Source organism: Rhizobium sp. S163, assembly GCF_030380805.1.
Taxonomy (GTDB): Bacteria; Pseudomonadota; Alphaproteobacteria; order Rhizobiales; family Rhizobiaceae; genus Rhizobium.
Window position 1 is genome coordinate 503553 of sequence record NZ_JAUDSA010000018.1, and the last position, 111708, is coordinate 615260.

The following is a 111708-nucleotide window of genomic DNA, read 5'->3' on the forward strand; positions in this document are numbered from 1 at the left end:
ATGGGCGGCTTCGAGGCCGTCGGCATCCAGGCGCATCCGGAGATCGAGCGGATCAACTACGTCCACCACGCCGGCAATTCGTCCGGCATCGTCGATGGCGCTGCCGCCGTGCTGCTCGGCTCCAAGGCCGGTGGCGAGAGCATGGGTCTGAAGCCGCGCGGCCGCATCAAGGCCTTCGCCAACATCGGCTCCGACCCGGCGCTGATGCTGACCGGTCCTGTCGACGTCACCGAAAAGCTCTTGAAGCGTTCGGGCATGACGCTCGCCGATATCGATCTTTTCGAGCTCAACGAAGCCTTCGCCGCCGTCGTGCTGCGCTACATGCAGGCTTTCGACATCGGCCACGACAAGATCAACGTCAACGGCGGCGCGATCGCCATGGGCCACCCGCTCGGCGCCACCGGCGCGATGATCCTCGGCACGGTGCTGGACGAGCTGGAACGCCGCGATCTCAACACCGCGTTGGTGACACTCTGCATCGGCGCCGGCATGGGCACGGCAACTGTGATCGAGAGGGTGTAGCCCCCTCATCCGCCTGCCGGCACCTTCTCCCCGTGGGGGAGAAGGGAAAGATCCGCAGCGTGGACGATCCTCCTCTCCCCTCGGGGAGAGGGTGGCCGAGCGTAGCGGAGGCCGGGTGAGGGGGCGGTCTGGCACAACAGAGAATTCCACGGGAAGAGGAATCCCATCATGACCACCTACACCAATTTCACCGTCGAAACCGACGCCGATGGCATTGCCCTTGTGACCTGGGATATGCCTGGCAAGTCGATGAACGTCTTCACCTCCGAGGTGATGGACGAACTGAATGCGATCATCGACCAGACGGTGGCCGATAGCGCCGTCAAGGGCGTGGTCATCACCTCCGGCAAGTCGAGCTTCTCCGGCGGCGCTGATCTCTCGATGATCAAGGCGATGTTCACCTTCTACAACGAGGAGAAGGTCAAGGACCCGTCGACAGCCGCGCAAAAGCTCTTCGATCTCGTCGGTCGCATGACCGGCCTGTTCCGCAAGCTGGAAACCTGTGGCAAACCCTGGGTCTCGGCCATCAACGGCACCTGCATGGGCGGCGCGCTGGAGATGTCGCTCGCCTGCCACGGCCGCGTCGCCTCCAATGCCAAGTCGGTCAAGATCGCGCTTCCCGAGGTCAAGGTCGGCATCTTCCCGGGCGCCGGCGGCACGCAACGTGTCGCGCGCTTGGCAGATGCGCAATCCGCCCTGCAGATGATGACGACCGGCCAGTCGCTGACGGCTTCGCGCGCCAAGGCGATGAACCTGATCCACCAGGTGGTCGAGCCGGATCAGCTGATCCCCGCTTCCAAGCAGATGATCAAGGACGGCCTGAAGCCGATCGCTCCCTGGGACGAAAAGGGCTTCAAGGCGCCGGGCGGCGGCATCTGGACGCCGGCTGCGGCCCAGCTCTGGCCGGCAGCACCGGCGATCCTGCGCCGCGAAACCGCGGGCAACTATCCCGGCGCGCTTGCCATTTTGAAATCCGTTTACGAGGGCCTGCAGGTTCCCTTCGATACGGCGCTCAAGATCGAGCAGCGCTATTTCACGCAGGTGCTGCAGACCACCGAAGCATTCTCGATGATCCGTTCCCTCTTCATCTCCATGCAGGAGCTTGGCAAAGGGGCCCGCCGCCCCGCCGGCATCGCAAAGACGGAGCTGAAGAAGGTGGGTGTCGTCGGCGCCGGTTTCATGGGGGCGTCGATCGCCTACGTGACCGCCGCCGCCGGCATTCCCGTCACCCTTGTTGATCGCGACATGGAAGCCGCAGCCAAGGGCAAGTCGGTCTCCGAGGGCCTGGTGAAGGACTCGGTCGGTAAGGGCCGCCTGACGCAGGATGAGGGTGCGGCGCTTCTCGCGCGTATCACGCCTTCGGCCGATTATGCCGATCTCACGGACGTCAATCTCGTCATTGAAGCGGTGTTCGAGGATCGCGACGTCAAGAAGGCCGTGATCGAGGCTGTCGAGGCGGTGTTGCCCGAAGGCGCGATCTTCGCCTCCAACACCTCGACGCTGCCGATCTCGGGCCTCGCGAAAAATTCGAAGCGGCCGGTCGATTTCATCGGCGTGCATTTCTTCTCGCCGGTCGAAAAGATGATGCTGACCGAAGTCATCCTTGGCAAGGAGACCGGCGACAAGGCGCTGGCAGTCGCACTCGACTACGTCGCCGCCATCAGGAAGACGCCGATCGTGGTCAACGACACGCGCGGCTTCTTCGTCAACCGCTGTGTCTTTCGCTACATCCACGAAGCCTACGACATGTTAATCGAAGGCGTGCCGCCGGCGATGATCGAAAACGCCGCCAAGATGGCCGGCATGCCTGTCGGTCCACTGTCGCTCAACGATGAGGTGGCGATCGATCTCAGCCAGAAGATCCTGAAGGCGACCGTTGCCGATCTCGGCGAGGCAGCCGTCGATCCGAGGCACCTCGCGCTGATAAACAAGATGGTCGACGAACTCGATCGTCGCGGCCGCAAGAACGGCAAGGGCTTCTACGACTATCCGGCAAAGCCCGCCAAGAAGTCGCTCTGGCCCGAACTCAAGACTTTCTATCCGCAGAAGAAGGCCGACGAGATTGATGTCGAGGTACTGAAACAGCGCTTCCTCGTCACCATCGCGCTCGAGGCGGCGCGCACCATGGAAGAGGGAATCGTTACCGATCCGCGTGAGGCCGATGTCGGCTCCATCCTCGGTTTCGGCTTTGCGCCCTATACCGGCGGCGTGCTCTCCTACATCGACGGCATGGGGCCGAAGAATTTCGTGGCGCTGTGCGAGAGGTTAGCCGCCTCTTACGGACCACACTTCGCGCCGACCACTTTGCTCAAGGATATGGCGGCGAAGGGCGAGACGTTCTACGGCCGATTCGACCCCTATGCCGGCGCAAAGGTTGCCGCCTGACCGGCCTTTCCACGCGTATGATCGGGCTGGCTTTTAAGCCTGCCCGGTCGCCCCCAGAATTCATCGATGAATTCATCGATCCGGGCATCTGTGGTCGCTAAAGTTGCCTTGCCAGAGACACAATTACCACGTAAAAGCCTCGCATCGATCTTGCTAGATGAACTTTGTTACGGCCGCTCGTGCTGTTGCTCGCGAACTTCCTCCAAAATCGGTTTCCATCGCATGCTGGCTTTGTTCGGTGTGCACCATCTATGTACGATTTATAAAAGGATATCGTCATGAGCACAGGTACTGTTAAGTGGTTCAACGCAACCAAGGGCTACGGCTTCATTCAGCCGGACGACGGTTCTGCCGACGTTTTCGTTCACATCTCTGCTGTTGAGCGCGCCGGCATGCGCGAACTCAAGGACGGCCAGAAGCTGTCTTACGAGCTCGTTGCCGACAAGCGTTCGGGCAAGATGTCCGCAGACCGTCTGCAGGCTGCTTAAGTTTTCGAATATATCGTCTCCGGTTCGCCGGGACGAACGAAAGGCCGGGTTCGCCCGGCCTTTTTTGTTGCCCGATTTTTGGGTTCAGGCGGCGATCCGCTCCGCCTTCGCGCGATCCGCCCGCAGGCCGAGAAAGCCGATCCAGGTGACGAGAATGATCGCCGTCGCATAGATATCCGTGGTCAGCTGGTAGCCGAGCGATTTCGCCAGGAAACCGGCGAGAATGGCGGGCAGGCTGAAGGCGAGATAGCTCTGGATGTAGAAGGCCGATAGCAGTTCGGCGCGCTCGTCCGGCTTGGCAAGCGGCATGATCGTGCCCATCGCGCCCAGGAAATTCGTGCCGAAGCCGACGCCGGTCAGCAACGTCCCGAGAAGCAGCAGCGGCACGCTGGCAAGGTGCACACCCGCAACCACCGTGAGCACGCCGAGCGTGGTCGCCATCGTGCCGAAGGCGAGGTTGCCGTTGGCCGATTTGGCGCGCCTCAGATAGACGGCCACCGCCCCCGATACCATCAGCGCCGTCACCACGGATCCGCCCGTCAACGGCGCATGGCTGCCTGTCGTGCTCACCACCAGCGACGGCACGAGCGAGAGATAGAAGCCACCGAGCGTCCAGTTGGCGATGTTGATCGGTGTGACGAGCGCCAGCGGCCGCCGCACTTGTGGCGGGATGGCGACGCGCGGCTTCAGCGAAGCCCAGACACCCGGCCGCGTGGATGCGGTCTCGCTGGTTGCCCAGATCGCGCCGGCCTGGATGACGAAGGCGATGAGCAGGATCGCGTAGACCAGATGCAGCGGAAACGGCCCGTACTGGATCAGCGCGCTGGTTCCGAAAGCGCCGATCGCCATGCCGGATAGCGGCGCGATCGAGTTCACCAGCTGCCCCTTGGCCTTGTCGACATCGACGAGCGCCGCGCCGATCGAAGCGCCGGCGATCCCGGTCGCCAGTCCCTGCATGATCCGCGCCGCGATCAGCCAAGCCGGCCCGCTGGCGGCGGCAAACAGCGCCATGGCGATGATCTCGAGCACCAGCGCCGAAAAGATCACCGGCTTGCGGCCGAGATGGTCGGAAATCGAGCCGGCGATCAATAGTGCAAGCAGCAGCGCGAAAGCATAGACCGCGAAGATCACCGTGATCAGCACGGGAGAGACGGCGAAGTTCTCCTGGTAGATCCGGTAAAGCGGCGTCGGCGCCGCCGAGGCGCCGAAGAAGGTGGCAAGCGTCACCGCGTGAAAACGGATGGGGTTTGACTTCGTCTCTATGGATCTGCCGGGCGCGGGCATATATAAGCTCCTTAAAGCTAAGTCGTTGCGTTAGTCCGATGTAGGGCAGGTGCGCGCTAAAAGCAAATAATTTGCGTTAATGGATCGCTCAAAGTTTTTGAACCATGGCGCGCTCGGGAGGCCGAAGGTCGGTTAGTCAATGCCAGCAAAAGAAAATCTCCGCCCCGGCGGGCGCAGCGCCCGCGTTCAGGCCTCCGTCCACAATGCCGTCCGCTCGCTTCTGAAGACGATGGACCGCGCCGACGTCACCATCCCGCTAATCGCGGCTGAAGCAGGCGTGACGCCATCGACGATCTACCGCCGCTGGGGCGAGCTGCAGGAGTTGCTCGCCGATGTCGCTGTCGAGCGCCTTCGCCCCGACATGCTGCCGATCGACACCGGCAGCGCACGCGGCGATCTGGAGGTGTGGACGGAGCAATATTGCGAGGAAATGTCCTCGGGCATCGGCCGCGACATGATGCGCGACGTGCTGGCCGCTCAGGACAACGCCAACGCCTGCAAGTGCGATGCGTTCACCCGCGAACAAATCGCGCTGATTGCTGAGCGAGCGCATGCCCGTGGCGAAGCGTTTCCCGATATCGATGCGGTCATGGATGGCGTCGTCGCCCCCATCATTTACCGCATCCTCTTTGGCGACCAGCCCTCGATCGAGCGCGTTCACGACCTCGTGACAAACGTTCTGGCAGGAGCCTCTACTCGGCCGCGGCAGCCCGTTTCTGCGCCGATATCTGGGTGATATAAGCGCGCAGCGCGGCGGGGCGCACCGGCTTGTGCTGGATGCCGATCCCGTGCCGCTCGGCATCGGCGCGCACCTCCAGCGTCCGGTCGGCGGTGATGCAGAGACCCGGAACATAGGTGGCGAAGCGCTCGCGGACCGAGAGGATCGCGGCCACGCCGGTCCCGTCGCCCAGATGGTAGTCGGCGATGACGAGATCGGGCGCACTCTCCCGCGCGTCGAGCGCCGTGACACCGGCAAGCGAATCCGCCGATTGCACCGCGCAGCCCCAGCCGCTCAGCAGCAGCTGCATCCCCTCGAGGATATGCGGCTCGTTGTCGATGCAAAGCACCTTCAGCCCTTCCAAATTCCGCGCCGAGCGCTCGGCGGGCGCGGTCGTCATCGGCGCTTCGGCAACCGGCGAGATATCGCGCGGCATGACGATGCGGAAATCGGTGCCCTTGCCATGCGTCGAATGCAGCTCCACCGGGTGGCTGAGCACGCGCGCGATGCGATCGACGATCGACAGCCCAAGCCCGAGGCCCGATGCCGTCTTGGCGCCTTCGTCCAGCCGCGCGAACTCCTTGAACACGGTGCGGAATTTCGATGGCGGAATGCCGATGCCCGAATCCATCACTTGGATGACGACCTGGTTGCCGCGCCGGCGCGCGCCCACCAGCACCTTGCCCGTCAGCGTGTACTTGATCGCGTTCGACACCAGGTTCTGCACCAGCCGGCGCAGCAGATTGGGGTCGGACCGCACGCGCAGAGACGTCGGCATCACCACCAGCTTCAGCCTCTTCTCGCGGGCAATCGGCGCGAAGTCGGTCTGGATGCGCTCCAGCAGATCCGCAAGCGGCACCGAGGCGAGGCGAGGGCGCATCGCCCCGGTGTCGAGCCTGGAAATGTCAAGCACGGCGCCCAGAATGCTCTCGACCGATTCCAGCGCCGAATCGATGTTGCGCACGATGGCGCTGCTTTCCGATTGCCCCATCCGCTCGACCAGTGCCGAGGAATAGAGCCTGGCGGCATTGAGCGGCTGCAGGATGTCGTGCCCGGCGGCGGCAAAGAAGCGCGTCTTCCCAAGGTTCGCCTCGTCGGCCGAAGCGCGCGCTTCGCCGAGTTCGTGGTTGACGCGGGTAAGCTCCGCCGTACGCTCCGCCACGCGTTGTTCGAGCGTTTCGTTGGCCTGCTTCAGCGCCTGGTCGGCGGCCACGCGCTGGGTGATATCGGTGAAGGTCGCGACGATCCCCTTGTCCGGCATGGCGTTGGATCGCACCTCGATGATGCGCTCACCGCGCCCGAGCACTAGCGCGAAGGGCTTGTCGAGCGTGAGAAAGTGCCGGACCGTCTGGCTGACTTCGGAGACCGGGATGTCGCCGCGCTGGCTGAGAATGGCGACGATATCGGCAAGCGGAAACCCGACCTGTCCCGATGTCTCGGGCAGATCCAGCAGCTGCCGGAAGCGCCGATTCCAGATCGTCAAGTGGTTGGAGCTGTCGAACACGGCGATGCCCTGATCCATCTGCGACAGCGCCGTCTGCAGCATGTCCTGGTTATATTGCAGCGCCTCGCTCGCCTGGTCGAGCAGCCAGGCGGTGTCGGCCGAGGCATCCTCCACCTTCTGCAGGATCAGCGACAGCACCAGCCGCGCCGAAGACGAGCCGATGGCGCTGCCGAGCAGCTGCTCGGTGAAATGGATGAGCGCCATGTCGGCCGGCTGGTCGTCCTCCAGCTTGCGGCCGGAATTCTGCTGGTAGGTCTGGAACGACCGCTCCATCCGCTCTTCGCCGAGATAGCGCGAGATCGTCGCCTTCAGGTCGCCGACGCTGATCCGCGTTTTCCAGCCGCGCGTGGCAAATTGCGAGCGCGACTGCCGCTTGACGAAGATGCCGGCCTGGATGCGCTCGAGCGGCCGGGCATTGCGCGTCATCGAGCCGATCACGAAGAAGCCGGTGTTGACGAGCAGGCTCATGACCGTGGCGTTGACCAGCGGATCGGCATTGTCGGTAAACACGGTGACCCCGGGAAAGACGAAGCCCAGCACGGCGCTCGCCACCGCCGAATAATCCGGCCCGCCAAGCGAGGGCAGGAACAGCAGGTAGATCCAGATCACGAAGCCTGAGGAGAGACCGAGGATCGCGCCCCGCGCATTCGCCCGCCGCCAGATCAGTCCGCCAAGCAGCGACGGCGCCATCTGCGCGATGGCGGCAAACGACAGGAGACCGATCGAGGCCAGACCCGTGGTGCTGTCAGTCGAGCGGTAATAGGCATAGCCGAGCAGCAGCACGGCGAAGATGGCGCTGCGGCGGATGTTGAGCAGCGTCTTGGCAAAATCGTCGCGCTGGCCGCCGCGCCCGGCAAGCCGTCGGCGCAGGAAGATCGGCATGACGATATCGTTGGAAACCATGATCGACAGCGCCACCGAGGCGACGATCACCATCGCCGTCGCCGCCGAGAAGCCACCGATGAAGGTGATCAGCGACATCACAGGCATCTGCCCGACGATCGGCAGTGACAGCATGTAGAGATCGGCATTGCCGTTGCCGCCGAAGGTGAGCAGGCCCGCGATCGCCATCGGCAGCACGAAGAGATTGATGGCGATCAGGTAGAGAGGGAACAGGAAGCCCGCCAGCCGCAACTCCTTCGCCGTCCGGTTCTCGACCACGGTCACATGAAACTGCCGCGGCAGCATGACGATCGCGAAGGCGGAAAGAACGGTCAGCGTCAGCCAGCGGCTTATCGGCGTCTGGTAATGCAGCGCCGACAGCACCAGCTCGTTCTCCGCCGCCTTCCGCCACAGATCGGCCGGCCCGTCGAACAAGAACCAGACGACGCAGACCCCGGCTGTTAGAAATGCAAACAGCTTCACCACCGATTCCATCGCGACCGCCAGGATCAACCCATCCTGATGCTCGGTCGCATCCGTGTGGCGGGTGCCGAACATGATGGCGAAGCAGGCCAGAACCAGAGTGACCAGCAGCGGCAGGTCGAGAAAATAGAGATTGCCGCTTCCAATGCCGTAATCCGACGGATTGAGCATCGCCGTCACGGTGCTTGACACCGATTTCAGCTGCAGCGCGATATAGGGGATGGCGCCGACCAGCGAGATCAGCGCCACGATCGTCCCCACCGCCGAGTTCTTGCCGTAGCGCGCCGAAATGAAGTCGGCGACGGAGGTAAGCTTCTCCGTCTTGGCGAGATCGATGATCCGCCGCAGCACAGGCATCCCCAGCGTGAAGACCAGGATCGGGCCGATATAGATGCCGGTGAATTCCAGCCCGCGCTGCGAAGCAAGGCCGACGCCGCCGAAATAGGTCCACGAGGTGCAATAGATCGCGAGGCTCAGCGCATAGACGACCGGTCGTCCGCTGTCGGGCGCGCCAAAACGCCTGCGCTGCCGGTCGCCATGGCTTGCCACGGCAAACAGCAGGAACAGGTAGCCGAACGCCGATGCGAGTATCACCCAGCCTGGCAGCATTTCTCCTCCGCCGGCGTCCCATGCGCCGGTCCTCCCGGAGCTCGAAGCCTACGGCAAATCGGGGCCTTTGAAAATTCCCGCCGTCTAGGTCTTAAGTCAAAGACGGGTGGAGCAATTGAATAATTCGTAATTTGTAATTGAATAATCGCAACGAAGATGTAGCTAATAAAAACAACAGCCTGCAATCAAACTGCATCAGAGGGAGACAGATCGTATGCTCAACGAGTTCAAAGCGTTTATTGCTCGCGGCAACGTCATGGACCTTGCCGTCGGTGTCATCATCGGTGGTGCGTTCGGCGGCATCGTCAAATCCTTGGTCGATGACGTCATCATGCCGATCGTCGGCGCCATCTTCGGTGGCTTCGATTTCTCCAATTACTTCATCGGCCTCTCGTCCAACGTCAACGCGCCGACGCTGGCCGCTGCCCGCGCACAGGGCGCCGTTCTCGCTTACGGCAGCTTCATCACCGTTCTCATCAACTTCCTGATTCTTGCCTGGATCATTTTCCTGATGGTCAAGGGCGTGAACACGCTGCAGAAGCAGGTCGAGCGCCAGAAGAAGGTTGCTCCGGAAGATGCACCGCCGCCGCCGGCCGACGTCGCTCTTCTCACCGAAATCCGCGACCTCCTGGCCAAGCGCCCGACGGTCTGATGGCTTAAGAGCCCTGCCGGATAGGGCAGGGCTCACCCATCACGGAAATCGATCGGCCATCACCGATTGTCATGGGATTCGCCCGCGCATTTGTTTTATGTAGGCGAAAACCGGAGTGATGCATGTCGATCGTCAATAGCCTCAGCCCGCGCGCCATCCAGGCGCCTGAAAGCGGGATCGTCGAAGTCGTAAATTATGCCCGTGGCCGCGATGGCCTCTTGCCGCTTTGGGTCGGCGAAGGCGATCTTCCCACCCCCGATTTCGTCAATCAGGCGGCGATGACGGCGCTTTCGGCCGGCGAAACCTTCTACACCTACCAGCGCGGCATTCCCGAACTGCGCCAGGCGCTCTCCGACTATTACGCCCGTCACTTCGGCATAAACCTGCCCGTCGAGCATTTCTTCGTCACCGGCTCCGGTATGCAGGCGATCCAGATCGCCGTGCAGGCGATGACCTCGCCCGGCGACGAGCTGGTCTATCTGACGCCCGCCTGGCCGAACATCGCAGCCGCGCTCGAAATCGCCGGCGCCCGCTCCGTCGGCGTGCAGCTCGACTTCGAAGGCGGCAAGTGGGCCGTCGACCTCGACCGCATCGCCGCCGCGATCACGCCGAAGACCAAGGCGCTCTTCATCAACACGCCCTCCAACCCGACCGGCTGGACCGCGACACGGGAGGATCTGGCCGCCATCCTCGGCTTGGCCCGCAAGCATGGCCTCTGGATCATGGCGGACGAAATCTACGCCCGCTACTACTTCCCCGGCGACCGCGCGGCTTCGTTCCTGGATGTGATGGAAGCGGGCGACAAGGTCATGTTCGTCAATTCCTTCTCGAAGAACTGGTCGATGACCGGCTGGCGCGTCGGCTGGATCGTGGCGCCGCCGGAGACGGGGCAGGTGCTTGAGAACCTCATCCAGTATTCGACCTCGGGCGTCGCCCAGTTCATGCAGCGCGGCGCAGTCGCGGCCTTGAATGAGGGCGATGCCTTCGTGCAGGCCAATATCGACAAGGCAAGGCGCTCGCGCGATATCCTCTGCGACGCGCTGATTGCGACCAACCGCGTTCAGACGCTGAAGCCCGATGGCGCGCTCTATGCCTTCCTGAAGATCGACGGCGTCACCGACAGCCGCAAGGCGGCGATCGATATCGTCGACAAGACCGGCGTCGGTCTGGCGCCCGGAACCGCCTTCGGTCCCGGCGGCGAGCTGTTTCTCCGCGCCTGCTTCCTGCGCGACCCCGCCCAGATCCAGACCGCGGCCGACAGGCTCTGCGACTATATCCTGAAGCTCTGAACCGGGAGCATCCGCATGTCCGAAAAGATCACCGCCGATCACCTGGAAGGCTTTCTCGGCAATCGCCGTCTGATGGAGCAGCTGGCCTTCATTCTCGAGGTCGAGAAGCTGAAGACGATCCTGCGCCGTACGTCGCTGCTCGATCGCTCGCGTGTCGAAACCGACGCCGAGCACACCTGGCAGATTGCGCTGATGGCGGCGGTGCTTGCCGAACATTCGAGCGAACCGATCGATCTGCTGCGCGTCTTGAAGATGCTGCTGATCCACGACATCGTCGAGATCGATGCAGGCGATACCTTCGCCTATGATGCGGTTGCCCGCACCAGCCAGACCGAACGCGAACTGCGCGCCGCCGACCGCATCTTCGCCCTGCTTCCCGCCGATCAGGCTATCGAGTTCCGCGCGCTCTGGGATGAGTTCGAGGAGAAGCGCACCAGCGACGCCCGCTTTGCCAACGCCATGGACCGCTTCCAGCCGCTGCTCCACAATTTCTTCACCGGTGGCGGCACCTGGCATACGGCCGGCGTTACCGAGCCGGATGTCGTCAGGCGCATGGAGCCGATCGCCATCGCTTCGGGCACACTCGGAGACCTCACCGAACGGCTGATCGCGCTCGCCGTCGAACAGGGCTTCCTGGCTCCCCGGGCCGCAACCGAACCGCGCGGCTGAACCCTCGATGGGGCCGAAATGGCCACATCGATAAAATTCTAGCAAACCCGCAAATCAGCCCCTAACCACACCGGCAAACTTCGCCCCGGCACACGCCCCGCCGAGGCCGTTTATTCGAATTTCGGAAAGGAAAGCCGGGTCAGATGCCCCCGTGAGATGAAACGGGAGTGCGGGACATGGCAATTCTGGTGACGGGTGGCGCCGGCTATATCGGCAGTCATATGGTCTGGACGTTGCTGGATGCGGGCGAGCAGGTCGTCGTGCTTGATCGCCTCTCCACGGGCTTTCGCTGGGCCGTGGCGCCGGAAGCGCGCTTCTATCTCGGCGATGTCGCCGATGCCGAACTGCTCAAGACGATCTTTATCGAAAACGACATCGAGGCGATCATTCATTTCGCCGGCTCGGCCGTCGTCCCTGCCTCGGTCGCCGACCCTCTGTCCTATTACGACAACAACTCCGGCAAGACCCGCGCGCTGATGAGCGCTGCGGTCAGCGCCGGCATCCGCCATTTCGTCTTCTCCTCCACCGCCGCCGTCTACGGTCCGCAGAAGACGTCGGACCCGGTCAAGGAAGACGCATCGCTGAACCCGGAAAACCCCTACGGCCAGTCGAAGCTGATGACCGAGTTCATGCTGCGCGATGCTGCGGCTGCCTATGACTTCAACTATGTGGCCCTGCGCTATTTCAACGTCGCCGGCGCCGACCCGCTCGGCCGCGCCGGGCAGTCGACCTCGGGCGCGACACATCTGATCAAGGTCGCCTGCGAGGCCGCCCTTGGCCGTCGCGACAGCGTCAGCGTCTATGGCCTCGACTATCCGACGCATGACGGCACCGGCGTGCGTGACTACATCCACGTCAGCGATCTGGCCGAGGCGCACCTCAGAGCCCTGCAGCATCTGCGCGGCGAGCGCGGTTCACTGGTCGCCAATTGCGGCTACGGCGCCGGCTACTCGGTGCTCGACGTCCTGAACATGGTGACGCGCCTGCACGGCCACGCCTTCAAGATCCACATGGCCCCGCGTCGCCCGGGCGATTCCGCCAGTGTCGTGGCCGACGCCACCCTGGCGAACCGCGTTCTCGGCTGGACCCCGCGATACGATTCGCTCGAGACGATCGTGCGCAGCGCGCTAGACTGGGAACTGTCTCTCACGAACCGCAATGTCGACGATCTGCAGGGCCTCCACCGCGTGCTCGCCGCCGCCTCCTTCTGAGCGGCCGAAACTGTTGCAGTCTTGCGACCGAACGAGGTCGTGAGCATCTTCCTCGCATACGAGCCATCGACTATCCGGCCGAGCGCGATAAGTTTGTGTACAAGCAGCGCAATTCGCTGACTGCATGAACTTGGAATCGCAATTTGGCGCGGCCGCATCGATCGCGGCTCACGCCGCAAGGAGGCCCGGATGCACGACAAAGTCGATCAGCGCGAGGTTATTGCCGAGCGACAGGGTTCCGCCGGCATCATTCGCCTCAACAGGCCGAGAGCGCTGAACAGCCTGACCCTCGACATGGTCCGTTCGATCGACACGGCGCTCAGCGAATTCGCGACGGATGCCGATGTGGCGACGGTTATCATCACGGGCGAGGGCGAGCGTGGCTTCTGCGCCGGCGGCGATATCCGCGCGCTGCACGAGAGCGGCCGCGCCGGCACGCCGCTGGCGGAAGACTTCTGGCGCCAGGAGTTCCACCTCAATCACCGCATCGCCGCCTATCCCAAACCCTATGTCGCACTGATGGACGGCATCACCATGGGCGGCGGTGTCGGCCTTTCCTCGCATGGCCGCCACCGCGTGGTCACCGAGCGCACCCGCTTCGCCATGCCGGAAACGGGGATCGGCTATTTCCCCGATGTCGGCGCTACATGGCTGTTGCCGCACGCCTTGGGCGAGGTCGGCGTCTGGATGGGCCTGACAGGCCTGGAGGTCGGGGCGGCCGACGTGATCCATGCCGGGCTCGCGGATGTTCAGGTCGCCGCCTTCCAGTTGCCGGAGCTTGTCGACACGCTGGCCGGCCTGTCGCGTGGCGCAAGCTCGCGTGATGTCGATGTTGTCCTCAAGAACCTGTCGACCGATCCGGGCAAGGGACCGCTGCGGCTCAACAGCGGCTTGATCGAGCGCACCTTCCGCTTCGGCACGGTCGGCGACATCATTGCGGCGCTGAAAGCGGAGCCATCGGACTTCGCGGCAGAAACGCTGCGTGCCATCCAACTTCGCTCGCCAACCAGCCTGGCGCTGACGCTGCGCCTGCTGCATGAGGGCAAGCAGAGCCGCAGCTTGGCCGAGTGCCTGCGCCGCGAGTTCAGCGCCTGCCTGGGCATCTTGCAAAGCCCCGATTTCTACGAGGGCATCCGCGCCGCCGTCATCGACAAGGACCGTAAGCCGAAATGGACACCGGCCACGATCGAAGCGGTGGAACCGGCCACGATCGATCGCTTCCTGCGCCCGGCCGAACCGCCGCTCGCACTTTAGGCGCTATTACATCGGGAAATCGGGGATGGCTTCGCGCCGGGTCAGCTTCAGCGTCCGGTCGGGCTGCAGGATATAGGTTTCCAGCTGCTTCGTTCCGGTCGAATCGTAGAAGGTATTATGGACGACGCTGCCCGGCGGCGACTTGGTCAGCTTGGTGCGCGGCTGCCCGCCATAGGTGATGCTTCCGGGCACGGGCTTCACCTCCGCCGTATCGCTGGTGGTGCAGCCAGCCAGAAGACCAGCCATAACGAATGTTGCCGCAACGGCCGATATCACGCGTTTCATCGCGATCACCCCACATGTCTATGCTGTTGATATGGCTCGCTTCGCTTGAAGCGCCAAGAGGTATTTGGATTTTCTTCTCGAAAATACTCCAACGATAGCGCCCGCACTGCAACGAAATGCGGCGCTGCAGCGTTAAGCAGCAGAACAATTCGCTTGGAGGCGAAGATGGTACAGCTGTTCCAGATTTTGACGGGGCACGAGGATCAGTGCGAACGGGGCCATAGCCAGTCGTCGATGCGGGCTGCGATCGAAAGCGCGTTGAGCGCAGATCCGGACCTCGATTGCACCGAGATCACCGTCACCATGATTGGCCAATACGCCGTGCTCGAAGGCTTTGCGCACAGTGCGGGTGACATCGTTCGCGCCATGATGATCGCCGAGGATGTGGTGGGACAGGGCAATGTGCAGAGCCGGATGTTGCGCCGCTGATGCTCTCCTTTTGTCGCCGGTGCGCTGTTTCGGTCAATACTGTAAGATGGAAGTAGAAAAGCGTTAACGCATTTGAAAGTGGCGGCAGTTTCGCGGAACTAAACTAACGGCTGTTCCGTTACTGGCATAATCAAACATGGGAGAATGGCATGACGCGCTTTCTTCGACTTGGGATGCCCGTTTTAGCGCTGATGACCGGCGCGTTTGCCCTGCCGGCCGCAGCTTCGCTGGAGATCGACAGCAACTATTCAGCGCTTCAGCGCGATGATGTCATGCTCGCCCAATATGGCGATGCGACCGCCTGTGTTCCCGCCGCCGCGCACTACGTCCCGTCCTTCATCCGCGCCAATGACGGCACGATTATCGGCGTGGGATATGTGGAAGTGGCAAGCGCCGATGCCGGATGCTGATATCAGGTAACGCTCAATTAACCAGACCGCAGAGGGCGCGCGCTCACGATGCGTGAGGGAGAGATAGTGTGCGCCGGGCGGCGCTACCTTGCATCGTCTAACCGATTGTTTTGCAGAAGTTTATACGAGGCCCGCCTGTGCTTTTCACACAGAGGGTGACGAGCCTCTGACCATCATCATGATGGCTGCCAGTGTTCTAGTAAGCGTTGAGCACTCCAGACAACCGGCTTCGTCCGGCTGCCCCCGACAAGCTCCGGTGAGGGTTAAGCAAAAATCAACCTTGCTTTATTTCGAGCCACTTGTGGAGCAATCTGATCCCGATCGGATTGATTGCAGCTCGCTCAGTGGACGTGAAGCCTTGCTTCCTCGGCCGCCGCGACGAACTCCGCGCGCGCTTCTTCCACGCTCTTGCGGCCATCAAGGGCGGCTCGGCATGTGCTGCGGGCTTTCAGATAGCGGAGGCCGCGAACATTGGGCCAGAGCTCGGTCAGGCATGTCAGCGCGTCGAACGGGCCGGATATAGTCCGTGCACCCGTAGTCTCGAAGCCGACCTGGATAGGATCATTCCACTTTTCGCTTGCCATTTGCGCACTCCTCCATTGCTCACGCCAGATACTCTGCAGCGCTCTGCCTGCTCCTCCCGCAAAGCAGTGTGCGGGAGCATTTTAGCGATAATTCACAAACCCGCAAATGGGAAAAGACATACGCGTTCGGCGTAACGAACCAAAGGCGTATGAAACATAAGCACCCGGCCATCCGGCCGAGTGCTTGAAACATCCGGCAAGCCTGCGCGTTTAGCTGCAGACGCGGGTGGTCTTGGTCACGAGCCGACCGTGGCTGTGGTACTTCACGGTCTTCATGCGGCAATTGTAGCGCACCGGATGATGGCGGTTGGAATGGCCGTAATAGGGGCGGTGGTTGTAGCGATCGTGGTAGCCGTGATAGCCCGGCTGACCGATCCTAACCGTCACGCTATCGGCAAAGGATGGCATTGCGGTTGCGCTGAGCGATGCGATGGCCACGGCGGCAGCGATAATAAGCTTCTTCATGCTAGTCTCCATTCATAACAGCGTTGACGAAACGTTCGTATCGAGAATTTGTTCAATACGAATAATAAGCGCAGCATGAATGTGAGCTGAGAGGCGTGTTCATGTCCGGGTCATCCCCGGCAGACGGCCAAGCCTTACGGTGCGATGGTGTAGACGAACACGGCCTTATAGACGGCGAGCGCGCCGAAAACGGCGGTGATGGCAGCCAGAACCATGGCGATCAAAATGATTGCCTTCGTGCCCTTGCCGTTCTGCTGATCGTTGTCGTCGGTGCTCATGGTCGTCTCCTGCGGGCTCGCCCGGCTCACGGATGGTCTCGGCCGGCGGAGCCGTTAGCGCCACGTCTTAACCAGTCGGCCGCTCTTTCGCAAACCGGGATGTCTGATGCCGAATGTCGCAGCGGGACGCGCGGCCACAATTCAAGATTGCCGCAAGTCGCGGAACAAACCCGATTGCGGCCGGGTTGTCCACACGTAACCCGATAGTGAAAACCGACGAGGGAGAGGAAATTCCCATGCGAACGTCTGTCATCACGGCGGCCATTTTTGCCGCGGGCCTGGCCACATCCGCCTTCGCGCAATCCAACCCCGATTCGATCGGCCCCACCAATGGCGGCTCGACCGGCTCGAGCTCCGGAACATTTTCCAGCGATTACACGAGCAGCGACAACGGCACCCACCCCGTAACCGTCACGCCCGTCGACCCGACGACCACACAGTCGATCACGGCACAGCCGAAGACGCTCGACTGCCCATCCATGCCTCGCGCCAACTCGGGCGTGGATACCCGCGGCGGCGAAAGCGGCGCCTCGATCAGTCAGGCATGCCGCGAGTACGACAACTAAGGTGGATAAGCATCAGCAATCAAAAAGGGGCCGGCTTGTTCGGCCCTTTTTGCTGAACACGCATATGCATTCGTCAATCAGACGCACGATGCTGGCTTGTTTTTTACCGGGGAGAAAACTGGTGCTGCCGAGTGGGATTGAACCACCGACCTCACCCTTACCAAGGGTGTGCTCTACCACTGAGCTACGGCAGCGAGGACCAGACGCTGGCAACCGAAGCGGCTGCGTTGCGTGAACGGGGCGGCTATTGCCACAGCTTCGGGACGAGCGCAAGACGCAATTTCAAACTTATGTCAGTTTCACGTCGCCACTTTTGGATTGCCGCGAATTCGGGTAAGCCATGAAACATGACCGAAGACACTGAAAATGCCCGCAAGGGCCGCAAAGACGCGATCGAACAGCAGGCGAAACTGCGCCGCGATCGCGCCGCGGAAAAATTGCGGGAAAATCTTTCCCGCCGCAAACAACAGACGCGTGCGCGCCGTTCGGGCCAGGCCGATGAGACAAATGGACTGCCTGCCGCAAAAATGGACGAATCGTAATGTTCCGTCCGCTTCGAATTGAAGCCTTCGCGGATTTCGTCTAAAGACCCGCATCCTTTTAAAAGACAGAGTTTCAGAAAGGCGGGCGTGGCCCGTAAGCGCTTATGGATCGTATCAGAATTGTCGGCGGTAATGAGCTTAACGGCATCATTCCCATTTCCGGCGCCAAGAATGCCGCCCTGCCGCTGATGATCGCCTCGCTGCTGACCAGCGATACGCTGACGCTCGAAAACGTGCCGCACCTGGCCGATGTCGAGCAGCTGCTGCGCATCCTCGGCAATCATGGCGTCGACGTTTCCGTCAATGGCCGCCGCGAGCGCCAGGAAGACAGCTACTCGCGCACGATCCACTTCACCTGCCGCACCATCGTCGACACCACCGCTCCCTACGAGCTGGTCTCGAAGATGCGCGCCTCCTTCTGGGTCATCGGCCCGCTTCTGGCGCGTGAAGGCCAGTGCCGCGTTTCGCTGCCCGGCGGCTGCGCCATCGGCACCCGCCCGGTCGATCTCTTCCTCGACGGCCTGACGGCGCTCGGCGCGACGCTCGATATCGACAGCGGCTATGTCAACGCCACCGCCCCCAAGGGTGGCCTGATCGGCGCCAAGTACACCTTCCCGAAGGTCTCCGTCGGCGCGACCCACGTCATGATGATGGCCGCCACGCTTGCCCGCGGCACCACCGTCATCGGCAACGCCGCCCGCGAGCCTGAAGTCGTCGACCTCGCCAACTGCCTGATCGCCATGGGCGCCAAGATCACGGGCGCCGGCACCTCCACCATCACCATCGAAGGCGTCACCTCGCTCTCGGGCGCCCGCCACCGCGTTCTGCCCGATCGTATCGAGACCGGCACCTACGCCATGGCCGTCGCCATGGCCGGCGGCGATGTCGTGCTTGAAAACACCGACGTGGCGCTGCTCGACACCGCTCTCGAGACGCTTCGCCGCGCCGGTGCTGAAATCTCGGCCACCAACAACGGCATGCGCATCCGCCGCAATGGCGCCGGCATCCGCCCGGTCGATATCGTCACCGATCCCTTCCCGGGCTTCCCGACCGACCTGCAGGCGCAGTTCATGGCGCTGATGACCCGCTCGACCGGCGTGTCGCATGTTACCGAGACCATCTTCGAAAACCGTTTCATGCACGTGCAGGAACTTGCCCGCCTCGGCGCCAAGATCTCGCTGTCGGGCCAGACGGCGAAGATCGAGGGTGTGCCGCGCCTGAAGGGTGCGCCCGTGATGGCGACCGATCTGCGCGCTTCCGTGTCGCTCGTCATCGCCGGTCTTGCGGCCGAAGGCGAGACCATGGTGTCGCGCGTCTATCACCTCGATCGCGGCTTCGAGCGCCTGGAAGAAAAGCTCACTCGCTGCGGCGCTATCGTCGAACGCGTCAGCGAATAAGCGCAACTGTAGACGTAACGAGACAAAGGGCGGTCATTCGCCCTTTGTCCCCGTTGCGCAAAGGGCCTTAGCGCCTTATGTCCCTTGTCCTACGGCACCGCCATTCTGCGGTGCCGGGTATCGCCATCCCGGCGATATCAGGAACAATGGGGTGCTGCCTGAATGACCGACCTGAAGCTTGTTGCGCTGGATAGCGAAGACCTTGCCGTCGTCTCCGCGCATACGCAGGATAGCGTCTTCAAGGTCGCCGATCTTTCCTGGTCGCCGCGCGACCAGCAGTTTTCCATCGCCGCCAATCGTTTCGTCTGGGAAGAAGCCGGCGCCAAGCGCAAGGGCTTCGAACGCCGCCGCGCCGCCATCGTTTTCAAGCGCGTACTGGCCGTCCGCTCCGTCGGCATCAATCAGAAGAACCGCGAGGATGTCCTGTCGCTGCTCGCCATCCGCTTCGAGCAGAAAGGCGAGGGGCCGGAGGGCACCGTCGAGATCGATCTGGCCGCCGGCGCCACCATCGCGCTCGATGTCGAATGCATCGAGGTTCAGCTTGCGGATATCGGCGGCGCGTGGGAAACCGCTTCCAAGCCGCGCCATCCCGGCGCCTGAATACGCATTTATCGAAGCATACCGAGAGGAATTGACGCGTGGCAATCTGGTTGGATCAGGCATCGGACGATTTCGCACAGCGTTTCGCGGCGTTTCTGACGACAAAGCGCGAAATGTCCGAGGACGTGAACACCACTGTTCGTGCCATCATCGATGACGTGCGCGCCCGTGGCGATGCGGCGCTCGCCGAATATTCGCGGAAGTTCGAGGGTATCGATTTCGCAGAGACGCCGATGCGCGTCACCGAAGCGGAAATCGACGCGGCCGTCGAGGCTGTGCCCGCCGAAGTGCTGGGCGCGCTGAAGGTCGCCGCTGTCCGCATCGAATCCCACCACGCCCGCCAGCTCCCCAAGGACGATATCTACGAAGACGCCATGGGCGTGACGCTCGGCTCGCGCTGGACGGCGATCGAGGCAGTCGGCCTTTATGTTCCGGGCGGCACGGCGAGCTATCCGAGCTCGGTGCTGATGAACGCCATTCCGGCCAAGGTCGCCGGTGTCGATCGCGTGGTCATCGTCGTTCCCGCAACGGGCGGTCAGGTCAACCCCGCCGTTCTTGCGGCAGCGAAGCTTGCCGGCGTGACCGAGATCTACCGCATCGGCGGAGCCCAGGCCGTGGCGGCGCTTGCCTATGGCACCGACAGCATCGCGCCGGTCGACAAGATCACCGGCCCCGGCAATGCCTATGTCGCCGCTGCCAAGCGCCACGTCTTCGGTACTGTCGGCATCGACATGATCGCCGGTCCGTCGGAAGTGCTCGTCATCGCCGATAAGGACAACAATCCGGATTGGATCGCAGCCGATCTGCTCGCCCAGGCCGAACACGATGTCAGCGCCCAGTCGATCCTGATCACCGACGACGCGGCCTTCGGCAAGGCGGTTGAAGCCGCCGTCGAGCGCCAGCTGAAGACGCTGAACCGCGCCGAGACGGCTGCCGCCAGCTGGCGTGATTTCGGTGCCGTCATCCTCGTCAAGGAGATCAGCGACGCCATTCCGCTCGCAAACCGCATCGCTGCCGAGCATCTGGAAATCGCCGTCGCCGATCCGGATGCGCTGGTCGACAAGATCCGCAACGCCGGCGCCATCTTCATCGGCGCGCATACGCCCGAAGTGATCGGCGATTATGTCGGCGGCTCCAACCATGTGCTGCCGACGGCCCGTTCCGCGCGCTTCTCGTCCGGCCTCTCGGTTCTGGATTTCGTCAAGCGCACCTCGATCCTGCGCCTCGGTTCGGAACAGCTGCGCACGCTGGGGCCGGCCGCCATCGCGCTTGCAGTATCGGAAGGTCTCGACGCCCACGCGCGGTCGGTTGCGATCCGCCTCAACCTGGAACGGTAAGCGATGGCTGCGGGCGACTTCCGGCTTTGCGACGTCGTCCTGGACGACACCATCGGCCGATCGACGCCCGATGTCGAGCACGAGCGCGCCGTCGCCATCTTCGATCTCATCGAGGAAAACACATTTACGCCCGTCGGCCACGCCGGCGGCCCGTACCGGCTGAACATTTCGCTCGTCGATACCAAGCTGGTCTTTGCGATCACCACGGAAGACGGCGAGACGGTCGCCACACACATCCTCTCGCTCACCCCGTTCCGCCGCATCGTGAAGGACTACTTCATGATCTGCGAGAGCTATTACGAGGCGATCCGTTCCGCCTCTCCAAGCCGCATCGAGGCGATCGACATGGGTCGGCGCGGCATCCATAACGAAGGTTCGCAGACGCTGCAGAACCGATTGGACGGCAAGATCGAGGTGGATTTCGACACCGCGCGCCGTCTGTTCACGTTGGTCTGCGTTCTCTACTGGCGCGGATGACCGGGATGAGCGAGCTCGAACCGACAAGCGCAAGCATCAGGCCGGGCGCGATTTTGTTCATGTGCGGCATGAACGCTATCCGCTCGCCGATCGCCGAAGCGATTGCCCGTAGTTTGCTGCCCCAAAATACCTATATAAGGTCTGCCGGCGTTCGCGCCGGTGAACGCGATCCCTTCGTAGATGTGGTGCTCGATGAGATCGGCCTCTCGCTCGGTCGGCATCTGCCGCACACGCTGGAAGATCTCGAAGATGATTATTTCGACGTGATCATCACGCTCTCGCCGCAAGCACACCACGCAGCGCTGGAACTGACGCGGGCGAGCGCCGTCGAGGTGGTCTACTGGCCGACCATGGACCCAACAGTCGCGCAGGGCACACGGGAGCAGATTCTGGAGAGCTATCGCGAGGTGCGCAATCACCTCGCCGAGCTTATCGAGAACCGTCTATTAGACCGAAGTGGTATCGCCGCGCAGTCCGCATGAAACAAATAAAGGAAACGCGATCAATTTGGTTCACAAACCCCCGTTGATTGTGTAGTTTCCGCCCAAATTTTGAGGCGGCCCCAATCTTGGCCAATGCCGCCATCTCAACCGACAGGAAGAAAACACCTATATGCCTAAAGAAGAAGTCCTCGAGTTCCCGGGTATCGTCACCGAACTTTTGCCGAATGCGACGTTCCGCGTGAAGCTCGAAAACGAGCACGAGATCATCGCCCACACGGCCGGCCGCATGCGCAAGAACCGTATCCGCGTTCTCGCCGGCGACAAGGTTCTTGTGGAAATGACGCCATACGACCTGACCAAGGGCCGTATCACCTACCGCTTCAAGTAAGCTTGATCCGAAAGCCCTAAGGCTTTCGCTTCCGTCTGCCCGGTAGTCGAGGTTCCATGGCGCTCAAATACAAGCTCATTCTGGCTTCGGGTTCCCCCCGCCGCGTTGACCTGCTCAACCAGGCAGGGATCGAGCCCTCGCGCCTGATGCCGATGGATATCGACGAGACGCCGAAGAAGTCGGAGCACCCTCGCTCGCTGGCGCGCCGCCTGTCGACGGAAAAGGCCGAAGCGGCACTTGCCGCGATCAAGGGCGACATGACCTGGAAGGGCAGCTACATCCTGGCTGCCGATACCGTCGTCGCCGTAGGTCGCCGCATTCTCGGCAAGGCCGAGTTCGCGGACGAGGCTTCGGCCTCGCTCTACCTGCTCTCCGGCCGCAGCCATTGGGTCTACACCGGCGTCTGCCTGGTGACGCCCGATCGCAAGATCCGCCAGAAGATCGTGGAAACCAAGGTGCGCTTCAAGCGTTTGTCCGGTTTCGAGGTCGAGAACTATCTGGCCTCCGGCCAGTGGCGTGGCAAGGCGGGTGCCTATGGCATCCAGGGGCTGGCCGGCACCTTCGTGCAGAAGATGGTCGGCTCCTACACCAACGTCGTCGGCCTGCCGCTGTACGAGACCATTTTGCTTCTGACCGGCGAGGGCTTCGACGTCCATAGCCGGTGGCCCGAGGCTTGAAGCCGGCGGGCCGAAAACCCGAAGGAATGACCATGCCCGATGAAACCAGACAGAGCGCCAAGATCGAACCGCTGCGCAAGGCGCATCCGTGCCCGGAGTGCGGCACGCCCTCGCAGCGCGAGCACTATCCTTTCTGCTCGAACCGTTGCCGCGAAGTCGATCTTTCGCGCTGGCTGACCGGCTCCTACGCCATCCCCGTTGCCGAGGATGAGACGAAGGCTGAGTATCCGGACGAGAACTGATCGCGTTTTCCGCTCGGGAAGCCGTTCAATTTGTTCAATAATTCGGAAAATTCACAGGCCTGTCAAAAAACTCTCATTTGGCGCTTGCCATGGCCGAACAAGATGTTATAACCCCGCTCGCTTCCGGGGAAAACCAAGCCCCTACAGCTATCGGAAACGAGAGATGTGCCGAAGCAGGAATGCCCAGATAGCTCAGTTGGTAGAGCAGCGGATTGAAAATCCGCGTGTCCGTGGTTCAAATCCGCGTCTGGGCACCACTCTTTCCTCAAAGAATAAAACGCTGTCTCTTGTGCCTGTTGCCGAAGCCATCTTTTGATTTGGCGGCAAACGATCGGGCTGCTACAGCGGTCCATCCCGCAGGACCAGCAGAGAGTATCATGGCCAAGACGAAAGAACCGAAGCTCGAGCATTCCGAACTCGCCGGCGAGTTTACCGATGATGGCGTGACCGTTCTGGTCGATATCTTCCGCCCGGCCGGCACCAATGGCGACTGGAAGATGGAAGTCGTGACGCAAGACGACGACCTGATCGAATGGGAAGAGGGCTTCGAGACCGATCGCGACGCTTTCGACGAGTTTCTGGCCACGGTCGAGCGCGACGGCATCCGTACATTCCTCGACGATGCGGACGAACCCTCGGTTCACTAGAGTTTTCCAGAAAGACTCTGACGCCGTGACACTGCTGTGACTGTCGTTTTCAGACTTGAAAATGTCGCTTGCGGAGACCCTTTAAAATAAACCGAAACTATGGTGGGCCACTCCGAAAGATAAGTGCGCATAAAGCGCGCCGGGAACAGCAAACATGAAAGCTTTGGAATACAGAGCCGCTCTGGCGGTCCTGGGATTGACCACTGCTGGAGTGGAAAGTCTCTTTGGAATAGACCAGATCACCAGCCGCCGTTGGGCGACGGGCGAGCAGGATGTGCCGCGCGCCGTGGCGCTGTGCCTGCTCCTGATGGCGTCGCACAACCTGTCGGTCGCCCAGGCGCAAATACTGGCCGACAGTGTCGACGTGCCGCTGGCGAAATCCGCCTGATAACTGGGCCCTACAACTGGGGATGTGGCGAAAGCCCTCAGGCCGCCGGCTGCTGGATCATCTTTTTCAGAACATCGAGAAGCTGCTTGGCGTCGTCATTGGCGCCGAGCACGTGCAGACGCTCCTCCGCGAGGCTGATGATCGCCTCCATGCTTTCGCGCTCACCCCAGCCAGAAGCGACACAGGCGCGCGTCAGATCCTCGAACGCGAACTGCATCGCATCCTGGCAGCGCACATCCCGATCGGGATCGTCACTGGTGACAAACGGCCTGTAGATCTCCCGCATCTCAGTTCTCCGCAACTCATTCGCACGAGCCATGCTAGACCACAGGCTTTAACGAAGTATTCATGACGATATCCAGCAATCTGGGCGGAAATTCGTGACGCATCCGATTTCTCTGAGAAACGCTGAAAGTTGTCCCGCCGCGCATGTCGCAACCTACTGATAAGGGCGTCGTTCTCAACTCGCCTCTGGAGTGGTAATATTACCCTCGCCGAAAAGAGGGGAGATTCAAATGCCACGCATCTCGCATCTATATTTCAAGACCGCCGTTCTGTTCCTGATCCTTGGTATCGGAATGGGCCTGAACATGGCAATCTCGCAGGATCACAGCGTGATCGGCGCTCATGCACACTGTAATCTCTTGGGTTGGGTCACGATGGCGCTCTTCGGAGGCTATTACGCGCTCAACCCGCGCAAGGCCGAACGTCGCATCGCGATGATCCAGTACGGCATCTATACCGCGGGCGTCACGTTGATGGTTCCGAGCCTCTATCTGATGTTGCTTGGCAACATGGCGATGGAACCGGTCGTGGCAATCGCCTCGATCATCACATTCATCGGCGTCCTGCTGTTCGCCTTTGTCATCTTCTCCGGCGAACAGGTGGCCATGACGCCATCGACGCCGTCCTATCGCTGAAGTCCTCTCTTGCCCCTGCGGCGCTCGTTCTTGGGGACGGGCGCCGTGGAAGGTGGATCAGTGAACGACCTGCACGCGGATATGCTCCTTGGCTGCATAGGAATGGCAGTCGATCGGCGCATCGCCGACGAAGATCACATCGCCATCCTGGTCGAACAGGCCCCAACAGGCTTCGTCATCGACATAGACCTTGCGGACGTAACCGAACGGCGCGCTTTCGAAGACGACGTTGGGTGCAACAGCAACTGTCTCAAGTTCTCGCATGGATCACTCCGATAGTCATTTCTGTTTTAGTGCGACATCATATTGCATTGCGAGGCGGATGCCGGGCTATCCCTAGAAATGGGGATGTCTAACTCAGCTTGACGTTTCGCCTCTCAGGGTGTGCCGAATCGGTATTTCATGCCGATTTCCTTCCGTGGTTGCAGCGCGCCGCACCTTTGTGGATTGCGATTGCATCAGCGGCGAAAAGCGCGTTGCGCCGGCCAATCGAAGCTCCTATCTACAGGCACGAATCATCTCCGAGGAATAACTCATGGCCGACCTAAAGGTTCGCACTCGTCCCGTTGGCGCCAGCGCCGTTCTCGGCCGCACCGGCTTCCCGCATGTCACCTCCGCCACCGGCGGTGAGATCGACATCGTCACCAGCCCGTCGCAGCCAGGTTTCAACCCGCTGGACCTTCTCTACTCCTCGCTCTCGGCCTGCCTGGTCCTGAGCGCACGCATGGCGGCAAGCCAGCTCGGCGTCCTCGATCGCATCACCGAGCTCAAGGCCGACGTCACCGGCGAGAAGGCCACCGAGGGCGTGTCGCGGGTGAAGACCTTCAACATCGTCTTCTCCATCAAGGGCGACATCGACGAGGAAACCCGCCAGAAGATCGCCCACGCCGCCGAAGACGAGATCTGCACGGTCAGCAACACCATCCGTGGCAATCCGGAATTCTCGACGGTCATCTCCGGCTGACCCTTTATGCTGGCGCCGGCGTAGCGCGAGCCGCGCCGGCGACGATATCGACCGCGCCTGTCGTTCCCGGGCTATTCTCAGGCCGCCGCTTCTGCTACTTGCGGTGCATGATGGCGCCGCTCGATCGCACCCGACGCCGCAAGCACGGTACGCCATGTCGCAAGTCTCCTCCGCCCTCCCGCAGTCCGCTCCCTCGCACCGTTTCGCGCTTGCCGCGCTGATCCTCGGTGGTGCCGCGATCGGCGGCTCGCCGATCTTCGTGCGCCTGTCGGAAGTGGGGCCGATGGCAACAGGCTTCTGGCGCGTGGCGCTGGCTTTCTTCCCGATCTACATCTTCTCGCTGATCAAGGGTGGCGCGACCGGCCCGAAGCCCGAGACCTGGGCGGATCGCGGCATGCTCATCCTGCCCGGCGTCATTCTCGCCGTCGATCTCATCACCTGGCACCTGTCGATCACGATCACGTCCGTCGCCAATGCGACGCTGCTCGCCAACCTGGCGCCGGTCTTCGTCACCATCATCGGCGTGCTCTTCATGGGAGCTGCCGTCACGCGCGTATTCGTGGCGGGATTGCTGCTGGCGATCGTCGGCGTCGTCATCCTCAAGGGCGGTCCGGCGGCACTCGGTCAGGGCGATCTGCTGGGCGATGGCGGCGCCGTTCTGGCGGCAGTGGCCTACGCGCTATACATCCTCGCCATCGGCAGGCTGCGCACGCGCTTCGATACGGTTCGTATCATGCTGTGGAGCACGGCTTCCGCCGCCGTCTGTCTGTTTCCGTTCGGCTTCTTCGTGGAAGGCCATCTCATGCCCACCACGGCCTATGGATGGGCCATGGTCTTCGGCCTCGCCTTCATCAGCCACGCCAGCGGGCAGGTGGCGATCACCTATGCGCTGGCTTATCTGCCGGCCGCCTTCTCGTCGCTGACGCTGCTCCTGCAGCCGGTCGTCGCCGCCATCCTCGCATGGATCCTGCTCAGCGAGCCGATCGGCCCGATGCAGGCGATCGGTGGTCTGGTGGTCCTCGCCGGGATCATGATCGCCCGGCGAGGGTAACTGCCTTAGGCGACAGCGGCCTGCTTCTGCATGCGCCGTGCGTCGAGAATATCAAGCGCCTCGTCGACGGTCGCCGCCAGTTCCGCCTTCTCTGTGTTGCAGGTGTTCCAGGCTTCGATGAAGCTGCTGGTCTTGCCGTAGCTGTTGTCGAGCACGCAATGGTCGGCGCCGATCAGCACGCACATGATGTGGCCGTGCATGCGGTCGGTGATGACTTGCCGTGCCGAACCAAGCAGCGCCACGCCGCGGTCGAAGCGCTGCTGCGCGCGCTCACGGTAGGCGAGCTCCGTCATCCGGGCGCGGCCACCGATCTTGCCCGAGAGCAGCCCCTTCAGGATTGCCGCGTGCTTGGTCTGCTTCTGGAAATCGGCTGGCTCATCCGGCCAATCCGACTTCACCGTTCCCGGGCGCTGCGTCGCTGCCGTCAGGTCCTGCGGCGTGCCGACTTCCTGGTCCTCGCGCAGGTTCAAGAGCAGCTCATGCTGCGGCACCGGCTTTGCGACCGGGCCGATGCAGAAGGCCATGTCCGGGCAAAGGCGCGTCTCGCACTGGAACCAGCGCTGGGCAAACGCAAGGCTCTTCTTGTCGCGCACCAGAAGCGTGAACTGGCCGTGCTTCTCGATTGCGCGTGCAGTGCTGTCGACGTTGGCCTGATCCTTGAAATGGATGGTCTGCGGCAGCTGCACGATCGGCCGTCCCTTGTGCCGCTCCAGCATGTTTTCGCGGAACTGGCGGTAGCCGGCCCAGATGTCGCCGAAATTGCCGCCGCCATGCAGGAAGATCCGGCCGTCGCCAATGGCGCCGAGCATACGGTCCTCGTCGAAGGTCGGGATTTCGGTCACATAGGACGGGCGCGAGCGCTTCTTGTCGAAGTATGCAAGCTCGCCCAGCCAGATCGCGCTGTCGCCGATATTGTAGTGGTTCGGAAAGTCGAGAAGCGCATAACGCTCCGACGGGTCGAAAACGTCAGACAGGTTCTTCTCGATCACGCCCTGCAGGCGGTTGATGATCGTCAGGTTAGATTCCATTGAAGGCTCCTTGTTTTAGGGACAAGAGGTCCGAAAGTTATTGCGCGGGCTCAAGCCTGCGCGTGTTTGCGAAACGGATTGAGCGACATTGCAAGCGCGATGTAGGGGCGGATGACCGACCGGCCGAAGATCGGCAGGAAGGCGAGGTAAATCACCGCGCCGAGGCCGATGCTGAGGCCGAGCGACAGCCAGCGGTTCTGGACATGCTCGACGATGACAGGATGAGCGAGCCAGACGCCGGCGGCCATCAGCAGCGAACCGCAAAGCGGCAGCGCCACGGCCTTCAGCGTGCTCATCGCGTCGATGTTGGCAAAGCGGGCCAGCACGTACTGCTGGTAGGGCAGCGTCAGCCAGGCGCGCAGCGTATAGCCGGCGGCAACGGCAACCACGCCGTAGGGCACGAGCAACCAGGTTAGCACCAGCGTCGCGGCAAGCTGCAGGGCAGCCACCGAGAGGATCGATTCCGCGCGGTTGACGGCGGAGAGCGCCGACGAGGCGAAGAAGTTCATCACGAAGGGCACGGCCATCAGCACGAGAACCGTGGCGATATCGCCGGCATTGCCCCACTTGTCGCCGAACAGCATGGCGATCATGTCGTTGGACAGAGCGCCGAAGCCGAGCAGCAGCGGAATTGTGCCGAGTGCCGCTGCACCGACGATCTTGTTATAGGCATTGCGGAAGGCGACGCGGTCGTTCTGCAGCCGCGACAGCGTCACCAGCGCGACACTGCCGATCGGCGCCAGCACCGCCTGTCCGATCAGCTCGATCAGGCGCCAGGCAATGCGGTAACGGCCGACTTCGACCGGGCCGTACCAGCGCGAAATGAAGATGTCCTGCACGCGGGCGAGCAGCATCCACATCAGCTGCGTGACGACAAGGCTGATGCTGAACAGGAAAACCGAGCGGAACAGTGGGACGTTGAAGCGGAACTTCGGCATCCAGGGATAGGCGACCCAGCCGAGCAGCACCGTGACGACGGCATTGACGGCGGTCTGGGCGACCAGCGCCCACACGCCCCAGCCCATGAAGGCGCAGGCGACGGCGGTGATGCCGGAAAGCAGGCTGGCCGCGATTGCCTGGGCCGCAAGGTTCTTGTGGCCGAATTCGCGTGCCAGCCGCGCATTGTGGATGACGGCAAGCGACGACACCGGTAGCAGCGGCGCCAGCCAGCGCAGGATCTCGGCAACTTTCGGGTCGCGGACGAGGTCGCCGTAATAGGGCGCGAAGACGAAGACGACGGCAGCGACAATGGCGCTGAAGGCGATGGTCGCCCAGAAGGCGGTATCGGCCAGTTCCTCATCCAGATCGAGCTGCCGCGTCACCGCGTCACCCAGGCCGGCATAGGCAAGCACCCGGCCGATCTCGACGAACAGGCTCGCGAGCGCGAAGGTGCCGAAGTCGCCGGGGCCGAGAATTCGCGCGAGAATGACGAAGATCACGAAGGTCGCAACCGTGCTCCACGCCACGCGGATGACCGACCAGAGGACGGAAAGCGCGGTCTTCTTCTTCAGCTCGGCGTGGCCAATTGCCGTATCTGTCATTCAGTATCCAATCGATTGGGCGCTGAGGCGCAATGCTTCCGGGGCTCGGGACCGCTCAAGCGGCCCGGCCCGTCTTCTGGCCGCGCCAATAGGCGACCATGCCGGTGAAATTGTCTCTGAGCTGGCTGCGATAGGTCAGCCCCAGCTCATCGCTGAGCTTGCGGCGTCCGATCGCCTCCAGCACCGCCTGGCGAATGTCCCAGCGCAGCATGCCGCGCATGTTGGAGCGACGATCGAAGAGGTACTTGGCGTAGAGCGCGCCGTTGCCGAAGGCGTAGCCGCTCTGCAGCTTCTTCACGTCGCCCAGTTCCCGGCGGCCGTGGAAATGCTTCACGGCGAAATCCGGGACGTACTCGACGCGGATGCCGGAATTGAAAGCGCGGTGCACGTAATCGGTATCCTCGCCGGAGCGGAAGGGCGAGCCGGCGCCAAAGCGCGTGTCGAACAGGCCGACCTTGTCGATCAGCGCGCGCGGAAACGCCATGTTGGCGCCATGGATGAACCCGCCGGCATGCAGCTCGCTCGTCAGCACGGCAGGCTCCAGCTCGGGCTTGATCGTCACAGGCAGATCGCGCGCGTCGCCAAGCTCGATGCGCCCACCACGCATGACGATGTCGGTGTCGGCGGCAAAGAGTGCTGCAATCACCGTGAAATAATCGGGAAACACTTCGCAATCATCATCCGTGAAAGCGATGATCCGGCCCGTGGCGGCAGCCAGCCCGCTGTTGCGCGCAACCGAAAGACCGGGTTTCGCTTCGTAAACGAGATTGGTGCTGATCGGCGCGGTCTTTGCCCATTCGCTGACGATCGCGGACGTGTTGTCGGTGGAACCATTGTCGACGAAGACGAGTTCCAGGCTCAGATCGCTGGCCTGGCGCGCGGCATTCGATACGGCATCCAGGCAGTTCGTCAGTCCATAAGCCCGATTTCTCGACGAGATGATCAGGCTGATGTCCACGGGCTGAGGAGGCATTCGGGTTCCCTTCTGCAGTCGATGTCGGGGAAAGGGTAGGGCGCTCCCCCAGCCTCGGCAAGAAACATTTTGCGTTGCAGCAAACCAATACAGTTTGCTGAAAAACCAAAACAATGTGGTGATTTCTTGCTGGTATATTATTAATCGCAGAGGGGTGATATTAATGCGATATTATTTTTGGAATAAAGAAAAGTAGTTGTAATAATTCGTGTTTATTTAATATTCACGAAGTCAAAATTCTGTTTGTTTGCTTCTGATTATTGTCGAAATAAATCCGATTTAAGCATTGCGAATATAAAAATATATAGAATTGCAATAAAGTTGCTTGCGTCGTTTTCTCATGGCCGCATTGCGCTTCTTCGCACTGGCGAAATGGCTGAGAGGTAAAAGACAGCTGTTCTCGCCCGACCAATATCGACCAAGAAAACTGGCCGGATCGGACGTTTTTGCCAGAGAAAAACCCGCCGCATGACTTGGAGGAATGCGACGGGTCCGAGTAGAAATTGCATAATACGACCAGCGAGTGTGTCTTGGCGGCAGTGGATGAAACTCCGCTGGCCAACCCGCTGACGCGCTACTCCTCGTGCGTCAGCCACTTCTGAATGACCGGAACATCGTCATCGCCGAGCAGGTGCCCCGTCGGAATGACGGTCGAATCGACCGTTGCGCCGGATGTCTTCAGCCGTGTTTCGAGGTCGCTCGCATACTTCCCATAGGCGTCCGTCTTGCCGCTGATGACAAGCAGATCGGTGCCCTTCAGGTCCGCATGCGGAAACTCGCTGAGCACAGGCATGGAGCGCAGCAGAACCGCTTTGTGCACTAGGTTCGGGTGCAGGTAGAGAAGCGAGTTCAGGAGATTGGCGCCGTTGGAATAGCCGACATAGACGAGCTTCTTCGGATCGAGCCCATAGGATTTGACCGCGCCGTCGATGAAGGCGGCAAAAGCCTCCGCCTCGTTCTTGATGTCCTGCTGGTCGAAGGAAAACGGCGTGATGCGCTTGTACCAGCGCGGAATGCCTTCCTCCGTCGCGCGTCCGCGCACGCCGAGCAGCGTCGCGCGCGGCGCCACCTTGTGCAGCAGCGGCATCAGCGTCGTCTCGTTGCCACCCGAGCCGTGCAGCAGCACCAGAACGGTGCCGTCAGGGTTAGGCGGCGTGTAGAAGCGGTGCACGAAGGGCAGCTCGCGATAATTGATCCTGGGTTCGCCCGGCATCGAAAACTGCGGCAGAACCACCTTGAGATCCTTGAGATCGGTGATTGGGTCCTTCGGCACGAACAGCTTTTCACCAAGCGTCGCCGCCGGCTCGTCCACCGTCATGCCCGGCTTGTCGGTCGCAAGCTCGATCAGCGTGCCGCCCGGCTCACGCACATAGAGCGAGCGGAAATACTTGCGGTCATGCACGTTGATATCCGACGCGCTCGCGCCCTCGCTCTTCAGCGCTCCATGAACCTTCGACAGCGCCGCATCATCCTCTGCACGGAAGGCGACGTGGTCGAATGTGCCGGTCCCCGGCGCGCTCGACCAGAACCCCTTGGCGTTTCTGATGTCGACGACATCGCCGGACTGCGAGACCAGTCGGTCGATGTTGCCGCGGTTCTCCTGGAAGCGGTAGCCGAAATGGCTCTCGACGAAGGCACGGCTCTTCTCCGGCTCCTCGGTCAGCATCGTCGTCCCGCGTACGCGCTGCACGGCGTGCTCGACCGGAATGCCAGCGCCATGCCAGGGAGCAGGCGATTTCAGCGCCGGCGTGCCGGCAAGCTTGACGATGATGTTGTCGGGATCCTTCAGGCGCAGCACCGGCTCGCCGAATTCGTCGGCCGGACCTTCCGTGCGGACGCCGAAGCTCATCGCTCGCGTCAGCCAGTAGCCGATGCTGGAAGGGTCGATCGCCAGCGCCAGTTCGCTCAATTGCCCGAAGCCGGCACGGCCAGGCGCGCCATCTTCCCAGACAAGGAATGTCACCAGCGAGCCGGGCGTAGCTTCCGCGTCACCATAGAAGAGGTGTAGCTGCGTCGCGTCTTCGAAGCCGGCCGTTTGCTTGACCAGCCGCATGCCGAGAAAGCCGGCGTAGAAGTCGACGTTCGCCTGCACCTTTCGGGTCAGCAGCGTGATGTGGTGTATGCCTGAAGCCATAGAGGGGAGCCCGGATTGCATTGGGTACAGAAGGAGCGCGGAGATGAAGGTGAGGATAACAGTCATATCGTTGCGTTTGCTTGGTGCCTTGTTTGCTCTCCATAAAGAATTAGGGCATCTCCGCAAGGCTGCAAATCCAAAGTCTGAACATCCCGTAGCGCAAGTTCCAGCTGCTGCCGCGTCGGCGGCTTGATCATGTAGGCCCGCGCGCCAAGCCTTCTCGCGCGCTCCATGTCGTCCTCATCGCTTGATGTGCTTAGGATGAAGGCCGGTATCGTCTTCAGCCGCGCGTCGCGCGAAAGCGCCTCAAGAACCTCGAACCCATCCATGATCGGCATGTTGATGTCGAGCAGGATGAGGTCGATCAAAGGATCGTGACCACCGGTTGCCCGCTCCTGAAGAAGCCGCATCGCCTCGCGGCCGTTCGAAGCGAGATGCAGGTTGAACGTCACCTTCTCCCGCTTCATCAGCTTGATCTTCAAAAGCTGCACATCGGCCGGGCTGTCCTCGACCAGAAGCACCTCGGCCACTCGGCCGATTCTATCCGCGCGCTGCTCTTCTTGCCGTGGGTTTGCCGCCCCGGTCGGCGCTCTGTCCGTCTCGCTCAAGGCCAGCGGCAGTTCCATGATGAAGGTCGTGCCGCCGCCATCGGCATCCTCGCACCAGATGGCGCCGCCATGCAGCTGCGCGATCCGCCGGCAGATCGCCAGGCCGAGCCCCGTCCCCTCTATGCCGCGCCCGACCAGTCGCTTGAACGGCTGGAAGATCAGCTCGCGATGATCGCGCGCGATGCCGGGTCCGTTGTCGCTGACGGCGATCCGGCAGAGCATGCCTTCGCCTTGTGCCGAGATCCGCACGCGCGGCACTCCGGCCTCGCAATATTTGATAGCGTTGGAAATGATGTTCTGCAGCATCTGCACCAGAAGCGTCCCGTCGCCCATCACCTGGGGCAACGGGCCGCGTTCGATCTCGGCGCCACGGCTGCTGATCTGTTCGCGCAGGTTGCGCTCCGCTTGGTCGACGATCGCCGACAGCGACACCGGCTTGGCCTCGAGATCGCCGGAGGCCTCGAGCTTCGAGAAGCCCGACACCTTGACGATCAGCTCCTCCATGTGGTCGGCAGCGCTGAGCACGTAGCCGAGCAGGTCGTGATCGTCATGCCCCAGAGAAGGCGACGCCTGCAGCAGCCTGCTGAACGACTTGATCGTCCGCAGCGGCTCCTTCAAGTCGTGGGCCATGGCGCGGGTGAAGATCTCGAGCGATTGCTGCTTCTGCTCCAGCTTGGCCGCGAGATCGCCATGCATGATGGCGCTCTGGATGCAGCGGTGCAGCGTCTCCGGCGAAAGCGTGTCCTTGGTGAGATAGTCCCGCGCGCCGCCTTTCATCACCTCGACGGCGATCGTCTCGCTGCCCTGGCCGGTCAGCATGATCACGTTGGCGGAGGGATCGAGCTTCAAGATCTCCTCGAGCACACCGACGCCGTCGCGGCCCGGCAGCGAGTAGTCGAGCAACACGCAATCCGGCCGCTTCTGCGCATTGAGCGCTATGCCCTCGTCTCCATTCTCAGCTTCGTAGACCACGTAGTTCGCGCCCGGCACGCGCGCCAGCATCCGCCGGTAAACCTCGCGGTCGTCGATATTGTCGTCGATAACAAGTACCGCGCTGCCCTCGGCCATGATCACCCCTCCAGAGGCAATATGGCGATCTCGAACCAGTATTCCTTCAGCCTCTGGATCGCGGCGAACAGCCCGTCGAGATCGACAGGCTTCTGGACGTAGGTGTTGGCGCCGAGCGCGTAGCAGCCCTCGATATCGCGCTCGTCGTCAGACGTGGTCAGGATGACCACCGGGATTTTCCGCCAAGCCGGGTTGGACTTGATCGCCTCCAGCGTCTTGCGGCCATCGAGCCCCGGCATGTTGAGGTCGAGCAGTATGAGGCCCGGCCGTGTTTCCATCGTCGCCAGCAGATCCAGCGCCTGCTGGCCCGACGGCGCCCATTGCACCGGGTTCTTGAGCTTGGCGCGCTTGAACGCGCGGATCGTTGCTTCGTAGTCGTCTTCGCTATCCTCGACGATCAGGATCGGCTGTGATTCACGGTGTTGCATGCTGCCCCTCGCGCTTGTGACCCAATGTAAAATAGAAAGTCGTGCCCTGGCCAACCTCTGACTCCAGCCAGACGTCGCCCTCGTGACGGCCGATGATCTTGCGCACGAAGGTCAGCCCGGCGCCGGTGCCGTCATCCGATTCCTGCGTCTTTTCCAGCCGCTTGAAGATGCGGAAGATATCCTCGTGAAACTCGCGGGGAATGCCCTTGCCGTTGTCGCGCACGAAATAGACGTTGCTCGTCCGGCGCCCGTCTTCGCCCAAAACCTCGGCGACGTGGCCGACGGTCACGACCGGTTCGGGCTTGTCGTTATATTTCACGGCATTGGTGATCAGGTTGCGATAGACCTCGGTCAGCCGCAGCGAATCGCAGACGACGTCGGGAAGCTGGCCCTCGACCAGCACCTTCGCCCGCCGCTCTTCCAGATAAAGCTCCATGGTCGAGACCACGTCCTTGACGATCGCATGGACGTCGGTGCGCTTCACCGCCAGCTGCTGGCGCCCGATGCGCGAGAAATAGAGCAGGTCGTTGACCAGCTTCTCCATGCGCTGGCTGAGCCGGACGATGCGGTTGATGCGGCGCACGCCGTCCTCGTCGAGCACCGTCTCGTAATCCTCAAGCAGAAAGCGGGAATGATTGTGCATCCCGCGCAGCGGTTCCTTCAGGTCATGCGAGGCGATATAGGCGAACTCGTCGAGATCGGAATTGCTGCGCTCCAGATCGGCGGTATAGGCCTGAAGCTGGCGGAACATCGTCCGCAGCTGTTCCTCCTGCTGCACCCGCAGGCTGATGTCGCGCAGAATGGCGACGAAGGTGACCGTTGTCCCAGTCCGGAAGGCGCTCAGCGATACGTCGAGCGGGAAGGTCTCGCCATTGCGCCGGATGCCCGAGATCGTACCCGTCGTGCCGGTCCCGCCTTCCTCGCTCAAGAGCAGCGATCGCCGGAAATAGTCGTCGAGCCCCGCATGGAAGGTCTCCGGCAGCAGTATATGGACGCTCTCTCCGATCGCCTCCCTCGACGTCCGGCCGAACATCTCCTCGGCTGCCGGATTGAACAGCGAAATCTTGCCCTGCGGGTCCATGGCGACGATCGCGTTCGGCGTGTTGCGCGTCACCGTGTCGAAACGGATACGCTCGGCATCCAGGCTGTCGCTCTTGCGCTGGAAGAAGAACACGAAGGTCGCCACCAGCCAGAGCATGCCGACGGTGATGGCGCGGTTCGTCGCCTCGTAGCCATAGCCTTCGCCATGCCGGTCGACTGCGAGAAAGCCGAGCAGGATCAGGATGGAGCAGACGAATGCCAGGTTGAAGGGCGCCGTCCGGCTGTTGAACCACAGCGAGGTCAGGATCAGCGGCACATAGATCATGCCGTTCACCACCCCGAGCGGGGTGTAGAGATCGATCATCAGCCCTATGAAGCACAGCGCACCCGGCAGCCAGACGGGCATGCCGCCATGATGATCCGGCTGCAGCCACCAGGACCGCACCAGCATCGCCGAGCCGAGCAGCGTCACGCCGGCCGCGGTATGCACCGCCATGCCGATGTTCGATCCCCAGCGATAGATGTGCTCGGTATGCATCGCGTATCCGGCCAGCGCCGCGATGCCGAGGCCGATCACCACATAGCCGACAAGCTCCTCGAACAGCCGCGCCTTGCCCTTCTGGTCCGGCGGGGTCAGCGCCAGAGCGAGGTTGGAGAAGAACATGACCACGGCGGTATTGAGCGCCATGCCGCCGCCGATGCGGCCAAAGAATGCCGGATCGACGAAAATGCCGGCCAGAAAGCGCTCCATGATCTGCGGCTGGCGTCCGACGAATGTCAGCTCGATCAGCCGGACCCCACTCATCGCGGCGGCAAGCGAAAACAGCAGGAAAGCGGCAAGGCGCGCATTGGCGCCGGTGTAGACCGAGATCACGAGCGCGATCCCGGTGAGGCAGAAGCAGATCGCCGTGTTGATGGCCATCGCCGGCGAATCCGGGATCAGGAAAAGAAGAGGCTCGATCTGCCGCACCCAGGCGAAAAGGATCACGGCGCCCAGCACGAGCAGCAGCACGCCGAGCACGATCGTGGTCAAACGGTGTCGTTCCTGGCGCCAGGGGGCACTCGTCCTTCGACCAATGATCGGCTTCACCACGCGTTGCTCTCCCGTCCGGCGGTTACTATTTCCAGAATTGAAAATTATTCAATATACATCTGCTGCGATAGTTGTGGCTTCGGCGCCGACCGGCAATATGCCTGACATGGATGCTATGCCCTGCGGTCGGATGGAGCGCTGGCGCGAGCGTGGAAGGGGTGGCAATGCCGGCGGTATTTTACGTGGACGACAGCCGCGACGACCTGTTTTACGCGCAGTATGTCTGCCGCAAGGAACGCCCCGACATCGCCCTTTCGTGCTTCCAAACCGCCGATGCCGCCTTCGAAGCGCTTTGCGCATCCGCCGCCGAAGACGCGACGCTGCCCGCGCTCCTGATCGTCGATCTCTATATGCCTGTTGATAGCGGCATCGGCCTCGTCACGCGCCTGCGCGCCGATCAGCGCTTCGCCTCGATGCGAATCGCTGTCTGTTCCGGCTCGGACGCGACGGCGGATCGGGAGCGCGCCTTGGCCTGCGGGGCCGATCGATACGTCGAAAAACCGATCGACCTCAGTGCGCTCGTGTGTCTCGGCCAATAGTCCATCAAAGACAATCGACTTTCTTAGGTATTTATGACGCAATGGTTGCAAGTCTCATTGACACGACTTTGGCTACATTTCACACTATACGCATGAAGCAGTGTGAGACGATGCTGGGGAGAGCCGTTTGACTTTGTTGACGAAACAACCCCGGCAAAATCCGTGACTGAAGTCTGTCGTCCCGCTGACGCGTGAAGGGCGTCGCCGGCGGCGTAGGACAGGCGAATGCCGAGGGTAGGGGGGCGGAAGCGGATGTCGCATGCCGATTTTGTGATCGGCGTGTCGCGGCGGTTTCCCTCGAAACTCCGCACTCGGTCATTAACTGTATCAGTCTGGCGCGTGTCTCCAGAGTTCGGGGATGCCGCCCAACCGGTAACCAAAGGCACGTAGGAGCCAAGAAGCAGGAATGCGGAATGAGTAGCGCGATGGCACTTCCATTTCACGCCGGCCCGGAATTGGGGCGGGCGATCAACCGCACGGATTTCTTTCGACTTCTGAAGGCGGCCGCGCATCACTATGCTTTTGATAGTTTCGCGCTCGCCCGCATCTCAGAGGCGTCGCAGCCCTTCGGCGCGCGCGATATCATCATCACCAATGTCGCCGAACGGCAGACCGGCTTCTTCGTCTACGCCATGGGCCGCGCGCTCGGCTTCATCAAGTCGAAGGCCGCGCAGTTTCTGGCGACCCCCATGAGCGGCAAGGCCAACAATCTCGAGGGCTACCCGCCCGATCTCGTCCTCAACGAATTCGACACCAACAGCTTTCTGCTCATCCCGCTTTTCACGCCGGAGGGGCGCCGCTACTGTGTTGCCTTCAGCGGCAAGCGACAGCAGCCGGACCAGGGCGAAGTCGCCGATATCCTGCTCGATACGATGCGGATATTCGACAAGTTTTACGAAGAAATCCTGGTCAACGAAATGTCAGGCCGTTTGACCCAACGGGAGAGTGAAGTGGTTCGCTGGACCAGTGAAGGCAAGACATCGGCGGAGATCGCCATCATCCTCGGCCTGTCGGAGCACACCGTCAATTCGCACATTGCGGCGTCGGTCAGAAAGCTCGGCGCGGTCAATCGCGTCCACATGGTGGCGATGGCGTTGCGCATGGGACTTGTTTCGTGACCGAAAACGCTGAAGTGAAACCAGAGACGGCTCGCGGCGAGACCGTCAAGATCCTGTTCGTCGATGACGAATTCATCGAATTCCGCTCCCTGAAGAAGACCGTCGCGGCTCTCACCGATCCGAAGGTCGAGATGGACTACGCGCAATCGGTCACCGATGCGCTGGCAAAGCTCAATAGCGACAGATTCGATCTGATCCTGCTCGACAATCGCCTGCTGCCGAACGCGGACTTTCGCGAGACCGTGCCAAAGCTGCGCGCCGCGAGCTACACCGGCCCGATCGGCGTCATATCGATGGATGTGTCGGACAGCTACTTCCAGCAGTTCCAGGACTATGGCGTCGACTTCCGCATCGGCAAGGACGAGATCGACGTCGAGACGCTGCAGCACATCATCCGCGAATATGTTCGCTATGACATGCCTGATGTCTGGAAGGACGATTACAACATCTGACCTGCCATCAAACGGGCAGGCGGATCGTGAACCGGCTTCCCGTCTCCGCCGGTGATGTGAGTGAGATCGTGCCGCCAAGCGCGGTCACCAGCTCGCGCGCGGCCGCCAACCCCAGGCCCGGCCTCTTCGCGGCGCCCTCCGGCAGCAGGCTCCAGAAAGCGGTGAACACGCTCTCCTGATGTTCCGGCGCGATGCCCGGGCCGTTGTCTGAAATATGGATCGTCCAATGCGTGGCATCGACATCCGCCTCGATCGTCAGACGGCATGCCTCGTCGGCATCCGTGCGATGCATAAGCCCGTTCGCCATCACGTTCTTCAGCACCAGCCCCAGGATCCCCGCATCTGTCCGGATGCCGGGCAGATCGCCTGTCTCGATCGTGGCCTTCGGTGCATCGACCTCGAAGCGCAGCTCTGCCCAGATCTGTGTCACCAGCAGCTTGGTATCGACATCGCTGATCACAAGTCGTGGGGCGCCGGAGGCGAAGCTGATCAACCCCTTGGTCAGCTCCTGCGCGGCCTGCGTCTTGGCAAGGATGGTGTTGAGGTATTCCAGATGCTCGGCATCGATACTGTCGCCGATCTCGTCGATCAGGATCTCCGCATACATCGCGATGTGCCTGAGCGGCGATTGCAGGTCGTGCGAGGCAATGGCGAGGAAGCGCTTGATGCGTGTCTCGTCGGTCTCTGTCGTCGATGGTGACATGTCTCGTCCGCCGGATTTAAGCCCGGGCGGAGAATAGAAAGCGGGCGCCGGTTCTGCAACCGGCGCCCGCATCAATTTCACGAAAGCAACCTGAAAAGGTCGATCCTCTATCAGCCGGCCGACTTGCGCGAGCTCGGCGGAATGATGTCGACCTTGTCGTCGTTGCTCGAAACCGCGGCGCGGTGGCGCGTGCGCCAGTCGCCGAGGAAGAGCAGGATCGGCGCCGCGATGAACACCGACGATGCGGCGGCGACGAGAATGCCGAACACCATCGGGATCGCGAAGCTTTCGACCGCGCTGCCGCCCCAGATTGCCATCGGCAGCAGGGCGAGGAAGGCGGTGACGTTGGTGTAGATGCTTCGGGCGAGCGTTTCGTTGATCGACTTGTCGATCAGTTCGCGCAGCGGCATCGACTTGTAGAGGCGCATGTTTTCACGCATGCGGTCGTAGACGACGACCTTGTCGTTCACCGAGTAGCCGACCAGCGTCAGGATCGCCGCGATGGCGGTCAGGTTGAAGTCGAGCCCTGTCAGCGCGAAGAAGCCGATGCACTTCGTCACGTCGAGAATGAGCGTGACGATGGCGCCGACCGCGAACGGCCATTCGAAGCGGTACCAGATGTAGAGCAGCATCGCGAGGCTGGCGATCACGACGGACAGGATGCCCGCCCATGCAAGCTCGCCGCTGACCTTCGGGCCGATGACATCGGTGCCGGTCACGGTTGCCGACGGATCGATCTTGACGATCTCGTCCTTCAGCTTGGTCACGGCAGCCGTCTGTGCCTCTTCACCGCCGTCCTGGCGCTGAGCGCGGACAGCCATGGTGTTGTTGTCGCCATAGGACTGCAGCGACACTTCGCCGAGGCCGAGGCTGTTCAGGCCTTCACGGAACTTGGCGAGATCGGCTGCTTCCTGCGTCTTCACCGACATCTGGATACCACCACGGAAGTCGACGCCGTAGTTGAGGCCAGGGTGGAAGAAGAGCACGACCGATGCGACAGACAGCAGGGCAGAGACGGTCACGCCGAAGAAGCGCGCCTTCATGAACTGGATGTGCTTGTCGTAGGGGTAGAAGACCGGCAGCAGCGGCTTGATGTTGATGGTCTTCAGCTTGAAGCGGCGGGTGATCTCGATCATCGAAACGCGAACGAACGCGACCGAAGTGAACATCGAGATGATCAGGCCGAGCGCCATGGTGACGGCGAAGCCGCGAACCGGGCCGGTGCCGAACCAGAACAGGATGGCGGCGGCGATCAGCGCCGTCATGTTGCCGTCGATAATGGTCGAGTAGGCGCGGCGGAAGCCGGTGTCGATGGCCGCGAACGAGCCCTTGCCCTTGCGGGTTTCTTCACGGATGCGTTCGTTGATCAGAACGTTGGCGTCAACCGCCAGACCGATGCCGAGCACGACGCCGGCGATGCCGGGCAGCGTCAGCGTGGCGCCGACAAGCGTCAGTGCCGAGAAGGTCAGGATCGTGTGGATGAGCAGCGCCACGTTGGCGAGAATGCCCCAGGTTCCGTAGAGCAGGAAGATGAAGGCTGCGACGAGGACGAAACCGACGAGACCGGAATAGATACCCATCTGGATCGCATCGGCGCCGAGGTCGGCACCAACCGTGCGTTCTTCAATGACGGTGAGCTTGGCGGGCAGGGCGCCGGCGCGCAGCATGGCAGCAAGCGTGTTGGCCGTATCGGTCGAGAAGTTGCCCGAGATCTGGCCGGAACCGCCGGTGATCGGCTCGCGGATGACGGGCGCGCTCAGCACCTTGTCGTCGAGAACGATGGCGAAGGGATTGCCGACGTTCTGGCGGGTGATGTCTGCGAAGCGGGTCGCGCCGGCGCTGTCGAAGCGGAAGCTGACGACGGGCTGCTGGCTCTGGTCGAAGCTGACGCGGGCGTCGGACAGGCGGTCGCCGGAGATTTCGACACGGTCGAGAACCGGATAGGTGTTGCCTTCATCGTCCTTCAGCATCGTCACGCCGGGGCCGGGAGCATTGTTCGGCGCGAGCATGTGGAAGGACATCTTGGCGGTCGAGCCGAGAAGCTGGCGAAGACGCGTCGGATCCTGCGCGCCCGGAAGCTGCACGAGAACGCGGTTTCCGCCAATGCGCTGGATCGTCGGTTCGGCGACGCCGACCTGGTCGACACGCTGGCGAATGACTTCAAGGCTCTGCTGGACGGCGCTGTCGACGTTGCTGGAGATACCGGCGGCCGAGAAGGCAACGATGATGTTGCCGCCACTCGTCGTGACCGAAAGGTCCGACTGGCCGGCGGAAATGCCTGTTGCGATCGTGTTGCCGAGCGTGCGCAGCTGCGTCACGGCTTCATCGGTCTGCGCTTGATCGTTCAGCGTCACGACGATCTGGTTCTGGTTGCGAACGACCGACTTCGGCTGGATGTTCTTTTCGCGCAGCACGCGGCGTGCGTCCTGCAGAAGCGACTGCAGACGCTCGCGCGTCAGGTCGGCTTCATCGACTTCGAGAACGAGGTGCGAACCGCCGCGAAGGTCGAGACCGAGCGAGACCTGCTGGTGAGGGAGCCACGAGGGAAGGCGCTGCAATGTGGATTGCGGCAGGACATTCGGCAGTGCGATCAGAATGCCGAGGAGAATGATCACCGTATAGGTGGCCACCAGCCATGGTGAGGTGCGCATAGTGTTGTCTATCCTTGATAACGCTGGAACCTGCGCTTCGGACGCAGGCAGGCGTGTCGTAAATGCAATGGGAGGCGCCGAGGCGCGTGTCGTCAGGCCGCGAAAGCGGGCGGTCCATGCGAATCGTATGGCTTCGCGTCGGCCGCGTAAAACGCGGGCGAAGTCGATTGCGAAAGCCGGAGGAAGCCGGGCGACAAGCGCTCGAAGACTTGCAGGTCAGCGGTAGCCGCGTCGCCGGAAGCATAGGTCGCGTATTTCTGCGCGACCTTCCGGTCGGCTGCCAGCACGCCGCGCACGACGTCGCGTGCGCTCAGCTGCAGCGGCTGACTATCCTTGCTCGAAGAGGAAAATGCATTGTTGGGGCCGCGCGTGGGGCCGAGCACGAGATTGCCGCCGAACAACAGGCCGAGATAGGCGAAGATCGCGACAGCAAGCGAGACGGCAACGCGACCGGTCATGCGGCGCGTATCGAACCTCATCTGGTCGTCCTGCGGATTTTCAATCTCGAACCGGCTCAACGGCGCAAAGTTCTCTCATTGCTTCTCGGGAGAAGGCGTTTCCTCGGCCGCGCTTATACCAGCCTCGGTCTCGACTTCATAGGGTGAACTGTCATGATGCACTTGAGAGAGACGGTCAAGCATGCCCATGGCGATTTCGCGCTCGCCCATGATCACGGTATCAGCACCATATTGCCTGAGTTCCTCGACCTCGGCGTCCGAATGTGCACGCGCCACGATCAGCACGCCCGGATTGACCTCGCGCCCCTGTTCGGCGACGCGGCATGCCTCGAATGCGTTGGGAATGGCGATGACAAGGCTTCGCGCGCCCTTGAGATTGGCGAGATCGAGCACCTCGCGCGTGACGGCGTTGCCACCGATCACTTCGATGCCTTGATCGCGAAGTGCCGCGATCCGGTGGTCGGAATCCTCGATGACGAGGAAGGGCGTGCCCGAGGATTTCAGGTTTTGCCCGACAATGCTGCCGACCCGGCCATAGCCGACGAGAATGGCGTGGCCCGAAAGCTTGGTCGCATGCACTTCGTCCGCCACGACCGGCTGCTCTTCCACCACTTCGGTCGTGGGCTCCGCGGCCGGCTCGGGTTGGGGCTCCTCGCGCTTCGGCTCCAGCAGCGGCCGCAGTTTGTCGCAGGCATAGAAGAGAAGCGGGTTGAGGATGATCGATATGATGGCGCCGGCAAGGATCAGGTCGCGGCCTTCTTCCGGCAGCAGCCCGAGATCGACGCCGAGAGCGGCGAGAATGAAGGAGAATTCACCGATCTGACCAAGGCTTGCCGAAATGGTCAGCGCCGTTCCCACGGGCTTGCGGAACAGCTGCACGATGAGGAAGGCGGCGACCGACTTGCCGATGACGATGATGAAGATGGTGGCGATCAGCGGGATCGGCTTTTCGATCAGGATGTTCGGATCAAACAGCATACCGACGGAAACGAAGAACAGCACCGCGAAGGCGTCGCGAAGCGGCAGGCTTTCCTGCGCGGCCCGATGGCTGAGCTCGCTTTCGGCAAGAACCATGCCGGCGAAAAAGGCGCCGAGCGCCAGCGACACGCCGAAGAGCTTCGATGCGCCGAAGGCGACGCCGAGCGCGATCGCGAGAACGCCAAGGCGGAAGAGTTCGCGGGACCCGGTGTGAGCGATGCGGTGCATCGTCCAGGGAATGACGCGCCGGCCGAAGACCAGCATCACGCCGACGAAAAGCGCCACCTTGACCAGCGTCATGCCGATGATGCCGCTGATGCCCATGTCGAGCCCGAATATGCGGTTCACTGCTGCCGACAGCGGCTCGACGGTCCCGTGGCCGCTACCGATGCTGGCGGCCGCCGGAATGAGGACGAGCGCCAGCACCATGGCAAGGTCTTCGACGATCAGCCAGCCGACCGCGATCTTGCCGCGTTCCGTCTCGACGAGCCGGCGCTCCTGCAAAGCCTTTAGGAGCACAACGGTCGACGCGACGGAAAGAGCGAGCCCGAAGACGAGGCTCCCGCCCGTGGGCCACCCCATCAGCGCGCCCAATCCCCAGCCGAGCAGGGTGGCGAAGCCGATCTGCACGATGGCGCCCGGCACGGCGATCCCGCGCACCGAGAGAAGGTCTTTCAGGGAGAAGTGCAGGCCGACGCCGAACATCAGCAGGATGACGCCGATCTCGGCAAGTTCGGGCGCCAGGTTCTGGTCTGCCACGTAGCCCGGCGTATGCGGCCCCACCAGAATGCCGGCGATGAGATAGCCGACCAGAGGCGGCAGTTTCAGCCGGTTGGCGAAGGCGCCGAGGATGAACGCAAGCACGAGACCCCCGACGATTGTCGAAATCAAAGGTGTATCGTGCGGCATAAGCGGTCTCCCCGACTGGAAATCCTGATTAAATTATGACATATATGGATAATATCAACCAATATGGGTGGTTTGACATTATGGGTCAAGGCGCGAAGGAAACAATTCTCACCCCCGCTTTGTGCCGTGCGGCAAGGGGTCTGCTGGATTGGACGCAGGTCGACCTCGCCGACCATGCCGCCGTCTCCCGCAGCACGATCCGCGACTACGAAGGCAAGCACCACGAGCTGCACCGCGCCACCGAAGCGCAACTGCGGCTGGCCTTCGAAAATGGCGGCGTTGCCTTCATCGAGGTCGAAGGCAAGGGCACCTGCATCTGCCTGCGGTCCGCAAGCGAATGATACGCTACTTCGCCGCTGCCAGGCAGCTGGCCTTCACCTTGTAGGCGTAGATCATATTTCCGCGATAATAGCCTTCGCTCGGCTGCCATGACTTGATGGTCTGCGGCGTCTCCGCGCACTCGAAGGGCTGCGTGGTGACGAATAGCACTTCGTCGCTGACGGTATTGGGCAGCGCGAAGGTCTGCTCATAATAGTTGTCGGGCGCTTCCGCCGGCGGCCGCGCATAGATCTTCAATGGTTCGTTTCTGAGCGTATGGTACATGTCCGCGAGGATGTCGCGGCTGTCGCTGACGATGATCGCGGTACCCGCCTGTCGCGCCAGATCGCCGGCTTCGCGGCTGACGGCGCTGCGGCCGAGATAGCGTTTCATCACCTCGTTTCCATTCGGCAGCACGAGCTGGTGCGCGAAGATGGCAGCGAGCGGAAAGAGCACGCTGGCCGTGCCGTTGATCGCGAAAGACACGCGCAGCCCCTTGGGCCAGACGCGATGAAGCAGCCAGACGGCGAGGATCGTGCCCGCCACATAGGCCGTCACCGCCCAGTTGGCATAGGCCTTGGCGATGAGCGCCTGGAAGGTGATCAGGAGCACGACAGGCACGGAAAGCCAGATCAGCAATTTCTCGATCGGGCTGCCTTGCCCTCTCAGAGCCCGGTAAACCGCCCAGAGGATCGCGAAGAACACGATCGGCCCGACAACGCCAAACTGCGCGGCGAAGAACTCGATCCCGTGCCCGACATTGAGGCTCAGCCCGCTCCAGTGGGCGATGCTGGTCGTGTGCTTGATCGTCGTGGCGTCATGGGTGGCGTTCCACCAGAGGTTCGGCGCCGCCACCACGATGGCGGTTGCCGCCGAAATGAAGAAGTCGCGCCAGCCGATCCGCGCCATCGGCAGAAGCAGCAAGGCGATCAGGCCGCCGGGTACGACGAACAGGATCGCGTACTTCGATAGAAACGCGCAGCCGAAGGCCACGCCCATCATCAGCGCAAGGGTGATCGAGCGCTGGCGGGTCAGGCCGAAATAGGCAAACAGCGCAACAGCCAGGAAGAAGAGCAGGATGACGTCGGTCGAGAAGAAGACGGAAGACAGCGCGACGCCGGGCAGCGTGATGTAGGTCACACCCGTCCAGCCCTCGATCTCGGGGCTGACGAAGCGCTTGGCAAGCTTCATCAGCACGAAAGCGGTCGCCATGTGAACAAGAGGACCGCACAGCCGGATCCAGAAGATCGCGGTCGATCCCGAAAGCTCGGTCATCGCGCGGATCACCCAGGCGATCATCGGTGGCTTCGAATAATAGCCGAAGTCGAGATTCTGCGACCAGAACCAGTATTGCGCCTCATCGACGAACAGATCCGTCGTGTCGAAGTGCAAGGTGACGATGCGCCAAAGCGTCACGCCGATAATGATGAGGATACCGAGGCGTGGGGACATGCGTCTGATTTCCGTAACTGGACAAACCATCGTCGGCCAAAGCGCAACACTTCGCCGGCTCAGTGGTTAAACACGTCCATTACTGTTGTTTTATGACGGGAATTCAAAGCACCCGCAGAGGCATGGCGACACGGCCCGCTTCAATACGGTCGAGAAGTGCGACGGCTGTGAGAACAGACACAGCAAGAAAACATGCACCCAAACCCAGAACAATCATTGCTCAATCCCTATGACGTCATGTCGTGATTTGGCGGGGATATAACACGAAGCTTGCTTCGAACTTGTAGCAGCGGCGCAACGTCACACCAGTATTTCATGGATGGTTATTCGCGTTGCTCCGAAAGCCCACATTCATAAAATGGGTATTAACCTTCAGGCAAGGAATTAACCATAAACATTGCAATACACGTCGGAATGGGAAAATTTTAGCGTTCCTAGCAGGCATGACGCCGAACCGCCGTACCGGCTCAATCCGGTATCGATCTCTCAAGTAGCTCTAAGATAGTCCGCACTGATCGCGACAGGTCCGACCGCCGGCGTTAGCCCGCGTCAGGTCCGCACGCATCCGTGTTGGTGTCAGGAGGCTTGATTTCTCTTCGGGCGATATGCCCGGGCATTGGTTGGGGACAGGCGTGGGGCAGAATATGCCATCGGATCAGGATCGTGGAGCACAGGCGGGCAGCCTGCGTGACCGCCTGCGCTTTGCCGGCCTCGATGCCGAGCAATGCGAGATGGTGCGGCGCTATCGCCCGGCGCTCCAGCAGCACCTGACGTCAGGCCTTCGCGATCTCTTTCAGCGTTTCCAGTCGTTTCCCGATGCCGCCCGCAATTTCGAGAGCGAGCGCCAGGTCGATCGGCTTCATGATCTGCAGACGTCGCACTGGGATGTGCTGACCGATGCCCGCTTCGACAGCCTCTACGCCGAGCGCGTCAAGGTCCTGTCGGATTCCGAAAGCAAGATGGGACTGGACCCTCGCTGGCATGTCGCCGGCCACGGCGTCGTCCTTGAGCACATCATTGCCGGCCTAGCCGACGAGCTCGCCGGCTCCTCTATTTTGCCGAGCGTCAAGCGTCGCAAGCGCGAGATCGCCGATCTCATGACCGCGCTCATCCGGCTCGTCATGGTCGATGTAGAGATCGCCGTGTCGTTGCGCTTCAATTCTATGCGCGCGTCGCAGCAGCGCCAGATCGCCGATCAGCGAAACAGCGACAAGGCCGAGGTCGCGCGCGTATTCTCCGACGTCATCGAAGGCCTCGCCGCCCGTGACCTGACGGCCCGCGCCGTCGTCACCGAGGATGGGCCGCATAATGATGTCGCCCTGGCGCTGAACGGCGCGCTCGAAGCATTGCAGACCGAATTCGGCGCGATCAGCGAGCGCACTCTTAAGGCCGAAGCATCGGTGCAGGTGCTTGGCCAGTCCGCCCGCAATCTCTCCGGTCACGCCTCTGGTCACGCCGAGCAGCTGCTGGCGTCGGCCGCGACACTCGCCGATCTCTCCGAAAACGTGCGCCGCAGTGTCGCCGGCAGTCGCGCGGCTGAGGATGCAGCCGCATCGACGCGCGCGGCAGCCGAAGCAAGCGGCGAAGTTGTCGGCCGCGCTATCTCCGCCATGGCCGATATCGAGCAGTCCGCCGAGCGCATCGGCCAGATCATCGGCGCCATCGACGAAATCGCCTTCCAGACCAACCTGCTGGCGCTCAACGCCGGCATCGAAGCGGCCCGCGCCGGCGATTCCGGCCGAGGCTTTGCTGTCGTCGCGCAGGAAGTCCGCGCGCTGGCGCAACGCTCGGCCGATGCCGCTCGTGAAATCAAGACGCTGGTCACCACCACCAAGTCGCAGGTGGATGCCGGCGTGCAGATGGTTGGCCGCACGCAGGATTCGATCGGCAGCATCGTGCGCCAGGTCACCGATATCAACGCTGCCATCGCCTCGGTCGCCAGCCAGACCAGCGACAACGCCTCCGTGCTCGATGCGGTCACCACCGACGTCAAGGGTCTGGGCGCACGCGTCGCCGAAAGTGCTGGCGCCGCATCGCATGCAGCCGATGGCGCCGACGATCTCCATACCGTCATCGTCGAGCTTGGCCGCACGGTTCGCGAGTTTCGCATTGCCCGCAATCGTGCCGAGGCAGCAGAGCGTCGCCCCATCCGCGCCGTCGATGTCCAGCCCGCCCGCCGGGTTGTCGAGGAAGTCGACGCGGCATTCGATTTCAACCCTCCGCTCGCAAGTCTCGGAGGCGGACGAAATGCTTACTGAAGCACTGAATTATGACGGCGGCTCACATTCGTTGGGCGCCAATCAGCAGATAGGAAAAGTCTGATGGCAGCAAAAAAGAGTGGGAAGACGCTGAACCTGGCGGCGACCATTGACCTCAACGAAGCCGCCGCCCTGCGCGACAAGTTTCTGTCGATGCGCGGCAGCGCCGTGTCGATCGATGCATCGGCTGTCGAGCGCGTCGGCGCCCTCGGCGCGCAGGTGCTGATGTCCGCCGCCAAGACCTGGGACCAAGACAAGCATGCGTTCACCTTCACCAAGGTTTCGGACGCGTTTCAAAAAACCATGCAGCTGATCGGTGTGGATGTTCACCCGCTGCTCGCCAAGGAGATTTAGTAATGAAGAAAAGAGTGCTGACCGTGGATGATTCACGGACGATCCGCAACATGCTCCTCGTGACCCTCAACAATGCGGGCTTCGAGACGATCCAGGCTGAAGACGGCGTCGAAGGTCTCGAGGTTCTGGAGACATCCCACCCCGACGTCATCGTCACCGACATCAACATGCCGCGTCTCGACGGCTTCGGCTTCATCGAAGGCGTTCGTCGCAACGACAAGTACCGCGCCATTCCGATCCTGGTCCTGACGACCGAAAGCGATGCCGAGAAGAAGAATCGCGCACGCCAGGCCGGCGCCACCGGCTGGATCGTCAAGCCTTTCGACCCTGCCAAGCTGATCGATGCCATTGAGCGCGTAACCGCTTAAACTCAGGAATTTCTTTTATGGATATGAACGAAATCAAAGAGATCTTTTTCCAGGAATGCGAGGAACAGCTCGCGGAACTGGAATCCGGTCTTCTGAAAATGAATGATGGCGATCGTGATCCGGAAACCGTCAACGCGGTATTTCGCGCCGTTCACTCGATCAAGGGCGGCGCTGGCGCCTTCGGTCTGGACGATCTCGTCGCCTTCGCCCATGTGTTCGAGACCACACTTGATTGCGTTCGTTCCAACAAGCTAGAGCCGACCCAGGACGTCCTGAAGGTCATGCTCAAGTCGGCCGACGTGCTCGCGGACCTGACCAACGCCGCCCGTGACGGCGGCAGCGTCGACGAGAGCCGCAGCCGTGGCCTCGTCAAGGAGCTGGAAGCGCTTGCCAACGGCGAACTCCCATCGCCGTCAGCCGCTTCCGAAGCGCCTGCAGCAGCTCCGGCACCGGTCGCAGCAGCCCCCGTCAAGCCGACCGATGAGAGCGGCTTCGAGCCAATCCCGTTCTCGTTCGACGACTTCAGCGACGACGAGACCTTCGAGATCACCTTCAAGCCGCGCTTCGAGCTCTATTCCAAGGGCAACGACGCGACGCTGCTGTTGCGCGACCTCAGCCGGCTCGGCGAGATGAGCATCTATTGCAACATGGACGCGCTGCCGGGCCTCGACGAGCTTGACCCTGAGGCCGCCTATTTCTACTGGAACATCACGCTCAAGACCGACAAGGGCGAAGACGCGATCCGCGCGGTCTTCGAATTCGCCGAGTGGGATTGCGAGCTGACCATCACGACCGTCGCCGCCGAAACCGAAGCCGCTCCGGCCGAGGAATTGCCGATGGTGCCCGTGCCCTTCGATCTCTCGGCGCTGGATGACGGCACCGATGCGCCGGCTCCGGAAAAGACGGAAGCTGCCGTCGCGGTTGCCGCTGCGGAAACGGCTTCGAACGTGACGCAGATTGCGTCCGCCGCAGCCCGCGTCGAAAAGAAGGAATCGGCTGCTGCCGCCAATGCCGCCGCTGCCGCCGCCGCCCAGAACAATGCCGCCGCCAACAGCGCCGGCCAGACCATCCGCGTCGATCTCGATCGCGTCGACCGCCTGATCAACCTTGTCGGCGAGCTCGTCATCAACCAGGCGATGCTCTCCCAGAGCGTCATCGAAAACGACACGACCGGCACGTCCTCGATCAACATGGGCCTCGAGGAGCTGCAGCAGCTCACCCGCGAGATCCAGGATTCGGTCATGGCGATCCGCGCGCAGCCGGTGAAGCCGGTCTTCCAGCGCATGTCGCGTATCGTCCGCGAAGTCGCCGACATGGTCGGCAAGTCGATCCGCCTCGTCACCGAAGGTGAAAACACCGAAGTCGACAAGACCGTTATCGACAAGCTTGCCGAACCGCTGACCCACATGATCCGCAATGCCGTCGACCACGGCATCGAAAGCCCGGAAAAGCGCACCGCCGCCGGCAAGGATCCCGAGGGCACGATCAAGCTCTCCGCCAAGCATCGTTCGGGCCGCATCCTGATCGAACTGCAGGACGACGGCGCGGGTATCAACCGCGAACGCGTCAAGCAGAAGGCAATCGACAACGACCTGATCTCGCCGGACGCCAACCTGACGGACGAGGAAATCGACAACCTGATCTTCGCGCCGGGCTTCTCCACGGCCGACAAGATCTCTGACATTTCCGGCCGTGGCGTCGGCATGGACGTCGTCAAGCGCTCGATCCAGGCGCTGGGTGGTCGTATCAACATCACCTCGCGGCCGGGCCAGGGCTCCGTCTTCACCATGAGCCTGCCGCTGACGCTCGCCGTCCTCGACGGCATGGTCGTCACGGTCGCCGGCCAGACGCTCGTTGTTCCGCTGACGGCGATCGTCGAAACGCTGCAGCCGGAGGCGTCCGCCATCCACTCCTTCGGCGCCAGCCATCGCCTGATCTCGATCCGCAACTCCTTCTGCCCGCTGGTCGATGTCGGTCGCATCCTGAACTTCCGCGCCACCCAGGCCAATCCGGTCGAAGGTGTTGCCCTGCTCGTCGAATCAGAAGGCGGCGGTCAGCGCGCGCTCATGGTCGATGCCATCCAGGGTCAGCGCCAGGTCGTCATCAAGAGCCTCGAGGCAAACTACACCCACGTTCCGGGCATTGCCGCGGCAACGATCCTCGGCGACGGTCGCGTTGCGCTCATTCTCGATGTCGATGCAGTCGTGGGCGCTTCGCGCGGCCAGGCGCTGAGACAGGAAGTATCCTTGGCGGCGGCGGGTTAAGTCATGTCCTATATCGTGAAAAATCTGAGCGAAGGGCACCGCGAACTGATCGCGTTCCGCGTCGGCGATCAGGAGTTTTGCGTCAATGTCATGTCGGTTCGCGAGATCCGCGGCTGGACGCCGGCAACGGCCATGCCGCACTCGCCTTCCTACATGAAAGGGGTCATCAACCTGCGTGGCGCCGTGCTGCCGATCATCGATCTCTCGGCCCGTCTCGGCATGAAGCCGACCGAGCCGACGCAGCGCCATGTCATTATTGTGGCGCAAGTTCACCGAAAAGTAGTTGGTCTGCTTGTAGATGCGGTGTCGGATATACTGACTGTTAGTGAAGACAACGTACAGCCAACGCCCGAGATCGCGTCCGAACTGCAGCGTCAGTTCGCGCGCGGGATCATGGCGATCGAAAAACGTCTGATCTGCCTGTTGGAACTGGAAGCCATATTCCCTGACGCGGAAAGCGAAGCTGCATGAGTGTCTTGAGTGCAAAAGATGTAAGACCGGGGAGCCCCGACGAGGTTCTGGCGAGCGGCGAATACCCGCTGACGCGCCGCGACCTCACGGAAATCGCCGCGATGATCTACTCGGATGCGGGTATCTTCCTCAACGAGACCAAGGCATCGCTGGTCTATTCGCGTCTTTCCAAGCACATTCGCAATCTCGGCCTGTCAGGCTTCCGCGAATACTGTTCGCTGGTGTCTTCGCAGGCGGGTGCCGCGCCACGCCGCGAAATGCTGTCGCATCTGACCACCAATTTCACGCGCTTCTTCCGTGAAAACCATCACTTCGAGCATATGCGCGACCACGTGCTGCCGGAGCTCTTGCAGCGTGCCAAGTCGGGCGGTCGCGTCCGCATCTGGTCGGCCGCCTCGTCTGATGGCCAGGAGCCCTATTCGATCGCGCTGACGGTGTTGTCGATGATGCCGAATGTCGCCGATTACGATTTCAAGATCCTCGCGACCGATATCGACCCGAAAATCCTCGCCATCGCCCGCGCCGGCGCCTACGACGAAAGCGCGCTCGAAACCGTTTCGCCCGCCATGCGCAAGCAGTGGTTCAGCGAAGTCAATATCGACGGGCGCCGCAAGTTCCAGGTCGATGACCGCGTCAAGCGGCTGATCACCTATAACGAGCTCAACCTGATGGCCCAGTGGCCTTTCAAGGGCAAGTTCGACGTCATCTTCTGCCGCAACGTCGTGATCTATTTCGACGAACCGACCCAGATGAAGATCTGGTCGCGCTTCGCCGAGCTCATGCCCGAAGGCGGTCATCTCTATATCGGCCACTCCGAGCGGGTGTCCGGCGATTCCAAGCATGTCTTCGACAATATCGGTATCACCACGTACCGCTATACGACCAAGGGCCTTGGGAGGAAGGGATGAGCATGGCGGCACGTGTTCTCGTTGTTGACGATTCTCCCACCATGCGCGGTCTCATCACCGCCGTGCTGCAGTCCGATCCTGACGTCGATGTCATCGGCCAGGCCGGCGACGCCATGGAAGCGCGCGAGGCGATCAAGAAGCTCAATCCGGATGTCGTGACGCTCGATATCGAGATGCCGAACATGAACGGCCTCGATTTCCTCGAAAAGATCATGCGTCTGCGCCCGATGCCCGTCATCATGGTGTCGACGCTGACGCATCGCGGCACCAACGCGACGCTCGCGGCATTGGAGATCGGCGCGTTCGATTGCGTGAGCAAGCCGCAGCCGGGCGACATGCGCCCCTTCGCCGATCTCGCCGAAAAGGTGAAGGCCGCCGCCCGCTCGCAGCGCCGTCCCGTCATGGCCCCGCAGCCTGTCGCGCCGCCGCCCGCGGTTGCCGACTATCGCGTTGGCCGCAAGGTGGTCGCGATCGGCTCGTCGACCGGTGGCGTGGAAGCGCTGATTGCCGTGCTGCAGAAATTCCCGGCCAACTGCCCGCCGACCGTGATCACGCAGCACATGCCGTCGACCTTCACCAAGAGCTTCGCGGAGCGGCTGAACCGCCTCTGTGCGCCTGTCGTGCAGGAAGCGACGGATGGCGCGCGGCTCGAAATCGGCAAGATCTATCTGGCCCCCGGCGGCGAGCGGCATCTGCAGGTGGTCAATCCATCCGCACCCTGCTGCCGCCTTCTCGAGCGCGAGCCCGTCAATGGTCACCGGCCCTCGGTCGATGTTCTCTTTGATTCCGTCGCCGAGCTTGCGGGTCGCAATGCCGTCGGCGTGATCCTGACCGGAATGGGCCGCGACGGCGCCGCCGGTCTCCTGAAAATGCGCCATGCAGGCGCCCGCACCCTCGGACAGAACGAAAAGACCTCGGTGGTCTACGGGATGCCGCGGGTAGCTTTCGAACTCGGCGCTGTCGAACAACAGCTGCCGCTTAATGCCATTGGCGAGGAAATCTTGAAGATGACCGCCCGTAAGGAAGGAACTGACTAATGTCACTCGCAGAGAAAATCAAAGTTCTGATCGTCGACGATCAGGTCACCAGCCGCCTGCTGCTCAGCGACGCGCTGACCCAGCTCGGCTTCAAGCAGATCACCTCCGCCGGCGATGGCGTGCAGGGCATGAAGATCATGGCCCAGCAGCCGCACCACCTGGTCATCTCGGACTTCAACATGCCGAATATGGACGGCCTCGGCTTCCTGCAGGCCGTTCGCAGCAATCCGACGACCAAGAAGGCAGCCTTCATCATCCTCACCGCGCAGGGCGACCGCGCGCTGGTCACCAAGGCGGCGGCCCTCGGCGCCAACAACGTCCTGGCCAAGCCCTTCACCATCGAAAAGATGAAGGCGGCGATTGAAGCCGTATTTGGAGCGCTGAAATGACAGTCGAGGTTGCGGCCCGCCGTGTTCATATCATTCAGGGCGAATGGAAGGTCCTGAATGATCCGAACGCGGTCTTGACGACCATTCTTGGCTCGTGCGTGGCTGCATGCCTACGGGATCCCGTGGCCGGCGTGGGGGGGATGAACCACTTCCTTCTGCCGGGCAACGCCACGACGCCCATGACGGGGGGAGATGCCACGCGTTATGGCGTGCATCTCATGGAACTGCTGATCAACGGTCTCTTGAAGCAGGGCGCGCGTCGCGACCGCCTGGAAGCCAAGATCTTCGGAGGAGCGAAGACGATCTCGACATTCTCGAATGTCGGGGAACAAAATGCCGCTTTTGCCACGCAGTTTCTGAAGGATGAAGGCATCCCCATCGTCGGTTCCAGCACCGGCGGCGATCACGGGCGCAAGCTCGAGTTCTGGCCGGTGTCCGGTCGCGCTCGACAGTATCCGCTGACAGGTGCCGAAACCCAGAAGACCGTCGCGCTCGAACAGCGTCCGGTTGCCCCGCAGAAGCCAGTTGAAACCAGTATCGAATTCTTCTGAGCCGAGGTCCCTAATGAACGTGAATGCACAGGCGGATCAACCGTCGCCGGTCGAAGCTCTGCCCGATATCCTGATGCGGGTCGTGTCCGAACTGCACGACGTCGCCTATCTGATCGAACGGATCGAGCCTCAGCTTCTTGAGATCGGCGGCGAAAATCTGCTGAACGCGCCCGAAAGCATGAAGGTGCTGCAGGGTATCGACCTTGCCGTGCAGAAAGCGCGCGGAATCGCCGAGTTCATCGACACGATCACCGGCGAGATTTCCAATGAGTGGATGGTCGATGTCGCAACCGCGCTCAGCCTCGTGAAGCTCAGCGAAATGCAGCGCGCGCTGGGCGGTGGCGGCATGCGCCACGGTCATTCCCAGCCGATCAACAAGGCAGCCGGCGACTTCGATTTCTTCTAGAGCATATCGCGCGCAAAAGCGTGCAGCGGTTTGCGATGCCGACACGCGATAAAACAATGGCTTGAAGCGTGGCGCGTAAATCCGAAGGATCGCTGCACGCTCTAGCCGGCATTCTTACTTAAACGTCAATACGAAACGCTCGCACAAGTTTCGGCTTTTATAGGTCAAATTAGGCGATAGGCCTGCTTTGTCTGTAAAGATCGTGCGAGAACAGAATGAATCTGTTAAATCAATTAGTTCCGATTATTAGGAACTTTAGTTCCCTTGGGCGGAATCGCCTGCTGGCGTTGGCCGGCATTGGGGTTGTTTCCGTGGCGCTCATTCTCGGCGCCGCACTATTCGTTAACAAACCTGCTCAGGAAACGCTGTATGTCGGGCTCGATTCGTCCGACCTGAACCAGATCAGTATCGCGCTCGCAGAATCGAACATCGCGTTCCAGGTCGGTTCCGACGGTTCGAGCATCACAGTGCCCGCCGGCATGACCGGCAAGTCGCGTCTGCTGCTCGCCGAAAAGGGCCTGCCCAACAGCAACAACGCTGGCTACGAACTCTTCGACAAGGTCGGCTCGCTCGGCCTGACCTCCTTCATGCAGGAAGTGACCCGCGTTCGCGCGCTGGAAGGTGAGATTGGCCGCACGATCCAATCGATCTCCGGCGTATCGGCGGCGCGCGTGCACATCGTCATGCCCGAGGTCGGCAACTTCCGCCGTGCCGAGCAGAAGCCGACGGCATCCGTCATGCTTCGAGCGAGTGCCTCGACCGGCCGCGCCGCGGCAAGCTCCATCCGTCACCTTGTCGCCTCGGCCGTGCCGGGGCTTGATGTCGGTGATGTGACCATTCTCGATTCGGCCGGCCAGCTGCTCGCCTCTGGCGACGAGGCCAGCAACAGCAATCTCAACCGCTCGCTCGGAATCGTCCAGAACGTCCAGGATGAAGTCGAATCCAACATCGACAAGGCGCTCGCCCCGTTCCTCGGCATGGACAACTTCCGCTCCAGCGTCACTGCCGACCTGAATACGGACGCGCAGCAGATCCAGGAAACCGTCTACGATCCGGAATCCAAGGTCGAACGCTCCATCCGCACGACCAAGGAAGCGGCCCAGTCGCAGCAGACGTCGAACGACAACGCCGCCACGGTCCAGCAGAACGTTCCGCAGGCTGCTCCTCCAAGCGGTGGCTCGAACGGTCCTGCCTCGCAGGACAAGTCCGACAAGAAGGAAGAGCAGACCAACTACGAGATCAACAGCAAGACCACGGCGACAACGCGTAACAGCTACAAGGTCGAGAAGCTCTCGATCGCGGTTGTCGTCAACAAGGGTCGCATCGCAAAGATGGTCGGCGAACCTGCCGACCAGACGAAGATCGACGCCTATCTCGCTGAAATGCAGAAGATCGTCGCTTCGGCTGCCGGTATCCGCACCGATCGCGGCGACGTGGTCACGGTCACGGCCATGGACTTCCTCGAAAACCAGCTTCTCGAAGAAACCGGTTCCGGCGTCCGCGTCATGGACATGCTGAGCCGCAACCTCGCAGGTATCATCAACTCTCTCGCCTTCGTGGTCGTCGCCTTCCTGGTCATCTGGATGGGTGTCCGTCCGATGGTCCGCAGCATGACCGGTGGCGGTGCCGCAATCGCTGGCGACACCTCGATCGAAAGCGCCGGCCTCGAACTTCCGGACTTCGCACCGGCCGGCGACGCCGGCGGCGGGGCCCTCATGGACGGCTTCGGCTCGGACTTCGGCTTCGACAGCACCGAAGATCTCCTCAGCCTCGGCGACGACGACGGCAGCTTCAATCGCCGGGTCAAGGAAGGGCCGGAGCGCAAGCTCGCCCGAATGGTCGAGATCAACGAGGAACGCGCAGCGAAAATCCTCAGGAAATGGGCGGTCGACAACGCCGCGTAAGACAAGGGCCGGGAAACCGGCCCTTTCCTTTTTCGGCACATCGCAAGCACGAAAACAGTGCATGACTCGCGTTTGACGCGAATCGTATTGCCATATGGCCTCGAATCATCTTAGCTTACTATAACTTCTAAGAGATGAATTCCTTGTGCGAATCGGCGCACAGTTCGCGGCGAAAGTAAATCCCCAGAACTCGGAGATGGTGATTTGCATTCATTGACGTACCTTTTGGATGATTCGCGGAGAAGGTGCATTTCGTTGCTGACAGACGTGATCAAGCTTTTGTCGTGATAAGTTCTCAGCCTCAGGAATTGCCAATGGACATGCATATACTGCAAGCTCTCAAGAGCGAAACGAGGACGGGGAACTTCGTCGGGATTGCTGCGACCAACCTGTCATCGCGCTCGGAACTCATTGCCCAGCTGTGTGAGATAGCGGGCACGGGAAGGTTGCAGCCGGGGCTGCGCATCCTGACCGATTACGTGGGGGCTTCGCACTATCTCCTGGCGCGCGCTGATCTCTTGCAGGAAGCAGGCCTCGATTTCGTGGTCTCGTCTGATTGGCCCTTTGATCTCGTCACCAATCTCGCAGAGGCGTTCGTCGGCGGTTTCGGTCGTGCCACAGAGCTTGAGAAGTGCATGCAGCTCTTCCAGCCGCATTTCGCCGTCTTGCCTGACACGGCTGACGTTCCCGATGGCGCAAGCCGCCAATATTGCTCGCTGATGTTCAATATCGGGCGCTCGCGCCTGGCGCTGATGTTCCTGTTCGATGATGGCTTCATCCTCTCGCAGGAGCGCCTGAGGGATGTCGGACTGCTGACGGCCTATTACACGAGCCTGCTGCAGTACAGCGGCACCAAGTCCGATCGCGACTTCGAACTGACCGATCGCGAACTCGAGTGTCTATTCTGGATCGCCGAAGGCAAGACCAGCGACGAAATCGCGATGATCCTAGGAATCTCGCGAAACACGATCAACAACTACATTACCAGCGTCATGCGCAAGACGGCGACGAAGACTCGTTCCGAAGCCATCGCATTCGCTGTCAGAAATAACCTGGTGTAAGGAGGACGCGCTCATGGCATATGCATCGGGCCGGTCGATCAGCAGCTCCGACACCATCTCGCGCTCCACGCGCGCCAACAGGGTCAGCAGCCGATCCGATCTTTTCCCGCGCCTCGTCGCCATGCAGAAGCTGGCCGATGCGCAGAACTTCGCGGTCTATCGTTTGTCGGGCTCCGGCCTGCCGGCCAAGCAGCGCTTGATCTGCGAGCTGGAGAACTGGGGTTCCGCCAATGCCTCGCTGCACAAGGCCTTTGTCGATGCTTACGGCGATGCGCTGATCGAGCATGTGGAGAAGTCGCTCCTGCCGCTCGCCTGGGCCGGCAGCCATGATCGCAGCTTCCCGGGCGCCATCGGCATGGCGCCGTTCGTCGTGCGGCTTCCAGATGGCCTCGTGCCGTTCTCCGGCCTGGCTTTCCCCGTTCGCCTCGGCGCGATCGGCAATGGCTTTGTCGTCTTCACCGGCGATGATCTCGATCCGCCGAACGACATGGTCGTCGAACTGCACGGCCGCGCCTGCCAGGTGATGATCGACCTGCTCTCGCTCGACGAGCGTCGCGTGGCCGCCGCCGAAGCGCTGAGTGAACGCGAGATCGCCTGCCTGCAGCTCGCCGGCGACGGCCGTATCAGCGAAGAAATCGCCGACAAGCTCGGTCTATCCGTGCACACCGTCAACGCCTATCTCGGCTCGGCGACGATCAAGCTGGATTCGGTCAACCGCATCCAGGCGATCGCCAAGGCAATCCGGCTCGGTTACATTAGCTGAGAAATAATACTTAGCTGGCGAGCGCCTGAAGCGGCGGTACGTTGTAGCGCGCCTGGTTGAGGCTCTGCTCGAGAAACGCCGTGTTTTCGTGCGGATTCGCCGAAGGGTTCTCGAAAGCGATGTGGTTGATCTCGATGCCGGCATGTTCGGCGGCGAGGGTAAGCTGCGCGTATACGGTTACGCCGCGTGGCTTGATCTCGAGGTCGATGACGACCTCCGGTTTGCCACCCCATTCCAGCGTATAGCTGCCGCCATGGCCGAAATTGACGGTGCCGGGATGGAAGAACATCTCGGCGGCCGAGGAAACGAGGTCTGAAAGATTGCCGTAATACTCAAATCGCAGGATCGAAATCAGGTCAGAAGCATCAAGCAACCGCAATTCGGTGGCGACTGGGCTGATTGCTTCGGCAAGAATCTTCTCGCGCTGGGCTGAGTAGGGGCATTTTTTCATTCGTTTATCTTACCCGGTTGTTCTTGGCCTGCGCCGCGTACACCCGATGAATGAGCTCCGCGACGGCCTTGTAGAATACTGACGGGATGACACTATCCACCGAGACTTGCGCAAACATGGAGCGCGCAAGCGGCGGATCTTCGAAAACCGGTATTCCGTTCGTCTCGGCGATCTCTCTGATTTTTAACGCAATTAGGTCCTGGCCCTTGGCAACGACGATAGGCGCGTCGTTTTCCTCGCGCACATAGCGAAGCGCAACGGCGAAGTGGGTCGGGTTGGCGATGACCATGGTCGCACGCGGCACGTTGGCGATCATGCGGCGTCTTGCGCGGTCGCGCATCAGCGCGCGCTGGCGGCCCTTCACGAAGGGGTCACCCTGCGATTGCTTGTTTTCTTCCTTGATTTCGTGACGCGACATCTTCAGTTCGGTGTACCAGTGATAGCGCGTCCAGAAGAAGTCGACGATCGCCACCAGCGCGGTCGCGATCAAAACCACGAGCGTGATCTTCTGCATGGCCGACATCATGCGGGTGAAGATCGTTCGCGGATCTGAGAACAGCGCGTCGATCGACGCGAAGTAGTCGCTGCGCAGCAAGAGCACCATCACGACGCCGACGATGACGATCTTCGTCAGCGATTTGCCGAACTCGATGAGGCCCTGGAGGCTGAAGAGCCGCGACCAGCCCTTGGCGGGCGATATGCGCGACCATTGCGGCCTGATGCGCTCGAGAACCGGCACGGGCAGGTTCTGGCCGATCGAAGCGGCAACGCCGAAGACCATGAAGAGAATCATCGCCGGCGCGAGCAGCTGCGCGCTCACCCAGCCAAGATGGACGAAGAGCGACAGTACGTCAGTGCCGGTGTCGATCTTCCACTGGTCCGGCTGCTCGAAAATATCCTTGAGCGATGCCCCGACGACGCTGAGCCCGTTCGGCAAAAAGAAAATGAGATAGATGTAGGTGGCGAGAACCGTGGCGAAGAGGGGCAGTTCGCGCGAGAAGGGGGTATTACCTTTCTCTGCCGCGTCGCTTTGCTTTTTCGCGGTAGGCGCTTCTGTTTTACTGTCCTTGTCGTCGTCCGCCACGGTCGCGACTCCTACTCAAAAGAAAAGGCCGCGCCAGCGCGCGACCCTTGCTTTTGTAGCCCCCGGAAATGCCACGATCAATCGCGGCGTTCGTCTCGGGCCTATCTGTACACAGTAACAGCGGCTTAGGCGGCAGCTGCCCCTTCGGCTTCGCCTTCCTTGAGCTGGATCTGGCCGGAATTGGCCAGACGAATCGCTTCCTGCGCGATGGCGCGGCGTGCGATTGCGATCTCGCGGGGGTTGATGCCCGTGGTACCGCTCTGCAGGTCGGATTCGATCATGCGACGCTGACGCGGGCTGATCGAGGCGAGAACGGCTTCCTTCATCTCCGAAGAAGAGCCGCGCAGCGCCATGGTTAGGATATCCGCGGAAATGTCGTTCAGCAGCATGACGCGGCTGCGCTGCGGCATGATCATCAGGTCTTCGAACAGGAAGATCTTCGGACGAACCTTGTTGACCGATTCGCGGCTGATCGATTCGAGCGACGTCAGCAAGGTGTCGACCTGCGGCTTGTCCATCTCGTTCATCAGCTCGGCAACCTTCGTCGAGCCGATCGAATTCTTCTCGGCGTCGATCTCGGCGAGCAGCGTCATGACCTGCTTTTCGATGATCTGCGCGGCCTTCGGGCTCACGGATTTCAGGTTAACGGTACGGTTCATGATGTCGGCGCGGCGGCCGTCGGGGATCTGCATCAGCACCTTGGCGCCGAAGGAAGAGGGCATCATGGACAGGATGTAGGCAACCGTCTGCGGGTGTTCGCGCAGCAGGAACTTGCCGATGAAGGCGGGATCGCCTTCGCCCAGCCGGTCCCAGATGGAGGTTTCATAGGCCTGGAACGCCGTGCGGCGGCCAAGCAGGCTGTCGACTTCGTCGGGCGTCAGCCCTTCTTCGAGGATGCTTTCGATCGCCTTGGCGTTGTCCATCAGACCTGCACCTTCGGTGAACAGATCCTCGAACTCGGCCACGAGGCCGAGCAGCTCATCCGGCGGGATCGCGCGCAGAGCCTGCGCGGATCCGATAATCGTCTGCAGTTCGGCCTGCGTGAAATACTTCAACAGTCTGCCAGCAACCCCTTTCCCCATCGCGAGGAGAACGGCCGCTGCTTTCTCAGCCTGGGTCAACGGTTTCTCGGCAAGAGCGCCGCCGAAATCGTCAAAGTCCATCATGGTCTAACCTCTCCGTCCCTACAGCGGGATCAGGCTTTCTTAGTACCTAAAACTTCTATCAGTTTTACGCCAAAACGTGTGTCGTCATTTTCGAGAACGGTGATCTCGCCGCGCGCGATCTTGCGGCCATTCACCATGATTTCGACCGGCTCGCCGATCTTCTTGTCCAGCGCGATCGTCGCCCCTTCATTGAGGTTCATCAGGCCCGAGACCTGCATACGGCTGCTGCCGAGCATGATCTGAACATCGATCGGGATGTCCATGATCAGATCCATGTTCGACTGCATCGCGCTGCCGAGCGGGGCTGCGACGCCAGGGGTCGCCGAGCTGTCGCCAAAATCGGACATGCCGCCGAAGTCCGTGGAGCCGCCGAAATCGCCGCCGCCAAAATCCGTGTCGGTGCCGGTTTCCAGATCGCCGCCAAAGGCCGACAGATCGGTACCGCCGCCAAACGCGTCGAGACCATCGCCGCCGAAATCGGGCATGCCGCCTTCCGCGTCGGTTTTCAGAACGCCACGCAGATCATCGATAGCCTGATCAAGCTCGGCTTCGTTGCCTGGTTGCTCGAGATCCGTGCTCTTTGTTTTTTTCGTCGCCATGAAATCACTATTCCAGTTGAAACTTGCCTCAACCTGCCTTTGGGGGCAGGGGCCGAAATCCGTTAATTCATTAAGTAGCGGATGAGGTCGTCATCCGAGTTGATCGTATCCTTCACCCGGACGGTATAATTCTCGCCCGAGCGTCCCAACTCGCACACGTAAAGCTCTTTGCTGTTGGCGCTGACATCGACGCGGACGTCGCCGCTGTCGAGGAAGGGAATGACGTCGCCAGCGGCGAGCTTGGAGATGGTGCGCAGCGTCAGCTCCTGAAGATGGATCTTCGCTTCCAGTGTCACCTGCGAGCGCCGAACCTGCTCGCTCATCTGCTCGGTCCATTCCGACGAGTTTGCCGATGCGTTCTTGGCGCGCGGCGCGACCACGGTCGTCTTCAACAGCGCTGCCTGGGGAACGATCAGCGAGAATTCCGATGTGATGCCTGACAGCGTGATCGACATGTTGATCGCAGCGGCAAATTCATCCGGCTTGTCGTCGGGAGCCTTCGGCCGCGTCTCGGCGGCGTGCGGAGGCTCAAGGCTAGGCTCGAACCCGCCAGGCGCGTTGACCGCCGAGCGCAGGACGTTGGCGATCTTCTCGAACACGGTGACGGCAAGTTCCAGCTCGATGATCGAGAGCAGGCGATCCGCCGGCTGCTCGACCGTCTCGGGCGATGCGCCAAGCAGATGCTCCATCAGCGTGATGACGAAGCCGTTGCCGCAGGAAAGCGTGAAGTCGGGCGACCAGTTGCGAAGCGATCCGTCGACCAGCGTAACGCTGTCTCCGAGATCGGCGACCAGGTCATGCTTGTAGCCGGCGTGGCAGCCGAGATAGTTGACCTGCACGTCGAGGTCGGTCTCGCTCTTGATGACATCGGGGAGAAACACCCGGTAGACGTCGCCGAACGCGGCACAGAGCTTTTCAACCGTCGCCTTGTCGCCCAGCCGGCCTGTCAGCTTCGCGAGCAGGGCGTCGTCCATGACTGGTTTCTGGAGTTGAGCGTTCATGTCCGTTTAGGCCGCCTTGTTCTCACCACCGGGGTTCATCATTTCCTGCTCGACGGCGTCGATCGAAGGACGCTCGTAGGCCGAGATCGTCTTGCGGCCGTATTCGAGAGCAACCTGTGGAACCGAGCCGTTCATGTAGGCAAGCAGCGTCTGCTTGACGATGACGTAGAGGCGGTGCTGCTTGGAGCGCACGATCTTGATCTGCGAGGTGATCGGCGAGCATACGCAGTAGGACAAGAGAATGCCGAGGAAGGTGCCGACGAGCGCCGAGCCGATCAGGTGACCGAGAACTTCCGGCGAATCGTTGATGTGCGCCATGGCCTTGATGACGCCGAGAACGGCCGCGACAATACCGATTGCCGGGAAGGCGTCGCCCATCGTCTGGATGGCGTGGTAGGGCTTCATCTTGTCGTGAAGGATCGTGTTGATCTCTTCGTCCATCAGCGCTTCGATCTCGTGGCTGCGGGCATTGCCGATGATGATCAGGCGAACGTAGTCACAGATGAACGCCGTGATTTCCTTGTTCTTCAGGATGGTCGGCGCGGACTGGAAGATCGAGGATTCGGCCGGATTGTCGATGTGAGCTTCGATCTCGTTGCGCGACTTCGTGCGCAGGTCGCGCATCAGCGAATAGAGAACGCCAAGCGTATCGAGATAGTTGCGCTCCTTCGGAACCGAATGCTTGAAGGCTTCGCCAAGCGCCTTGCCCGAGTCTTTCACGACCTTCATGGGGTTGGCCATGATGAAGCTGCCGATGCCGGCGCCGCCGATGATGACGAGCTCGAAGGGCTGCCAGAGCGCGTCGATGTGACCGCCCATGGCCATGAAGCTGCCGACGATACAGCCGCAGACAATCACAAATCCGATAATGATATTCATCGCCAGTCCAAACCTGATCGTTATTTTCAACCGAAGGGATAGGAGGGCTGGCTTGCGTGAGGCTGATCCTCGCCTTGACGATCAAGCTTTCCGGCAAGCTTTTTGCCAAGCATTTCAGATGCCAGCTTCGCGCAAGGATTTGCTGACAATCTACAGGTGACGAATGGGCCACCATGCCCATGTCTGAGATGCCGCCTCAGCGGAATCGGGGCCGAACACACTATAAACGCCCAGGTTTCGTAACGTTCATCGCCAATGCCAGGAGCCTACCCCGATGCAATCCGGTCTTTATGTTTCGCTGTCGTCGCAGATGGCACTTATGCGTCGCCTCGACACCATCGCGGACAACCTGGCGAACGTGAACACAACAGGCTTCCGCGGCACCGAGGTCAAGTTCAACCAGCTGATTGGCGATACCGATAACAAGCTCAACGCGAAGATCGCATATGTCTCGCAGGGCAACGACTACCTGTCCGCCGACAATGGTGAAATGAACCACACCGGCAACATGCTCGATTTCGCGATCAAGGGCGATGCCTGGTTCTCTCTCGACACGCCGGCCGGCCGGGTTCTGACCAAGGATGGCCGCTTCACGCTGACCGATAACGGTGAGCTGGTCTCGGTGCGCGGATATCCGGTGCTCGACACCGGCGGCGGGCCGATCATGCTCGACAGAGCCGCTGGCGAGCCGAAGGTCGGCGCCGACGGCATGATCTACCAGAACAATCGGCAGGTCGCCTCGCTGGGCCTCTTCGAGGCTGACATCTCCAAGGGTTATCTGCGCTACGAAAACAGCGGCATCATGACCACCCAGACGCCGACCGCCGTCACCGACCGCTTCAATGTCGGCGTCCAGCAGGGGTATCTCGAAAATTCGAACGTCAACGCGATGCGCGAAATCACCCAGCTGATTGAGGTCAATCGTGCCTTCGAAAGCATGACCTCGCTCACCAAGGACAGCGAATCTTCCTTCGGCGAAGCCATCAAGACGCTTGGTGGCAGCCGCTAAGCGGAAGGTTTGATCCATGGGCAATGAACAGCTGACCGAGGCGGCGCTTTCCAAAAAGCTCACCCATCTCGAAGCGCTTTCCGCACGCTACGCCAATCCCGATTTCATGATCGCACCCGGCGGCCATGTGCAGACGATCGCGACCGGTCACTATACCGTCACGGGCCTCTCGCGCCACCTGCGCTTGGGAGAGTTCGTCGCCCACAAGTCTTCAACGGGCGTGCATCTCGGTGAAGTCGTGCGCGTCGAGCCGGATCTTGCCTATGTCTGCCCCATCGAGCCGGGCGAACCGATCGGCATCCATGACACTGTCATTCGCAAGGGTGCCTTCCGCATCGCGCCGTCTGACAGCTGGTGCGGCCGGACCATCAGCTCGCTCTGCGAGCCGATCGACGGCAAGGGACCCGTTGTCGAGGGACTGAAGCGCCGCTCGATCTCCAACACCGCACCGCCGTCGATGACACGCCAGCGTGTCGAGAAGGGTTTCAAGACCGGTGTGCGCGCGATCGACATCTTCTCGCCGCTGTGCCTCGGCCAGCGCCTCGGTATTTTCGCCGGCTCTGGCGTCGGAAAATCGACTCTGCTCTCCATGCTTGCGCGCGCGGACGCCTTCGACAAGGTCGTGATCGCGCTGGTTGGCGAACGTGGCCGCGAAGTGCGCGAATTCATCGAGGACACGCTCGGCGCCGACATGCAGAAATCGGTCGTGGTGGTCGCGACCAGCGACGAAAGCCCGATGCTGCGCAAGATGGCGCCGCTGACGGCGATCACCATCGCCGAGCATTTCCGCGACCAGGGCGACAACGTGCTCCTGATCGTCGACAGCGTCACGCGTTTCGCCCACGCCATCCGCGAAGTCGCGACCGCCTCCGGCGAGCCGCCGATCGCGCGCGGCTATCCGGCCTCCGTCTTCACCGAACTGCCGCGCCTGCTCGAGCGCGCCGGCCCCGGCCCCGAGGGCACCGGCACCATCACGGCGATCATCTCGATCCTCGTCGATGGCGACAATCACAACGATCCGATCGCCGACTCCACGCGCGGCATTCTCGACGGCCACCTCGTTCTCCAGCGCAGCCTGGCCGACGAGGGCCGCTACCCGCCGATCGATCCGCTTGCCTCGATCTCGCGTCTGGCCCGCAAGGCCTGGACGCCGGATCAGGAGAAGCTGGTCTCGCGCCTCAAGGCGCTCGTTCATCGTTACGAGGAAACCCGCGACCTCCGCCTGATCGGCGGTTACCGACAGGGTGCCGATCCGGACCTCGACATGGCGGTCAAGCAGGTGCCCGTCATTTACGACGTACTGAAGCAATCTCCCGGCGATCAGCCATCCCCGGATTCCTTCGCCGATCTGGCCGGAGCCCTGAAGGCGGCCGCCGGCATCGGCAATCAGCCGGTGCGCAGATAGCCGAATTAGAAGATAGCCGACGCTTGAAGATAGAAAGACCACACGTGACCGATTTCGACGATGACGAAAAGATTCCGCCGCTGAAGCCGCAGGGCCGTCGCAGGTCGACGTTCAACGATCGCGTGCTCACGATCACCGGGCTGCTGCTCGCCGGCGCGTCCGCGATCTTTCCGTGGTACGTCTTCTTCAACGAAAACAAGTTCGGCATCAATGTCGCCGAGGGTGACCGCACGCGCGACCTGCCGAACTGGCCGGCGCGCAATGTCTTCAGCGTTTCACCGCTGGCCATGGCCAACAAGAACCCACCGGAAGTAAAGCCGGAGGTCCCCGTCGATCCGCTGACGACCGCAACGGTCTCCTCCATCGGCAAGGAAGACAACAAGGGCGCGCCCGCCGAAGATCAGCCGTTCCCCGGCAAGTCGGCCTTCCGCCTGCTGCATGTCGCCAATGGCCGCGCGCTGATCGAGGACACATCGGGCATGTACGTCGTTCGCGTGGGCTCGATCCTGCCGGATGAGAGCCGGCTCGCGACGCTGGAACAGCGCGACGGCAAGTGGGTGATCATCACGTCCAAGGGCGAAGTCTACTGACGTAGCCGATTTCGGAAAATGCCGGTTTCCAAGGCTCCTCCGCACCCGCGGTGGAGCCTTTTTCGTCTCCGCCGGTGCCGGCTCGCCCTTATGAAGCAAGAACGCATTCTCCGTAAGTCTGACGCAAGATTACCGACCTAGGTTCACGGCAGTAAAAAGGAGAGTTCCATGCAACCGATTCAACTGTTCGACTTGGCCTCGCGGCAGGCGGAATGGCTGACGATTCGTCAGGAAGTCGTTGCCGGCAACATCGCGAACGCCAACACGCCAAAGTATCGCGCCAAGGACATCACGCCGTTCCAGGCCGTTCTCGACCATTCGGACGTGGCGATGGCGCGGACCAATGCCGCGCATCTGAGCGGCAACGACCTCAGCACCAAGAACGACATCGACATCAAGGATGCCGCTCTGGATGAGGAAATGGGCGTGCAGGAATCGGGCAACACGGTCGGTCTGGCCGAGGAGCTCTCCAAGTCTGGCGAAATCAAGCGCCAGTATGAGCTGAACACCTCGCTGGTGGGGTCTTTCAACCGAATGATGCTTATGACGGTGAAGAGCTAAGATCATGGATCCTTTGTCTGCAGCAATGAAAATCGCTGGTTCGGGTCTCGAGGCGCAATCGACGCGCCTGCGTATCGTGTCCGAAAATATCGCAAACTCGCGCTCCACGGGCGACACGCCCGGCGCTGATCCCTACCGCCGCAAGACGATTACCTTCGGCGAAGCGGTCGATCGCGCCAACGGCGTCACGACAGTCAACGTCAAGAAGCTGGGCGTCGATGAATCGAAGTTCAGCACCGAATTCGACCCCAACAATCCCGCCGCGGACGCCAAGGGCGTGGTCAAGCTTCCCAACGTCAACATGCTGGTCGAAATGGCCGACATGCGCGAAGCCAACCGCTCCTACGACGCCAACCTGCAGACCATCAAGCAGTCCCGCGATCTGATCTCGTCGACCATCGACCTTCTGAAGAGCCAATAATGATTAACAGCGTAAACAGCCTCAGCTCCCTGTCGATCACGCGCGATCTGAGCGGCGTCGATCTCGGCAAGTCCCAGGCCTCGTCGTCGGCGCAGAGCGCCACCAACGATGCCAGCTTCGCATCCGTCCTCGGCAACGCGGCCACCAACGCCGTCAATTCCATCAAGGGCGCTGAAAACATGTCCTTCGAAGGCATCAAGGGCACCGCGACGACGCGTGAAGTCGTCGATGCCGTGATGCAGGCGCAGCAGACCCTTCAGACCGCCATTGCTATTCGAGACAAGGTCGTTTCGGCCTTTCTCGAAGTAACCAAGATGCAGATGTAGTTGATTTTAAGGATTGAGCCATGAGAGCGCTTGCCATTGCAGCAACGGGCATGGATGCCCAGCAGACCAACCTTGAGGTCATCGCGAACAACATCGCGAACATCAACACCACAGGCTTCAAGCGCGCCCGCGCCGAGTTCACGGATCTGCTCTACCAGACAGAACGCGCGCAGGGCGTCTCCAACCGCGCCAACCAGGCGATCGTGCCCGAGGGTGCGAACATCGGTCTCGGTGTCCAGACGTCTGCCGTTCGCAACCTGCACATCCAGGGCGAACTCGCACAGACCGGCAATGACCTCGACGTGGCGCTGATCGGCCGTGGCTTCTTCCAGATCCAGGCGCCCGACGGCACGACGCTCTACACCCGCGCCGGCGCGTTCAACAAGAACGAGACTGGCCAGATCGTCACCGTCGACGGCTACACCGTCGCGCCGAACATCACCATTCCGGTCGGTTCGACGCAGCTTACCATCAGCCGCTCTGGCGAAGTCACCGCAGTTCTGCCGGGCCAGACAACGCCCACGACTCTCGGACAGATGCAGATCGCTGACTTCGTCAACGAAGCGGGCCTGAAGCCACTCGGCGACAACCTTTTCCAGGAAACGCCGGCTTCCGGCCAGCCGGTCGTCGGCACGCCTGACGATCCGGGCTACGGCTATCTGAAGCAGAGCTACCTGGAATCGTCCAACGTCGACCCGGTGAAGGAAATCACCGAGCTGATCTCGGCCCAGCGCGCTTACGAAATGAACTCGAAAGTCATCACCACCGCCGACGAAATGGCCTCCATCGTCAGCAAGAACCTGAAGTAACAGGGAAGGGCCGAAACATGACGTTTTGCCGGGTAGAACATCTTCGTGGATGGGCGAAAGCCGCACTCGTTGCGGCAATGACCCTTGCGGCGCCGATGGCTTTTGCCGCCGCCGACATGGGTTACGCGGTAATTCCGACCACCATCATCTATCCCGGCGAAACGATCTCCAGCGCCCAGCTGCAGGAAGTCGAAGTCACCAATCCCAACCTGCAGGGCGATTACGCCAAGTCCATTCATGAGGTGGACGGCATGATCTCCAAGCGCACCCTGCTTCCCGGCCAGTCGATTTCCGTCTCGGCGCTGCGCGAACCCTATACTGTGACGCGCGGTTCTTCGATCCGCCTGGTCTTTACGGTTGGCGCGATGGCGATCTCGGCCGCCGGCTCTCCGCTTGAAGACGGCATGACCGGCCAGATGGTCCGTGTCCGCAACATGGACTCCGGCGTCATCGTCAGCGGCACCGTGCTCGCGAACGGCACCATACACGTGGCTGCAAAATGAAGATCCTATTCCGCCTTTTCATCGCACTTGCAATGCTCGCGCCAAACGTCCTGGCTGTCACGCCGGCGTTGGCAATGAGCTCGCGTATCAAGGATATCGCCTCGCTGCAGGCGGGCCGAGACAACCAGCTTATCGGCTACGGCCTCATCGTCGGCCTCCAGGGGACCGGGGATGGCTTCCGTTCATCGCCCTTCACCGAGCAGTCGATGCGCGCGATGCTGCAGAACCTCGGCATCTCCACGCAGGGTGGCCAGTCTAACGCCAAGAACACTGCGGCCGTCATGGTCACCGCCAACCTGCCGCCGTTCGCAAGCCCCGGCAGCCGGCTCGACGTCAACGTCAGCTCGCTGGGTGATGCCACGTCGCTGCGCGGCGGAACGCTGATCATGACCTCGCTGTCGGGCGCCGACGGCCAGATTTACGCCGTTGCCCAGGGCTCCGTGGTTGTCTCCGGCTTCACGGCGCAGGGTCAGGCCGCAACCGTTACCGAAGGCGTGACGACGGCCGGTCGCGTCCCGAGCGGTGCCATCATCGAACGTGAGCTTCCGTCGCGCTTCAAGGATTCGATCAATCTCGTCCTGCAGCTGCGCAATCCGGATTTCTCGACCGCCGTTCGCATCGCCGATGTCGTCAATGGCTACGCCCGCGCGCGTTTCGGCGGCCCGGTTGCCGAGCCGAAGGACGCGCAGGAAGTCATCGTCCAGAAGCCTCGCGAAGCGGATCTGACGCGCCTGATGGCGGATATCGAAAATCTCGCCGTCGAAACCGATACGCCGGCCAAGGTCGTCATCAACGAGCGGACGGGCACAATCGTCATCGGCGCCGACGTCCGCGTCTCACCGGTCGCCGTCAGCTATGGCACGCTCACCGTGCAGGTCACCGAGACGCCGCAGGTCATTCAGCCGGAACCCTTCTCGCGCGGCGTCACAGCCGTCCAGCCGCAGACGGATATCCAGGCTCAGCAGACGGGTGGCAATGTGGCCCTGCTCGACGGACCTGACCTGAAGACGCTGGTGGCCGGCCTCAATAACATCGGGGTCAAGCCCGATGGCATCATCGCCATCCTCCAGGGCATCAAATCGGCCGGTGCGCTGCAAGCGGAGCTTGTCCTGCAATGACGAAGATCTCTATTGCAAACATGACGGTTGCGGAACTGGCGAAGCGCCTGGTTCTGCCCACAGCCGCTATCGTCATGCTGACTATCCCCGGCGCCTTTGCGCAGGAAGCGCGCACCTCGGCGGGCGGGGAGCTGACGTCTGAGGAAGAAATCAAGCAGTTCTGCAGCAACATCGCCGAGCCCGCGCGCGACCAGCGCTATCTGCTGCAGAAGCAGGAGCTCGATAAGCTCCGGGCCGACGTCGACAGCCGCATGGCCGAAATGACCAAGCGCCGCGACGAGTATCAGGACTGGCTGAAGCGTCGCAACGACTTCCTGAAGCAGGCCGAGGCCGGACTGACCGATATCTACAAGAAGATGAAGCCGGACGCCGCGGCGCAGCAGCTTCAGGAAGTGAAGATCGAAGTGGCGGCCGCCGTGATCATGCGGCTGAACGCCACCCAGTCGAGCTTGATCCTGAACGAGATGGACCCGCAGAAGGCTGCGGTCATCGCCAACATCATCGCCAGCGCGTCCGATCCCAATACGTCGAAGGACCCCTCATGAAGAAGCGTTTCCCGGTCGCGATTGCCGCTGTAGCCATTCTGGCCGGCTGCCAATCCCCGCAGGCGATCAACGAGATCGGCCGTGCGCCTGCCATGAGCCCGATCGGCAGCGGTCTCGCCTATGGCCAGACACAGCAGATGTCGATGTATCCGAAGCAGCCGCGCCAGGTCGCCCAGGGCTATTCGCTGTGGAGCGATTCCAAGGCCGCGCTGTTCAAGGACGCCCGCGCACTCAACGTCGGCGACATCCTGACCGTCAACATCTCGATTAACGACAAGGGCTCGTTCGAAAACAACAGCAAGCGCAGTCGCGAGGACAGCAGCGGGTTGAACTGGGACGCGCAGGCCAACATCCTCGGCTGGAACCCGTCGTCGAAAACCGACGTCACCTATGGTTCCGACACGAGCACGGACGGCAAGGGCAAGATCGAACGTACCGACAAGTTGAACCTGATGGTCGCCGCAGTCGTTACCGGTATCCTCGAAAACGGCAACCTTGTCGTCAGCGGTTCGCAGGAAGTGCGCCTGAACCAGGAACTGCGTATCTTGAACGTCGCCGGTATCGTGCGTCCGCAGGACGTGACCGCCGACAACGAAATCTCCTACGACAGGATCGCCGAAGCGCGCATCTCTTATGGTGGCCGTGGTCGCCTCATGGAAGTGCAGCAGCCCCCGCGCGGCCAGCAGGCCGTCGATATCCTCTCGCCACTCTAAGGTCCGGCAAAATGGCAGACGCAGAAGGCACCGAGGGCCAGCCGAAGAAGAAGTCGGCGATGATGATGACGATCATCGGCCTCGCCGTCCTGACACTCCTTGGCGGCGGCGGTGGTTGGGTCGTCGGCGGCATGATCGCGCCCAGCGTGAAATCCGCGAAAGAGGCGGAGCAGCCCGCCGAGGCGGCCGAGAAGGCGAAGGCCGGCGAGACCGGGCTCCAGAAGATCTCGACGGAAGCCAACAACGTCGTTCAGCTTGAGCCGATCACCTCGAACCTCGCCTATCCCTCCGAGAACTGGGTGCGCCTCGAAGTGGCGCTGCTCTTCTCCGGCCCACCGGATGTGAAGCTCGCCGAGGATATCCACCAGGATATCATGGCCTATATCCGGACCGTTTCGCTGCAGCAGATCGAGGGCCCGCGCGGCTTCGAATATCTTAGGGATGACATCCAGGAGCGTGTTGACCTTCGGGCGCAGGGACGCGTATCGAAAGTCATGTTCAGGACCTTCGTCATCGAATGATTCGATTCCTAGTGATCTTGGCTGCCATGATGGCGGTCCCGGAGCTGGCGCATGCGCAGCAGCTCCCGTCGAACCTGCTCAACCTGCCGGTGGACGGTTCGGTTGCGGCATGGATCATCCGCACTTTCGGTCTTTTGACCGTTCTGTCGGTCGCGCCCGGCATCCTCATCATGGTGACGAGCTTTCCGCGCTTCGTCATCGCCTTCTCCATTCTGCGCACCGGCCTCGGCCTCGCCTCCACCCCCTCGAACATGATCCTCTTGTCGCTGTCGCTGTTCATGACCTTCTATGTCATGCAGCCGACCTTCGATCAGGCATGGCGGGATGGCGTTCAGCCGCTCTTGGCGAACCAGATCAACGAGCAGCAGGCTGTCGAACGCATCGCCGAACCGTTCCGTACCTTCATGACCCGCAACACCCGCGACAAGGATCTGGCGCTCTTCGTCGATCTCGCTCGTGAGCGCGGCCAGACGGTCGATACCGGCGCTACGATCGACTACCGCGTGCTCGTTCCCGCGTTCATGATCTCGGAAATCCGGCGCGGCTTCGAAATCGGCTTCCTGGTCGTCCTTCCCTTCCTCGTCATCGACCTGATCGTCGCGACCATCACCATGGCCATGGGCATGATGATGCTGCCGCCGACATCGATCTCACTGCCGTTCAAGATCCTGTTCTTCGTCCTGATCGACGGCTGGAATCTGCTCGTCGGCAGTCTGGTTCGATCCTTCAACTGACACGCTATACACGGACGACACCGTCCAGGCTTTCAAGACAAAAGGCCGGCGATCAGATCGCCGGCCTTTTGTTTCGGTGTCTATGAAAGATCGCGAACCTGTTGGGGCCCGGATCAGAACGGTGTGGTTCTGGCGGGCAGGGCGGGTACGTCGAGATGGTCGGGCTCAAGTCCCTCTTTCGCGCGGGCGACCGTCATCTCGTAGGCTGTCTCTAGGTGACGGCAGAAGCGCTCCGCGTCGAACAGCGGCTTGATCATCTTGTTGTCGTCGATCGTCTGCTTGAACGCGGCGATCCGCTCGGGGTTCTCGTAGAGCGCGACCGCCATGTCTTCGTAGGCCTGCGCGTCATCAGCCACCAGCTCGGGCAGCCCTATCGCGTTCAGCAGGCTCTCGGTCACGCGCGAGGCGAAATTGGTGCCCTTCAGCGTCAGCACAGGCAAGCCACCCCAGAGCTGCTCCGACGTCGTGGTGTGGCCGTTGTACGGCCAGGTGTCGAGCGCAAGATCGGCCGCCTGCTGCCTGTCGATGTGGCTGCGATAATCCGCATGCCCACAGAAGACGAGACGCTTGGCGGGAATTCCCCGGCTTTTGAAATATTCGCGGAGATTGGCCTCCGTCTGCTTCGAGACGGCCATCATCCACAGCACGCTGTTCGGCGCGCGGCGAAGCACGTTGCACCAGACGTCGACCGTCTCCGGCGTGATCTTACGGCTGGCATTGAACGATGCGAAAACGAATTTGTCGTCGGGCAGGCCGAATTCACCGCGATCCACGAAGCCGGGCGTCGGCCGGTGGAAGGGATCGTTCGGCTGGTAGGTGTCCGGCAAACGGATGAATTTTTCGTGATAATGCGGGCGCGAGGAATCGGGCAGAACGAACCGGTCGCCGATGATGTAGTCGACATCGGTGTTCGTCGCGCTGCCCGGAAAGCCGAGCCAGGAAATCTGGATCGGCGCGGGGCCCTTGTTCAGAACGTGATAGCGCGTTTCGAATGTCGGGCCCTTGAGATCGACGAGAATATCGATCCCATCGGCCCGCATCCGCTCGGCCATCGCCGCGTCGGATAGATCACCCACCTCGACGACCCGACCCCAGAGGCTTCGGTCGAAGGTGTTGTGCTCGAGGTTCGAAGCGCGCGAATGGCAATAGAGCGTGATCTCGAAACGCTCACTGTCGTGGAGCTCCAGAACACGGCCCATCAGCTTCATGGTCGCGTGCTGCTCGAAGAGGTCGTTGGAGAGATAGCCGACCCGAATCTTGTCCGCCCACTGATGCGGTCGCGTCCGTCGTGCGTTTGTCTGCTCGACGGTCACGGCATTGTTCATGCTCGAGGTCAGGCGATTCAGCGCTTCGTCGCCACACCACTGGAGATTATAAAATTCGCTCTCATGGTGCAGGAACGCGGTCTGGCCATTGGCGATCAACTCGTCGATGATCTGTTTGTGCAGCTTGATGCTGGTGAGATCGCTGACATGCCGGGCGAACATCAGATAGAGGAAACGCAGCGGCACCAGCTTGGGGAAGCGCTTGAACAGGTTGCGGATCAGGAGTGCCTGGGTTTCGTCGCTCGGGTCGTTCTTCAGCAATCGGATCGCAAGCAGCGTGTGATCGCTGTTGCTGCTTTCGGCGAGCACCTTGACGAAAGGGCTGAGCAGCTCGTCTTGTCCGCGCTTCTTGTAGATGGAGGCCAGCGCGTAAGCCAGCTCGGCATCGAGGCTGTGGTTCAGCATGTGCCGCAGGCCGAGCCTGATTGCCTCGTCTTCGTTACCGACCTCGAAATAAAGCAGCGCTGCCTTGCGGGAAAATTCCGATCCGCTTTGTCCCGCCTTCTCGCCGGCCACGGCAAATGCCATCGCCGCATCGGCCTTCATTCCCAGCTGCGACAGGGTACGGGCCAGCAAGGCGTAGGTCTTCGCGTCCTGCTGTGTCTCGAGTAACGCATTCAGCGTCTCCAGCGACTTGGTATAGCGCCCGCTTTGATAGTCTTTTGACGCTGCGGAAAACGAAACCACACGATTCACGGTCAAACCTCGTTCAGTTCTTTACGCGGCAAACATCGGGTCCCGCGGGTATGTTCGCCACGGACCCAATGAGGCCATTATGGCGCAGAATGACACGTGAACCTTGCCTGAGGCAGGAAACAGTAACCGTCTCCACTGAGGTCGAAAATGACGTTCGTCTGTTTAAGCTCTCCTTTAACGACTAGTTAACCATTTGTATTCGTTTGAGAAACGGGAGAGGGTCATTAATTAGTCCGCAAGGTTTTGCTGCGAAAGTCATCCTCGACATGACGGGTTTGGTCCCAATGCAGAATGACCAAGTGGCATGAAGCCGAACCGTCATTGCCGGTACATAAGTCCGGTAATGTCCTCCATTGGTATCGAATTTCGGGGACGGATCCATGACAAGCATTAACACCAACAACTCCGCAATGGCAGCTCTTCAGACGCTGCGTAACGTCAACAACAACCTTTCGTCCACGCAGAGCGCTGTGTCGTCCGGTCTTCGCGTTGGCAAGGCTTCTGACAACGCTGCTTACTGGTCGATCGCAACGACCATGAAGTCTGACAACGGCGCTCTTTCGGCTGTTTCCGACGCACTCGGCATGGGTGCAGCAAAGATCGACACGGCTTACACCGCCGTTCAGAGCTCGATCGACGTCGTAACCGAAATCAAGGCCAAGCTTGTTGCCGCAACGGAAGACGGCGTCGACAAGGGCAAGATCAACGACGAAATCAAGCAGCTCCAGCAGCAGCTGACGAGCATTTCCGCTTCGGCTTCGTTCAACGGCGAAAACTGGGTTTCCAGCTCCGGCGCTGGCAAGACCATGTCGGTCGTTTCGTCCTTCATCCGCACCGCAGGCGGCGTCAGCGTATCGACGGCCGGCTACACCTCGACGGCAGACGACCTGCTGTTCGCTGGCGGCGCTGGTATCCTCGATCGTGACGGCAGCGGCACGGTCAGCGCGTCGATCTCTGAATTCTCGATCAGCTCGTCCAACACCAAGGGCGACATCGACAGCCTGATCACCGACGCGGAAACTGCCCTGAAGGGCATGACCTCGCTCGGCTCCAAGCTCGGTTCGCTCCAGAAGGGCATCGACCTGCAGAGCGACTTCGTTTCGAAGCTCAGCGACTCGATCGACTCCGGCGTTGGCCGTCTGGTCGATGCAGACATGGAAGAAGAGTCCAGCAAGCTTTCGGCACTGCAGACCCAGCAGCAGCTGGCGATCCAGTCGCTGTCGATCGCTAACTCCTCTTCGCAGAACATCCTGTCGCTCTTCCGTTAATAGCGGAAAACGCAAGAAATCTGACATCAGTGCGGCCGGGCTTTCCCGGCCGCATTTTTTTATTGCCCCCGTGGTTTCTGCTAAGTGTCGGGTATTTCTTAAATTTCTTCCCGACGAGTTTAGTGTTTCTTAACCATGTTGCGGTCATATGGGCTCATCGAAACGGTGAGTTGATCAGCAAATGCACGGTCAACAGGCATGACGCTGACCGCCGTTTCCGGTAATAGTCCGGAATGTCCCTTCGTACGAAAAATTGCCGATAAGGGGCTTTTTAAATGACCAGCATTCTCACGAACAATTCCGCAATGGCAGCTCTTCAGACGCTGCGCAGCGTGAACAACAACCTCTCGGACACCCAGAGCGCTGTGTCGTCTGGTCTCCGCGTCGGCAAGGCAGCTGACAATGCTGCTTACTGGTCGATCGCAACGACCATGAAGTCCGACAACGGCGCTCTCTCGGCCGTTTCCGACGCATTGGGCATGGGCGCCGCCAAGGTCGATACCGCCTACACCGCCGTCCAGAGCTCGATCGACGTCGTATCCGAAATCAAGGCCAAGCTCGTTGCTGCGACCGAAGACGGCGTCGACAAGGGCAAGATCAACGACGAAATCAAGCAGCTTCAGCAGCAGCTGAAAAGCATCTCCGCTTCGGCTTCGTTCAACGGTGAAAACTGGGTCTCCAGCGCAGTTGGCCAGACCATGTCGGTCGTCTCCTCCTTCATCCGTACTGCAGGCGGCGTCAGCGTCAGCACCTCGGGCTATTCCGCTCTTGCCGACGACCTGCTCTTCAGCGACGACCAGACCGGTATCCTGGATCGCCCAGGCTCCGGCACGCTCATCACCGACTCGATCTCCGAGTTCTCGATCACCTCGACCGACACCAAGGGTGCGATCGATGAACTGATCACCGACGCGGAAAGCGCTCTGAAGAGCATGACCTCGCTCGGCTCCAAGCTCGGCTCGCTGCAGAAGGGTATCGACCTGCAGACGGACTTCGTTTCCAAGCTCAGCGACTCGATCGACTCCGGCGTTGGCCGTCTGGTCGATGCGGACATGGAAGAAGAGTCCAGCAAGCTTTCGGCACTCCAGACCCAGCAGCAGCTCGCTGTTCAGTCGCTGTCGATCGCCAACTCCTCTTCGCAGAACATCCTCTCGCTGTTCCGCTAAAATCTCCGGCGCCTCCGGGCGCCCGCGTAAGGACACACCTCCGCTTCGGCGGATGGTTTCGAAGGCCGCGCTCCCCGGAGCGCGGCTTTTTTGTTGTCGTTAACTTTTTGTTAACCAAACTCATGTCTTGTGGCCATCATTAAACGGTATGTTAACCAAGCTTAAGAAGCGGTTAGCAGGCATGAGGCTGATGAACCGTTCCCGGCGGTAGACCGGGATGTCCCTTTTAAAAGTTTGCCAACAAGGGGCGCTCTTTTCATGACAAGCATTTTGACCAACGTTGCGGCGATGTCCGCGCTTCAGACACTCCGCGGCATCAACACCAATCTCGAGACGACACAGGGCAACGTGTCTTCGGGATATCGTGTTGCCGAAGCCAAGGACAATGCGGCCTACTGGTCGATCGCGACGACGATGCGCTCGGACAACAAGGCTCTCTCGGCTGTCTCCGACGCACTCGGTCTCGGTGCTGCCAAGGTCGACACAGCCTATGCCGCGATGGACAACGCCATCAACATCGTCAGCGAAATCAAGGCCAAGGTCGTCGCCGCCACCGAAAACGGTGTCGACAAGACCAAGATCCAGGATGAGATCGGGCAGCTCCAGCAGCAGCTCCTCAGCGTTGCGCAGTCGGCATCGTTCTCGGGCGAGAACTGGGTCGCCGGCAACGGCACGAAGAGCGTCGTCTCCTCCTTCGTCCGCGGCGCCAACGGCGAGGTCTCTGTCCAGACGACCGACTACACCCTTGACGACAATCCTGATGGCAACGTGCTCTTCGGCATGCAGCCAACCGGCGAGATCGACACCTCGACCGGCGTCATCGGCTCGGAATACGGCACCTACGGCTCCATCTACAACATGGATATCTCGCAGCTCAGCGTGGCCGACCTCAACACCACGCTCGGCAATGTGGAAACCGGCCTCAGCGCGCTCACCAAGGCCGCGTCGCAGCTGGGCTCGATTTCGACCCGCATCGACCTCCAGGACAGCTTCGTTTCCAATCTCAGCGATTCGATCGATTCAGGCGTCGGCCGTCTCGTCGATGCCGACATGGAAGAGGAATCGAGCAAGCTGACCGCGCTCCAGACCCAGCAGCAGCTGGCAATCCAGTCGCTCTCCATCGCCAACTCGAGCGCTCAGAACGTCCTCACCCTGTTCCAGAACTAAGCTGGTTCATCGGCGTCGCCAACGCCACAAAGACAATCATCAGAACATTGAAAGCCGTCTCGAAAGACGCGGCTTTCTCTTTGTTTTTGAAAAGAGAATCAAGGTTGCGCGAGGCTTGCGAGAGCGTTTGTCGGCTACTTGCGCTGGCTGTATGCCTTGGTTAACTTCTCTTCAGAATTGATTTGTTTAGCGACGAGCCGATCGGGAAATCCGGTTGGCGGCATGACGCCACACCTGTCGCTGCCGGCGGTCCGGTCTATCCTCTCCTCTACCATAGAGCTCCCAAATGACCTATCGAATCACCAGCTCCGCACAGGTAAACGCTCTCGCCGCATTGCGGATCATCAATAAGGAAGCAGCGACGACCCAGCAGCAGGTATCATCGGGCATGCGCGTGGAAACGGCTGCGGATGATGCGACTTATTGGTCCTTTGCGAGCGTTCTGCGCTCCGACGGCAGCTCCATGACCAAAATCCACGATGCGCTCGGTGTCGGTGCCTCGAAGGTCGACACCGCCTATACGGCGATGGACAGCCTGATCGATCAGCTGACCAGCATCCGCGCAACGCTCGTCAGCGCCAAGGAAGACGGCGTCGACAAGGAAAAGCTCAACACCACGATCGAGCAGCTCAAGCAGCAGATGCAGACGACGGTTCAGTCGACGAGCATTGCCGGCGAAAACTGGCTGTTCAACCAGGATCCTACGCTGACCACCTCGCGCTCGGTCATCGGTGGCTTCACCCGGGCGCCCTCCGGTGAATATCAGCCGCAGAACATCACATTCCCCGCTGACCAGACCGTCATGATCGACACCAGCAACGCCAATCGCGGCCTGCTCACCAAGTCCGTGGACGCCAGCACCTTGAACAACACCGGCTCGACGGCGCCGCGCAACTACTATCTGCTCAATGCAGGATCGGTGACCGGCGCCGACGGCGACGAGATCAAGCTCGACAACAACACCACGACCGAGCAGGTCGATGACATGATGTCTGTTGTCGATAATCTTCTCTCGACGCTCACCACGACCGCCGCTGGCCTCGGCACCATGAGCGCCCGCATCAACGACCGCATCGACTACACCGCCAACATGGCCGACATCATCGACAAGAATGTCGGTGCGCTTGTCGATACCGATATGGACGAGGCGTCGGTGCGTCAGACGGCGCTGCAGACGCAGCAGAAGATGGGCGTGCAGGCGGTTTCCATCCTCAACACTGTTGCCAGCAAGGTTCTTGTTCTGCTGCAATAATCGCGGATCACGGTTGCGCGCCGCGCGACGGCGCCCTTCATCTTCGCACAAGTTTGGCCTCCTAGGGTCAGGGACAACAGGCGTGGTGAAAACCGCGCGAAAGATTTGTTTGGTGCAATGTGAGGCGCGGCATGTCGCAGGCTTCTGCTGATACGAGGTGGGTTGAGTGAGCGCGCTACTGTCCCGTCTGAAAGACTTCGGCGAACCCGCCGTCGCCGCCCCACCAGTGGTCGATACGCCGTTTTCTGAAGATTTCGGCGGTTTCGACGACATCGTCTCCGAGCCAGTCATCGACATTGAGGCGGAACGCCGTGACGCCAACGCGATTGGCGAGGCCAAGGCGACCGCGGAACTCACCGAGAAATTCGAGGCCGAGGCACAGACGGTTGCGCTTGTTCATCAGCGCGAGATTGAAGAGCTTCGCAACAAGTACGAGACAGAGATTGCCGAGCTCGTCGCTGCGAAGGTCAAGGCGATCTCCACCGAGCTTGCTGATCTTGTGAGTGCCACGGTCGCCCGCACGCTGGCTCCCGTCTTGACCGAGGCTCTGGCTGAAAAGGCCGCCGTCGAACTGGCGGCGCAGCTTCGCGATGCCGTTCTGGACGGAGAGACCGGCACGATCACGGTCAAAGGCCCGGAAAGGCTTTTCAATATCCTGAAGAACGAACTCGGCGAGAAGGCAGACCTGCTGCGCCACCACGAGAACGACGATATCGACCTGATCGCCGAGTTTGATGACTCGGTACTCGTAACCCGCATGTCTGCCTGGGCGGCGAGCGTCAAGAAAGTCCTGGAATGAGCGACAGCGAAAATCACCATCACGGCAAGAACGAGGTCATCATCATCAAGCGACATGGTGGTGGCGATCACGATGGCGCCCATGGTGGCGCCTGGAAAATCGCCTATGCCGACTTCATGACCGCGCTGATGGCGTTCTTCCTCGTCATGTGGCTGGTCAATGCCGCCAACGAGGAAACCAAGGCCTCCGTCGCCACCTATTTCAACCCGATCAAGCTTTCTGACGAAAAGCCGACCGAGAAGGGCTTGAAGAAGCCGGTCGATCAGGCCGACGGGCAGGAGAAGGCCGACAAGTCGAAGGAAAAAGAGGATCAGCCGAACCAGGGCGCGGCAGCGGCCAGCGGTGAGGACCAGACCTCGACCTCGGGCGACCAGAAGAACTATTCCGAAGCGGACTTCTTCGAGAACCCCTATTCGGTTCTCGCCGAAATCGCCCAGGAGGTCGGACAGCAGGCAAACGTCAGCGCCAAGGGCGAGGGCGGTGCGGCCGATTCCGGCCCCGCAACCGGCGCCGACGGTGGTGAAGCCTACCGCGACCCGTTCGATCCGGATTTCTGGACCAAGCAGATCGAGGTGACGCGCGCCGACAAGACGCAGCCCGACGATCCGGCAAAGGAGGCGATCGAGCTCGCCAAGGCCGAAGATGCAAAGGCTGAGCAGGCTGAGGCCAAGCCGGCTGACGCTGAGAACCCCGAAGCGGCGGAAAAGACCAGCGACAAGACGAAGGACAAGACCGCCGACAAGGATGGCATAGCGCCTGAAACGCAGACCGCTGAGCAAAAGGCCGTCGAGCAGCAGCAGGAAGCCAAGGATCTTCAGCAGCAGATCGCCCAGCAGATCGGCGGCATCGCCGGCAAGCTCGCCGAGGGTCTGACTGTGACGCCGGCCGAAGGCGGCCTCTTGGTCAGCATCTCCGATCAGAGCGACGATTCCATGTTCAACGTCGGCTCCGCCGTTCCGCGCAAGGAGATGGTCCTTGCCATGCAGAAGATCGGCGAAGTGCTGAAGGAGAAGAATGGTGTCGTGGCCATTCGCGGCCATACTGACGGTCGCCAGTACAAGGGCGAGAACGAGAACTGGCGCCTTTCGATGGATCGCGCCCAGGCGGCCTATTACATGATGGTGCGTGGCGGGCTCGACGAGAAGCGCGTCTCGCAGGTCTCGGGCTTTGCCGACCGCAAGCTCAAGGACACTTCAGATCCGTATGACGCCTCCAACCGCCGTATCGAAATTCTACTCCAGGCCGATCAGGGATAATCGATGAAGCGCCGGCAGCACAGGCATCTCCTGCCCCTCGCTTTCAGCCTTGCGCTGACGGCGACCGGCGTCGTGCGCGCGGAAGACGCCGCGCCGCCCGCCGCCCACGCGGAAGCGCCGGCCGCTGAACATGCAGAGACGCCGGCCGAGCCATCGGCAGGGCATGCGGAGACGCCGGCACCCACGGAAGCGCAGGCATCGTCTGCCGGACACGGCGACGCGGCGGCACCTGCCGAGGCATTACCCATCGTCCCGACGACGGACGACAGCGGCGACACCGTGCCATACAAGATGCTGCGCTCGCTGCAGTTCGTGCAGGACTCTGTCGTGCTTGGCGACCATTCCGCCAGTGAGATGCAGCGCTTCATGCTAGGCACCATCGACAAGCGCCTGCGCGCCGTCGACCCGACCGTTTTCGATGACGACCGCAACGTCGATGCCGCTTTGATCTACGCCATGAGCGGCGGCAATCCGCAGACACTCGAATATTTGGTGGCGCGCGACGTCAACGGCTATTTCGATAACCGCGTGACCGATATCCTGCGCAAGTATCTGAGCGGCAAGGGCCTCCTCGTCGGCAAGACGCTGGTGGATATGGCGCAGGAATACAAGGACAAGAAGATCGGTCCCTACCTGGCGCTGGTCGGCGGTAACGTCACGATCGCCAAGAGCCCGGAAGAGGCGCTCAAGCTCTACGATCTCGCGCGTCTCAATGCGCCGGGCACGATCATCGAGGAAGCGGCCTTGCGCCGCTCGGTGGCGATCTGCGTCGATAAGGGAATGGTCGATCAGGGGCTGCAATATTCGCAGCGTTATGTCCGCCGCTTCCTGCACTCGCCCTATGCCAGCCAGTTCGCTGATCTCTTCGTGAAACTGCTTGTCGATCACGATCATGACGTGAAGCCGGATGACGTCATCGGCATCCTCTCCTTCATGGATGATGCGCGCCAGCGGGAAATCTACCTGCGCATCGCGCGCGCAGCCGCGATCGCGGGTAAGGGCGAACTCGCCCGCATGGCGGCCGGCCACGCCCAGGCCCTGTCGGGCGATAACAACAACGCCTTTGGCGCATTGGCCGATTTCTACGGCGGCATGGCCGCGATCCCGACCGACAAGATCGATACCGCCGCTCGCGATATCTCGACGATCGCCGACAAGGCGCTTTCGCCGCGCGACCAGATCTTGCGGGCTGCCGCACAGTCGGTCGCCGAGCAGGTGCTCCGGCAACCAGACGCTGCAAGCCTGACGCAAGGCTCTGCTAATACACCGGATGGTCAAGAAGCCAGTTCTGAACAGGCGGCCGGGGGAGGATCGGCCGGAGAGGGGGCGGTTCCCGACGCCGCACCGGCGGCCGAATCGCAGTCAGCTGATCTACAGAACGCCGACCCCGCATTCAGCTCATTTGTGACCTCGAGCCGCTCTCAGCTGGATGAGATCGACGGCCTTTTGAACAAAGAAAGCAATTGATATGATGGATATCAGCGTTCCGGCTGGAGCCGCAGATGCTGCCGCCGGCGCCAAGGCCAATCGGCCGGCCGGCAAGGGTTCGGATGCGGACGGCAGCGGCGGCTTCTCGGACGTCCTGAACAAGGCCAATGCCGGTTCCGATCGCAACCAGGGTGCCAAGGCCGATGGCCAGCAGCCGTCGGGCACTGCCGATGGCGGCAATGGCGCCGTGGGCTCTGCGCCGCACCGGCAGAACCCAAAGGCTGTGATCGATCTCGGCAATTCAGCCGCACTGGCGCAGGCGGAAGCCGATGCGACGGCGGCCAATGCCGGCAAGGATGTTCAGAAGACAGGTCGGGTCGATATCAAGTCGCTGCGCAAACAGATCGACGACACAAAGGCCGATGGTACGGCCGAAGACGTTGCCGACAAGATCGCCGCGCCGACATCCAAGGACGACAAGACAGGCAAACCTGTCAAGACCGAGGCCAAGCCCGGAGTGGCCGATGACAGTGCTGTCTCGGACGTCCTGAGCATGCTCGGAAACGCGCCGGTCGATAGCGCATCGGTCGCCGCTGCTGCATTGTTCGGACAGAAGGCTGCGGATACCGCGCCCACTGACGTCAAGGACAAGTCTTCCGGCAAGCAGAAGACCAAGGGTGACGCCGTCGCCGATGTCGCCAGCGCCTTGACCTCGGCCACCGACGCCGCGTCCGACGTGGACATGCCTGGCGCGACCTCGGCCGGCGATACGGTGGGCCAGACCTTCCGGCTGACGCGTGCAGACAGTCGTGGCACGTCCATGGACATGCATCTCGGCATCGAGAAGGACGCAGCCGACGTTGGCGGAAAGGCGAACGTCGAGACGGTCACGATCCTCGATTCCCGCCGCTATATCGGCCTCGCGCAGAACACCAATTCCGCGGCCGTGACGGCGGCGATCGCCGGCGACAAGGAATGGGCGCACGCCATGCAGGCTTCGTCGTCCCTGTCGAACGCCGCTGAGCTCAGCAGCACCGGCAAGGTCGTGAACACGCTCAAGATCCAGATGAACCCGATCGACCTCGGCCTCGTCACCGCGACGCTGAGGCTGCAGGGCGATACTCTGAACGTCGATTTGAAGGTCGAGACCGCAGCCGCCTATAGGCAGCTGAGGGAAGACCACACAAAGATGCTGGAGTCGCTACGCAGCCAGGGCTACGCCATCGACGGCGTGAGCGTCAGCATGGCGCCGGTCGCCAACACCGATACCAGCAGCCAGGCGAACGCACAGAGCGGCTCGCAGCAGGGCTCCGCCCAGGGGCAGGGCGGCGAGGCGCGCGAGCGTCAGAATCAAACAGGGCAGCGCAGTACCGGAGGCTTCAATGTTACAGGTGAGAGCGACGCTACGAGCGCTTCTTCTGGCTCCTCTGGCAGTAGCGGCACTGGCGACGTATACCTCTGACGCGCGGGCGTCCGATGGCGCCTGCGAGCAGGAGATCCAGTCGGCCGCGCTGAAGTACGGTATCCCCGAGGGCATCCTCTATTCCGTCGGATTGACCGAAACGGGCCGCAAGGGCTCGCTCTACCCCTATGCCTTGAACATAGAGGGCAAGCCCTTCTTCCCGCCTTCGGAGCGCGATGCGCTGAGGCAGGTAGATACGGCTCACAGGTCGGGCGCCAAGCTGATCGACGTCGGCTGCATGCAAATCAACCAGTTCTACCACGGGGAGAATTTTCGGTCATTGGAGAAGATGTTCGATCCCCGAACCAACGTGGAATACGCGGCGCGGTTTCTGAAGAACCTGCACGATCGCCACGAGACATGGACCATGGCGGTCGCCCGCTACCACGCCGGCCCCAATAATGACCCCGCGCAGAAGCAATATGTCTGCCGCGTCATCGCCAATCTGGTCGCCACGGGCTATGGGAAATGGACTCCCAATGCGAGCAATTTCTGCCGCGGCTAACTCGCCTAAAGATAGCGAAAAAAGAACAAACCGGAAATGTGTCATAATATGGCAAGAATTCGGGCCAATGTGGCAAGGCAAGTCACAATTTAGGACATGTTAACTTTTCCACGAAACTTTTGTGTGCATAATTTTGCCTACCCACTAAATGTAGAGCAAATCGGGGTGCAATTCTTAATCAACTATTAATTTCCGCCCATGAGTTCCTACAGCTTGTCCCAGAATCGTGCGATTCGTACCCATAGGTCATCGATGTGCCACAAGTGATTCGGAGGCGGACGAATGATCGTAGTGGTTGATGAGCGTGAGCTCGTGAAGGATGGCTACACTTCCCTTTTTGGTCGAGAAGGTATTCCTTCGACCGGTTTTGATCCAAACGAGTTTGGAGAGTGGGTGCAGACGGCTGCGGATTCAGATATCGCGGCTGTCGAGGCGTTTCTGATTGGCCAGGGCCAGCAGACGTTCGAGCTGCCGCGTGCAATTCGCGATCGTTCGATGGCACCCGTCATCGCGGTCAGCGATCAGCCGTCGCTCGAAAACACCCTTGCACTTTTTGATTGCGGCGTTGACGACGTCGTTCGCAAGCCGGTTCACCCGCGCGAAATTCTTGCACGTGCAGCGGCCATCCGCCGCCGCCTCAAGGCGATTTCCACGCACACGGACATCGGCGCCATTCGCGTCTTCTCCGATGGCCGCGATCCCGAGATCCACGGCGAAGTCTTCGCACTGCCGCGCCGCGAGCGCCGCATTCTCGAATACTTGATTGCCAACCGCGGTCGCCGCGTCACCAAGACCCAGATCTTCAATGCCATCTACGGGATTTTCGACGAGGAAGTCGAAGAAAACGTCGTTGAAAGCCACATTTCCAAGCTTCGCAAAAAGCTGCGCAAGAAGCTCGGCGTCGACCCGGTCGATTCCAAGCGCTTCCTCGGCTACTGCATTGATTGGGAATAGTTTTTTGGCGTCCTTGGTGGGCGCGGCGGTCTAGGCTTCGATCTTTCTCCGATCACCCAATTGCCAGACAGCTTCACGCAAGGCCCACCGGATACTCTCAAGCCTACTAAGGGAATCGAGGTTTTCAGATGAGCATTTTCGGCAGCATGAAGACGGCTGTGTCCGGCATGAACGCACAGGCGAACCGCCTCAGCACCGTGGCCGACAACATCGCCAACGTAAACACGTCGGGCTACAAGGCGGTATCGACCGCCTTCTCGTCGCTTGTCCTGCCTTCGAGCTCGGGCAACTACAACTCCGGCGGCGTGCAGACGTCGGTTCGCCAGTCGGTCTCCGCACAGGGCGACATCTCCTACACGACCTCGGGCTACGATCTCGCCATCTCCGGCGACGGCTTCTTCATCGTCCAGAGCCCTGACGGTGTTCCGGTTCTGACCCGTGCAGGCGACTTCACCAAGGACGACGAAGGCAACCTCGTCAACTCCGCCGGCTTCAAGCTGATGGGCTATTCCTACGATTCGGGTGCGCCTGCAGTCGTCGTCAACGGCTTCTCGGGTCTGGTCCCGGTTAACGTCGCCCAGTCAGGGCTGACGGCGATCGCCTCGACCGCCGGTACCTTCGCCGGCAACCTGGATTCCGGCGCCGAAGTTGCGACGGGCAACCTGCCAGCCGACAACGCTGTGCCGATGACGGCCGATACCAAGCAGATTTCGATGGTCGGCTACGACAAGCTCGGCAACACCGTGCAGTACGATTTCTACTTCACGAAGACGGACGTGACCACGCCGCCGCCTGCAACCGGCGCGGCAAGCACCTGGGACGTCACGGTCTACCGCCATGCGGACGCCGCAACCGGCAGCACGACATCCTTCCCCTATTCGACGGCAGCCGTCGGTGGCGGCACGATGGAATTCGACGCTGAAGGCAAGCTCGTTTCCGGTAACTCGCTTCTGATCGACGACCCGGTGACGACAGGCCAGATCCAGATGGATCTCTCAGGCTTCACGCAGCTCGCTTCCGACTTCTCCGGCAAGGGTACGCCGAACGGCCAGGCTGCGAGCCCCGTCGACAGCGTCTCGATCGGCAAGGATGGCACGGTTTCGGCGAAGTATGCCGACGGCACGTCCAAGCCGCTCTACCGCATTCCGCTGGCAACCGTTGCAAGCCCTGACAACATGACGCTGATGAGCGGCAACGTCTACAGCGCCAACGGCACCTCGGGCGTTACGGTTACCGGCTTCCCGCAGACCAATGGCTTCGGCTCCATCCAGTCGGGTGCGATCGAAAGCTCGAACGTCGACCTCGCCGGTGAACTGACCGAGATGATCGAATCGCAGCGCAGCTACACTGCCAACTCCAAGGTGTTCCAGACGGGGTCCGACATCATGGACGTCCTCGTCAACCTCAAGAGATAAGTAGGGTAACGGGTTAGCCATGTCGCTTACATCAGCACTGAATACCGCGCAGAGCATATTCAACAATACCGGCACGCAGAGCAGTGTCGTATCGAACAATATCTCGAACTCCAGCAACAGCGATTACGTCCGCCGTCAGGCGATGGTCACCACTTCGCTGAATGGTGCGCAGGTTGTGAAGATCAGCAGGGCGCAGGAAGACGCCTTGATGCGGCAGTGGCTGAAGGCAAGCGCCGGTGACAGCGCTCAGCAGACCTTGCTGGGCGGCCTCACCGACCTGAAATCGGTGCTCGGCGGTAACGACTACGAGACGTCGCCGGCCACCTATCTCTCGACCTTCCAGCAGAAGCTCCAGGCGTTCCGTACGTCTCCGAGCAGCGCGATCGCCGCGCAGAGTGCGGTCACGGCCGCGCAGGATGTCACCAATTCGTTGAACGACGCCACCAAGTCGGTCCAGCTTATCCGCCAGAACGCGGACAAGGAGATCGCGACACAGGTCGGTACGCTGAATACGCTCTTGGCGCAGTTCAAGACGGCGAACGACGCCGTCAAGGGCGCGACCGCCAGCGGTGGCAATCCAGCCGATGCGCTCGACGAACGCGACAAGCTGCTGAAGCAGATTTCCTCGATCGTCGGCGTCAAGACCGCCGATCGCGCTAATGGCGACATGGCGCTCTATACCAACGACGGCACTGTCGTGTTCGACACCATCCCCCGCGCGGTCACCTTCGTTTCGCAGGATACCTACACAACGGGAACGAAGGGCAACGGCGTCTATATCGACGGCGTGGCGCTCACCAGCGGGCAGGGGTCGACCACCACTGCTCAGGGCAGCCTTCAGTCCCTGCTGCAAATCCGCGACGACGTCGCTCCGACCTTCCAGTCGCAGCTCGACGAAATCGCCAAGTCGCTGGTGACGATGTTCTCGGAAACCGATGGCACGACGACCGAGCCGGGCCTCTTCGTCTGGAAGACGTCGACGGGCCTCGACGGCGATACGCCGACGACCCCTGATGTCATCAACGGCATCGCAGGTACGATTACGGTAAACACAGCGGTAATCACCAGCCAGGGTGGTGATCCGATGAAGCTGCGCGACGGCACCATCACCGGATTGACCAACCTGAACCCGGACAATGCCAGCGGCTTCTCAGACAATCTCGACACGCTGTACACCGCGCTGGGCTCGGCACAGAACTTCTCGTCGGATGCCGGCATCTCCTCGAATGTCAGCGTCATCAGCTACGCTCAGAACTCGGTCGGCTGGCTCGAACAGCTCAGAAGTGACGCCACGACGGCATCGGAAAATACAACCGCTGCCCTCTCGCGCTCAACCGAAGCGTACTCAAATGAGACAGGCGTCAACCTTGACGAGGAACTGACACTGCTGCTTGATATTGAGCAGTCTTACAAGGCGGCCACCAAGATATTGAACGCCGTCAACGAGATGTACCAGTCGCTGCTGGACATTGCGAGGTAAGCCCATGAAAAGTTCATTTATTTCGAGTTCGGCCATTCAAAACGCGATGCGACTGACCATTCGCCAGTCGCAGACCCAGCTCGTCAAGTCCTCGCTTGAGGCGACCACCGGCGTCTACGCCGATATCGGCGCCTCGCTTGGTTCCGGAGCTGCGAAGAGCGTCAATTTCAGCGCCGAGGTCACACGGATCAAGGCGCTGCAGGGCAGCAACTCGGTTGTATCAGGTCGCCTCGAAGCATCCCAGCTTGGCCTGACCAGCATGAAGACGGCGGGCGATGCGCTCGTCTCGAAGCTGACGGCGCTGCAGGGCAGCCAGGACAACACCAGCATCACCGTTGCCATGCAGTCGGCGGGAGACGCGTTGTCGTCGCTGATGGATACCGGCAACTCGATGCTCAACGGCGAATATCTCTTCTCCGGCATCAACACCGACATCCAGCCGCTGACCGATCAGACGGATGCCGCAACCGACGCGATCCAGAAGAATCTCGACGCCTGGGCAAGCAGCCTCGGCAAGACCAAGTCCGAGCTGACAGGCGACGAGATGGACACGTTCATCTCCAACTTCGTCGAGCCGATGTTCTCGCAGGATACGCTGAACGCGACCTCGACGCCGCTGCCGTTCCCGCCGGTTGGCGTCGGCACGCCCACGCCGCCGCTGGCCTACGTGACGCCGCCGGCATGGGCCGATTGGTCGAGCGCATCCAACCAGAACATGACGAGCCGGATCAGCAACTCCGAGACCGTCACGTCCTCGACCAATTCGAACTCCGAAGGCATGCGCTACTTCGCGCTCGCGTCGATCACCGTCTCGGCTCTGGCCGGCACCGGCCTCAGTGGCGACGCATTGGCGATGACGACCTCGAAGGCAATCGGCTACGCCGCGCAGGGCACGACCGGCATCGTCACCCAGGCGAGCCAGCTCGGTCTGTCGCAGGAGCGTGTCACGAAGGCCAACGATGCCCTCGATGCGCAGTCCAGCATCATTCAGAACAAGCTCGTCGATCTTCAGGGCGTCGATCAGTCGGAAGCGTCCACACTGGTCAACACCCTGCAGACGCAGCTCGAAACCGCATACACGATCGTTTCAAAAATTCAGCAGTTGAGCCTCGTGAACTACCTCTGATGATCAGCGGTAGAAGTACAAGTACAAAGAAGGATGCATGAATGTATCAGTTCTCTTACGCCGAGGTCATGCAAGACTCGGTAGCCGATGCAAAGGAGCGGGAACGTCAAGTTCTCGACCGGTCCATCGAGCTGCTCGCGATTGCACGCGACAAAGAGAAGTATGGCCGTGAGGCTATCGATGCATTGTTTTACACCCGACGCGTTTGGGTGAGCTTTATCGAAGACCTCAAGCATCCGGACAATCAGCTCGAAGTTCAGTTGCGCGCCAATCTGATCTCGATCGCTATTTGGATCTTGAAAGAAAGCGACCGGATCCGGAAACGGCAGTCGACCAACTTTCAAGGCATTATTGACGTTACCACCATCATCAGGGATGGACTTAAATGAAAAGCACGCTTCGTATCTCGCTAAAAGCCGGGGAAAAGATCTTCATCAACGGTGCGGTTTTGCGCGTCGATCGCAAGGTCGCGCTGGAATTCCTGAATGATGTAACGTTCCTTCTGGAAAACCACGTTCTCCAGCCGGAAGACGCGACAACGCCTCTGCGCCAACTCTACTTCATCGCGCAGATGATCCTGATCAACCCTGAGGGCAAGGATCAGTCGACGGCAATGTTCCGCAAGTCGGTGACGATGCTTCTGACCTGCTTCAAGAACGAGGAAGTTCTGGCCGAGCTGAAGCGCATCGACGGTCTGGTTTCGACCGGTCGCGCCTTCGACGCCCTGAAGGCCATCCGTGGTCTCTACGTTATCGAAGACAACATTCTGAACAACCAGGAAATGCACCCTGCAATGGTTGAGCAGATTCGCAAGGAGATCGCACCATGGCGGTAGGCGCAACCGGTTCCGCGACAACCACGCAGAACACCTCATCGACGACGTCGACCGCTCAGCAGAAGGCGACGCTCAATTACGACAACTTCCTGCAGCTCCTCATCGCCCAGATGAAGAACCAGGATCCGACGGAACCCGTCGATGCCAGCCAGCAGATGGCGCAGCTCGCCAGCTTCTCGCAGGTCGAGCAGACGATCCAGACCAACACCAAGCTGGACACGCTTCTGGCAAGCTCGAGCCTGACACAGGCCAGCAGCTATGTCGGCAAGTACATGACCAGCGCCGACGGCACCGTCGCCGGCACCGTCGATTCCGTAAAAGTGTATTCCGACGGAATTATCGCGACGACCACCGATGGGAAGAGTATTCTCGTCCAGGCGGGAATCACTGTCGCGGATCAGGCGCCCAAGTCGACCACGACCGGCAGCTGATCGAAAAGAAACTGAACGACGGTCCGGCCGGGTTGCGGACGGACCGAAAGGCGATATGAGGTTGCCTGGATGAATGAAGCTGACGCACTCGATCTGTTCCAGGCGGCGATCTGGACGGTTCTCGTTTCCGCCGGGCCGGCCGTGGCCGCGGCGATGATCGTCGGTCTCGTCATCGCGCTGTTCCAGGCGTTGACCCAGGTCCAGGAAGCAACGCTCACCTTCGTCCCGAAGATCGTCGCGGTTTTGGTGACGATTGGTATCTCCGCTCCCTTTGTCGGCTCGCAGATTTCGATCTTCACCAATCTCGTCTTCTCGCGCATCCAGTCCGGCTTCTGAGCCACCCTCGCGCAAGCTTCGCCATTTAACTATCGATCCGAATTCTGGGCATCATGCCCGTACATCTCATGACGAGACGGAATCGATATGGCGCAACCACCCGCACTCCCCCTTCCGAAAGCCGGCCCCAGCCTGCGTGACGTTGGCTTTGCCCTTGGCATTGTCGTCATCATCTGCGTGCTCTTCCTGCCGATCCCGCCGTTCCTCATCGATATGGGCCTGGCGTTCTCGATCGCGCTGTCCGTGCTGATCCTGATGGTCGCGTTGTGGATCCAGAAGCCGCTCGAGTTCTCGTCCTTCCCGACCATCCTGCTGATCGCCACGATGACGCGTCTATCGCTGAACATCGCGACGACCCGCGTTATTCTTTCGCACGGCAACGAAGGTCACGATGCGGCGGGCGGCGTTATCGCCGGCTTCGCGAGCCTAGTCATGTCGGGCGATTTCGTGATCGGTCTGATCGTCTTTCTGATCCTGATCACCATCAACTTCATCGTCATCACCAAGGGCGCCACCCGTATCGCGGAAGTCGGCGCCCGCTTCACCCTCGACGCCATCCCCGGCAAGCAGATGTCGATCGACGCCGACCTTTCGGCTGGCATCATCGACGAGCGCGAGGCGCAGCGCCGCCGTAAGGAACTCGAAGAGGAAAGCTCCTTCTTCGGTGCCATGGACGGTGCGTCCAAGTTCGTGCGCGGCGACGCCATCGCCGGCCTTCTGATCACCGCCATCAACGTCTTCGGCGGCATCATCATCGGCTACTTCCGCCACGGCATGCCGATCGGCGAAGCGGCTGACGTTTTCGTCAAGCTCTCCGTCGGCGACGGTCTGGTATCGCAGATGCCGGCCCTCATCATCTCGCTGGCCGCCGGCCTTCTCGTTTCGCGCGGCGGCACCGTCGGTTCGACCGACAAGGCCGTCGTCGATCAGCTGAGCGGCTATCCGCGCGCGCTGTCGGTTTCCGCCGTGCTGATGATCGTTCTCGGCCTCATGCCTGGCCTGCCGTTCATCCCGTTCATGTTCCTCGGTGGCGTTCTCGCCTTCGGCGCCTGGTTCATCCCGCGCCAGATCGATGCGGAAAACAAAATCCTGCGCGAGCAGGAAGAAAAGAAGGTCGTCGAGAACAAGGAACTGGAGAAGGATTCGGTCAAATCAGTGCTGCGCACCTCGGAAATCGAGCTGGCACTTGGCAAGATGGTCTCCTCGCGTCTGCTTGGCGCGCACCAGGAACTCGCATTCCGCGTCGGCAAGATGCGCAAGAAGTTCGCGACCCAGTACGGCTTCGTCGTTCCGGAGATCAAGGTCACCGACGATATCGCCATCACCGAGAAGTCCTACCAGATCCGCATCCACGGCACGACGGTCGCCTCGAACGAGTTGCGCGTCGGCGAAGTCCTCGTCGTCACCGGCTCCGGCCGCAAGCCGCGCGTGCCGGGCGACGAGATCCGCGAACCCGCTTTCGGCATGCCTGCTGTCTCCGTACTCGAGGCATTCACGGAAGATCTGAAGCGCGAGGGCTTCCAGCCGATCGACAATGTCTCGGTCGTCCTGACCCACATGAGCGAAGTCATCCGCAACAACCTGCCGGCACTTCTCTCCTACAAGGACCTCAAGGTTCTGATCGATCGCCTCGATCCCGAGTACAAGAAGCTTGCCGACGAGATCTGCTCCTCGCACATGTCCTATTCGGGTCTGCAGGCCGTGCTGAAGCTGCTGCTCGCCGAGCGCGTCTCGATCCGCAACCTGCATCTCATCCTCGAAGCCGTGGCCGAGCTTGCCCCGCATGTGCGCAAGACCGAACAGATCGTCGAACATGTTCGCGTTCGCATGGCGCAGCAGCTCTGCGGCGACCTTGCCGACAACGGTGTGCTTCGCGTATTGCGCCTCGGCAGCAAGTGGGACCTCGCCTTCCACCAGGCGCTGAAGCGCGACAACAAGGGCGAAGTCGTCGAATTCGACATCGATCCGCGCATGCTTGAGGAGTTCAGCGAGCAGGCGAGCAAAGTTATCCGTGAATTCATGGATCGCGGCCTGCCTTTCGCCCTTGTCACCTCGCCGGAAACACGGTCCTATGTGCGCATGATCATCGAACGCCTGTTCGCCACGCTCCCGGTTCTCTCGCATGTGGAACTGGCAAAGGGCATCGAGATAAAGATTCTAGGCTCTATTTCATGATAACTGACCCGCAAGGGACCGTGTTGGCGCTCTTTCTGATCTTCTGCAGGATCGGCGGCTGTGTGCTGACAATGCCGGGTTTTTCCTCGGCGCGTATCCCTTCGGTCTTGCGAGTCTTCATCGCCGGCGCGCTGTCGCTGGCGATCATGCCGGTGCTCTGGGACACGGTCTATCCGGCCGTCCGCACCTCGAACGCGACCTATATCGGCTTCATCTTCAGCGAATCGCTGATCGGCGTGATGTTCGGAATGCTGGCCCGCCTCTATACGCTGGGCCTCCAGTTCGCCGCCAACATCGCCGCGATGATGATCGGTTACACCCAGCCGAGCGCCGCCGATATTTTCGAAGAGGGCCAGGAAAGCGCCATCTCGGGCTTCATCATCTTCGCCGGCATGATGATTCTCTTCATGATGGACTTCCATCACATCGTCTTCAGGGCGCTTATCGATTCCTACACGTCGATGCCGTTCGGCGGCGCCATGCAGATGCGCGCGACGCTGATCTCGTTCACCGACACGCTGTCGACCACGACATTCATCATGCTGCGGCTGGCAAGCCCGTTCCTGATCTACGGCCTTCTGTTCAACGTCGCGATCGGCTTCATCAACAAGCTGGCGCCGCAGATCCCGGTTTACTTCATCTCCACGCCTTACCTGCTGTTCGGCGGCCTCTTCCTGTTCTATTTCGCCGTCGCGGCGATGATCAGCCAGTTCGGCCAGTCCTTTACCGCCGTCTTCATCGGGCAGTAGGCGGATGGCGGAAAGAACGCGCTCGGACAAGCTCAAACGCCTCGTCGCCGTCCAGCGGCATCTCGAACAGATGGCGGAATTCGATCTCGCCGAAACGACGCGCCAGCGCGCCGAGGTCAGCGAAGAGATGGACAGCGTCATCCATGCGCTGGGCTCGATGGACCCGGTGCATCACGCCTTCTCGCAGGGCTATGCGGATCGTTTCAACCGGCTCGGCATCAAGGACAAGCAGCTGAACGGCATGCAGGAAGTTCACCAGATGCGCGTTCAGCAGGAGCGCGCCAAGGGAGACCGTCTCGAAGACGGCATGCGCGAAGCGCTCGAAGACGAACGCCGCGAGGCCGATGACAACGCGGTCTATGATATCATCGATCAAAAATACGGTACACCAGCCTCCAGCAAGCTTCAAAAATCATAATCGCCTCGATCTGAAATCAAGAGGATTATGACGTGGCGATTTCACCCCCGAGTGATCTGGTGCTGGATGTTGTCAAGGCGGCCGACCCCATGGAGGTTCAGGCTGCTCAGGAGAAACTGAAAGCAAACCAGGCAGCATTCGCGGCCAATAGCCTTGCCGAAGCGGGCAAGGGCTTCACCTCGGCGGTGGACATTCTCGACCGCGCCTCCAACAAGGCGGGCCTCAGCGACGTCCAGAATCGCACCGGCAAGACGGAAGAAGTTCCCGAGACCTATCGCAAGTTCGAAGCGATGGTGCTGCAGAACTTCATCAAGAACATGCTGCCCAGCGAAAGCGAAGACGTCTACGGCAAGGGCGCCACAGGCGATATCTGGAAGGGCATGATGGCCGAACAGCTCGGCAACACCATTGCCAAGGGCGATGGCATCGGCGTTGCCAAGCAGCTCTATCACGATGCCTTGAAGAAGCAGGAAGGTAGGGTCGTCAACGCCTCTACCGACCAGGATGACCGCAATGCAGCGGTCAGCATGATCAATGAAATTCAGCGCCAGACGTTTGGCGTGACATCGACGGACAACAAGTCCGCAAACGACGCCTAAGGGAATCGAGGAGAACAATGGAAATAATCTCGAACGAATACCGTATCAAATCGGTTCTTGGACGCCTGGAAATGATTATCGACAACGAGAACACGCGCATCGGCAGCGATCCGCAGTTCGATCTCAAAGTGTCGAATGCCCACAAGAGCCGCTGCCTCTATGAGCTGTCGATGCTCTTCAGCGACACGGATCCCAAGGAACTCGCCGCCTCGCACCTCGAGCAGCTGCACGGCCTGAAGGAAAAGCTGGCGCTCAACGCCCGCCGCGTCGAGGCTCATCTTGAGGCCGTGCGTACCGTCGCCGATCTCCTGAAGAACGCGGTTCAGGATGCGGATGCCGACGGCACCTATTCCCAGGAACAGTTCCTGGCGCGTGAACACTGATGATTAAACTCGTTCTTACAGGCGTCTGGGTCTGCGTGATCACGCTGGCGGCGGTCTATATGTCGGTGCATCTGGCAACCGCGCCGGCGCCGGCTCCCGATCAGTCGAAGCAGAGCCTTGTCGAGCTTGTTAAGGGCGAGTCCATCACCATCCCTGTGGTCCACGATGGCGCCGTCAGCGGTTATTTCCTCGGGAAGATATCCTTCATGATCAAGAAGGACATGGTGAAGGGCGCGACCTTGCCGCTCACCGAGATGACCACCGACGAACTGTTCTCGCTGCTTGTCGGCAACAAGATGGTCGATATATCAAACATGAAGTCGTTCGATCCGAACGCCTTCCGCGATATGATCAAGAAAGACCTCAACACGCATCTGGGCGGCGAATATATCGACCAGGTGCTGCTGGAGCAGCTTGATTATCTCTCCAAGGAAGAGGTCGCCGCCAATGCGTCCGGCCAGCCGAAAAAGACCGGCAAGCCTGTCAACGTCGTGCCGCCAGAGCCCGTCAAGGACCCGGCCGCCGGCGGTTGACGCCCGCTTATCGTCGCGGTGGCCTCATCACCGCGACCAGCCATCCGTGATGGTTAACAAATCCCTGATGTCGCTACGCAAAGTCGACGGGTTTTCCTAAAGGTTGTTTGAGGGAGCCCTGTTATACCGTCCCGTGATGGGCCGACATGCGCGCCGCATTCCAGATTTGGAAGCCGGCGCCTGATCCCAGGCAGACCTCAGTGTTACCGGGATCTCCGAGCCATGAAGCATTATCGTCAGGAAGCGGGCATGAATCTGATCGCGAATTTCGCGGTCCTCGCTTCGCGTCGCGCCATTTTCGATCTTCCCGTCTGCGATCTCGGCTGGGATGACGCGCTCGTCTTCATCAACGAGCTCCTGTCCATGCCCGTTGGCCAGACGTCGATCTCCTTCGTCAACGCACACAACATGCTCCTGGCGCTGCGCGATGAAGAGTATCGCTACATCCTCTCCCAGAACCTCGTCCTGCCGGATGGCATCGGCCTCAACATCGCCTCGCAGATCGCGCACGGATCGCCTTTCCCGGCCAATCTGAATGGCACCGATTTCGTGCCCGCGCTGCTGACCTTCATGGAACAGCCCCGCCGCATCGGCCTGATCGGTGGCACCCGTGCCGTGGTCGAGCGCGCCGCGTCCAATTTCCGCCAGCATGCACCCTGGCATGAATTCGTCGTCATCTCCGACGGCTTCTTCGACAAGAATGACCCATCAGCCGTGATCGCCGAGATCGCGGCCCAGGATCTCGACATCATCATCGTCGGCATGGGTACGCCCCTGCAGGAAAAATGGGCGCACAAGCACATTCGCGCCGATCACGCGCGCCTGGTGCTGACGGTCGGCGCCCTGTTCGATTTCGTCTCCGGCTCTGTGCCGCGCGCGCCCAAGCTGGTGCGCTCGATGCGTCTGGAATGGGCCTATAGGCTCGTCCAGGAACCCGGTCGTCTCTGGCGCCGCTACGCGCTGGGCATCCCGGTCTTTCTCTATCACGTCGCCAAGTACCGCTTCAGCCGTCGCAAGGTGATCATGAAGCGCTCGGAAATCGGCGATACACGTCGAGATTGAGCGAAAATTAACCTTTTGTTTGCCAAGCCTGTTTAGGCTCGATTAACCACACGCGACTGCGATGGGTTCGATCGTTCCATGCACGAGACTTGGTGATGCGCGAAAATCATTCGAGACGTCCCGCCCACTCATGGTCATCCCAGCTGAAGGATGAAGCCGGCTCGAACGGCTTTTCCAGCGGCCATTATCAGGACGAAATGGCCGTGCCGGAAGCCGAGCTGCTTCGGGTCATCGAACGGGCTCTCCAGGCGCAGCGAATGCCGGAACTTGAGCAACCCGCGCCGCAAGACACCACCGCGCCTCTCGTCAGCCGCATCGAAACCATCCTCGGCAAAAGGCTTGAGGCCGCCAACGACGCCGCGACGGCGCCAATTTCGCCCATCGATGATGCCGCCATCAACGCTGCCGCCATGGACGATGCCGCGATGGACGACCTGATCGACGATCTGGCCGCACAGGAATTCCACGTCGAATCCATCACCCATCCGACGGCCGAGACTCCGGCCCCGGCTTCCCCGCGCAGCGGCCGCTCGCTGATCGCAGCCGGCGCACTGTGCGCACTGGGCGCGCTTGGCGGAACGCTGATCCCAAGCGAGCCATCCGGCTTTCGGGCACAGAGCCTTCTCGGCGTCGAAGGCCCGGCCAAGGATCATCGGGCGCTGGTCAGCGCCGCGCATGATGCACTGATCTCGCAGAAAACCATCGCCCTGGCCGTCGCCAAATTGCAGCTCGACCGCGACACCGAGTTCGCCGGCGCCAGCGGCAGCGCCTTCAATGTCGTGGTCGATCTCCTCTCCGCAAGCGGTGCCGCCGCCGATCCGGTCTCGCGCGCCGAAGCATCTCTCGCCGCCGCCATTCGCGCATCCGCAGACCCCAAATCGGGAACGATCGGCTTCAGCGTCACAACAGCAAGTGCGGCAAAATCCGCGCGCATCGCATCCTATCTCGTCTCGACCGTTGCCCATCCGGTGTCGGCCGCAAGCATCAACGACGGCGTGGTGAAAAAGGCAAGCGCGGTCGCCGACGCTGAGCTCGAGGCATTCACCAAGCAGAACGGCGAAGGCAATGTCGAGGTCGCAACCAGACTGCAGCAGCAGCTTGTGCAGGCGAACGAGACCTTGAAGGACGCACAGCAGAAGGTCGTGGCAGCGAAGACGCGCGCCGACCTGCTGAAGACCGCAACCGCTGACGACGCGCTGACCGGCACACTTGCCGCGGACATCACATCGCCCGCGCTGGACGATCGCCGTGGCCGCTATGCCGTCGCCAAGTCGACGCTCGCGCAGCTAGCGGCGAGCCTCGGCCCCCGGCACCCGCGCCTGATTGCTCAACAGGCTGAAGTCGATGGCTTGCGCGCCAGCATCGGCCAGGAACTCGGCAGGCTGTCGCGCGATGCCGCCGACGAAGTCAAATCAACGGTCGCCGCCGTCAGGCAGCTTGGCGACCAGCGCAACACGCTGATCGCGCAAAGCCGCGACACCGGCGTCGATCTCGCCAAGTTGACGGAACTGCGCGAGAAATCCGCCGTTGCGCGCCAGCGTCTCGAAGATGAGCTCAGCACCGGCGCGATCGGCACGGATGGCGCCCATGTGCAGGTCATCAAGGCGCCTGTCGTCACGGCCATAGAACCGGGCCGCAGCCCGTGGCTCGCCCCGGCACTCGGCGCGCTCGCCGGTCTTGCATTCGGCCTTGCCGGTTTCCGCAGACGCGTGGACATGGACAAAGCCATCGCGCATGTCGAGCCCGTCACCGCGATCGAGCCATCGGTCGATATTCCCCGCGCACCCGTGCCGGAGCCTGTGGTCGCGGAGGCCACCGACGAAGTCGAAATCCTGCGCGCCGAGATCGCCGCCATGCGCGATCGCCTGCGCTCCTACGCAGCGACGGCCTGATCGTCGCCCACCTGCGGCATGATTGTTCTTGCATTTCTCGTTTCAGGCAGGATAGGGCGTGGACAGGCAAATTGTGCCCGATGCCGCCGACTAGAATGGCGGGTAATGGCAGGGAGACGGTCTTGGCGACAGTAATCGACGGCAAACAGGTTGCAGCTTCGGTCATCGACACGGTGAAGGCGGCGACTGCGGCATTGGACAAGCAGAGCGGCGTTCAGGCCGGTCTCGCGGTCATCATCGTCGGCGACGATCCGGCAAGCCACGCCTATGTGGGCTCCAAGAGCAAGATGGCCAAGGAGTGCGGCTTCAAGTCCGTGCAGCACACGCTGCCGGTCGAGACGACGCAGGAGGAACTGGCCGCGCTTGTTGCCTCGCTGAACGCCGATGACACGATCCACGGCATCCTCGTGCAGCTGCCCCTGCCCAAGCACCTGAATTCCGAGCCGATCATACAGTCGATCCTGCCCGAAAAGGATGTCGATGGTCTTCACGTCGTCAACGCCGGCAAGCTGGCAGTTGGCGATCTTGAGACCGGCCTCGTCTCCTGCACGCCCGCCGGCGCCATGGTCTTCGTGCGCCGCACCCACGGCGAGGATCTCTCCGGCCTCAACGCCGTTGTTGTCGGCCGTTCCAACCTGTTCGGCAAGCCGATGGCGCAGTTGCTGCTCAACGCCAACGCCACGGTGACCATCGCGCATTCGCGAACCAAGGATCTCACTGCCGTTTGCCGCAACGCCGATATCCTGGTTGCTGCTGTCGGTCGTCCCGAGATGGTCAAGGCCGATTGGGTCAAGCGCGGCGCAACGGTCATCGATGTCGGCATCAACCGCATCGCCGCGCCCGAAAAGGGTGAGGGCAAGACGCGCCTCGTGGGCGATGTCGCCTTCGCCGAGGCCGCCGAAGTCGCGGATGTCATCACCCCGGTCCCCGGTGGTGTCGGTCCGATGACCATCGCCATGCTCATGGCCAACACCGTGATTGCCGCGCACCGCGCCGCCGGCCAGACGCCGCCGAAGTTCTGATCCGGTTAAACCTAGCGCGGCGCGGCGCCCGTCGACGCCCGCACGATCAGCTCCGTCTTCCAGAGTTCCTGTTCGGGGAAGGGGCCGTCCTGCTTGACGGTCCCGATCAGCCGCTCGGCAATCCGGACACCCGCCGCGCGCAGAGATGAGCGCGTCGTCGTCAGAGGCACGGAGAAATTCTCCGGCTTCAGATGCGGCAGCACGTCGTCATGGGCGATCAGCGAAATATCCTCGCCAAGCTTCAGCCCCGCTTGCGTCACGGCACGGATGGCGCCGAGCGCCAGCACCGTGCTGGAACAGAGAATGGCCGTCGGCGGCTCCGGTAGCTGCAGAAAGCGCTCCATCGCGAATTGTCCGTGCTCGTCGGTCATCGACATGTGGCTGGTGCAGTTTTCGGGCAGCTCCAGTCCGCGCTCGGCGAGCGCAGAGACCACGCCCTTCTTGCGCCGGATCGCGAAATCCAGATGCTCCGGCCCGTTCAGCAGGCAGAAGCGGGTATGCCCGAGCTGCAGCAGCAGCCGCGTCGCATCGTAGAAGGCGCCTTCGTTGTCGATGTCGAGAAAGGGATAGTCGGGCTCGGTTCCGAACGAGCGGCCATGCACGAGAAACGGCATGGAGAGCGACTTCAGGAGCGGCAGCCGGGGATCGTGCCCGCGCATATAGGCGACGAACAGTGCGTCGACATTGCCGCTGATCGCCAGCCGCCTCAGCGCGCCCACTTCGTCGTCGGGATCGGCCGGCATGATCACGAAATGAAAGTCGTGCCTTACCGCTTCCTCGCCGAGCCCGGTCAGGAATTCGCCGAAATGCACGTCGGAATAATGCCCGGGCGCTGTGGGCATGACGAGACCGATCGAACCCGCTTTGCCGGTCGCAAGCCGCTGCGCGGCCTTGTTGGGACGATAGCCGGTCTCCTGCACGGCGCGCAGCACGCGCTCGCGTGTCGCCTCGTTGACCTCGGGGTAGCCGTTCAGCGCACGGCTCACCGTCGTCTGGGACAGGCCCAGCATTTCCGATAGCTGTTTCAGATTCACGTGTTAAACTTCCTCCAACGCCTCGGAGGTCATGTCTCCCAAATGGCATCCAAAGCGCTTTTAGCAATGTAGCAGCTGCGCGGCTTGACTCAAGAAAAATCGCTCCATATTGCCCCATAGGCGTTGCTGCATTGCGATATCCAAAGGCCCAAAGCTGGGTTTTGCGAATTGCCTTGACTCTTTTATGCCGAAAGTGAAATGAGTTCGTTGTCAAAGCGCTTTGGAATTTCGGTTGCAGGGCGTGATTGGGATTGTGATGGGAGGTTGATCACATGAAAAAGTCATTTTTGATGGGCGTTGCCGTGGCAGCGCTTCTGGCCGGCGGCGCGTCCGCGGCCGATCTGAAATTCACGCCGGGTGAGGACGCCAAGTTCAACTGGAAGAGCTACGATGACTTCAAGGCGGCCAATGCCGACCTGAAGGGCCAGGAACTGACGATCTTCGGTCCGTGGCGCGGCGAGGACGAGACGCTGTTCCGCAGCATTCTCGCCTACTTCACCGAGGCGACGGGCATCGACGCCAAGTATTCGTCCTCGGAAAACTACGAGCAGCAGATCGTCATCGACACGCAGGCCGGTTCGCCGCCGAATATCGCGATCCTGCCGCAGCCGGGCCTTCTGGCTGATCTCGCCAGCAAGGGCTTCCTGGCGCCGCTCGGCGATGAGAATTCCAAGTGGATCAAGGACAATTACGGCGCCGGCGACAGCTGGGTCGGCTACGGCACCTACAAGGGCAAGGACGGCAAGGACGCCTTCTTCGCTTTCCCCTACAAGGCCGACGTGAAGTCGCTGGTCTGGTACGTGCCTGAAAACTTCAAGGAAGCGGGCTACAAGGTCCCGACCACGATGGAAGAGCTGCAGGCTCTGTCCGAGCAGATCGTCAAGGACGGCGGCGTCCCGTGGTGCATCGGTCTCGGTTCCGGCGGCGCCACCGGCTGGCCAGCGACCGACTGGATCGAAGACCTGATGCTGCGCATGCAGCCGCCGGAAGCCTACGACAAGTGGACCACCAACGAACTGAAGTTCGATGATCCCTCTGTTGTTGCCGTCATCGACGAGTTCGGCAAGTTCGCCAAGAACGAGGCTTATGTCGATGGTGGCGTCAAGGCTGTTGCCTCGACCGACTTCCGCGATAGCCCGAAGGGCCTCTTCGCCGTGCCGCCGAAGTGCTACATGCACCACCAGGCATCCTTCATCCCGTCCTTCTTCCCGGAAGGCACGAAGATGGGCCAGGATGCGGACTTCTTCTACATGCCGACCTTCGCCTCGCATCCCGAACTCGGCAAGCCGGTTCTGGGCGCAGGCACGCTGGTCACCATCGCCAAGGATTCCAAGCCGGCTCGCGCCTTTGTGGAGTTCCTGAAAACGCCGATCGCGCATGAAGTCTGGATGGCGCAGTCGAGCTTCTTGACCCCGTACAAGGGCGTCAACACGGCCGCCTACGCCAACGAGCAGATGAAGCGCGAAGGCGAGATCCTGACGACGGCAACGACGTTCCGCTTCGACGGTTCCGACCTGATGCCCGGCAAGATCGGCGCCGGCGCCTTCTGGACCGGCATGGTCGATTTCGTCGGCGGCAAGTCCGCTCAGGATACCGCCAAGGAAATCCAGAGCGCCTGGGACGGCATCAAGTAACATCGCCTGATCTCCATGCCGCCTGCTCGGGCGGCATGGATTTAATGCCTGGCCGGACGACGTCACAAGCGCCGGCCATCGCCGCCTCTTGCGCCCGCTGCAAGCGTGCCCGGCCATCAGGCGGCGTGATTTCAAAAAGACGTAGGCATCAGGGGAGGGATGAATGCTATCGCAGCTGGTTTCCGCTTTGGGAGTCGTGGTCGTCGCCGTATTCGCATGCGCGGCCTATTTCTATTTCTCGAACAAGCTCCTGGATATGGCGCTTCCGGTGAAGGACGGCGACATCCGCGCCGCCTCGCAGAACCTCAACCGCCGCTCCGTCATAAGGCCGTGGCTGTTCCTGTTCCCGGCGCTCTTCCTCCTGGTCGTCTATCTCGTCTATCCCGTGGTCGCGACGGTCATCCTGTCCTTCTACGATCGCTCAGGAGCCGAGTTCGTCGGCTTCAGCAATTACCAGTGGGCCCTGGGTGACCGCGAGTTCCGCCAGTCGATCTTCAACAACATCCTCTGGCTCGCCGTCGTTCCCGCCGCCTGCACCTTCTTCGGCCTGGTCATCGCCGTCATGACCGACCGCATCTGGTGGGGTAATATCGCGAAAAGCATCGTCTTTATGCCGATGGCGATCTCCTTCGTCGGCGCCTCCGTCATCTGGAAGTTCATCTACGAATATCGCGGCGGCAACGCCACGCAGATCGGCTTGCTCAACGCCATCGTCCAGCTCTTCGGCGGCACGCCGCAGGTGTGGATCTCGGTGCCCTTCTGGAATAGCTTCTTCCTGATGATCATCCTCATCTGGATCCAGACCGGCTTTGCAATGGTCATCCTGTCGGCGGCGCTGCGCGGCATTCCCGAAGAGACCATCGAGGCCGCCGTCATCGATGGCGCCAATGGCTGGCAGATCTTCTGGCGCATCATGGTGCCGCAGGTCTGGGGCACGATCGCCGTCGTCTGGACCACCATCACCATCCTTGTGCTGAAGGTCTTCGATATCGTGCTCACCATGACCAACGGTCAGTGGGACACGATGGTTCTCGCCAATCTCATGTTCAACTGGATGTTCCGCGGCGGCGGCGACAGCGGCCGAAGTGCTGTCATCGCGCTGATCATCATGCTGGCCGTCACGCCGATCATGGTGTGGAACGTCCGCCGCGCCAATCGCGAACTGGGAGGCAAGTGAGATGACCCTGACCCGCGATTTCTTCAAGATCGGCCCGGCCCGCCTGTTCGTCCACGCTGCCGTCCTTCTGATCGTCATCATCTGGCTGATCCCGACGCTCGGCATCTTCGTCAGCGCGCTCCGCGACAAGGATCAGATCGTCGTCTCCGGCTGGTGGACAGCCTTCTCCGGTTCGTCCCGCACCGTCGCCGCCCGCCTCGGGCAGGTCGATCAGCAGAAGCAGGACGGCCCCGCCTATGTCATCTCGGGCAATGTGCTGGATGGCCAGGAGGGGCGCTCGATCAATGCCTTCGGCACCCGCGTCGCGCAGCCCTCGGCCTACAAGGCCGGCGAGACCGCTGATCTCGGCGATGGCCTGACGCTCACCGTCAACGAAGACGGCACCTATCGCTACGCCAAGAACGCCGCCTTCGGCCCGGATGACGGCGGCCGCCGCGTCTATGTCTCCGTCGCCACGCCGCCGGAGTTCACGCTGCAAAACTATCGCACGGTGCTGACGGGCGAGGGGATCGGCCAGTCCTTTATCAACTCGCTGACGGTGACCATCCCGGCCACGATCATCCCGATCCTGATCGCCGCCTTCGCAGCCTATGCGCTGAGCTGGATGGAATTCCCCGGCCGTGCGCTTCTGATCGCGCTGGTCGTCGGCCTCATCGTCGTGCCGTTGCAGATGTCGCTGATCCCGCTTCTCAGGCTCTACAATCAAGTCGGCATGCTGCTCGATACGCCGTCCAAGACCTATCCCGGCATCTGGCTGGCGCACACCGCCTTCGGCATGCCGCTCGCCATCTATCTCCTGCGATCCTACATCGCGGGCCTGCCCAAGGAGATCATCGAATCCGCCCGCGTCGATGGCGCCAGCGATTTCGAGATCTTCACGCGCATCGTTTTGCCCTTGTCCTTCCCGGCGCTCGCCTCCTTCTCGATCTTCCAGTTCCTCTGGGTCTGGAACGACCTGCTCGTCGCCATGGTCTTCCTCGGCACCGATAGGGATCACCTCGTGCTGACGGGTGCGCTGAACGCGCTGCTCGGCTCGCGTGGCGGCAACTGGGAAATCCTGACGGCCTCGGCCTTCATCACGATTATAGTACCGCTGCTCGTCTTCTTCGCATTGCAGCGCTATCTCGTGCGTGGTCTGCTCTCGGGTTCGGTCAAGGGCGGCTAGTCATTTCCCAGGACACTCAGAAGACAATACAGGACCACATATGAGCATGGAATCTCAATCCAATCTGACGGCGGACAAGGACTGGTGGCGCGGCGCGGTGATCTACCAGATCTATCCGCGCTCCTACCAGGATAGCAACGGCGACGGCATCGGCGATCTCAAGGGCATTACCGCGAGATTGCCGCATGTCGCGGCCCTTGGCGCCGACGCCATCTGGATCTCGCCCTTCTTCACCTCGCCCATGCGCGATTTCGGCTACGATGTCTCCGATTACGAGAATGTCGACTCGATCTTCGGCACGCTTGTCGATTTCGATTCCCTGATCGCCGAAGCCCACCGCCTCGGCATCCGCGTGATGATTGATCTCGTCATCTCGCACTCGTCGGACCAACATCCCTGGTTCGTCGAGAGCCGTTCCAGCCGCACCAACGCCAAGGCCGACTGGTACGTGTGGAGCGACTCGAAGCCTGATGGCACCCCACCCAACAACTGGCTGTCGATCTTCGGCGGTTCGGCCTGGGCGTGGGATCCGACCCGCATGCAATATTACATGCACAACTTCCTGACCTCGCAGCCGGATCTCAACCTGCATAATCCGGAGGTTCAGAACCGCCTGCTCGATGTCGTCCGCTTCTGGCTGAAGCGCGGCGTCGACGGCTTCCGCCTCGACACCATCAACTTCTATTTCCACGACAAGGAATTGCGCGACAATCCGGCGCTCGCGCCCGAGCGCCGCAACGCTTCGACGGCGCCAGCGGTGAACCCCTACAATTTCCAGGAACACATCTACGACAAGAACCGGCCGGAGAATATCGCCTTCCTGAAGCGTTTCCGCGCGGTGCTAGAGGAGTTCCAGGACATCGCCGCTGTCGGCGAAGTCGGCGATAGCCAGCGCGGTCTCGAAATTGTCGGCGAATACACGTCGGGCGATGACAAGATGCACATGTGCTACGCCTTCGAGTTCCTATCGCCGGATCCGCTCTCGCCCGAGCGCATCGAAGACGTGATGAACGATTTCGCCGCCGCCGCTCCCGATGGCTGGGCCTGCTGGGCGCTCTCCAACCACGATGTCGTGCGCCATGTGACCCGCTGGGGCTCGCTCGTTGCCGATCGCGACGCCTTCGCCAAGCAATATGCGGCGATGCTGATGACCATGCGTGGCTCCGTTTGCCTCTATCAGGGCGAGGAGCTCGGCCTGACGGAAGCCGACCTCGCCTACGAGGACCTTCAGGACCCCTACGGCATCCAGTTCTGGCCGGAGTTCAAGGGCCGAGATGGCTGCCGCACGCCGATGGTCTGGGACAGCCAGGTTGCCCAGGGTGGCTTCTCGACCGTCAAGCCGTGGCTGCCGGTCCCGGTTGAACATATCCTGCGCGCCGTCAGCGTTCAGCAGGGCGACGACACCTCGGTGCTCGAGCACTATCGCCGCTTCATCGCCTTCCGCAAGCAGCACCCGGCCTTTGCCAAGGGCGAGATCAAGTTCATGGAGCCGCAGGGCGACATGCTGGTCTTCCAGCGCGAATACGGCAACGAAAAGCTGCTCTGCGTTTTCAACATGAGCGCGACCGAAGCCTTGGTTGCTCTACCTGAAGGCAACTGGCAGGCGTTGACGGGCCATGGTTTCGTCAGCAATAACTATGGCGACAAGATCGATATACCCGCCTGGGGCGCGTATTTCGCTCGGCTCGCCTAGAGACTTCTGGAGGAGGAGAACTCGATGACTGGACTGACACTCAAGGACATTCGCAAATCCTACGGTGCCGTGGACGTGCTCCATGGCATCGATCTTGATATCAAGGAGGGCGAATTCGTTGTGTTCGTCGGTCCGTCGGGCTGCGGCAAGTCCACCCTGCTGCGCATGATCGCCGGTCTGGAGAACATCACCGGCGGCGACATGTATATCGACGGCCAGCTGGTCAACGACGTCCCGCCCTCCAAGCGCGGCATCGCCATGGTGTTTCAGTCCTATGCGCTCTACCCGCATATGACCGTCTACGACAACATGGCCTTCGGCATGAAGATCGCCGGCGAGAACAAGCAGGAAATCGACCGTCGCGTGCGCGCGGCGGCCGAAAGCCTGCAGCTCACCAAATATCTCGATCGCCTGCCCAAGGCGCTCTCGGGCGGCCAGCGCCAGCGCGTCGCCATCGGTCGCGCCATCTGCCGCAACCCGAAGGTCTTCCTCTTCGACGAACCGCTGTCGAACCTCGACGCGGCGCTGCGCGTCGCTACGCGTATCGAGATCGCCCGTCTCAACGAGCAGATGGCCGATACGACGATGATCTACGTCACCCACGACCAGGTCGAGGCGATGACGCTCGCCGATCGCATCGTGGTGCTGTCCGCCGGCAATATCGAACAGGTCGGCGCGCCGCTGGAGCTCTATGAGCGTCCTGCCAACCTCTTCGTCGCCAAGTTCATCGGCTCGCCGGCCATGAACGTCATCCCGGCCACCGTCACGGAAGCCGGCAACACGACCACGGTGACGCTGACCGGCGGCAAGTCCGTCACGCTCGATATCCCGACGGCTGCGTCCGAGAAGGGCAAGACCGCCAGCTTCGGCGTTCGCCCGGAAGACCTGCGCATCGCCGGCCCAACCGACGACTATCTCTTCGAAGGCGAAGTCTCGATCGTGGAAGCGCTCGGCGAGGTGACGTTGCTCTATATCGAGGGTCTGGTCCAGAACGAGCCGATCATCGTCAAGCTGCCCGGCATCTATGATGTAAAGCGCGGCCAGAAGATGCATTTCTCGGCCGAACGTTCGAAACTGCACCTCTTCGATGCGGAAGGCCGCACCTATCGCAAGTAAGTTGTAAATCGCTTCCGGGCCGTGTGAATAATGCGGCCCGGCGCTATGCTGTTCGAACCTTCTGTTAAAGATCGCTTGGTAGTCTTTCCTCATTACATACTTAGAGGATTACGACAGTGGCGACACCGAGCCCCCAGTCATCAGGCCATTTTCTAAACAAGGAAGAATCCTTCATGTACGACCGCGAAGTGCGGTTCAAGATGGAGGACACGATGAACGCGGCGCGTCTCGAATATACCGAGAAGGGCGTCATGAACATGGCCTCGCGCCGTTGCGACATCATCCGCATTTCCAAGAGCAGCGCGGTCCTTGCGATCCTGACGCAGTTCAACCTCCCGCGTCAGTTCTATCTCGATCTTCCCGATGCCCGCATCACCAAGATCGGCTGCATGCTGACCCGTGTTAATCCCAACAACACCGTGGAAGTTCGCTTCCTGCGCATGCTGACCGACAAGGAACTGAACAAGATTTTCGTCTACAGCACCCACCCGGCCCACCGCGACCGCGTGCTCGATATTCGCGGCTGATCGCCGATTTCTACGTCTGAAACGACAAAGCCCGCGAGATCGTCTCGCGGGCTTTGTCGTTTTGGGGAATAATCGCCCCGCCTTAGTGGAACAGCACGCTGGCGCCCTTGTCGGACGCGCCGACGGCGCGGCGGAAGGGGGCGAAGAGCTCGCGGCCCATGCCGAACTCGTTGTCGGAGAGATCGGCCACGACAGGCTTGCGATCGGCCATGGTGGCAGCGTCCACAAGCACCTCGAGCGTGCCGGCGATCGCGTCGAGACGGATGATGTCGCCGTCCATGATGCGCGCGATCGGTCCGCCGTCGACGGCCTCCGGCGTCACATGGATCGCCGCCGGAACCTTGCCCGACGCGCCGGACATGCGCCCGTCGGTCAGAAGCGCCACGCGGAAGCCGCGGTCCTGTAGCACGCCGAGCGGCGGCGTCAGCTTGTGCAGCTCCGGCATGCCGTTAGCCTTCGGTCCCTGGAAGCGGACGACGGCGATGAAGTCGCGGTTGAGCTTGCCGTCCTTGAAGGCGTCCTGAAGTTCCTGCTGGCTGTGGAAGACGATCGCCGGCGCCTCGATGACGTGGCGGTCGGCCTTCACCGCCGAGATCTTGATCACGCCCTTGCCGAGGTTGCCGCGCAGCATCTTCAGGCCGCCATTGGCCTGAAACGGCGTTTCGATGTTCGCGAGCACCTTCGGATCGACGCTCTTTTCCGGGGAGGGCTCGCGCACGATGTTTCCATCCTCGCCAAGGCGCGGATCGATCGTGTAGGCCTGCAGTCCGTGGCCGAACACGGTGCGCACGTCGTCGTGCACCAGGCCGTGCTTCAGCAGTTCCTTGATCAGGAAGCCCATGCCGCCGGCCGCGTGGAAATGGTTCACGTCGGCAAGCCCGTTCGGGTAGACGCGGGCAAGCAGCGGCACCACTTCGGAGAGCTCGGCGATATCCTGCCAGGTCAGCTCGATGCCGGCGGCGCGCGCCATGGCAACGAGATGCAGCGTGTGATTGGTCGAGCCGCCGGTGGCGTGCAGGCCGACGACGCCGTTGACGATCGAGCGCTCGTCGATCATCTCGCCCGCAGGCGTGAACTCGTTGCCCTGCGCGGTGATCGCCAGCGCCCGCTTGGTCGCCTCACGGGTGAATGCTTCGCGAAGCGGCGTGCCCGGATTGATGAAGGAGGAGCCGGGCATGTGGAAGCCCATGATCTCCATCAGCATCTGGTTCGAGTTCGCCGTGCCGTAGAAGGTGCAGGTGCCCGGTCCGTGGTAGGACTTCGACTCGGCCTCGAGCAGCTCGGCGCGGCCGACCTTGCCCTCGGCGTAAAGCTGGCGCACGCGCGACTTCTCGTCGTTCGGCAGGCCCGACGTCATCGGTCCTGCCGGCACGAAGATCGACGGCAGATGGCCGAAGGTCAGCGCGGCAATCGTCAGACCCGGCACGATCTTGTCGCAGACGCCGAGATAGAGGGCAGCGTCGAACATGTTGTGCGACAGGCCGATACCGGCAGCCATGGCGATCAGGTCACGCGAGAAGAGCGAGAGCTCCATGCCCGGCTGACCCTGGGTCACGCCATCGCACATGGCGGGAACTGCGCCCGCCACCTGTGCGATGCCGCCGGCTTCCGCTGCCGCCTCGCGAATGATCGCCGGATATGTCTCGAACGGCTGATGCGCCGAGAGCATGTCGTTGTAGGAAGTGATGATGCCGAGATTGGAAACACGGTCGCCAGCCAGTGCATCCTTCTCGGCGGGGGAACAGACCGCGAAGCCGTGTGCCAGGTTCGCGCAGCCGAGCGAGGAGCGAACCACGCTCTTGCCCACCGCGTTTCGCAAGCGCTCGAGATAGAGTTCTCGCGACGGTTTCGACCGTTCGACGATACGGTTGGTGATGGCGGCAACGCGCGAATGAGCGGACATGGGAAATCCTTGTCGTTTGCTGGT

The 111708-nt window shown here is 61.3% G+C and carries 117 protein-coding genes and 2 tRNA genes (1 of these 119 cut by a window edge); 89 read left to right on the plus strand and 30 right to left on the minus strand.

What is annotated here, in order from left to right:
• The 3 genes from QTL96_RS18025 to QTL96_RS18035 all read left to right on the plus strand — a co-directional run.
• Positions 1-522, plus strand: partial view of an acetyl-CoA C-acetyltransferase gene (locus QTL96_RS18025; RefSeq protein WP_289728633.1) — the 3' portion only. It extends 687 nt beyond the left edge of the window; 522 of the gene's 1209 nt are visible here — the last part of the coding sequence; the start codon falls outside the window, past its left edge; its stop codon occupies positions 520-522.
• A 168-nt stretch (positions 523-690) separates the two neighbouring features.
• On the plus strand, positions 691-2907 hold the full coding sequence (locus QTL96_RS18030) for a 3-hydroxyacyl-CoA dehydrogenase NAD-binding domain-containing protein (RefSeq protein WP_289728634.1): 2217 nt from the start codon (positions 691-693) through the stop codon (positions 2905-2907).
• 278 nt (positions 2908-3185) lie between these two features.
• Positions 3186-3395 (plus strand): cold-shock protein, encoded by a 210-nt coding sequence (locus QTL96_RS18035; RefSeq protein WP_018898356.1) that lies wholly within the window; start codon positions 3186-3188, stop codon positions 3393-3395.
• Positions 3396-3479: 84 nt separating this feature from the next.
• On the opposite strand, the gene QTL96_RS18040 is transcribed toward QTL96_RS18035, so the two are convergent.
• Complete coding sequence (locus QTL96_RS18040) at positions 3480-4679, minus strand: MFS transporter (protein WP_289728635.1); 1200 nt, start codon at positions 4677-4679, stop codon at positions 3480-3482.
• A gap of 139 nt (positions 4680-4818) precedes the next feature.
• On the opposite strand from QTL96_RS18040, the gene QTL96_RS18045 reads away from it, so the two are divergent.
• A complete protein-coding gene (locus QTL96_RS18045) occupies positions 4819-5415 on the plus strand; it encodes a TetR/AcrR family transcriptional regulator (protein WP_289728636.1) in 597 nt (198 codons plus the stop codon).
• On the opposite strand, the gene QTL96_RS18050 is transcribed toward QTL96_RS18045, so the two are convergent.
• The gene (locus QTL96_RS18050) at positions 5372-8875 is read right to left on the minus strand and encodes a PAS domain-containing hybrid sensor histidine kinase/response regulator (RefSeq protein WP_289728637.1); all 3504 of its coding nucleotides are present in this window, start codon (positions 8873-8875) and stop codon (positions 5372-5374) included. The genes QTL96_RS18045 and QTL96_RS18050 overlap by 44 nt on opposite strands.
• A 214-nt stretch (positions 8876-9089) precedes the next feature.
• On the opposite strand from QTL96_RS18050, the gene mscL reads away from it, so the two are divergent.
• From mscL to QTL96_RS18075, 5 genes are all read left to right on the plus strand, one after another.
• Entirely contained in the window at positions 9090-9527 is a 438-nt protein-coding gene (gene mscL, locus QTL96_RS18055; protein ID WP_018898360.1) for a large conductance mechanosensitive channel protein MscL, read from the plus strand.
• A 122-nt stretch (positions 9528-9649) separates the two neighbouring features.
• Complete coding sequence (locus QTL96_RS18060; RefSeq protein WP_047507295.1) at positions 9650-10816, plus strand: pyridoxal phosphate-dependent aminotransferase; 1167 nt, start codon at positions 9650-9652, stop codon at positions 10814-10816.
• Between the two features lie 15 nt (positions 10817-10831).
• Positions 10832-11485 carry an HD domain-containing protein gene (locus tag QTL96_RS18065; protein WP_289728638.1) on the plus strand — a complete coding sequence of 218 codons (654 nt, stop codon included), beginning with the start codon at positions 10832-10834 and terminating at the stop codon, positions 11483-11485.
• 176 nt (positions 11486-11661) lie between these two features.
• The gene (galE, locus tag QTL96_RS18070) at positions 11662-12696 is read left to right on the plus strand and encodes a UDP-glucose 4-epimerase GalE (RefSeq protein ID WP_289728639.1); all 1035 of its coding nucleotides are present in this window, start codon (positions 11662-11664) and stop codon (positions 12694-12696) included.
• A 189-nt stretch (positions 12697-12885) separates the two neighbouring features.
• A complete protein-coding gene (locus QTL96_RS18075; protein WP_289728640.1) occupies positions 12886-13950 on the plus strand; it encodes an enoyl-CoA hydratase/isomerase family protein in 1065 nt (354 codons plus the stop codon).
• A 6-nt stretch (positions 13951-13956) separates the two neighbouring features.
• On the opposite strand, the gene QTL96_RS18080 is transcribed toward QTL96_RS18075, so the two are convergent.
• Positions 13957-14235: a hypothetical protein gene (locus tag QTL96_RS18080; protein ID WP_289728641.1), complete on the minus strand. Its 279-nt coding sequence runs from the start codon at positions 14233-14235 to the stop codon at positions 13957-13959.
• 165 nt (positions 14236-14400) lie between these two features.
• Between QTL96_RS18080 and QTL96_RS18085 the strand changes: the two genes are divergently transcribed.
• Together QTL96_RS18085 and QTL96_RS18090 are read left to right on the plus strand one after the other, a co-directional pair.
• Positions 14401-14664 carry a BON domain-containing protein gene (locus QTL96_RS18085; protein WP_047507305.1) on the plus strand — a complete coding sequence of 88 codons (264 nt, stop codon included), beginning with the start codon at positions 14401-14403 and terminating at the stop codon, positions 14662-14664.
• Positions 14665-14813: 149 nt separating this feature from the next.
• Positions 14814-15074: a hypothetical protein gene (locus QTL96_RS18090; protein ID WP_289728642.1), complete on the plus strand. Its 261-nt coding sequence runs from the start codon at positions 14814-14816 to the stop codon at positions 15072-15074.
• Positions 15075-15415: 341 nt separating this feature from the next.
• Here the strand turns inward: QTL96_RS18090 and QTL96_RS18095 are convergent, their stop codons facing one another.
• The 3 genes from QTL96_RS18095 to QTL96_RS18105 form a co-directional block, all read right to left on the minus strand.
• A complete protein-coding gene (locus tag QTL96_RS18095; RefSeq protein ID WP_018898368.1) occupies positions 15416-15658 on the minus strand; it encodes a DUF982 domain-containing protein in 243 nt (80 codons plus the stop codon).
• A gap of 210 nt (positions 15659-15868) precedes the next feature.
• The gene (locus QTL96_RS18100) at positions 15869-16123 is read right to left on the minus strand and encodes a hypothetical protein (protein ID WP_289728643.1); all 255 of its coding nucleotides are present in this window, start codon (positions 16121-16123) and stop codon (positions 15869-15871) included.
• 134 nt (positions 16124-16257) lie between these two features.
• Positions 16258-16401, minus strand: a complete 144-nt coding sequence (locus tag QTL96_RS18105) for a hypothetical protein (protein ID WP_156144778.1) — start codon at positions 16399-16401, stop codon at positions 16258-16260.
• Positions 16402-16637: 236 nt separating this feature from the next.
• Here QTL96_RS18105 and QTL96_RS18110 point away from each other — a divergent pair, with 236 nt between their 5' ends.
• Positions 16638-16967: a hypothetical protein gene (locus QTL96_RS18110; RefSeq protein ID WP_289728644.1), complete on the plus strand. Its 330-nt coding sequence runs from the start codon at positions 16638-16640 to the stop codon at positions 16965-16967.
• Between the two features lie 119 nt (positions 16968-17086).
• Here the strand turns inward: QTL96_RS18110 and QTL96_RS18115 are convergent.
• A tRNA-Thr gene (locus tag QTL96_RS18115) sits at positions 17087-17161 on the minus strand.
• Positions 17162-17314: 153 nt separating this feature from the next.
• Here QTL96_RS18115 and QTL96_RS18120 point away from each other — a divergent pair.
• The 12 genes from QTL96_RS18120 to QTL96_RS18175 all read left to right on the plus strand — a co-directional run bounded on the left by QTL96_RS18120 (position 17315) and on the right by QTL96_RS18175 (position 24105).
• Positions 17315-17509 carry a hypothetical protein gene (locus tag QTL96_RS18120; RefSeq protein ID WP_018898373.1) on the plus strand — a complete coding sequence of 65 codons (195 nt, stop codon included), beginning with the start codon at positions 17315-17317 and terminating at the stop codon, positions 17507-17509.
• A 104-nt stretch (positions 17510-17613) separates the two neighbouring features.
• On the plus strand, positions 17614-18906 hold the full coding sequence (murA, locus tag QTL96_RS18125; protein WP_018898374.1) for a UDP-N-acetylglucosamine 1-carboxyvinyltransferase: 1293 nt from the start codon (positions 17614-17616) through the stop codon (positions 18904-18906).
• Positions 18907-19068: 162 nt separating this feature from the next.
• Positions 19069-19506 carry a DUF2948 family protein gene (locus QTL96_RS18130; RefSeq protein WP_289728645.1) on the plus strand — a complete coding sequence of 146 codons (438 nt, stop codon included), beginning with the start codon at positions 19069-19071 and terminating at the stop codon, positions 19504-19506.
• 38 nt (positions 19507-19544) lie between these two features.
• On the plus strand, positions 19545-20843 hold the full coding sequence (hisD, locus tag QTL96_RS18135; protein WP_289728646.1) for a histidinol dehydrogenase: 1299 nt from the start codon (positions 19545-19547) through the stop codon (positions 20841-20843).
• Positions 20844-20846: 3 nt separating this feature from the next.
• The gene (locus QTL96_RS18140) at positions 20847-21320 is read left to right on the plus strand and encodes a UPF0262 family protein (protein WP_289728647.1); all 474 of its coding nucleotides are present in this window, start codon (positions 20847-20849) and stop codon (positions 21318-21320) included.
• 5 nt (positions 21321-21325) lie between these two features.
• Positions 21326-21802 carry a low molecular weight phosphatase family protein gene (locus QTL96_RS18145; RefSeq protein ID WP_289728648.1) on the plus strand — a complete coding sequence of 159 codons (477 nt, stop codon included), beginning with the start codon at positions 21326-21328 and terminating at the stop codon, positions 21800-21802.
• Positions 21803-21932: 130 nt separating this feature from the next.
• A complete protein-coding gene (gene infA, locus QTL96_RS18150) occupies positions 21933-22151 on the plus strand; it encodes a translation initiation factor IF-1 (RefSeq protein WP_003545338.1) in 219 nt (72 codons plus the stop codon).
• Positions 22152-22207: 56 nt separating this feature from the next.
• Positions 22208-22828 (plus strand): Maf-like protein, encoded by a 621-nt coding sequence (locus tag QTL96_RS18155; protein ID WP_018898379.1) that lies wholly within the window; start codon positions 22208-22210, stop codon positions 22826-22828.
• A 32-nt stretch (positions 22829-22860) separates the two neighbouring features.
• Positions 22861-23070 (plus strand): DNA gyrase inhibitor YacG, encoded by a 210-nt coding sequence (gene yacG, locus QTL96_RS18160; RefSeq protein WP_047507557.1) that lies wholly within the window; start codon positions 22861-22863, stop codon positions 23068-23070.
• 181 nt (positions 23071-23251) lie between these two features.
• Positions 23252-23327, plus strand: a tRNA-Phe gene (locus tag QTL96_RS18165).
• Positions 23328-23447: 120 nt separating this feature from the next.
• On the plus strand, positions 23448-23717 hold the full coding sequence (locus QTL96_RS18170) for a hypothetical protein (protein WP_047507331.1): 270 nt from the start codon (positions 23448-23450) through the stop codon (positions 23715-23717).
• A 154-nt stretch (positions 23718-23871) separates the two neighbouring features.
• Positions 23872-24105, plus strand: coding sequence for a hypothetical protein (locus tag QTL96_RS18175; RefSeq protein WP_113009893.1), 234 nt, complete (start codon positions 23872-23874; stop codon positions 24103-24105).
• 37 nt (positions 24106-24142) lie between these two features.
• On the opposite strand, the gene QTL96_RS18180 is transcribed toward QTL96_RS18175, so the two are convergent.
• On the minus strand, positions 24143-24391 hold the full coding sequence (locus QTL96_RS18180; protein ID WP_289728649.1) for a hypothetical protein: 249 nt from the start codon (positions 24389-24391) through the stop codon (positions 24143-24145).
• A gap of 229 nt (positions 24392-24620) precedes the next feature.
• Here QTL96_RS18180 and QTL96_RS18185 point away from each other — a divergent pair, with 229 nt between their 5' ends.
• A complete protein-coding gene (locus QTL96_RS18185; protein ID WP_018898385.1) occupies positions 24621-25025 on the plus strand; it encodes a hypothetical protein in 405 nt (134 codons plus the stop codon).
• 57 nt (positions 25026-25082) lie between these two features.
• On the opposite strand, the gene QTL96_RS18190 is transcribed toward QTL96_RS18185, so the two are convergent.
• The gene (locus QTL96_RS18190) at positions 25083-25289 is read right to left on the minus strand and encodes a hypothetical protein (protein WP_047507335.1); all 207 of its coding nucleotides are present in this window, start codon (positions 25287-25289) and stop codon (positions 25083-25085) included.
• 271 nt (positions 25290-25560) lie between these two features.
• Here QTL96_RS18190 and QTL96_RS18195 point away from each other — a divergent pair, with 271 nt between their 5' ends.
• Both QTL96_RS18195 and QTL96_RS18200 read left to right on the plus strand, forming a co-directional pair.
• Positions 25561-25989, plus strand: coding sequence for an OsmC family protein (locus tag QTL96_RS18195; protein WP_289728650.1), 429 nt, complete (start codon positions 25561-25563; stop codon positions 25987-25989).
• Positions 25990-26143: 154 nt separating this feature from the next.
• A complete protein-coding gene (locus tag QTL96_RS18200) occupies positions 26144-27040 on the plus strand; it encodes a DMT family transporter (RefSeq protein ID WP_289728651.1) in 897 nt (298 codons plus the stop codon).
• 5 nt (positions 27041-27045) lie between these two features.
• Here the strand turns inward: QTL96_RS18200 and QTL96_RS18205 are convergent, their stop codons facing one another.
• The 7 genes from QTL96_RS18205 to QTL96_RS18235 form a co-directional block, all read right to left on the minus strand.
• The gene (locus tag QTL96_RS18205; RefSeq protein ID WP_047507341.1) at positions 27046-28068 is read right to left on the minus strand and encodes a polysaccharide pyruvyl transferase family protein; all 1023 of its coding nucleotides are present in this window, start codon (positions 28066-28068) and stop codon (positions 27046-27048) included.
• Between the two features lie 50 nt (positions 28069-28118).
• Positions 28119-29609 carry a lipopolysaccharide biosynthesis protein gene (locus tag QTL96_RS18210; protein WP_018898390.1) on the minus strand — a complete coding sequence of 497 codons (1491 nt, stop codon included), beginning with the start codon at positions 29607-29609 and terminating at the stop codon, positions 28119-28121.
• A gap of 55 nt (positions 29610-29664) precedes the next feature.
• Entirely contained in the window at positions 29665-30582 is a 918-nt protein-coding gene (locus tag QTL96_RS18215) for a glycosyltransferase family A protein (protein WP_289728652.1), read from the minus strand.
• 574 nt (positions 30583-31156) lie between these two features.
• A complete protein-coding gene (locus QTL96_RS18220) occupies positions 31157-32716 on the minus strand; it encodes a VOC family protein (protein ID WP_289728653.1) in 1560 nt (519 codons plus the stop codon).
• 62 nt (positions 32717-32778) lie between these two features.
• Positions 32779-34392 (minus strand): response regulator, encoded by a 1614-nt coding sequence (locus tag QTL96_RS18225; RefSeq protein ID WP_289728654.1) that lies wholly within the window; start codon positions 34390-34392, stop codon positions 32779-32781.
• Positions 34393-34394: 2 nt separating this feature from the next.
• On the minus strand, positions 34395-34820 hold the full coding sequence (locus QTL96_RS18230) for a response regulator (protein ID WP_018898394.1): 426 nt from the start codon (positions 34818-34820) through the stop codon (positions 34395-34397).
• Positions 34807-36894: an ATP-binding protein gene (locus QTL96_RS18235; protein ID WP_289728655.1), complete on the minus strand. Its 2088-nt coding sequence runs from the start codon at positions 36892-36894 to the stop codon at positions 34807-34809. The genes QTL96_RS18230 and QTL96_RS18235 overlap by 14 nt, the downstream gene beginning before the upstream one ends.
• Positions 36895-37118: 224 nt before the next feature.
• Between QTL96_RS18235 and QTL96_RS18240 the strand changes: the two genes are divergently transcribed.
• From QTL96_RS18240 to QTL96_RS18250, 3 genes are all read left to right on the plus strand, one after another.
• Positions 37119-37493, plus strand: a complete 375-nt coding sequence (locus tag QTL96_RS18240; protein ID WP_289728656.1) for a response regulator — start codon at positions 37119-37121, stop codon at positions 37491-37493.
• Positions 37494-37906: 413 nt separating this feature from the next.
• Positions 37907-38611: a helix-turn-helix transcriptional regulator gene (locus QTL96_RS18245; RefSeq protein ID WP_047507352.1), complete on the plus strand. Its 705-nt coding sequence runs from the start codon at positions 37907-37909 to the stop codon at positions 38609-38611.
• Positions 38612-38625: 14 nt separating this feature from the next.
• Complete coding sequence (locus QTL96_RS18250) at positions 38626-39063, plus strand: response regulator (protein WP_289729144.1); 438 nt, start codon at positions 38626-38628, stop codon at positions 39061-39063.
• Between the two features lie 7 nt (positions 39064-39070).
• On the opposite strand, the gene QTL96_RS18255 is transcribed toward QTL96_RS18250, so the two are convergent.
• The 4 genes from QTL96_RS18255 to ybaL form a co-directional block, all read right to left on the minus strand.
• Positions 39071-39766 (minus strand): ATP-binding protein, encoded by a 696-nt coding sequence (locus QTL96_RS18255; RefSeq protein WP_289728657.1) that lies wholly within the window; start codon positions 39764-39766, stop codon positions 39071-39073.
• Positions 39767-39876: 110 nt separating this feature from the next.
• Positions 39877-42417, minus strand: a complete 2541-nt coding sequence (secD, locus tag QTL96_RS18260; RefSeq protein ID WP_112973714.1) for a protein translocase subunit SecD — start codon at positions 42415-42417, stop codon at positions 39877-39879.
• Between the two features lie 92 nt (positions 42418-42509).
• Positions 42510-42896 (minus strand): hypothetical protein, encoded by a 387-nt coding sequence (locus tag QTL96_RS18265; RefSeq protein WP_289728658.1) that lies wholly within the window; start codon positions 42894-42896, stop codon positions 42510-42512.
• Positions 42897-42950: 54 nt separating this feature from the next.
• A complete protein-coding gene (gene ybaL, locus QTL96_RS18270; protein WP_289728659.1) occupies positions 42951-44762 on the minus strand; it encodes a YbaL family putative K(+) efflux transporter in 1812 nt (603 codons plus the stop codon).
• A 35-nt stretch (positions 44763-44797) separates the two neighbouring features.
• On the opposite strand from ybaL, the gene QTL96_RS18275 reads away from it, so the two are divergent.
• Positions 44798-45103: a transcriptional regulator gene (locus QTL96_RS18275; RefSeq protein WP_289728660.1), complete on the plus strand. Its 306-nt coding sequence runs from the start codon at positions 44798-44800 to the stop codon at positions 45101-45103.
• Positions 45104-45107: 4 nt separating this feature from the next.
• Here the strand turns inward: QTL96_RS18275 and QTL96_RS18280 are convergent, their stop codons facing one another.
• Positions 45108-46532: a glycosyltransferase family 39 protein gene (locus QTL96_RS18280; RefSeq protein ID WP_289728661.1), complete on the minus strand. Its 1425-nt coding sequence runs from the start codon at positions 46530-46532 to the stop codon at positions 45108-45110.
• Positions 46533-47176: 644 nt separating this feature from the next.
• On the opposite strand from QTL96_RS18280, the gene QTL96_RS18285 reads away from it, so the two are divergent.
• From QTL96_RS18285 to QTL96_RS18345, 13 genes are all read left to right on the plus strand, one after another.
• Complete coding sequence (locus tag QTL96_RS18285; RefSeq protein ID WP_289728662.1) at positions 47177-48790, plus strand: globin-coupled sensor protein; 1614 nt, start codon at positions 47177-47179, stop codon at positions 48788-48790.
• 63 nt (positions 48791-48853) lie between these two features.
• Entirely contained in the window at positions 48854-49144 is a 291-nt protein-coding gene (locus tag QTL96_RS18290; RefSeq protein ID WP_018898406.1) for an STAS domain-containing protein, read from the plus strand.
• Between the two features lie 2 nt (positions 49145-49146).
• Entirely contained in the window at positions 49147-49512 is a 366-nt protein-coding gene (gene cheY1 / locus QTL96_RS18295) for a chemotaxis response regulator CheY1 (protein WP_018898407.1), read from the plus strand.
• A 17-nt stretch (positions 49513-49529) separates the two neighbouring features.
• Positions 49530-51776, plus strand: a complete 2247-nt coding sequence (locus tag QTL96_RS18300) for a chemotaxis protein CheA (RefSeq protein WP_289728663.1) — start codon at positions 49530-49532, stop codon at positions 51774-51776.
• A gap of 3 nt (positions 51777-51779) precedes the next feature.
• Positions 51780-52247 (plus strand): chemotaxis protein CheW, encoded by a 468-nt coding sequence (locus QTL96_RS18305; RefSeq protein WP_018898409.1) that lies wholly within the window; start codon positions 51780-51782, stop codon positions 52245-52247.
• A complete protein-coding gene (gene cheR / locus QTL96_RS18310) occupies positions 52244-53155 on the plus strand; it encodes a protein-glutamate O-methyltransferase CheR (RefSeq protein ID WP_113009906.1) in 912 nt (303 codons plus the stop codon). The genes QTL96_RS18305 and cheR overlap by 4 nt, the downstream gene beginning before the upstream one ends.
• Positions 53152-54192: a protein-glutamate O-methylesterase CheB gene (gene cheB / locus QTL96_RS18315; RefSeq protein WP_018898411.1), complete on the plus strand. Its 1041-nt coding sequence runs from the start codon at positions 53152-53154 to the stop codon at positions 54190-54192. Before cheR ends, cheB begins: the two co-directional genes overlap by 4 nt.
• Positions 54192-54581 carry a response regulator gene (locus QTL96_RS18320; RefSeq protein ID WP_113009907.1) on the plus strand — a complete coding sequence of 130 codons (390 nt, stop codon included), beginning with the start codon at positions 54192-54194 and terminating at the stop codon, positions 54579-54581. Before cheB ends, QTL96_RS18320 begins: the two co-directional genes overlap by 1 nt.
• The gene (gene cheD / locus QTL96_RS18325) at positions 54578-55132 is read left to right on the plus strand and encodes a chemoreceptor glutamine deamidase CheD (protein WP_112942790.1); all 555 of its coding nucleotides are present in this window, start codon (positions 54578-54580) and stop codon (positions 55130-55132) included. Before QTL96_RS18320 ends, cheD begins: the two co-directional genes overlap by 4 nt.
• 13 nt (positions 55133-55145) lie before the next feature.
• Positions 55146-55538: a hypothetical protein gene (locus QTL96_RS18330; protein ID WP_047507374.1), complete on the plus strand. Its 393-nt coding sequence runs from the start codon at positions 55146-55148 to the stop codon at positions 55536-55538.
• A 215-nt stretch (positions 55539-55753) separates the two neighbouring features.
• A complete protein-coding gene (gene fliF / locus QTL96_RS18335) occupies positions 55754-57442 on the plus strand; it encodes a flagellar basal-body MS-ring/collar protein FliF (RefSeq protein WP_289728664.1) in 1689 nt (562 codons plus the stop codon).
• Positions 57443-57756: 314 nt separating this feature from the next.
• Positions 57757-58503 carry a helix-turn-helix transcriptional regulator gene (locus tag QTL96_RS18340; protein WP_018898416.1) on the plus strand — a complete coding sequence of 249 codons (747 nt, stop codon included), beginning with the start codon at positions 57757-57759 and terminating at the stop codon, positions 58501-58503.
• A 13-nt stretch (positions 58504-58516) separates the two neighbouring features.
• A complete protein-coding gene (locus tag QTL96_RS18345) occupies positions 58517-59266 on the plus strand; it encodes a LuxR C-terminal-related transcriptional regulator (protein WP_018898417.1) in 750 nt (249 codons plus the stop codon).
• A gap of 10 nt (positions 59267-59276) precedes the next feature.
• On the opposite strand, the gene QTL96_RS18350 is transcribed toward QTL96_RS18345, so the two are convergent.
• The 6 genes from QTL96_RS18350 to motA form a co-directional block, all read right to left on the minus strand.
• Positions 59277-59717, minus strand: a complete 441-nt coding sequence (locus QTL96_RS18350; RefSeq protein WP_112942786.1) for a hypothetical protein — start codon at positions 59715-59717, stop codon at positions 59277-59279.
• A 4-nt stretch (positions 59718-59721) separates the two neighbouring features.
• Entirely contained in the window at positions 59722-60801 is a 1080-nt protein-coding gene (gene flhB / locus QTL96_RS18355) for a flagellar biosynthesis protein FlhB (RefSeq protein WP_289728665.1), read from the minus strand.
• Positions 60802-60926: 125 nt separating this feature from the next.
• Positions 60927-61967: a flagellar motor switch protein FliG gene (gene fliG, locus QTL96_RS18360; RefSeq protein ID WP_018898420.1), complete on the minus strand. Its 1041-nt coding sequence runs from the start codon at positions 61965-61967 to the stop codon at positions 60927-60929.
• A gap of 29 nt (positions 61968-61996) precedes the next feature.
• Positions 61997-62566, minus strand: coding sequence for a flagellar motor switch protein FliN (gene fliN, locus QTL96_RS18365; RefSeq protein WP_289728666.1), 570 nt, complete (start codon positions 62564-62566; stop codon positions 61997-61999).
• Positions 62567-62628: 62 nt separating this feature from the next.
• Positions 62629-63567: a FliM/FliN family flagellar motor switch protein gene (locus tag QTL96_RS18370; protein WP_112942783.1), complete on the minus strand. Its 939-nt coding sequence runs from the start codon at positions 63565-63567 to the stop codon at positions 62629-62631.
• Positions 63568-63573: 6 nt separating this feature from the next.
• Positions 63574-64446, minus strand: a complete 873-nt coding sequence (gene motA, locus QTL96_RS18375) for a flagellar motor stator protein MotA (RefSeq protein ID WP_018898423.1) — start codon at positions 64444-64446, stop codon at positions 63574-63576.
• A gap of 274 nt (positions 64447-64720) precedes the next feature.
• Here motA and flgF point away from each other — a divergent pair, with 274 nt between their 5' ends.
• From flgF to fliP, 13 genes are all read left to right on the plus strand, one after another.
• On the plus strand, positions 64721-65455 hold the full coding sequence (gene flgF, locus QTL96_RS18380; protein WP_113009914.1) for a flagellar basal-body rod protein FlgF: 735 nt from the start codon (positions 64721-64723) through the stop codon (positions 65453-65455).
• A gap of 16 nt (positions 65456-65471) precedes the next feature.
• A complete protein-coding gene (gene fliI, locus QTL96_RS18385; RefSeq protein ID WP_112942781.1) occupies positions 65472-66860 on the plus strand; it encodes a flagellar protein export ATPase FliI in 1389 nt (462 codons plus the stop codon).
• Positions 66861-66904: 44 nt separating this feature from the next.
• A complete protein-coding gene (locus QTL96_RS18390) occupies positions 66905-67450 on the plus strand; it encodes a flagellar protein (RefSeq protein ID WP_112942780.1) in 546 nt (181 codons plus the stop codon).
• A 168-nt stretch (positions 67451-67618) separates the two neighbouring features.
• On the plus strand, positions 67619-68011 hold the full coding sequence (gene flgB / locus QTL96_RS18395) for a flagellar basal body rod protein FlgB (RefSeq protein WP_018898427.1): 393 nt from the start codon (positions 67619-67621) through the stop codon (positions 68009-68011).
• A gap of 4 nt (positions 68012-68015) precedes the next feature.
• Entirely contained in the window at positions 68016-68432 is a 417-nt protein-coding gene (gene flgC, locus QTL96_RS18400; protein ID WP_113009916.1) for a flagellar basal body rod protein FlgC, read from the plus strand.
• Positions 68432-68758 (plus strand): flagellar hook-basal body complex protein FliE, encoded by a 327-nt coding sequence (locus QTL96_RS18405; protein ID WP_113009917.1) that lies wholly within the window; start codon positions 68432-68434, stop codon positions 68756-68758. The genes flgC and QTL96_RS18405 overlap by 1 nt, the downstream gene beginning before the upstream one ends.
• A gap of 20 nt (positions 68759-68778) precedes the next feature.
• Positions 68779-69567, plus strand: a complete 789-nt coding sequence (gene flgG / locus QTL96_RS18410; protein WP_113009918.1) for a flagellar basal-body rod protein FlgG — start codon at positions 68779-68781, stop codon at positions 69565-69567.
• Positions 69568-69584: 17 nt separating this feature from the next.
• Entirely contained in the window at positions 69585-70070 is a 486-nt protein-coding gene (gene flgA, locus QTL96_RS18415; RefSeq protein ID WP_289728667.1) for a flagellar basal body P-ring formation chaperone FlgA, read from the plus strand.
• The gene (locus QTL96_RS18420) at positions 70067-71188 is read left to right on the plus strand and encodes a flagellar basal body P-ring protein FlgI (RefSeq protein WP_289728668.1); all 1122 of its coding nucleotides are present in this window, start codon (positions 70067-70069) and stop codon (positions 71186-71188) included. The genes flgA and QTL96_RS18420 overlap by 4 nt, the downstream gene beginning before the upstream one ends.
• A complete protein-coding gene (locus QTL96_RS18425) occupies positions 71185-71733 on the plus strand; it encodes a MotE family protein (RefSeq protein WP_289728669.1) in 549 nt (182 codons plus the stop codon). The genes QTL96_RS18420 and QTL96_RS18425 overlap by 4 nt, the downstream gene beginning before the upstream one ends.
• Complete coding sequence (flgH, locus tag QTL96_RS18430; protein ID WP_289728670.1) at positions 71730-72446, plus strand: flagellar basal body L-ring protein FlgH; 717 nt, start codon at positions 71730-71732, stop codon at positions 72444-72446. The genes QTL96_RS18425 and flgH overlap by 4 nt, the downstream gene beginning before the upstream one ends.
• A gap of 11 nt (positions 72447-72457) precedes the next feature.
• Positions 72458-72967 (plus strand): flagellar basal body-associated FliL family protein, encoded by a 510-nt coding sequence (locus QTL96_RS18435; RefSeq protein ID WP_112942771.1) that lies wholly within the window; start codon positions 72458-72460, stop codon positions 72965-72967.
• Positions 72964-73701 carry a flagellar type III secretion system pore protein FliP gene (gene fliP, locus QTL96_RS18440; protein WP_018898436.1) on the plus strand — a complete coding sequence of 246 codons (738 nt, stop codon included), beginning with the start codon at positions 72964-72966 and terminating at the stop codon, positions 73699-73701. The genes QTL96_RS18435 and fliP overlap by 4 nt, the downstream gene beginning before the upstream one ends.
• Before the next feature lie 113 nt (positions 73702-73814).
• On the opposite strand, the gene QTL96_RS18445 is transcribed toward fliP, so the two are convergent.
• The gene (locus tag QTL96_RS18445) at positions 73815-75722 is read right to left on the minus strand and encodes a glycosyl transferase (RefSeq protein ID WP_289728671.1); all 1908 of its coding nucleotides are present in this window, start codon (positions 75720-75722) and stop codon (positions 73815-73817) included.
• Positions 75723-76102: 380 nt separating this feature from the next.
• Between QTL96_RS18445 and QTL96_RS18450 the strand changes: the two genes are divergently transcribed.
• From QTL96_RS18450 to folD, 26 genes are all read left to right on the plus strand, one after another.
• The gene (locus QTL96_RS18450; RefSeq protein ID WP_112942769.1) at positions 76103-76990 is read left to right on the plus strand and encodes a flagellin; all 888 of its coding nucleotides are present in this window, start codon (positions 76103-76105) and stop codon (positions 76988-76990) included.
• 275 nt (positions 76991-77265) lie between these two features.
• Positions 77266-78156 carry a flagellin gene (locus tag QTL96_RS18455; protein ID WP_289728672.1) on the plus strand — a complete coding sequence of 297 codons (891 nt, stop codon included), beginning with the start codon at positions 77266-77268 and terminating at the stop codon, positions 78154-78156.
• Positions 78157-78414: 258 nt separating this feature from the next.
• Positions 78415-79323: a flagellin gene (locus tag QTL96_RS18460; protein ID WP_112942767.1), complete on the plus strand. Its 909-nt coding sequence runs from the start codon at positions 78415-78417 to the stop codon at positions 79321-79323.
• Between the two features lie 286 nt (positions 79324-79609).
• Positions 79610-80575 carry a flagellin gene (locus tag QTL96_RS18465; protein WP_289728673.1) on the plus strand — a complete coding sequence of 322 codons (966 nt, stop codon included), beginning with the start codon at positions 79610-79612 and terminating at the stop codon, positions 80573-80575.
• 166 nt (positions 80576-80741) lie between these two features.
• A complete protein-coding gene (locus QTL96_RS18470; RefSeq protein ID WP_289728674.1) occupies positions 80742-81374 on the plus strand; it encodes a hypothetical protein in 633 nt (210 codons plus the stop codon).
• Complete coding sequence (locus QTL96_RS18475; protein ID WP_289728675.1) at positions 81371-82630, plus strand: MotB family protein; 1260 nt, start codon at positions 81371-81373, stop codon at positions 82628-82630. Before QTL96_RS18470 ends, QTL96_RS18475 begins: the two co-directional genes overlap by 4 nt.
• A gap of 3 nt (positions 82631-82633) precedes the next feature.
• On the plus strand, positions 82634-84097 hold the full coding sequence (gene motC, locus QTL96_RS18480; protein ID WP_289728676.1) for a chemotaxis protein MotC: 1464 nt from the start codon (positions 82634-82636) through the stop codon (positions 84095-84097).
• Between the two features lies 1 nt (position 84098).
• Positions 84099-85520, plus strand: coding sequence for a flagellar hook-length control protein FliK (locus QTL96_RS18485; protein WP_289728677.1), 1422 nt, complete (start codon positions 84099-84101; stop codon positions 85518-85520).
• Entirely contained in the window at positions 85441-86025 is a 585-nt protein-coding gene (locus tag QTL96_RS18490) for a lytic transglycosylase domain-containing protein (RefSeq protein WP_289728678.1), read from the plus strand. The genes QTL96_RS18485 and QTL96_RS18490 overlap by 80 nt, the downstream gene beginning before the upstream one ends.
• A 282-nt stretch (positions 86026-86307) precedes the next feature.
• Entirely contained in the window at positions 86308-86979 is a 672-nt protein-coding gene (locus QTL96_RS18495; protein WP_018898445.1) for a winged helix-turn-helix domain-containing protein, read from the plus strand.
• A 128-nt stretch (positions 86980-87107) separates the two neighbouring features.
• Positions 87108-88394, plus strand: a complete 1287-nt coding sequence (locus QTL96_RS18500; RefSeq protein WP_113009932.1) for a flagellar hook protein FlgE — start codon at positions 87108-87110, stop codon at positions 88392-88394.
• Between the two features lie 19 nt (positions 88395-88413).
• Positions 88414-89874 (plus strand): flagellar hook-associated protein FlgK, encoded by a 1461-nt coding sequence (gene flgK, locus QTL96_RS18505; RefSeq protein ID WP_113009933.1) that lies wholly within the window; start codon positions 88414-88416, stop codon positions 89872-89874.
• A 4-nt stretch (positions 89875-89878) separates the two neighbouring features.
• Positions 89879-91000, plus strand: coding sequence for a flagellar hook-associated family protein (locus QTL96_RS18510; RefSeq protein ID WP_113009934.1), 1122 nt, complete (start codon positions 89879-89881; stop codon positions 90998-91000).
• 41 nt (positions 91001-91041) lie between these two features.
• Positions 91042-91389: a flagellar biosynthesis regulator FlaF gene (gene flaF / locus QTL96_RS18515; protein ID WP_112429030.1), complete on the plus strand. Its 348-nt coding sequence runs from the start codon at positions 91042-91044 to the stop codon at positions 91387-91389.
• On the plus strand, positions 91386-91835 hold the full coding sequence (gene flbT, locus QTL96_RS18520) for a flagellar biosynthesis repressor FlbT (protein WP_018898450.1): 450 nt from the start codon (positions 91386-91388) through the stop codon (positions 91833-91835). The genes flaF and flbT overlap by 4 nt, the downstream gene beginning before the upstream one ends.
• Entirely contained in the window at positions 91826-92266 is a 441-nt protein-coding gene (gene flgD / locus QTL96_RS18525) for a flagellar hook assembly protein FlgD (protein WP_112942758.1), read from the plus strand. The genes flbT and flgD overlap by 10 nt, the downstream gene beginning before the upstream one ends.
• 69 nt (positions 92267-92335) lie before the next feature.
• Positions 92336-92602 carry a flagellar biosynthesis protein FliQ gene (gene fliQ, locus QTL96_RS18530; RefSeq protein ID WP_018898452.1) on the plus strand — a complete coding sequence of 89 codons (267 nt, stop codon included), beginning with the start codon at positions 92336-92338 and terminating at the stop codon, positions 92600-92602.
• A gap of 87 nt (positions 92603-92689) precedes the next feature.
• Positions 92690-94777, plus strand: coding sequence for a flagellar biosynthesis protein FlhA (gene flhA, locus QTL96_RS18535; RefSeq protein WP_047507451.1), 2088 nt, complete (start codon positions 92690-92692; stop codon positions 94775-94777).
• On the plus strand, positions 94774-95526 hold the full coding sequence (gene fliR / locus QTL96_RS18540; RefSeq protein WP_289728679.1) for a flagellar biosynthetic protein FliR: 753 nt from the start codon (positions 94774-94776) through the stop codon (positions 95524-95526). Before flhA ends, fliR begins: the two co-directional genes overlap by 4 nt.
• A gap of 4 nt (positions 95527-95530) precedes the next feature.
• Positions 95531-95944 carry a hypothetical protein gene (locus QTL96_RS18545; protein ID WP_289728680.1) on the plus strand — a complete coding sequence of 138 codons (414 nt, stop codon included), beginning with the start codon at positions 95531-95533 and terminating at the stop codon, positions 95942-95944.
• Positions 95945-95976: 32 nt separating this feature from the next.
• On the plus strand, positions 95977-96543 hold the full coding sequence (locus tag QTL96_RS18550; protein ID WP_112942756.1) for a rod-binding protein: 567 nt from the start codon (positions 95977-95979) through the stop codon (positions 96541-96543).
• Between the two features lie 17 nt (positions 96544-96560).
• On the plus strand, positions 96561-96926 hold the full coding sequence (locus tag QTL96_RS18555) for a hypothetical protein (RefSeq protein WP_018898457.1): 366 nt from the start codon (positions 96561-96563) through the stop codon (positions 96924-96926).
• The gene (locus QTL96_RS18560; protein ID WP_289728681.1) at positions 96926-97459 is read left to right on the plus strand and encodes a hypothetical protein; all 534 of its coding nucleotides are present in this window, start codon (positions 96926-96928) and stop codon (positions 97457-97459) included. Before QTL96_RS18555 ends, QTL96_RS18560 begins: the two co-directional genes overlap by 1 nt.
• Before the next feature lie 249 nt (positions 97460-97708).
• The gene (locus tag QTL96_RS18565; protein ID WP_289728682.1) at positions 97709-98521 is read left to right on the plus strand and encodes a WecB/TagA/CpsF family glycosyltransferase; all 813 of its coding nucleotides are present in this window, start codon (positions 97709-97711) and stop codon (positions 98519-98521) included.
• Between the two features lie 95 nt (positions 98522-98616).
• Positions 98617-100413, plus strand: coding sequence for a succinoglycan biosynthesis protein (locus QTL96_RS18570; RefSeq protein WP_289728683.1), 1797 nt, complete (start codon positions 98617-98619; stop codon positions 100411-100413).
• Between the two features lie 122 nt (positions 100414-100535).
• Positions 100536-101435, plus strand: coding sequence for a bifunctional methylenetetrahydrofolate dehydrogenase/methenyltetrahydrofolate cyclohydrolase FolD (gene folD, locus QTL96_RS18575; protein ID WP_289728684.1), 900 nt, complete (start codon positions 100536-100538; stop codon positions 101433-101435).
• 11 nt (positions 101436-101446) lie between these two features.
• Here folD and QTL96_RS18580 read toward each other — a convergent pair whose 3' ends face one another.
• Positions 101447-102469 (minus strand): substrate-binding domain-containing protein, encoded by a 1023-nt coding sequence (locus tag QTL96_RS18580; protein WP_289728685.1) that lies wholly within the window; start codon positions 102467-102469, stop codon positions 101447-101449.
• 272 nt (positions 102470-102741) lie between these two features.
• Between QTL96_RS18580 and QTL96_RS18585 the strand changes: the two genes are divergently transcribed.
• The 6 genes from QTL96_RS18585 to QTL96_RS18610 all read left to right on the plus strand — a co-directional run bounded on the left by QTL96_RS18585 (position 102742) and on the right by QTL96_RS18610 (position 109781).
• Positions 102742-104103, plus strand: a complete 1362-nt coding sequence (locus QTL96_RS18585; RefSeq protein ID WP_289728686.1) for an ABC transporter substrate-binding protein — start codon at positions 102742-102744, stop codon at positions 104101-104103.
• A 163-nt stretch (positions 104104-104266) separates the two neighbouring features.
• Entirely contained in the window at positions 104267-105280 is a 1014-nt protein-coding gene (locus QTL96_RS18590; protein WP_047508348.1) for a sugar ABC transporter permease, read from the plus strand.
• A gap of 1 nt (position 105281) precedes the next feature.
• Positions 105282-106445: an ABC transporter permease subunit gene (locus QTL96_RS18595; RefSeq protein WP_018898465.1), complete on the plus strand. Its 1164-nt coding sequence runs from the start codon at positions 105282-105284 to the stop codon at positions 106443-106445.
• Between the two features lie 40 nt (positions 106446-106485).
• Positions 106486-108138, plus strand: coding sequence for an alpha-glucosidase (locus QTL96_RS18600; RefSeq protein WP_289728687.1), 1653 nt, complete (start codon positions 106486-106488; stop codon positions 108136-108138).
• 24 nt (positions 108139-108162) lie between these two features.
• Positions 108163-109254 (plus strand): sn-glycerol-3-phosphate ABC transporter ATP-binding protein UgpC, encoded by a 1092-nt coding sequence (gene ugpC / locus QTL96_RS18605; RefSeq protein WP_047508342.1) that lies wholly within the window; start codon positions 108163-108165, stop codon positions 109252-109254.
• Between the two features lie 173 nt (positions 109255-109427).
• On the plus strand, positions 109428-109781 hold the full coding sequence (locus tag QTL96_RS18610; RefSeq protein ID WP_018898468.1) for a hypothetical protein: 354 nt from the start codon (positions 109428-109430) through the stop codon (positions 109779-109781).
• 82 nt (positions 109782-109863) lie between these two features.
• On the opposite strand, the gene edd is transcribed toward QTL96_RS18610, so the two are convergent.
• Positions 109864-111684, minus strand: coding sequence for a phosphogluconate dehydratase (gene edd, locus QTL96_RS18615; RefSeq protein WP_018898469.1), 1821 nt, complete (start codon positions 111682-111684; stop codon positions 109864-109866).
• Positions 111685-111708 lie beyond the last annotated feature (24 nt).

What these genes read in the sequence shown, in the direction of transcription:
- fliR (WP_289728679.1), top strand. Translation starts at nt 94,774, where the DNA reads ATGATAACTGACCCGCAAGGGACCGTGTTGGCGCTCTTTCTGATCTTC.
- QTL96_RS18545 (WP_289728680.1), top strand. Translation starts at nt 95,531, where the DNA reads ATGGCGGAAAGAACGCGCTCGGACAAGCTCAAACGCCTCGTCGCCGTC.
- murA (WP_018898374.1), top strand. Translation starts at nt 17,614, where the DNA reads ATGGATCGTATCAGAATTGTCGGCGGTAATGAGCTTAACGGCATCATT.
- QTL96_RS18305 (WP_018898409.1), top strand. Translation starts at nt 51,780, where the DNA reads ATGTCCTATATCGTGAAAAATCTGAGCGAAGGGCACCGCGAACTGATC.
- flgB (WP_018898427.1), top strand. Translation starts at nt 67,619, where the DNA reads ATGCAACCGATTCAACTGTTCGACTTGGCCTCGCGGCAGGCGGAATGG.
- QTL96_RS18060 (WP_047507295.1), top strand. Translation starts at nt 9,650, where the DNA reads ATGTCGATCGTCAATAGCCTCAGCCCGCGCGCCATCCAGGCGCCTGAA.
- QTL96_RS18585 (WP_289728686.1), top strand. Translation starts at nt 102,742, where the DNA reads ATGAAAAAGTCATTTTTGATGGGCGTTGCCGTGGCAGCGCTTCTGGCC.
- QTL96_RS18600 (WP_289728687.1), top strand. Translation starts at nt 106,486, where the DNA reads ATGAGCATGGAATCTCAATCCAATCTGACGGCGGACAAGGACTGGTGG.
- flgC (WP_113009916.1), top strand. Translation starts at nt 68,016, where the DNA reads ATGGATCCTTTGTCTGCAGCAATGAAAATCGCTGGTTCGGGTCTCGAG.
- ugpC (WP_047508342.1), top strand. Translation starts at nt 108,163, where the DNA reads ATGACTGGACTGACACTCAAGGACATTCGCAAATCCTACGGTGCCGTG.
- infA (WP_003545338.1), top strand. Translation starts at nt 21,933, where the DNA reads ATGCCTAAAGAAGAAGTCCTCGAGTTCCCGGGTATCGTCACCGAACTT.
- QTL96_RS18175 (WP_113009893.1), top strand. Translation starts at nt 23,872, where the DNA reads ATGAAAGCTTTGGAATACAGAGCCGCTCTGGCGGTCCTGGGATTGACC.
- QTL96_RS18215 (WP_289728652.1), bottom strand. Translation starts at nt 30,582, where the DNA reads ATGCCTCCTCAGCCCGTGGACATCAGCCTGATCATCTCGTCGAGAAAT.
- QTL96_RS18455 (WP_289728672.1), top strand. Translation starts at nt 77,266, where the DNA reads ATGACCAGCATTCTCACGAACAATTCCGCAATGGCAGCTCTTCAGACG.
- QTL96_RS18195 (WP_289728650.1), top strand. Translation starts at nt 25,561, where the DNA reads ATGGCCGACCTAAAGGTTCGCACTCGTCCCGTTGGCGCCAGCGCCGTT.
- QTL96_RS18285 (WP_289728662.1), top strand. Translation starts at nt 47,177, where the DNA reads ATGCCATCGGATCAGGATCGTGGAGCACAGGCGGGCAGCCTGCGTGAC.
- QTL96_RS18155 (WP_018898379.1), top strand. Translation starts at nt 22,208, where the DNA reads ATGGCGCTCAAATACAAGCTCATTCTGGCTTCGGGTTCCCCCCGCCGC.
- yacG (WP_047507557.1), top strand. Translation starts at nt 22,861, where the DNA reads ATGCCCGATGAAACCAGACAGAGCGCCAAGATCGAACCGCTGCGCAAG.
- QTL96_RS18290 (WP_018898406.1), top strand. Translation starts at nt 48,854, where the DNA reads ATGGCAGCAAAAAAGAGTGGGAAGACGCTGAACCTGGCGGCGACCATT.
- QTL96_RS18030 (WP_289728634.1), top strand. Translation starts at nt 691, where the DNA reads ATGACCACCTACACCAATTTCACCGTCGAAACCGACGCCGATGGCATT.
- QTL96_RS18130 (WP_289728645.1), top strand. Translation starts at nt 19,069, where the DNA reads ATGACCGACCTGAAGCTTGTTGCGCTGGATAGCGAAGACCTTGCCGTC.
- QTL96_RS18485 (WP_289728677.1), top strand. Translation starts at nt 84,099, where the DNA reads ATGATGGATATCAGCGTTCCGGCTGGAGCCGCAGATGCTGCCGCCGGC.
- ybaL (WP_289728659.1), bottom strand. Translation starts at nt 44,762, where the DNA reads ATGCCGCACGATACACCTTTGATTTCGACAATCGTCGGGGGTCTCGTG.
- QTL96_RS18105 (WP_156144778.1), bottom strand. Translation starts at nt 16,401, where the DNA reads ATGAGCACCGACGACAACGATCAGCAGAACGGCAAGGGCACGAAGGCA.
- QTL96_RS18595 (WP_018898465.1), top strand. Translation starts at nt 105,282, where the DNA reads ATGACCCTGACCCGCGATTTCTTCAAGATCGGCCCGGCCCGCCTGTTC.
- QTL96_RS18500 (WP_113009932.1), top strand. Translation starts at nt 87,108, where the DNA reads ATGAGCATTTTCGGCAGCATGAAGACGGCTGTGTCCGGCATGAACGCA.
- motC (WP_289728676.1), top strand. Translation starts at nt 82,634, where the DNA reads ATGAAGCGCCGGCAGCACAGGCATCTCCTGCCCCTCGCTTTCAGCCTT.
- fliG (WP_018898420.1), bottom strand. Translation starts at nt 61,967, where the DNA reads ATGATGGACTTTGACGATTTCGGCGGCGCTCTTGCCGAGAAACCGTTG.
- QTL96_RS18425 (WP_289728669.1), top strand. Translation starts at nt 71,185, where the DNA reads ATGACGAAGATCTCTATTGCAAACATGACGGTTGCGGAACTGGCGAAG.
- edd (WP_018898469.1), bottom strand. Translation starts at nt 111,684, where the DNA reads ATGTCCGCTCATTCGCGCGTTGCCGCCATCACCAACCGTATCGTCGAA.
- QTL96_RS18450 (WP_112942769.1), top strand. Translation starts at nt 76,103, where the DNA reads ATGACAAGCATTAACACCAACAACTCCGCAATGGCAGCTCTTCAGACG.
- QTL96_RS18050 (WP_289728637.1), bottom strand. Translation starts at nt 8,875, where the DNA reads ATGCTGCCAGGCTGGGTGATACTCGCATCGGCGTTCGGCTACCTGTTC.
- QTL96_RS18245 (WP_047507352.1), top strand. Translation starts at nt 37,907, where the DNA reads ATGAGTAGCGCGATGGCACTTCCATTTCACGCCGGCCCGGAATTGGGG.
- QTL96_RS18405 (WP_113009917.1), top strand. Translation starts at nt 68,432, where the DNA reads ATGATTAACAGCGTAAACAGCCTCAGCTCCCTGTCGATCACGCGCGAT.
- QTL96_RS18560 (WP_289728681.1), top strand. Translation starts at nt 96,926, where the DNA reads ATGATTAAACTCGTTCTTACAGGCGTCTGGGTCTGCGTGATCACGCTG.
- flgH (WP_289728670.1), top strand. Translation starts at nt 71,730, where the DNA reads ATGAAGAAGCGTTTCCCGGTCGCGATTGCCGCTGTAGCCATTCTGGCC.
- QTL96_RS18085 (WP_047507305.1), top strand. Translation starts at nt 14,401, where the DNA reads ATGGTACAGCTGTTCCAGATTTTGACGGGGCACGAGGATCAGTGCGAA.
- QTL96_RS18190 (WP_047507335.1), bottom strand. Translation starts at nt 25,289, where the DNA reads ATGCGAGAACTTGAGACAGTTGCTGTTGCACCCAACGTCGTCTTCGAA.
- QTL96_RS18110 (WP_289728644.1), top strand. Translation starts at nt 16,638, where the DNA reads ATGCGAACGTCTGTCATCACGGCGGCCATTTTTGCCGCGGGCCTGGCC.
- QTL96_RS18240 (WP_289728656.1), top strand. Translation starts at nt 37,119, where the DNA reads ATGCCGGCGGTATTTTACGTGGACGACAGCCGCGACGACCTGTTTTAC.
- QTL96_RS18040 (WP_289728635.1), bottom strand. Translation starts at nt 4,679, where the DNA reads ATGCCCGCGCCCGGCAGATCCATAGAGACGAAGTCAAACCCCATCCGT.
- flgF (WP_113009914.1), top strand. Translation starts at nt 64,721, where the DNA reads ATGCAATCCGGTCTTTATGTTTCGCTGTCGTCGCAGATGGCACTTATG.
- QTL96_RS18205 (WP_047507341.1), bottom strand. Translation starts at nt 28,068, where the DNA reads ATGGAATCTAACCTGACGATCATCAACCGCCTGCAGGGCGTGATCGAG.
- flgG (WP_113009918.1), top strand. Translation starts at nt 68,779, where the DNA reads ATGAGAGCGCTTGCCATTGCAGCAACGGGCATGGATGCCCAGCAGACC.
- QTL96_RS18075 (WP_289728640.1), top strand. Translation starts at nt 12,886, where the DNA reads ATGCACGACAAAGTCGATCAGCGCGAGGTTATTGCCGAGCGACAGGGT.
- flbT (WP_018898450.1), top strand. Translation starts at nt 91,386, where the DNA reads ATGAAAAGCACGCTTCGTATCTCGCTAAAAGCCGGGGAAAAGATCTTC.
- QTL96_RS18180 (WP_289728649.1), bottom strand. Translation starts at nt 24,391, where the DNA reads ATGCGGGAGATCTACAGGCCGTTTGTCACCAGTGACGATCCCGATCGG.
- QTL96_RS18120 (WP_018898373.1), top strand. Translation starts at nt 17,315, where the DNA reads ATGACCGAAGACACTGAAAATGCCCGCAAGGGCCGCAAAGACGCGATC.
- cheY1 (WP_018898407.1), top strand. Translation starts at nt 49,147, where the DNA reads ATGAAGAAAAGAGTGCTGACCGTGGATGATTCACGGACGATCCGCAAC.
- QTL96_RS18100 (WP_289728643.1), bottom strand. Translation starts at nt 16,123, where the DNA reads ATGAAGAAGCTTATTATCGCTGCCGCCGTGGCCATCGCATCGCTCAGC.
- QTL96_RS18565 (WP_289728682.1), top strand. Translation starts at nt 97,709, where the DNA reads ATGAATCTGATCGCGAATTTCGCGGTCCTCGCTTCGCGTCGCGCCATT.
- QTL96_RS18145 (WP_289728648.1), top strand. Translation starts at nt 21,326, where the DNA reads ATGAGCGAGCTCGAACCGACAAGCGCAAGCATCAGGCCGGGCGCGATT.
- QTL96_RS18140 (WP_289728647.1), top strand. Translation starts at nt 20,847, where the DNA reads ATGGCTGCGGGCGACTTCCGGCTTTGCGACGTCGTCCTGGACGACACC.
- QTL96_RS18185 (WP_018898385.1), top strand. Translation starts at nt 24,621, where the DNA reads ATGCCACGCATCTCGCATCTATATTTCAAGACCGCCGTTCTGTTCCTG.
- QTL96_RS18490 (WP_289728678.1), top strand. Translation starts at nt 85,441, where the DNA reads ATGTTACAGGTGAGAGCGACGCTACGAGCGCTTCTTCTGGCTCCTCTG.
- motA (WP_018898423.1), bottom strand. Translation starts at nt 64,446, where the DNA reads ATGAATATCATTATCGGATTTGTGATTGTCTGCGGCTGTATCGTCGGC.
- QTL96_RS18555 (WP_018898457.1), top strand. Translation starts at nt 96,561, where the DNA reads ATGGAAATAATCTCGAACGAATACCGTATCAAATCGGTTCTTGGACGC.
- QTL96_RS18460 (WP_112942767.1), top strand. Translation starts at nt 78,415, where the DNA reads ATGACAAGCATTTTGACCAACGTTGCGGCGATGTCCGCGCTTCAGACA.
- QTL96_RS18255 (WP_289728657.1), bottom strand. Translation starts at nt 39,766, where the DNA reads ATGTCACCATCGACGACAGAGACCGACGAGACACGCATCAAGCGCTTC.
- QTL96_RS18510 (WP_113009934.1), top strand. Translation starts at nt 89,879, where the DNA reads ATGAAAAGTTCATTTATTTCGAGTTCGGCCATTCAAAACGCGATGCGA.
- flgA (WP_289728667.1), top strand. Translation starts at nt 69,585, where the DNA reads ATGACGTTTTGCCGGGTAGAACATCTTCGTGGATGGGCGAAAGCCGCA.
- QTL96_RS18170 (WP_047507331.1), top strand. Translation starts at nt 23,448, where the DNA reads ATGGCCAAGACGAAAGAACCGAAGCTCGAGCATTCCGAACTCGCCGGC.
- QTL96_RS18420 (WP_289728668.1), top strand. Translation starts at nt 70,067, where the DNA reads ATGAAGATCCTATTCCGCCTTTTCATCGCACTTGCAATGCTCGCGCCA.
- QTL96_RS18590 (WP_047508348.1), top strand. Translation starts at nt 104,267, where the DNA reads ATGCTATCGCAGCTGGTTTCCGCTTTGGGAGTCGTGGTCGTCGCCGTA.
- QTL96_RS18080 (WP_289728641.1), bottom strand. Translation starts at nt 14,235, where the DNA reads ATGAAACGCGTGATATCGGCCGTTGCGGCAACATTCGTTATGGCTGGT.
- QTL96_RS18200 (WP_289728651.1), top strand. Translation starts at nt 26,144, where the DNA reads ATGTCGCAAGTCTCCTCCGCCCTCCCGCAGTCCGCTCCCTCGCACCGT.
- QTL96_RS18095 (WP_018898368.1), bottom strand. Translation starts at nt 15,658, where the DNA reads ATGGCAAGCGAAAAGTGGAATGATCCTATCCAGGTCGGCTTCGAGACT.
- QTL96_RS18320 (WP_113009907.1), top strand. Translation starts at nt 54,192, where the DNA reads ATGTCACTCGCAGAGAAAATCAAAGTTCTGATCGTCGACGATCAGGTC.
- secD (WP_112973714.1), bottom strand. Translation starts at nt 42,417, where the DNA reads ATGCGCACCTCACCATGGCTGGTGGCCACCTATACGGTGATCATTCTC.
- QTL96_RS18220 (WP_289728653.1), bottom strand. Translation starts at nt 32,716, where the DNA reads ATGGCTTCAGGCATACACCACATCACGCTGCTGACCCGAAAGGTGCAG.
- QTL96_RS18300 (WP_289728663.1), top strand. Translation starts at nt 49,530, where the DNA reads ATGGATATGAACGAAATCAAAGAGATCTTTTTCCAGGAATGCGAGGAA.
- QTL96_RS18090 (WP_289728642.1), top strand. Translation starts at nt 14,814, where the DNA reads ATGACGCGCTTTCTTCGACTTGGGATGCCCGTTTTAGCGCTGATGACC.
- flgD (WP_112942758.1), top strand. Translation starts at nt 91,826, where the DNA reads ATGGCGGTAGGCGCAACCGGTTCCGCGACAACCACGCAGAACACCTCA.
- QTL96_RS18225 (WP_289728654.1), bottom strand. Translation starts at nt 34,392, where the DNA reads ATGGCCGAGGGCAGCGCGGTACTTGTTATCGACGACAATATCGACGAC.
- cheB (WP_018898411.1), top strand. Translation starts at nt 53,152, where the DNA reads ATGAGCATGGCGGCACGTGTTCTCGTTGTTGACGATTCTCCCACCATG.
- mscL (WP_018898360.1), top strand. Translation starts at nt 9,090, where the DNA reads ATGCTCAACGAGTTCAAAGCGTTTATTGCTCGCGGCAACGTCATGGAC.
- QTL96_RS18265 (WP_289728658.1), bottom strand. Translation starts at nt 42,896, where the DNA reads ATGAGGTTCGATACGCGCCGCATGACCGGTCGCGTTGCCGTCTCGCTT.
- QTL96_RS18570 (WP_289728683.1), top strand. Translation starts at nt 98,617, where the DNA reads ATGCGCGAAAATCATTCGAGACGTCCCGCCCACTCATGGTCATCCCAG.
- galE (WP_289728639.1), top strand. Translation starts at nt 11,662, where the DNA reads ATGGCAATTCTGGTGACGGGTGGCGCCGGCTATATCGGCAGTCATATG.
- flaF (WP_112429030.1), top strand. Translation starts at nt 91,042, where the DNA reads ATGTATCAGTTCTCTTACGCCGAGGTCATGCAAGACTCGGTAGCCGAT.
- QTL96_RS18350 (WP_112942786.1), bottom strand. Translation starts at nt 59,717, where the DNA reads ATGAAAAAATGCCCCTACTCAGCCCAGCGCGAGAAGATTCTTGCCGAA.
- cheR (WP_113009906.1), top strand. Translation starts at nt 52,244, where the DNA reads ATGAGTGTCTTGAGTGCAAAAGATGTAAGACCGGGGAGCCCCGACGAG.
- QTL96_RS18045 (WP_289728636.1), top strand. Translation starts at nt 4,819, where the DNA reads ATGCCAGCAAAAGAAAATCTCCGCCCCGGCGGGCGCAGCGCCCGCGTT.
- QTL96_RS18475 (WP_289728675.1), top strand. Translation starts at nt 81,371, where the DNA reads ATGAGCGACAGCGAAAATCACCATCACGGCAAGAACGAGGTCATCATC.
- fliP (WP_018898436.1), top strand. Translation starts at nt 72,964, where the DNA reads ATGATTCGATTCCTAGTGATCTTGGCTGCCATGATGGCGGTCCCGGAG.
- QTL96_RS18210 (WP_018898390.1), bottom strand. Translation starts at nt 29,609, where the DNA reads ATGACAGATACGGCAATTGGCCACGCCGAGCTGAAGAAGAAGACCGCG.
- fliQ (WP_018898452.1), top strand. Translation starts at nt 92,336, where the DNA reads ATGAATGAAGCTGACGCACTCGATCTGTTCCAGGCGGCGATCTGGACG.
- QTL96_RS18465 (WP_289728673.1), top strand. Translation starts at nt 79,610, where the DNA reads ATGACCTATCGAATCACCAGCTCCGCACAGGTAAACGCTCTCGCCGCA.
- QTL96_RS18345 (WP_018898417.1), top strand. Translation starts at nt 58,517, where the DNA reads ATGGCATATGCATCGGGCCGGTCGATCAGCAGCTCCGACACCATCTCG.
- cheD (WP_112942790.1), top strand. Translation starts at nt 54,578, where the DNA reads ATGACAGTCGAGGTTGCGGCCCGCCGTGTTCATATCATTCAGGGCGAA.
- fliF (WP_289728664.1), top strand. Translation starts at nt 55,754, where the DNA reads ATGAATCTGTTAAATCAATTAGTTCCGATTATTAGGAACTTTAGTTCC.
- QTL96_RS18065 (WP_289728638.1), top strand. Translation starts at nt 10,832, where the DNA reads ATGTCCGAAAAGATCACCGCCGATCACCTGGAAGGCTTTCTCGGCAAT.
- QTL96_RS18370 (WP_112942783.1), bottom strand. Translation starts at nt 63,567, where the DNA reads ATGAACGCTCAACTCCAGAAACCAGTCATGGACGACGCCCTGCTCGCG.
- QTL96_RS18610 (WP_018898468.1), top strand. Translation starts at nt 109,428, where the DNA reads ATGTACGACCGCGAAGTGCGGTTCAAGATGGAGGACACGATGAACGCG.
- flgK (WP_113009933.1), top strand. Translation starts at nt 88,414, where the DNA reads ATGTCGCTTACATCAGCACTGAATACCGCGCAGAGCATATTCAACAAT.
- QTL96_RS18280 (WP_289728661.1), bottom strand. Translation starts at nt 46,532, where the DNA reads ATGTCCCCACGCCTCGGTATCCTCATCATTATCGGCGTGACGCTTTGG.
- flhA (WP_047507451.1), top strand. Translation starts at nt 92,690, where the DNA reads ATGGCGCAACCACCCGCACTCCCCCTTCCGAAAGCCGGCCCCAGCCTG.
- fliI (WP_112942781.1), top strand. Translation starts at nt 65,472, where the DNA reads ATGGGCAATGAACAGCTGACCGAGGCGGCGCTTTCCAAAAAGCTCACC.
- QTL96_RS18230 (WP_018898394.1), bottom strand. Translation starts at nt 34,820, where the DNA reads ATGCAACACCGTGAATCACAGCCGATCCTGATCGTCGAGGATAGCGAA.
- QTL96_RS18275 (WP_289728660.1), top strand. Translation starts at nt 44,798, where the DNA reads ATGACATATATGGATAATATCAACCAATATGGGTGGTTTGACATTATG.
- QTL96_RS18435 (WP_112942771.1), top strand. Translation starts at nt 72,458, where the DNA reads ATGGCAGACGCAGAAGGCACCGAGGGCCAGCCGAAGAAGAAGTCGGCG.
- QTL96_RS18330 (WP_047507374.1), top strand. Translation starts at nt 55,146, where the DNA reads ATGAACGTGAATGCACAGGCGGATCAACCGTCGCCGGTCGAAGCTCTG.
- QTL96_RS18495 (WP_018898445.1), top strand. Translation starts at nt 86,308, where the DNA reads ATGATCGTAGTGGTTGATGAGCGTGAGCTCGTGAAGGATGGCTACACT.
- fliN (WP_289728666.1), bottom strand. Translation starts at nt 62,566, where the DNA reads ATGGCGACGAAAAAAACAAAGAGCACGGATCTCGAGCAACCAGGCAAC.
- QTL96_RS18340 (WP_018898416.1), top strand. Translation starts at nt 57,757, where the DNA reads ATGGACATGCATATACTGCAAGCTCTCAAGAGCGAAACGAGGACGGGG.
- QTL96_RS18035 (WP_018898356.1), top strand. Translation starts at nt 3,186, where the DNA reads ATGAGCACAGGTACTGTTAAGTGGTTCAACGCAACCAAGGGCTACGGC.